Genomic DNA, 113,770 nt, shown 5'->3' with positions numbered 1-113,770 from the left:
AGCTGGCGGCCGCTGCGGGTGGTGAAGATCGAACCGGAAAGCCACAACATTCGCTCGATCTACCTGGAGCCCGCCGACGGTGCCGGTTTGCCTTTGTTCCACGCCGGGCAGCATCTGCCCTTGCGGTTCAACATTGATGGCGAAGTGCATATCCGCACGTATAGCCTGTCGAGCGCACCGTCCGATGATTTCTTCCGCATCAGTGTCAAACGTGACGGACGTGTGTCTTCACACCTGCACGAACAGGTTCACGTCGGTGATCTTTTGGAAGCGCGTGCACCTCAAGGGCATTTCACTGTAGCCCCTCATGAGCGCCGTCCGCTGGTGTTGATGGCCGCCGGAGTTGGCATTACGCCGCTTTTGTCGATGCTGCGTGAGGTGGTTTATCAAGGTTTGCGTACCCGCCGTATTCGGCCGACCTGGTTCTTGCAGAGTTCGCGTACGTTGGGCGATCAAGTGTTTCGTCGTGAACTGGACCGCTTGCTTGATGACGCTGGTGATGCCGTCAGGGTAGTGCGGCTGCTCAGTCAACCAGAGCCTTCGGCGCGTGAGGGTGAAGATTTCGACCTGACCGGACGAATTGACGTCGCGCTACTCAAGGATCTGCTTGAGGTCGAGGACTACGATCTTCTGGATTTCGTCCTGTGCGGTCCGGGAAGTTTTACCCAAGCGAAGTACGACGGATTGCGCGAGCTGGACATCCGCGATGCAAGGATTCACGCCGAAACCTTCGGGCCCTCTACATTGCGTCGACAACCAGACCCGGACGCCGTGGTTATCGAACAACCGCCAGCCTCCACCACCTCGGTACCGGTGGTGTTCCAGCGCTCCGCCAAAGAGGCTCGCTGGCAACCCGATGGAAGCAGTCTTCTGGAGCTGGCGGAAAGTCGCGGATTGCGCCCGGAATTCAGCTGCCGAGGGGGTTCCTGCGGGACCTGCAAGACGCGTTTGATCAGCGGCCAGGTGCATTATCCACAGCCACCCGCCGAAGTACCGGAGGAAGGACAGGTGCTGATTTGTTGTGCAATTCCGGCTCAGGGCGCGCAGCCTCTGGTGCTGGATATCTGAAGAGTCGTCATAAGCCATCATTGCCCGGAGAGCGATGGCTCAGTAGGGTAGAGCGCAGAACGAAAGGGCCGTCACTGGCTCTTTCTGCATTTTCAGGGATAGGCGCCTTAATGGTTTTTCTTGCTCGCTGGATCGTCCTGCTGACATCGCTGGCGCTGTTCAGCGGTTGCGAAGAACAGGATGCTCCGCCACTCGATCAGCAGCTCTACGTCTGGCAACGACAATGGACACCTGATCATGACGTCGCTCTGAGGGACAGCCGCGCAGACTTTTCCACTTTGCGGGTGTTGGCGCTTCAAGCCTTTCCCCAGGCCGGCTGGAGTCGGGCACGGATTGATCCTGCATTGCTCAAGCGAGACGGGCGGCCACTGATTGCCGTGATTCGCCTCGATGGCCAGCTCAAGTCGTTGGATCAGGATGAGGTCACGACACAGATTCAACAGGTGATCAGTGATTGGCAGGCGCTTGGACTGAGCCTCTCCGGTGTGGAAATCGACCACGATGCAGGTAACGCCCGGCTACCGGCGTACCGTGAGTTTCTGCAGCATTTGCGCGCCAATCTGCCAGCCTCTTTGCCGCTGAGCATCACCGCGTTGCCGGCGTGGCTCGACAGTCGCGAATTGCCTGCATTGTTATCCACAGTTGATAGCAGCGTGCTGCAAGTGCATGCCGTCAGCGACCCGCGTCGTGGTCTGTTCGATCCGGCGCAGGCCCGGCACTGGGCGAAAGAATGGAGCCGTATCACTTCGAAGCCCTTCTATTTAGCGTTGCCGGCATACGGCGTGGCGTTGTTGCCCAGTGCGGGCGGTGCGCCGATCGTGGAAAGTGAGATTCGCCTCGAACGTGAGGGCAAGCGTCAGGAATTGCTGGCCGACCCACTGCAACTCAGACAGCTTGGCGCCGAATTGCGTGCCGATCCGCCGGCACATCTGGCGGGCCTGATCTGGTTTCGCCTGCCACTGGCCAACGACCGTCGCGCCTGGAGCCTGATGACCTTGCGCGCTGTAGTACGCGGTGACGCGCTGAACAGTCGGTTGGCGCTGAAACTCTCGGCCCACGAAGGCCTCTATGACATCGACATCAACAACGAGGGCAACCTCGACACAGCCTGGCCCGAGCGTGTGACGTTGGCGGTTCGAGGGTGTGAGGGGGCGGATGCGCTGGCCGGTTATGCGTTGCAACAAGGCCCGGATCTGCTTACCTTCACCCGCCTGCATGACGGTCGAATAGCGGCTGGCGGACAGCGTGCCATGGGTTGGGCTCGCTGTGCACATATTGATCAAGGAGGTTCGAATGTTTACCCGTAACTGGTCCCGCCATCTACTTTGCCTGAGTCTCAGCCTGCCGCTGGGTTCGGCGCTGGCGTGCGGGCCGGATTTCCCCATGCGCCTGCTCGACAATCGTAACCAGTCGCTGGCGGAACTGCCTGAGGGTAACTTCAATTTCGAGGTCAATCGCCTGGGGCATGCCATTGCCGGGTTGAAACACGTCACTCAAGCCGTCAACAGCATGGAAACAACCGACTATGCAGAACAGCGCAGTCAGGCCGAGCAGGCTGGTTTGACGGCCGATCAGCAGGCGCTGGTGCAACAGTTGCGTGCGTTGACCGATGCTCGCCAGGTTGAGGTTGGGGGCGAAAAGCTGCCGGCTGAGCTCAAGTTCTATCTGGCCGGTGCCGTGGCATTTGCTGGCGGCGATTTTGGATTGGCGGCGGAGTATTTTAAGAAGGTATTGGCGCTGCCGGCCGATCAACGATCGTTGCGCAGCACATGGGCCGCATACTCGCTGGGCCGGGCGTTGTTTGCCATCAGCTTGGAAGCGGGCGCCGATCCCGACGTGCTGGCGCAGTCGCGCCAGGCTTTCGAGCAAACCCGGCAACTGAGCATCGATGGTTTCAGCGATCCGCTGGAGTTGGGCGTTGCCAGTCTGGGTGAACAAGCCCGCGTTGCCCGGAAGGAGGGCGACTGGAACAGCGCCATCGAATTGTATGCCACGCAAAACCTCCAGGGTTCGGCGGTTGGCTACACCTCGCTGAAGCTGTTGATGGCTGAACTTGCAGCGATGCCGGACGATCAACTGGCCGAACTGCTCAAGGGCAAAGCGGTACAACAGCTGATCACGGCGTCCTTGATCAGTCGACTGGGTTGGTCATTCGGCGATCAGCCGCCCAACGAACAGAAATTGATCAAACTCCTTCAAAGCAGCACGCGCGGTACGCTCGATAACGCCGATCGCCTGGCGGCGGTCAATTATCAACAGGGTGACTACGCCAGCGCCAAGGCCTTCCTGGAACACGCCGGCGATGGCGGCCTGGCTTGGTGGCTGCGGGCCAAACTGGCGGTGCGCGAGGGTGATAAAAATGCTGCGGCTGCCGCTTATGCGAAGGCGGCCCAGGCTTTCCCGCAGAATGAATCCTGGGGTGAGCGCAGAACGCCGGACTACGATTACGAAACGCTCCAGCCCAAGTGTCGGGTCGAAGGCGAAAGCGCGATTCTGGCCTTGCAGCGCGGGGATTACCTGCAGGCTTTTGATCAGCTTTATCGAAGCAACGACATTTACTGGTTCGATGCGGCTACAGTCGCCGAGCGCGTGCTGACCGTCGATGAGCTCAAACATTACGTCGACACTCAGGTTCCGGCGCCACCGGCACTCAGTCAGCAGGATCGCGACAACTATGTACCGCTGCCGGTGGCCGCCAAGCTGCGCAATTTGCTCGGGCGGCGCTTGTTGCGTGAAGCACGTTACGAAGAGGCACCGGCCTACTTCGACAGCGTGGATTTACAGAATAAGGCAACGTGGTATGGGCAGTTGCGCCAGGACGCTGAATCAAAATGGTGGCCGAGCAAGCGTGCATTTGCCTATTTCCACGCCGCAACGCTGGCCCGATTCGACGGAATGGAACTCTTGGGTTACGAGATGGCCCCGGACTACGCCACATTGGCTGGCAATTACAGTCTCGAAAGCAACGAACTCAAAGTTGGTCCATGGGTGGCCGAACAGGAAGTCATCCGCCAGCGTGTCAGTGCTGCCCAACCCGATCGGCGTTATCACTACCGTTATGTCGCCAATGCATTGGCCAGTCGTGCCGCCGATTACTTGCCTCATACCAGTCAGGCATTCGCGGCTGTGCTGTGTGCGGCGACCGGGTGGAATACCGATTCTGATGAAAAACGCGCTTTCTATCAGCGCTACGTCAAGGAAGGCCCTTATGTTGATTGGGCCGTATTTTTCGGCGAGCGCTGCCCTTATCCGGAAATCGAGAATGCTGATAAGCGTTACGTGACCCAAGCTATGGCCCCCATCCGTGCAACACTTCGGCCCTACAAAAAGTGGCTGGAGATGGGGGGGGTCGTGGTGTTTACAGCGATCGCCCTGTTGCTGATCAACCGTCACAAGCGCAAGAAGCGGGCGTAATTACGCCTGCTGAACAAAGGTCAGCCGCACCGCGAAACCGATCAACAGGCTGCCAAACAGCCACTGCTGCAGGCGTTGGGCGGATGGACTGCGTTGCAGCCATCGGCCCAAGGCCGCACCGACCAGCGCATAGGCACTGTCGAACAGCAAACCGACGGCCACCAACACCACGCCCAACGTCGCGAATTGTGCGAGCACCGGCCCGGCGTGCGGATTGATGAACTGTGGCAACAGAACGGAGCAGAACAACAACGCCTTGGGATTAAGCAGGTTGGTCAGCAGGCCGCGCTGTATCGCCTGCGCCCAGCGCGGTTTCCCGGTGGTTTGATGGGCGCCATTGAGGTTCGGCAGCAGGGTCGTGCGCAGGCACTGAACACCGATCCACAACAGGTACGCGGCACCGGCCAGACGCACCACGTCGAAGGTCCAGGGCGCCGCCTTGAACAGTGCCGCCAATCCCAATGCCGCCAGCGCCACATGGCAGGCCCGGGCGATGGCCAGGCCCACCGCCGTAGCCAGCGCAGCGCCTTTGCCCTGGCGAGCACCGGTCTGCAACAGCAGGATCATGTCGGGGCCGGGCAATAAATACACCACCGCCAATGCCATGAAAAACAGCCACAGTCCCGCCATGTTGCACCCCATTCGTTGTCGATTCGGTAAGGCCAGTCTAGGGCGCAAGAGCGGGGCAGGTGGTTGCGTAGTTCGCTTCTAAAACGACCAGTCTTGGCATAATCTGCCAGTCTTTGACCTTCGTACCATCGGGATCTGCCAAACCATGAAACTGGATGCCTACGACCGCAAGATTCTCGCCGCACTGCAACGGGACGGTCGCTTGAGCAATGTGCAATTGGCTGACGAAATCGGACTGTCTGCGTCGCCCTGTTTACGGCGGGTGCGGATGCTTGAAGAGGCCGGGGTTATTCGTGGCTATCAGGCCAATCTGGATCGCGATGAAGTCGGGCTTGGCTTGACCGTGTTCGTGGGGGTCAAGGTCGAGCGCCATAACGACGAGCAGGCAGAAGCCTTTCGACTGGCGGTGACGGCACTGCCCGAAGTGATTTCGGCGTTTCTGGTGTCAGGGGAATCGGATTTTCTGTTACAGGTGGTGGTGCCGGATTTGCGTGCGTATGACCGGTTTCTCACGGGATGCTTGTTGAAATTGCCGGGCGTGAGCGATATCCGCAGCAACTTTGCCATTCACACGGTGAAGACGCCGGGGGCGTTGCCCTTGGGGCATTTGCCGCTTTAGCCAAGGCGATCTTTTCGCGAGCAGACTCACCCCCACAGATGGATGCATTTCAATGTGGGAGCGCGAGCCTGCTCGCGAAAGCAATGGACCCGCCACAGGAAACTCAGGCGCGTTACATCTGCGTCGCCATCCCCTCCACATTCATCGCGGCCTGGCGCAACGCCTCGGAGCGCGTCGGGTGCGGGTGACAGGTCAGGGCGATGTCTTCGGCGGACGCGCTGAACTCCATGGCCACGCAATATTCGCCAATCATTTCACTGACGCTCGGGCCCACCAGGTGCACGCCGAGGATTTCGTCCGTGCGCTCATCAGCCAGTACTTTGGCAAAGCCTTCGGTTTCGTGATTGATCTTCGCCCGGCTGTTGGCGGTGAAGGGGAATTTGCCGACTTTGAATGCACGACCTTCGGCCTTCAGTTGTTCTTCGGTCTTGCCGACGCTGGCCAGTTCGGGTTTGGTATAGATCACGTTGGGGATCAAGTCGTAATTGACCTCGCCGGCCTTGCCAACGATCTGCTCGACGCAGGCCATGGCTTCGTCTTCGGCCTTGTGCGCGAGCATCGGGCCGGAGGTGACATCGCCAATCACCCAGACGCCAGCGGCTTCGGTGCGGTGGCCCTTGTTGGCGAGCATGCCGCGTTTGTCTGTACTGAGGCCGACGTTCTCCAGCCCCAGACCCTGTGTATAAGGTCGGCGTCCGATGGCCACCAGCACGTAATCGGCTTCAATCGACTCTGCGGTGCCGCCTGCGGCGGGCTCGACGCTGAGTTGAACGCCGGTGGCGGAAGTTGTGGCGCGGGTCACTTTTGAACTCAACTTGAAGCTGATCCCTTGTTTGCTCAATGAGCGCTGCAGGGTTTTGCCTGCCTCGCCGTCCACGCCCGGGCAGATCCGATCCAGGTATTCGACCACGGTCACTCGAGCCCCCAGGCGCCGCCAGACCGAACCCAGCTCCAAACCAATCACTCCGGCGCCGATCACCACCAGGTGTTTCGGGACTTCCGTCAGTGACAGTGCGCCAGTGGAATCGAGAATGCGTTGGTTATCGATATCCACACCGGGCAGGGGAGTGGGTTCCGAACCGGTGGCGATGATGATGTCTTTGGCGCTCAGTTCGGTCTTGCCACCGCTGCTGTCCGTTACCGTGACTTTGCCCGGCCCGTCTATATGGCCCCATCCCTTGATCCAGTCGACCTTGTTTTTGCGAAAGAGAAACTCGATGCCTTTGGTCAGACCGGCCACGCTCTCGTCTTTCTGTTTCATCATCTGAGCCAGATTGAGCGTGGGTTTGACTTCGATACCCAGGTTGGCGAATTCCGCACCCATCGCCGCGTCGTACAGTTCGGAGGCGTGCAGCAACGCCTTCGATGGCATGCAGCCAACGTTCAGGCAGGTGCCCCCCAGGGTGGCGCGTCCTTCTACGCACGCTGCTTTCAAACCCAGTTGGCCCGCGCGGATGGCTGCGTTGTAGCCACCGGGGCCACCACCAAGTATCACGACGTCATAAGTGCTCATGGATTACTCCTGGATTGAAAGCGGATGGTGGAGGGGTAAAAGTAGTCTTTGAAAAAAATTACGATCGTAATATGAGCGTTTTAGTGCATTTCGGTCAAGGCTTCAGCCTAGGGACAGGTTGGGCATTTTTAGATAGAGCAAATATGTACGGAAATTTCACCGATTGCGTTATATCGTAACGAAATGCGACGTGAGCAACGTAAACACTGGGGTGGTATGCAAGTCGATCTCGATGATGAAGGAGCGCAGGCAGCCGGACTGCCGCGCTTTCAGCAGGCCGTTTTTCAGGGGCGCCGATTGCGCTTGTTCGCCATCGGTCTGGGCGCACTCGCGGCAATGGGCCTGGTGTCAGGTTTTTTTGTCGGGCTGTTTGCGCCTCAATCCCTTTGGCCGGCCCTGCTGTTCAATCAGAGCGCTGCGTTGCTGGTACTGGTTGCAGGCTTGCAATCCGCCTGGTGGGTGACGCAATGGCGCGCGCGGGCGATGAGTCCGCTGGCGCCGTTGGTGGTCGCTTCTGAAGAGGCCGAAGCCCCGTTGGGCTGGTACGAACGGCTGCTGGAGCGGATCAGTCAGCGCTGGCTGAATCTGCTAAGACATATCGGTACGCCAACGCTGTGGTTGGGTGGTTGGGCACTGCTTGCATTGCTCAGCGTCGAACAAGCATGGAACCTTGATTTACCGCCCGCCGCCCTGGGGATGTCGGCCACTGTCGGCGCTGCCTTGGCGCTGTTGCTGGCCTTCGGCTTGCTGGTGCTGGAGCGTCAGCTGACACAGGAAGGCAGTGCCCAATGGCCCGAAGCAGGCGCATTGGCGCAACTCACCCGTGTGGCAATCATCAGTCTGATACTCAGTGCGTTATGCCTGTTGTTTGGCAATGAAACCTCGGTCTGGCCAGTGCGCCTGGCCGTACTGATCGGCCTGCTGCCGGGGCTCGTCGCCTTCGAATTGTTGCTGCGTGCCGTGTTGTCATTGTTCAGTCCTCGTCGGGATCGACTCGAACCTGCATTGCTGGCGCGTAGCTTTGTTGCCGACTTGCTGCGCTGGCCACCGCAACCCTTGCTGGCCTTGCAGCACGAATTGCACAACCGCTTCGGCATCGACCTGCGACAGATCTGGGCCTTCACTTACATGCGTCGGGCGTTTTTGCCGGTGCTGGGTGTTGTCGCCATCGTCGGTTGGTCGCTGACCGGTGTTCACGAAATACCGTTGCAAGGGCGGGGGATCTACGAGCGTTTCGGCAAACCCGTGGCGGTGTTCGGCCCTGGATTACATGCAGGTTTACCCTGGCCGTTGGGCAGGGTGATAAGTGTCGAAAACGGCGTGGTTCATGAATTGGCCACCAGCGTGGGCGAAACGTCAGCCCCTGTGCAGGCCGACCCCGCTGAAGGTCCGGCGCCGATAACGGCCAACCGGTTATGGGACGCCAGCCATGTGAATGACAAATCCCAGGTGATTGCCAGCAGCCGTGCCGACAAACAGAGCTTCCAGATCGTCAACATGGACGTCCGTTTTGTCTATCGCATCGGTCTGGATGATCAGGCGGCGTTGGCGGCGACTTACAACAGCGCGGATGTGCCGACGCTGATCCGCAGCACCGCCAGCCGCATTCTGGTCCACGACTTCGCCTCGCGGACTCTTGACGGTTTGCTCGGTGAGGACCGGGTAGGGCTCGCCGAAGAAATTGGCCGGGCGGTGCAGGCCGACCTGAAGAAACTCGACAGCGGCGTGGAAATTCTCGCCACGGTGGTCGAGGCGATTCATCCACCGGCAGGGGCGGCCAATGCTTATCACGGCGTACAAGCGGCGCAGATCGGCGCGCAAGCCCTGATCGCCCGTGAACGCGGCGCCGCCGCCGAAGCCACCAATCAGGCCCAGTTACAGGCCAGCATGGCCCGCGATCAAGCCACGGCGAATGCCCGGGAAATCAATGCGACGGCCAAGGCTGCCGACCTGAAATTCGCCGCCGAGAAAAAGGCTTATGCCAGTGCGGGCCAGGCCTTCGTGCTTGAGCAATACCTCGATCAACTTTCCCAGGGCCTGGCCAATGCCAGGTTGCTGGTCCTCGATCATCGCCTGGGCGGCAGCAGTAATGCGCCGACCATCGATCTCCGTACGTTCACGTTGCCGGCTGACCCTGCGTCGTCGCGTCAATCCTCTCAGCCAGGAGCCGCCCATTGAGCCAGTCACATACCCACGATCACGATGACCACAGTGGCCACGATCACGGTCATGGCGGGCATCACCACCACGGTCATCACCATCACCACCACGGCGATCCGCAAGAGGCCGGTCCATTCCCTTGGCGACGCATGGGGTGGGCTGCATTGCTGGTGGCGTTTGCGGTGGCGGCTGCGAGCCTGGTGCAAGTGCGTTCGGGTGAAGCGACGGTGATTACCCGTTTCGGCAACCCGTCGCGGGTCTTGCTTGAACCCGGTCTGGGGTGGCGTTGGCCGGCCCCGTTCGAAGCGGCGATTCCGGTTGATCTGCGTCTGCGCACCACGTCCAGCGGTTTGCAGGATGTCGGCACGCGCGACGGATTGCGCATCATTATCCAGGCCTACGTGGCCTGGCAGGTGCAGGGTGACCCTGACAATGTGCAGCGCTTTATGCGCGCGGTGCAAAATCAGCCAGACGAAGCGGCGCGACAGATCCGTACTTTTGTCGGCTCGGCACTGGAGACCACGGCCAGCAGTTTTGATCTCGCCAATCTGGTGAACACCGACGCCAGTCAAGTTCACATCGCTGATTTCGAGGCGCAACTGCGTAAGCAAATCGATCAGCAGTTGCTGACCACCTACGGCGTGCGGGTACTGCAAGTGGGTATCGAACGCCTGACCTTACCTTCGGTGACCCTGAGCGCGACGGTCGATCGCATGCGCGCCGAGCGTGAAACCATCGCCACCGAACGCACGGCCATCGGCAAGCGCGAAGCCGCGCAAATCCGCTCCGCAGCGGAACGTGATGCGCGAATCGTCCAGGCCGATGCGACCGTGAAAGCGGCTGACATCGAGGCGCAATCCCGAGTCGAAGCCGCGCAGATTTATGGCCGCGCCTATGCCGGTTCACCACAGCTATACAACCTGCTGCGTTCGCTCGATACCTTGGGCACCGTGGTCACGCCGGGTACGAAGCTGATTCTGCGCACCGATGCCGCGCCTTTCCGGGTATTGGTTGATGGTCCGCCAACGCTCGATAACAAGTCCGGATCTCAGCCATGAGTTGGGTTCCACGTGGAACAAATGAGTTGAGCAGCCCCTGGATACAGGCCGGGCGCTTGGCATTTCTCGCGCTTTACGCGGTAACGGTTCTGGCCGCTCTGGCGTGGGCGTTCTCCAACGTGCGGCAAATAGATCCGCAAAATCGTGCGGTGGTTTTGCACTTTGGCGCGCTGGATCGCATCCAGAATGCCGGTTTGCTGTTGGCCTGGCCTCGACCGTTTGAGCAGGTGATTTTGCTGCCGGCGGCGGACCGGGTGATCGAGCGTCGCGTGGAAAATCTGCTGCGCACGGACGCCGCATTGCAGGCTGATCGCGTGGCCAGTTTCGCAACGCCGATCAGCGATGCGCTGGCAGGTTCCGGTTACCTGCTGACGGGTGATGCCGGTGTGGTGCAACTGGATGTGCGGGTCTTCTACAAGGTCACTGAGCCGTATGCCTTCGTGCTTCAAGGCGAGCATGTACTGCCGGCGCTGGACCGCGTCGTGACCCGCAGTGCGGTGGCGCTTGCCGCTGCACGTGACCTGGACACTATTCTGGTCGCCCGCCCGGAATTGATCGGTGCGGATAATCAGGCCGCCGAGAGGCGTGAACGTCTGCGCGGTGATCTGGTGCAAGGTATCAATCAACGCCTGGCTGAATTATCGGCGACGGGGCAGGGACTGGGGATCGAAGTATCGCGGGTCGATGTGCAATCGAGTCTGCCGGACCCTGCGGTCAATGCCTTCAACGCCGTACTGACGGCCAGTCAACAAGCCGACAAAGCCGTGGCCAACGCGCGCACTGACGCCGAGAAGCTGACCCAGACCGCCAACGAACAAGCCGACCGCACACTGCAGGTCGCCCACGCTCAGGCGAGCGAACGACTGGCAAAAGCCTCGGCGGATACGGCCACGGTGTTGAGCCTGACCACCGCGCAACAACAGGGCACCGACCCGCAAATGTTGATGCGGATCTACCGCGAACGGATACCGAAGATTCTTGGCCAGGCAGGCTCGGTCACCACGGTTGATCCGAAAGACGATTCCCGCCTGATCATTCAGGGAGCTGCACAATGACCGCTCAAACTGCTGCGCCGAGCATGTTGTCCTCGGCAGAACAGCGCAGCGCTGCCCGTCAATTGACCCTCGCCATGCTTGCTCTCGGCTTGCTTGCGCTGGGACTCTTGTGGCGCTGGTTGTCGCCGCAACAGATCGGTGTCAGCCAGTTACTCCTGGGTTTTGCTTCCGTGCTGGTGGCCGTGCCCGTCATGCGTTCGGCCTGGTACAGCCTGAGGTATCCGAGTTTGCACGGGATCACCGATCAATTGATCGCCCTGGCCATGCTGGGTGCCTGGGCGACAGGCGATCTGCTGACGGCGGCGTTGCTTCCGATCATCATGATCTTCGGCCACGTATTGGAAGAACGCAGTGTCATTGGCTCGCAAGAAGCCATTCACGCCCTGGGCAAACTGACTCGCAGCCATGCACGCAAGGTTCAGGCGGATGGCTCCATCGTCGAGGTGGACAACGGTTCGCTGAAGGCGGGCGATCGGGTGGAGGTTCGTGCCGGTGACCGGGTGCCGGCGGATGGTCTCGTGTTGTCCGGTCAGGCGAGTCTGGACACCGCGTCCATCACCGGTGAATCGGTGCCGATCGAGGCCGGCGTCGGCATGCCGGTGTTCGGTGGTGCGATTAATCTCGATGGCTTGCTGCGCATCGAAGTGACCCGAACGGGGCGCGAATCGACTCTGGGTAAAGTCATCGCGCTGATGCAAAACGCCGAACGCTCCAAGCCGCCGATCACCCGGTTGCTGGAGCGTTATGCCGGAAGCTACATGGTGCTGGTATTGCTACTGGCCGCAGTGACCTGGTTCATCACCAACGACGCTCAAGCCATGCTGGCGGTGTTGGTGGCGGCTTGTCCTTGTGCGCTGGTGTTGTCGGCACCAGCGACGGCAATTGCCGGGGTGGCGGTGGCGGCGCGGCACGGCATTCTGATTCGCAGTTCGGCGTTCCTTGAGGAGCTGGCCGACCTGACATCCCTGGTGGTCGACAAGACCGGAACCCTGACTTTCGGCACCTTGCGCCTGCAAGCCATCGACAGTCCGCTGGAGGACCGCAGCCACGTCTTGAAACTCGCCGCCAGCCTCGGCTCCGCCAGCAGCCACCCGGTCAGTCGGGCGCTGGCCGGGCTGGTGACTCAAGATCATTTTTTGCTGCTGTCGAACATTCACGAGCGTCAGGGCTTGGGTGTGGTGGCCATGACGGAGCAAGGCGAAGCCGCACTGGGGCGACCGGAGTTGTTCGCCCAGTTGGGCATCGCCACCTCAAGCGTTCCAGACCACGACGGTCCGATTGCCGGGCTGGCGCTCAACGGTGAATTCCTCGCCTGGCTGTTGTTGGCCGACAGCGTTAAACCGGAAGCGAAATTTGCCTTGAATGAGTTGCGCGAACTTGGATTGGGTCGGCAGCTGTTGCTGACCGGTGACCGTCAAAGTGTCGCTCATACACTCGCTCGGGATGTCGGCATCAGTGATGTCGAAGCGCAGGCCTTGCCCGAGGACAAACTGAATCGCGTGCTCAAGGAGATCGGCAACGGTTTCCGGCCGATGGTGGTGGGGGACGGCATCAACGATTCGCTGGCACTCAAGGCTGGCGTAGTGGGTGTTGCGATGGGCGCAGGCGGGGCGGATATCGCGTTGGCGTCGGCTGATGTTGTGCTGATCGGCAGCGACCTGCGTCGCCTCGGTACCTGCGTGCGCTTGAGTCGGCAATGCCGACAGACTTTGCAGGTCAACGTGATCATCGGCCTGGGTTGGACCCTGGCGATTGTGGCCTTTGCCGCGTTCGGCTGGCTCGGTGCGGCGGGCGCGATGATTGCGGCGTTGTTGCATAACCTCAGTACATTGTTGGTGCTGGGCAATGCAGGGCGGCTGCTGCGCTTTCAAGAACCGCTGCTCAAGTTAAAGGATGAGGAGTGAGTTCCATTCGGCGGCGGCTCTAGCACGCGGGATGCTCGGTGGAAAGATTTCAGAACTGTGTGCGCTGTTCGCAGTCATTTAAAGTGAGGGCTCGGCATTTTGTGTATTCGCGGTAACAAGCGGTCTTTTGCCGCGAATCATAGAAAGCGGCTATTAGTTCGATAGCCAGCTATTTTTTCAAGATGGTCTACCCTCTGATCAGACGTCTGAAACAAGGGGGATTATCCATGCTCGCGCAACTTCCACCGGCCTTACAGAATCTGCAGTTACCGCTACGCCTGCGACTCTGGGACGGCCATGAATTCAATCTGGGGCCGACGCCCAGCGTCACGATTGTGGTCAAGGACCCACAAATGGTTACCCAGTTCACTCATCCAAGCCTGGACGCGCTCGGAGCAGCGTTTGTCGAGGGCAAACTGGAGCTGGAGGGTTCCATCAGCGACGTGATTCGCGTGTGCGATGAATGGAGTCAGGCGCTGATAGCAGAGGACGATGGCAGTCAGCCTGTACGTACCCTCCACGACAAGGAAACCGACGCCAAGGCGATTTCCTATCACTACGATCTGTCCAATGCGTTTTATCAGCTGTGGCTCGACAGCGACATGGCCTATTCCTGCGCTTATTTCGAGACCGGCAGCGAGAGTCTTGAGCAAGCCCAACAAGCAAAATTCCGCCATCTGTGCCGCAAGTTACGCCTGCAACCGGGTGACTATTTGCTGGATGTCGGCTGCGGCTGGGGCGGGCTGGCGCGGTATGCGGCCCGCGAATTCGGCGCGAAAGTGTTCGGCATCACGCTGAGCAAGGAGCAACTGGCCCTGGCCCGTGAACGCGTAAAAGAGGAAGGGCTGGAGGACCTGGTCGAACTGCAATTGCTCGACTACCGCGATTTGCCGCAAGACGGTCGTTTCGACAAGGTTGTCAGCGTCGGTATGTTCGAACACGTGGGTCACGCCAACCTGGCCGAGTACTGCAAAACCTTGTTCGGAGCGGTGAAGGAGGGCGGCCTGGTAATGAACCACGGGATCACGGCCAAGCACACCGATGGTCGTCCGGTGGGACGTGGCGCTGGGGATTTCATTGAGAAATACGTATTCCCCAATGGCGAACTGCCGCACCTGTCGATGATCTCTGCCGAGATCAGCGAGGCAGGACTCGAGATTGTTGATGTCGAGAGCTTGCGTCTGCACTACGCGCGCACCCTTGACCATTGGAGCGAACGCCTGGAAGACAACCTTGAAGCCGCCGCCAAACAGGTGCCGGATCAAGCGTTGCGGATCTGGCGGCTGTACCTGGCCGGCTGCGCCTACGCGTTCGCCAGGGGCTGGATCAATCTGCATCAGATCCTTGCAGTGAAGACCCATCCGGATGGCAGCCATGAACTGCCATGGACCCGTGACGACATCTACACGCCTTAAAGAATCGGCGAAATAAGCCGGGCAACCCGCATGCCGACCTGTTGCAGGCGGTGGGTTTCCCGGCTTTCTTCTTTGGCGATTTCGTGAGCCTGGGCGAAGTCATCGTTGAGCATCCGCTCCACCTCGGCAGCAAAGTCGCTATCGACTGTCAGCAACATCACTTCGAAATTCAGCCGGAACGAACGGTTGTCCAGGTTGGCGCTGCCTATGGCGCTGATTTCGCTGTCGATCAAGACCACCTTCTGATGCAGGAAACCGGGTTGGTAGCGGAACACGCGCACCCCGGCACGCACGGCTTCGAAGGCATAGAGGCTGGAGGCTGCGTAGACGATTCGGTGATCGGGTCGTGACGGCAGCAGTAGCCGCACATCCACCCCACGCAACACCGCCAGGCGCAAGGCGGCGAACACCGCTTCGTCCGGAATGAAATACGGGCTGGTGATCCATACCCGTTCGGTTGCCGCATGAATGGCTTCGACGAAGAACAACGAACAGGTCTCGTAGGAATCCGCCGGCCCGCTGGCCAGCAATTGGCAGAGTACTCCGGCATCCGGGTACACATCGGGCAGGATCAGGGGCGGTAGTTCGCGCGCAGCCCAGAACCAGTCTTCGGCAAAGGATTCCTGCATGCACGCCACCACTGGGCCGCGCACTCGCACATGGGTATCGCGCCAAGGCGCCAGGGGTGGTTTCTCGCCCATGTATTCGTCGCCGACGTTGTGCCCGCCGACGAAGCCCAGCACCCCGTCAACGACGACAATCTTGCGATGATTACGAAAGTTGACCTGAAAGCGGTTAAGCCAGCCGCTGCGGGTAGCGAAGGCTTTGACCTCGACGCCCCCCTCACGCAGCGACTGCACATAACTGTGGGGCAGGGTGTGACTGCCAATCCGGTCGTACAGCAAGTGAATCGCCACGCCTTCGGCGGCCTTCTGCAGCAGCAAATCACGCAGACGTTGCCCGAGGCGGTCGTCGTGAACGATGAAGAACTGGATCAGTACGGCTTCTTTCGCCTGACTGATGGCGTCGAATATCGCATCGAAAGTGGCGCGGCCGTTGATCAACAGTCGCACTTCATTGTTGGCCAGGCACGGCATGCGGCCCAGCCTTGGCATTGCTCTTAAAGAGGCGTAGGCGATTGAGGCGCGAGCGGTGAGTGCTTCTTCTACCCATGGCCGCCAGTTGAGCTCGGAGATGGCCTTGCGCATCTCTTCGTTGGCCTGGCGCCGGGCCTTGATGTAACCATCGAAAGTACTGCGGCCAAATACCAGATAAGGAACAAGCGTCAGGTAGGGTATAAAAACCAGCGACAGGGCCCATGCGATCGATCCCTGGGCGGTGCGAACGGTCAACACCGCGTGTATTGCCGCGATCATGCCTAGAAAATGCAGCAGGGCGATTGTGTAGCCAAAAATATGAGGGCCAAAATAATCCATGGGGGCAGCCTTGCTCCTGAAGATTCAATGCGTAACAGACCATGTTCCGGGCAGAATGTCGCTAATTAATTGACCCATGAACCGAAGACCGTGGCTGACGTCTAACGGCCACTATTGATCAGGAGTTTCACGATGAACGTTCGTCTGCTGGGTTTGGCCATGGCACTGGGTTTGGCGCTTCCTGTGGCCGCTCAGGCGCAAATGCTTCAGCCAGGCTTGTGGGAATTGACCTCAAGCAATATGAAAGTCGATGACCAGAACCTGCCGGATCTGCAATTGATCCTCGGTCAGCTTCAAAGTCAAATGACCCCTGAACAGCGCGCGCAGCTGGAAAAGCAGGGCATCACCATGGGCGGTAAGGGAATCCGCGCGTGCTTGACCCCGGAGCAGGTCAAGACTGACAACATTCCACTCACGGACCCGCAGTCGGGCTGCAAGCAGGAAATCACTGATCGCAATGGCAACCAGTGGAAATTCCGCTTCAGTTGTCCGAAGGCTCAAGGTGCGGGTGTCGCTACTTTCGTCAGTGATCGTGAGTTCACGACCAAGGTCAACGGTACCTTCAATGCCACCGGTATTCAGCAGAAGGGCAGTCTCGATACCCGCGCCGTATGGTTGGGTCAGGATTGCGGAACCGTAAAGCCAAGGGCCTAAAAGTTTCGCGGGCCAGCCTTGTTCCTGCAGATGTCACTGATTGACAGGAATGAGGCTGGCTTGCGAAGGGATTGTGTTCACACGTGCCCATTTCCCGGTTGCCTTAACCATTCACAAGCTACTTCAACCTTCATCCTGCCGAAATCCTCACCGCTGCGACTGCGCACACTGACAAACCCACCGGCCTGCTCTTTCTCGCCAATCACGACCAGGTAGGGCACCGTTTGGCTGTGCTGGCGAATCTTGTAACCGACTTTTTCATGTCGCAGATCCGCCAAGGCGCGCACGCCCGTGCGGCGCAAGGTTTCGGTGACCGATTGTGCATAACTGGCCTGACTTTCATCGATGCTCACCACCATCACATGGGGGGGCAGGCGCCACTGTTGCAACTCTTGGTGACTGGACCAACACGTACCGTAGATCCTTTGCTGCAAGGTCCCGCTGATGTGATCAAGGGCGAATGCCTGCAGGACCTTGGTGGTGGGCACATGCGGGCCGGTCGTCAAATACTCGGAGTCACCCAGTCGGTAGACCGACAAGTGCTCAGGGTGCAGGGATGGAGAGGGTGTGTCACGGCGTCGTATCGAGTGGTTGGTCGCGGCCAGTGACTGCATGCGCGCTTCGATCAGGGGCAGATCGGTCGACGTCAGGGGGCGCTCAACGGCGAACTCGCAAAAGAATCCGTCACCCAGCACCGAGCCCGTCCGCATCTGTGCATGGGAATGGAGTTGCTTGACCGCCATCGCCAGCATCAACGAACAGGATCGTCGGAGGATCTCCAGCCCATCGGGCTCCTGCGGCGTGACAATACTGACCCTGGCGTTCGCCTTGATCATGAATTCGCAGTCCACCAACGCACCGTCGACCCGTCCTGCTACTGCCGCATTGGCCAGCCCTGGACCAATACTCGCAGCAACCTCATGGACGGATAGCGGTTGATCGTATTCACGCAACGAACCATCGGGCAGGGTGATCTTGATCATGGTTTATTGTTCTCAAATGCTTCGATCACACGCGTAAACATTAGAGGCAAACGTTGTCGTTTGTCATGTAGACATTTGTCGGACCAGATCAGAGTGCCCGATGACCATGCTTAGAACTCGTTCTGCACGGTCATGGTTTGCTCAACGCGTTGTAGAGGGTATTGAGGTTGTGCTCGAACAAACCGGTAAACGTACTGGCCGGGCCGCTCGATGCAAGCGCATCGGAGTACAGGGTGCCGCCAATCTGCGCACCACTTTCGTCGGCGATCTGCTTGAGCAGGCGGGCGTCCTTGATGTTTTCCATGAACACCGCCTTGACCCTGGCCTGACGAATCTGGGTGATCAGCGCAGCGACTTCGCTGGCCGAAGGTTCGCGTTCGGTCGACAGGCCCTGAGGCGCGATGAAGTCGATTCCATAAGCCTGACCGAGATAGCCGAAGGCGTCATGGGACGTGACGATCTTGCGATTGCCTGGAGGAAGCGAGCCGAGCTTGGCTTTGGCGTCGGCCAGCAATGCGTAGATCTGCTTCAGGTAGGCTTGGCTGTTGCGTTGGTAGTCGGCCTCGTTCGCGGGATCGGCGGCGATCAGCGCTTGGGTGATGTTACTGATGTACAGCTCGGTGTTCGCCAGGTTGTGCCAGGCATGGGGGTCTGGAATGGTTTTGCCGTCCTCATCCAGTGAGCGCGGAATGACGCCGTGGCTGGCGCTGATCACCGGTGCTTTGGTTTCAGTGCTGGCCACCAGGCGATCCAGCCATGGTTCGAAACCCAAGCCATTCTTGATAATGAGTCTGGCCTTCAACAGCGCTTGCGCGTCATCTGGTGACGGTTCGTACGTGTGGGCATCGGCGTCCGGGCCGACCATGTTGGTGATCTGGATATGCTCGCCACCGACCTGATGGGTCATGTCGGCGAGGATGCTGAAACTGGTGACCACCTGAAGTTTTTCCGCGGCGGACAGCGACATCGACAGCATCAAACTGAACAGCACGAGTAAAGCGCGCATCGGGTAATACCTCATTGGGATGTGAGCAAAGGCGGGCGGCGCAGCAATCCGTGCACCGGTCCGAACACCACGGACACCAGATAGAAACCACCCGCCACCAGCACAATGGCGGGACCGCTGGGGAGTGAGTCATGGAACGACAGCAGCAGACCGAGCCACACCGAAAGGCTGCCGAGCAGCGCGGCAATGGCAATCAATACCGGCAGTCGACGGCTCCAGAAGCGCGAAGCGGCGGCGGGCAGCATCATCAAGCCAACCACCATCAAGGCCCCGATCGCCTGGAAACCAATGACCAGGTTCAGCACCACCAGCGTCAGGAAGACGCCATGGGCCAGGGGGCCGAGACGGCTGACGGTTCGCAGGAAAAGCGGATCGAGGGTGTCCAGCACCAGCGGACGGTAGATCAGCAGCATGGCGATCAGGCTGGAACCGCAGACCCACAACATGCCGGTTAAAGTCGGGGCATCGACCGCTAGCGCCGAACCAAAGAGCAGATGCAGCAGGTCCAGACGTTTACCGGCGATACCCAGGATCAATACGCCGCTGGCCAGGGAGATCGGGTAGATAGCGGCGAGGCTGGCGTCTTCGCGCAGACCGGTGCGGCGGGTGATCCATGCGGCGAGGCCCGCCATGCCAAGCCCTGCGGTGAGACCGCCGATGGTCAACGCGCCGAGGCTCAAACCGGCGAGCCAGAAGCCCAGTGCAGCGCCGGGCAAGATGCCATGGGCCACCGCATCACCAATCAGACTCATGCGTCGCCAGATCAGAAATACGCCCAGCGGGGCCGTGCTGCACGCCAGCGCCAATCCACCGAGCAATGCACGGCGCATGAAGACGAACTCGTGAAACGGTTGCCAAAGATCTGCGGCGGTGAGCATCAGGCCACCTGCATTTGGGGTTGTTGATGAATCAAGTCCAAACTCGGCCCGAGGACGCATCCACTGCTTTTGATCAGCAGGGTTTGTGGCATGTGTTGGCGAACAGCGGCCAAGTCGTGGCACACGACGACCAAGGTTCGGCCCTCGGTATGCCAGGCATGAATGTGTTCCCAGAGAAGCGCCTGACCCGATTCATCGAGGGCAGCGTGAGGCTCATCGAGCAGCAGCAAGGGTGCGTCCGTGAGGCTCAAACGAGCAAGCAGGGCACGCTGCAGTTCGCCGCCGGACAGGGCCATCAACGGGCGCTGTTCCAAACCGACCAGGTGCCAACTTTCAAGTACGGCTTCGAGGCTTTGCCTGCGTGTCTCTGGCGATTGCTTGCTGCCCCAGAAACCCGCGGCCACCAGGGCCTGGAGGCTGATGGGAAATTGCCGGTCCAGGTGTTGTTGCTGTGGCAAAAAAGAAAGTGCGCCTCGACGTTTAACCCCCAGCACCACATTGCCGGCCAGCGGCTTTTGCAAGCCAGCGATGACTTTCAGCAAACTGCTTTTACCTGAGCCGTTAGCCCCGATAACGGCGGTCAGGCTGCCCGAGGCTAACTCGAAATCCATCGGAGGCGTCAGCGGTTGACCGGGCGCCCCCCATTGCAAGGCTTGGCAACGGATCATGCGACCTCCCAATTCCAGCGACTTTCGGCGACGGCATCGTGGGCGTGCAGGCTTTCTGCATGGACGACTCGAATGTGAAAGGCATTGATGCCCGGGGCGCGTTTCAAGGCCTGATTCAATCGTCGCGCAGCGTCTTCACAGAACATCAGGTTCTGACCGTTGGCCAAGGCGAACGCCTGTTCGTCTGCGCGCTTGACCGCGGTTTGCACGGCGGTACCGAGGGCTGCTTCGGCGTCGTTGATGATTGCAATCAGTGGCAGCTCATCCAGGAAGTCATCCAGACGAAGATGCAATTGGGCGATGCTGCGTTGGCTGTGCGGCGTCGCCACGATGCCTTTTGTTGACCCGAGCCAAGCCAAAACATCGGCGTGTTGCAGGGAGGTGTTGGCGAAATCAGTGATGAACTGTTGCTGAATCAATTGCCGGGACAGCGCCGCCGAACAGGGACAGGTTGAGGAATAAGGCACGTCGATTTTTAGTTCCACGTGGAACATTGCGTTCTTCAAATGCGCTTCGATGGTCACGGGGTAGGTTTTCCAGCCAGCCAGCGGGCTAATCAACGCGGGTCTTTTAAGCAGTAAATCCGTGTGAATTTTTACGGATGCGCGGCTGGAAATCCCTGGGTGGCTGTCGAGGAAGCGCTGTAACACTCGTCGTAGAACAGGCGGCGAGAGCGTTTCCTGTTCCAGTTGTTCCAGCGCCAGATAAAGACGCGACATGTGGATGCCGCGTGCTTCTCCATCGTCCAGGCTCACTCCGGCATCAGCCTTTGCCACTAGCCGTTGGCCATCGAACAAAACAGGAAGAGCAATGCCGCACATGCCCACCCACTCTAGTGGCAGGGCTTGGCGTGAGGCCTGCACGGCGATATCCGGCAGAGTCAGCGCATTCATAAGCAGGTCCATCGTGGGAGTTGAAACGACATGTTATATTATAACAATAAATTCGACGATGCCTTTTTCACGAGCGGGCTTTCACCATGCACAGACGTCACCTGCTCAATCTGATTCTGGCCAGCGCGGCCTTTGCTTTGCCCTTCGGTGTGTCGGCCACACAAATTCGCAACGCGCGGCTTTGGCGTTCGGACGGTAACTTGAGATTGGTCTTTGATCTGAGCGGGCCGGTGCACTACAAGACGTTCACCTTGAGCGCGCCGGAACGGCTGATCATCGATGTGACAGGTGCCGACCTCGTCGGCGACTTCAGTCAATTGGCGTTTGCCGGCAGCTTCATTCGTTCGATTCGTTCAGGGCGCTTCGGACAGGGTGATACCCGAATCGTCCTGGACCTCGGCAATCCGGTGCAGCTCAACAGTTTTCTTCTACCACCCCAGGACGGGCAGGGGCATCGCCTGGTGCTCGATCTGAAGACCGCCGTGCCCTTGCAGATCGCGCAGGCCCCCGACGGGATCATCGCCAAGCCTCACCCCAAGCGCGACATCATAGTGGTCGTTGATCCTGGTCACGGAGGCAAGGACCCTGGCGCCGTTGGGTCCAGGGGGGAACGTGAAAAAGACGTGGTGCTGTCCATCGCTCAGTTGTTGGCCAAACGACTGAAGCGGGAAAAAGGCTTCGATGTGAAGCTGGTACGTAACGACGACGTCTTCGTCCCGTTACGCAAGCGCGTGGAGATTGCCCGCAAGCACAACGCCGACATGTTCATCTCGGTGCATGCTGATGCGGCACCGCGCCTCACGGCTTCAGGCGCTTCGGTGTATTGCCTGTCCGAGGGCGGCGCGACCTCGGCCACGGCGCGCTTCATGGCGCAACGGGAAAACGGCGCTGACCTGCTGGGTGCGACCCGTCTGCTCAGCCTCAAGGACAAGGACCCGATGCTCGCCGGAGTGATTCTCGACATGTCGATGAACGCCACCCTCGCTGCCAGTTTGCAGTTGGGCAGCACGGTCCTGGGCAGTTTGGCGGGCATTACAACGTTGCACCAAAAGCGTGTGGAACAAGCCGGGTTCGCAGTGCTGAAGTCACCGGACGTGCCGTCGATCCTGGTGGAAACCGGCTTCATTTCCAATCCCCGCGATAGCCAGCGATTGGTGACGGCACGCCATCAGCAGGCAGTGGCGGACGGCTTGTTTGAAGGTCTGCAGCGCTACTTTCAGAAGAATCCTCCGGCCAATAGCTACATCGCCTGGCAGCAGGCGCAGAAAACGTCCCTCGCCTGACTAGCAGCCAGCCACACGGCTGCAAGTGAACCTGGCACTGCTGCCGCCAGAGCTGGAAAAACGGTTGACCGTGGTCCAGCCGACGCGGCGGTTATAGCCGACCCAGGTTTCGCCGTCAGAAGCGATGCCGGTGAAAAAGGTCAGTTGGCCGTAACGACTGTTGGTCTGCGCCCAATAGCGTTTTCCAACCACTTCGAACCCGCGCAGATAAATCGTGCTGCCGGCCGTGTTGACGCTGTAGGCATTGCCATCGGCGTCCACGCAAGCCAGCAAGTTGGCGCTGCGGGTGCAGGTGGCCAGGGTCGGAATTTGCCCCCAGGCATCGACAGCGACCAACAAGGCAGCGCTTGTCAGCGCCAATTTCAGGGCATTACGCATGGCGTTTCTCTTGGTTGGAAGGGGCTCCAGCATTCTGCCGGTTGTCATCGAAGGCAAAAAGGGAGTGGTTCGATTAATTGGTTATATTATAACATTCAATGAGGCCCGACGATTTGACCGGGCATCCTTTGTGAGGAGCACCAGATGCCTGATCGTCTTCCCGTCACCGTGTTGTCCGGCTTTCTCGGCGCCGGAAAAAGTACACTTCTTAATTACATACTACGTAATCGCGAAAACCTTCGGGTCGCTGTCATCGTCAACGATATGAGCGAAATCAACATTGATGGTAGCGAGGTGCAACGGGATGTGCGCCTTAATCGTGCCGAAGAAAAACTCGTGGAAATGAGCAACGGCTGCATTTGCTGCACCTTGCGCGAAGACTTGCTCGAGGAGGTGAGCAAACTCGCGATGGACGGTCGTTTTGATTACTTGTTGATCGAGTCCACGGGCATTTCCGAACCGCTGCCCGTCGCGGAAACCTTCACCTTCTGCGACGAAAGCGGCCAAAGCCTCAACGACATCGCCCGGCTCGACACCATGGTCACCGTGGTCGATGGCATGAACTTCCTGCTCGACTACCAGGCCGCCGAAAACCTCGACTCCCGTGGTGAAACCCTTGGCGAAGAGGATGAACGCTCGATCACCGACCTGTTGATCGAGCAGATCGAATTCGCCGACGTCATCCTGATCAGCAAGATCGACTTGATCAGCAGCCGCGAACGGCAAGAGTTGATGGCAATCCTCAAGCGGCTTAACGCCCGCGCGGAAATCATTGCGATGGTCATGGGCGAAGTGCCGCTGAAAAAAATCCTCAACACCGGTCGATTCGACTTCAAAAAAGCCGCCGAGGCGCCGGGCTGGCTGCAGGCGTTGCGGGGTGAACACCTGCCGGAAACCGAAGAATACGGCATCGCTTCTACAGTTTATCGTGCGCGCCGACCCTTCCATCCGCAGCGGTTCTTCAACTTTATCGATCGTCCGTGGGTAAACGGAAAACTGCTGCGTTCCAAAGGTTTCTTCTGGCTGGCAAGCAAACACAAGGATGCGGGCAGTTGGTCCCAGGCCGGGGGGCTGATGCGACACGGGTTTGCCGGACGTTGGTGGCGTTTCGTACCGAAGGACCAATGGCCGCAGGAGGAAGAAAGCACGGCCGGCATCATGGAACACTGGACTGCTTCCACGGGAGATTGCCGGCAGGAGCTGGTGTTCATCGGTCAGAACATCGACTTCGCGAAACTCACCGGCGAGCTCGACGGCTGCCTGCTGACCGATGAAGAAATGGCGCTCGGTGTCGAGGGTTGGCAACGGCTGCCAGATCCATTCGGTCCATGGCATGAAGAGGCGGCCTGATGCTGACGCTGACCCCTGTAGTCGCGAACCCGGCCGCGACGCGCGCCATCCATCAACATCAGGCTGCCACTCCAGGTGCTCTGGCCCGCATCTTGAACGATGATGTGAACCTCGCCGTCTGGAACCGCCAGCTCCCGGCTCATATCGAGGATTTCGCAACCCTGCTGCTGTCCCTGAATGAACCGCTGGCCGAGTCGTTGGCTTTCGAAATGCCCGACGACGAAGCCGAGCCCGATCTCCACGGATTGGCCTCACGCTTCAGTGATCTGCAGGGCTATGAAGGTTTCATCGCCGACCTGTCGTGGCTGGTCCGTGCGTTCGCTTGTTTGCTCGGCGCCAGGCGCATCGGCCTGCGTCTGCGGGTTTTGGACAAGGCGATGTGCCCGCGTTTTCACGTCGATCATGTACCGGTGCGGCTGATTACCACCTATGCCGGGATCGGCAGCCAGTGGCTTATGGAAGGCGCGATGGATCGCCGACAATTGGGTAAGCCTGACGCTGAACCCCAGGACAACTCGCTGATCGGGCAGATCGCCAGCGGCGACGTGGCCTTGCTCAAGGGGGAGAAATGGCACGGCAACGAAGGTTTCGGGTTGATTCACCGCTCGCCGCAACTCGCTGCTGGCGAGCGTCGTTTGATCCTCACCCTCGACTGGTTGAGCTAGTGACTCAGGGATTGAGCCAGGTGCCCTGGCTCTGCGCCTCGCAAAACGGATTCAGATACGCCGCATCGGTGGCCACGCCGTAATAGTGAATATCCTGCCGGTAAGGCATATTGGCGACTTGAGCGTTGCTGCAAACGCCGAATGCTCCGGCAGGGCACTGGTCGAGGTACTGCACCTCGACTGTCTGCCCGGCCAGATTCGGCTGACAGAAGCCGTCGGCGAACAGTTTTTCCGGGATGTTGCGGTTCTGCTGGCAGACTTTCACATCGAGCCTTTCAGCCTGACTGTGGACGACGCAGCCTTGAGCCAGCGCCTCGCTGCATACCAGCGTCAGGAGCAACGACCATCCCCTCAACCGCATCCTAACTTCCGCAGAAAATCTCGATCATGTTGCAGAACATTCCCACCCACGTCATCGCCGGGCCATTGGGTGCCGGCAAGACCAGTCTGATCAAGCACCTGCTGGCGCAGCGCCCGGCTGGAGAGCGTTGGGCAGTGTTGATCAATGAGTTCGGCCAGATCGGCCTCGACGCCGCGCTGCTGACGCAGGACGCCGATGGTATCGCACTGGGTGAAGTCGCCGGGGGTTGTTTGTGTTGCGTCAACGGTGCGCCGTTTCAGATCGGACTCGGCCGACTGCTGCGCAAGGCGCGACCGGATCGCTTGTTCATTGAACCGTCCGGGTTGGGGCATCCGGCGCAGTTGCTCAGGCAGTTGAGCGAGGCGCCGTGGGTCGGCGTGTTGGCGGTGCAGCCCTGTGTGATGGTGCTTGATGCCCAAGCCCTGGCCAGCGGCAAAGCGTTGCCCGAGTCGCAACAGGACGCGTTGAGCAGTGCCGGTTTGTTGCTGCTGAACAAGGCCGACGGTCTGGACGCCAATGATCGTCAGCGAATCGCTGCGCAGTTGCCTGCTCGTCCATTGTATTGGACGCAGCAAGCGCGCTTGCCGCTGAGCGAACTGCCGGGACTGTTGGCTCATGGAACGGCGGGTGTGGATAACTTTGTGATGCCCAGGGGGCTGGCGCAAATACCGGCCATCTGGAGCGATCCAGCGCTACCGATTTGTTTGAGTCAGGCACAGGAGGGTGGCTGGAGCATTGGCTGGCGCTGGCATCCCGGCCAGGTATTCGATGTGGCGCGTGTCACCCATTGGCTCGCAAGTCTCGGGTGGCGGCGTGCGAAGCTGGTTATCCACAGTGTCGAGGGTTGGGTGTCGGCGAATTCGCTGGAAAGTGCCGAGTTGCAATGGCAAGCCAGTGAGTGGCGGCAGGATTCGCGGATCGAACTGATTTTCAGTGCGCCGCAGGATGTCGGCTCATTGCAGCAGAGCCTCGCCGAGTGCCGGTTGAGCGCGCATTAGCTTGCTCGCGCTCAAGGCCGCCACTTGTTGTGTTCTTGCCGCCAGTCGCTCAGCTGGATCACTTCGGCGCTGGGCCTTGCGACATCAACGACGGGGGGCGTGTCGTCGAACGGTGCCGGATAGGGTGCCAACTCGATTTGCGCACTGTGGGCGCCGAATTGGGTAATCGTGCCGCTGTGGCGAGTTTCGCCGGTCACGGTGAATTCGAAGTTATACACACGGGCCAGCCGTCGGCGACCACTGGCATCCTTGATGAAGCCGATTTTTTTCAACGCCACGTTGCCATCCAGCAACTCGATCCCGAGCTTGCCGCAATGCTGTTTGACCCGCTCCAGCGCACGTTCGCGCAGGCCATGGTTGTGCCAAAGCCAAGCGCCCGCCGTGGCGAACAACATCAGCACGAAAATATTTCCAAGGGTCAGCATCGACAGGGTGCTCCAACAAGATAGTGTCAGCTTAACTGCGTCGCCGGTCTGTCGTACAGGCTGCGTTTAGTCGCATACTGCGTGGCTCGAATTTCAATCGTTTTACGGATAACTCACCGCATGAAACGTACACCCCATCTGCTCGCTATCCAGTCCCACGTGGTATTCGGCCACGCTGGCAACAGTGCCGCGGTTTTCCCGATGCAGCGGGTCGGGGTGAACGTCTGGCCGCTCAACACCGTGCAATTCTCCAATCACACTCAGTACGGCCAATGGACCGGCGAAGTGCTGGCGCCTCACCACATTCCCGATCTGGTTGAAGGTATCGCGGCGATTGGCGAGCTGGGCAATTGCGATGCGGTGCTGTCGGGCTACCTCGGCAGTGCGGCCCAGGGTCGGGCCATCCTCACGGGGGTGGCGCGGATCAAGTCGATGAATCCCAAGGCGCTGTACCTGTGTGACCCGGTGATGGGGCATCCGGAGAAAGGCTGCAGCGTGCCGGCGGAAGTCAGCGATTTCCTGCTGGAGGAGGCCGCCGTCGTGGCGGACTTCATGTGCCCGAATCAACTGGAGCTCGACAGCTTCTCGGGGCGCAAGCCGCAATCGTTGTTCGATTGCCTGGCGATGGCGCGAGCGTTGCTGGCGCGTGGTCCGAAGGCGGTACTGGTCAAGCATCTGGACTATCCCGGCAAAACGCCGGATGTCTTCGAAATGCTGCTGGTGACCGCCGAAGGCAGCTGGCATTTGCAGCGTCCGCTGCTGGCGTTCCCGCGTCAGCCGGTGGGTGTTGGCGACCTGACCTCCGGGCTGTTCCTGGCCCGCGTCCTGCTGGGCGACAGCCTGGTGGCGGCTTTCGAATTCGCCGCGTCGGCGGTGCATGAGGTGTTGCTGGAAACCCAGGCCTGCGCCAGTTATGAACTGGAACTGGTCCGGGCACAGGACCGGATTGCCCATCCGCGGGTGCGGTTTGAAGCAACTTCGATCAGCTTGTAAGCAGATCGCGGCAAAAAAAGGATCGCAGCCTGCGGCAGCTGCGATCTTTTACTTTAAGCGTCGCCCTTGATTTCCTGATAACGCTTTTCCAGCTCCTGCCGGATCTGCCGGCGCTGCTGAGCCTGCATGTAGCGACGCTTGTCTTCACTGTTCTGCGGTTGCAGGGGCGGCACGGCGGCAGGTTTGCGCTGATCATCCACCGCGACCATGGTGAAGAAGCAGCTATTGGTGTGGCGCACCGAGCGTTCACGAATGTTTTCGGTCACGACCTTGATGCCCACCTCCATCGAGGTGTTGCCGGTGTAGTTGACCGACGCCAGGAAGGTCACCAGTTCGCCGACATGAATCGGCTCACGGAAAATCACCTGGTCCACCGACAGGGTCACCACGTAGCGGCCGGCATAACGGCTGGCGCAAGCGTAGGCCACTTCGTCGAGGTACTTGAGCAAGGTCCCGCCGTGAACATTGCCAGAGAAGTTGGCCATGTCGGGGGTCATCAATACCGTCATCGACAGCTGGGCGTTTCCGGGTTCCATAGCATTCTCACGGGTCAAGGCAAGGTCTGAGGGGACGCACCTCTGCGGGTGCCGGTACGGTTTTTTCAAACCAACGTTATCGGGACGCCGCAGGCGGCGCCGCCGTCACGCCGGATCGATCTGTTTCCATATATTGCACCGCCTTTCTGCCGGAAGTCGCGGTGTTACCCTTCAAAAGCCTGTCTCCAAGGGCAATTCCTGAACGAAAATCGGATTTATTACCCTGCTTGATCAGACTTTTCCTGTGTCCGATAGAGCGATGTCAGTCAAGGAGCCTCACACCATGCATGCCATCAGTTTCATTCAGGATTTGGCAGTGATCATGTTGGTCGCAGGTGTGGTGACTGTGCTCTTTCATCGGTTCAAACAACCGGTGGTTCTGGGTTATATCGTCGCCGGCTTCATCATTGGCCCACACACCCCGCCGTTCGGCTTGATCCACGATGAAGAAACCATCAAGACCCTGGCGGAGCTCGGGGTGATTTTCCTGATGTTCTGCCTGGGCCTGGAATTCAGTCTGCGCAAGTTGTTCAAGGTGGGCGCCACGGCGTTTATCGCGGCGTTCCTGGAAATCGTGCTGATGATCTGGATCGGTTACGAGATAGGCCGCTGGTTCGACTGGAACACCATGGATTCGCTGTTCCTGGGCGCGATACTGGCGATCTCCTCGACCACCATCATCGTCAAGGCGCTCAACGATCTGAAGATGAAGAACGAGCGCTTTGCGCAGTTGATTTTCGGAGTGCTGATCGTCGAGGACATTCTGGGCATTGGCATCATCGCCTTGCTGTCGAGTATTGCGGTCAGCGGCACGGTCAGCTCTGGCGAAGTGTTCTCCACGGTCGGCAAACTCTCGTTGTTCATGATCGTCGCGCTGGTCATCGGCATCTTGCTGGTACCGCGATTGCTGGCCTATGTGGCCAGATTCGAGAGCAATGAAATGCTGCTGATCACGGTGCTGGGCCTGTGTTTCGGCTTCTGCCTGCTGGTGGTCAAGCTCGAATACAGCATGGTGCTGGGTGCGTTCCTGATCGGGGCGATCATGGCCGAGTCCCGACAGTTGCTGAAGATCGAGCGCCTGATCGAACCGGTTCGCGATTTGTTCAGCGCGATTTTCTTCGTCGCCATCGGGCTGATGCTGGACCCGATGATCCTGCTGCAATATGCCTGGCCGATTGCGGTGATCACCGTCGCCGTGGTGCTCGGCAAGATGCTGTCCTGCGGTCTCGGCGCCTTTATCGCCGGCAATGACGGACGCACCTCACTGCGCGTGGGGATGGGGCTGTCGCAGATTGGCGAATTTTCTTTCATTATCGCTGCCCTGGGCATGACCCTGCAGGTCACCAGCAACTTCCTGTATCCAGTGGCGGTGGCGGTATCGGTGATCACCACGCTGCTGACACCCTATTTGATTCGAGCGGCCGATCCTTTGTCGATCAAGCTGGCCGCCGTGATGCCGCAGCGCCTGGGGCGAGTGCTGGGGATGTATGGCGAATGGCTTCGCAGCATCCAGCCTCAGGGCGAGGGTGCGTTGCTGGCATCGATGATCCGACGAATTCTGCTGCAAGTCGGGGTCAATCTGGCATTGGTAATCGCGATCTTCTTCTCCGGCGCTTATTTCGCCGAACGAATGGCTGTCTATGTGCAAGATCTGATCAGCGATCCGAGCTGGCAGAAGGCGCTGATCTGGGGTGGGGCGCTGCTGTTGTCGCTGCCCTTCCTGATTGCCGCTTATCGCAAGCTCAAGGCACTGTCGATGCTGCTGGCGGAAATGGGCGTGAAGCCGGAGATGGCCGGGCGCCACACGCAGCGAGTGCGTCGGGTGATTGCAGAAGTCATCCCGATCCTCTCGCTGTTGGTGATCTTCCTGCTGTTGGCGGCCTTGTCGGCCAGTATTCTGCCGACCAACAAGTTGCTGATGCTGATCATCGTGGTCGCGGCCGCTGTGGCGGCGCTGCTGTGGCGCTGGTTTATCCGCGTTCACACGAGGATGCAAGTCGCACTGCTGGATACCCTGGACAATCACAAGGATTCATCCGGGCATTGAGCCATGAAGCGTCAGCTCACTCAGCTTTCCAGCCAGACGTCCCGCGCCCAATGCCAAACCGATTCCCAGGTCTCTTCAGCAATCAGCTCGTCTTCGGCCAGCCAAAGCACGACGGTGCCGTCCTCTTCGACCAGGTAGTAGTTATCACCATCCTGGCAGATTGGAATCATGCTGCGATCAACGCCAGCGTCCCAAGCATTGGCGGCAACGTCCGGCAGGTAGGTATGGGATTGTGGGTCGGTGACGGTCACAGGCTCCAGACTGCCGTAGACCACATCGCTGACGGTCAGCAGAAACTCTTTGAAGACGAACGGAATGTCGATGAACAGCTGTTCTTCGATTTCCACCAGCAGATCTTCGTCTGGCAGCTCCAAGGGGACCGGTACCGGTTCGTTGGCTTCACGCAGTTGTTCGATGATTTCTTCCACGTCCGGGATCCTCTTGCTTGAATGGCGCGGTTTATATGGGGCGGTTTATACAGTAGCTCGCTATAGATGCAACCGCGAAATAGAAAACCCCGGACAAGTCCGGGGTTTTGACTGCAGCACGTGAACGCGAGGAGTGATCAGCCGTTCTGGCGGATACCAGCCACCAGCCAAGGCTGGTTTTCGCCCTGGGCACGTTCCATGTTCCAGCTTTCGCTGAACGCTTCGCCCTGGTCGAAACGCGAGGTTTTCGACACGCCGCTGAAGGTCAGGGTGGCGATGGTCTTGTCGGCGCGATCATCCACACCGTCCAGTTGCACAACCAGGTTATCGATGTAGGTGGACTGGAAGCCGTCACCCAGATCAGCACGTTCGCGCTTGAGGAATTCCAGCATTTGCGGGGTCACGAACTCTGCGATCTTGTCCATTTCGTTGGCATCCCAGTGTTGCTGCAGGGACTGGAAATGGTTGCGGGCCGCTTCGACGAAGTTCTGTTCATTGAACCAGGCAGGCGCATTGATGACTGGACGTGCGGCGACCGGTGCGGCCGAACCGCCGAAGATCGAGCCGCCAGCAGGCTTCTGCTCGAACACTTCACGCTGCATTGGCGCATAGCCTGCCGGAGCCATGTGCTCCTGCTGCTTGCGACGACGAGCGGCAATGAAGCGGAAGATCAGGAAGGCGATGACCGCCATGATCAGGATGTCGAAGATCTGCATGCCCTGGAAGCCGCCGCCCATGAACATGGACGCCAGCAGACCACCAGCGGCGATACCGGCCAGAGGGCCGAGCCAGCGCGAAGCACCGCCGGCTTTGGCTGCAGCGCCAGCAGCGCCGGCAGCGCCTGCGGTCGCAGCTGCGCCGCCCATGCCTGGAGAAGAAGGCGCCATCTGGCTGGTTTGGTGCGTCGGCGCCGCGCCGGCGCTTTTGCCACCACCGAAGCGCTTGGCGGCATTGACGTCGAGACTCATCGTCAGGCCAATGCACAGCGCCATGGCGATGCTAAGAAAACGTTTCATAAAGGGAATTCCCATTTGTGGAGGGCACGCGCGCCATGTTGCACAGCTGAAGTGACACTGGCTAGCGGCAGAGTGTTTCGGGCTTTTGCTTGACAGGGTTCGTTCAGCTTTAGTCAATGCAATAAGGCCTGTTAACTTTGGTCTGTAGGATGAGTGGATAAGTTCTGTAGGGAAGATCTCTAACGTCGCAACGCCAGCATGACCACCCCGGCCGTGATCAGACCGATTCCGCCCCATTGACGCAGGTCGAGTTTTTCGCCCAGCAGGATCACGCCGAGCACAGCGACCAGCACCACGCTGAGTTTGTCCACCGGAGCGACCAGTGAAGCGGGGCCGACCTTGAGCGCGCGGAAATAGCAAATCCACGATGCGCCAGTGGCCAGCCCCGACAGCAGCAGAAATAGATAGCTCTTGGTGGAAATCGATCCCAGTGACTGATATTGGCCCGTCGCGTACAAAATCAAGGCCAGGCTGACCAGGACCACGATGGTGCGCAACAGGGTGGCAAAGTCGGAATTGACGTTTTCGACGCCGATTTTCGCGAAAATCGCGGTCATCGCCGCAAATACAGCGGACAACAGGGCCCAGAATGTCCAGGAAGAAAAGAAGCCTGAGCCCATCTCATCGCACCTTTAAGTTCAGATATCGGCCTGCATCCTGTGGGAGCGAGCTTGCTCGCGATGACGGGCTGACAGCCAGAGATAATGTCGACTGATCTACCGCTATCGCAAGCAAGCTCGCTCCTGCACAAAAGCTAGATCGCTTCCAGCTTCGCATACCCCAGCATCAGCCACTTGCTGCCTTCGCTGAAGTTCACCTGTACGCGGGCCTGAGCCCCTGCGCCTTCGAAGTTGAGGATTACGCCATCGCCAAACACTGAGTGGCGTACGGTCTGCCCCAGGCTGAAGCCGGTTTGAGGGATCTCGCTTCCGCTGAACAGGTTGCTGCCACTCATCGACTGGTTGCCACCGAACGGACGGCTGACGCTGTTGGAAAGGCGCACTTCCTGAATCAGGCCTTTCGGTACCTCGCGTACGAAACGTGAGACTTTGTTATAGGTCTCACTGCCGTACAGGCGTCGGGTTTCAGCATAGGTCATCACCAGGTTCTGCATGGCCCGGGTAATGCCGACGTAGGCCAGACGACGTTCCTCTTCCAGACGGCCAGGCTCTTCCAGGCTCATCTTGTGCGGGAACAGGCCTTCCTCCATGCCCACCAGGAACACATAAGGGAATTCCAGGCCCTTGGCGCTGTGCAGGGTCATCAACTGAATGCTGTCTTCGTGCTCGTCCGCCTGGGTATCCCCGGCTTCCAGCGATGCATGACCGAGGAATGCCGCCAGTGGTGTCAGGTCCTCGTCTTCTTCGCTGTTCTCGAAGTTGCGCGCGGCGCTCACCAATTCCTCAAGGTTTTCTACCCGAGCCTGGCCTTTCTCGCCTTTTTCCGCTTCGTGATAGGCAATCAGCCCGGACTGCTCGATGACGGTCTGGGTCATCAGGTGCAGCGGCATCTCCATGCATTTGGCAGCGAGGTTTTCGATCAGCTCGACAAACGCGCCCAGAGCGCTGGCCGCGCGCCCGGTCAGGCCTTTGTTGGCCACGAGCTGACGCATGGCTTCCCACATCGACACATCGCTGTGGCGCGCATGGTCGCGAATCGCTTCGACGGTTTTCTCGCCAATGCCACGGGCCGGGACGTTGATCACCCGTTCCAGCGCAGCATCGTTGCCTCGACCTTCAAGCAAGCGCAGGTAGGCCATGGCGTTCTTGATTTCGGCCCGTTCGAAGAAGCGCTGCCCGCCATAGATGCGGTACGGGATGCGCTCGCGCAGCAAGGCTTCTTCCAAAACGCGCGATTGGGCGTTGGAGCGATACAAAATGGCAATATCGCTACGCGCCAGGCCGGTTTTCAGCGCGCTTTCGATCGTTTCGACAACGTAGCGGGCTTCGTCGTGCTCGTTGAAAGCAGCGTATAGATTGATGGCTTCGCCTTCGCCGCCGTCTGTCCACAGTTCTTTGCCCAGGCGCCCGGTGTTGTTGGCGATCAAGGCGTTGGCGGCCTTGAGAATCCCGGCGGTGGAGCGGTAGTTCTGCTCCAGGCGAATGGTTTCGGCGTCCGGGAAGTCTTCGGAGTACTGATAGATGTTCTCGATTTTCGCGCCACGCCAGCCGTAAATCGACTGATCGTCATCGCCAACCACCATCAGGCTGTCGCCACCCTTGGCCAGCAAGCGCAACCAGGCGTATTGAACGGCGTTGGTGTCCTGGAATTCATCCACCAGAATGTGGCGGAAACGCTTTTGATAATGCGCCAGCAGCCCCGGGTGATCGCGCCACAAGTCCAGTGCGCGCAACAGCAGTTCGGAGAAATCGATGACACCCGCACGCAGGCACGCAGCCTCGTAGGCTTCATAGATACTGCGCATGGTGGCCAGGAACAAATCACCGCTGGCTTGAATGTGTTGCGGGCGCAGACCTTCGTCTTTCTGCCCGTTGATGAACCATTGGGCCTGACGGGCCGGCCAGCGTTGCTCGTCCAGGCCGAGCTCGCGGATTACTCGCTTGACCAGCCGCTGCTGGTCGTCGCTGTCGAGAATCTGGAAGGTCTGGCTCAGCCCGGCTTCCTGCCAATGCGCCCGCAACAAGCGGTGCGCCAGGCCGTGGAAGGTGCCGACCCACATGCCGGCCGGGTTGATACCCATCAACTGCTCGATGCGATGACGCATCTCGGCAGCGGCCTTGTTGGTGAACGTCACGGACAGGATGGAGTGGGGCGAAGCGTTTTCGACCTGGATCAACCAGGCGATACGGTGCACCAGCACTCGGGTTTTACCGGAACCAGCACCGGCCAGGACCAACTGACGACCCACGGGGGCTGCTACGGCCTGCCGTTGGGCATCGTTGAGGGAGTTCAGCAGAAGGGAGAGATCATCGCGCATCGGGGCATTCTAGGGGGCTGCGTCACACCGGGCAAACCCCGCTTTGTTTTAGCCGATGAAAGATACGTGCGGGACGACCGGTCAGTCATTGTCCGCAGACGTTGGCCGGCCTTGTCCGGCGGCTTTTGTTCCTGGGACGGGTGGTCGTACTTTTGACTGTTTTTTGATCTGTAGCTGTTTGGTCCGGGCATTTGCTTGTGTATGCTCCGTCCACGTTTCGGGCCTGTGCTCGTCATTTATAAGAACAAGAATATTGCCTATGACCTTCAGCTCCGACCTGTCGGGCCCCTCCGCGGAGCCCCGGGTTATCCGTAAACAATACGCCATGGAAATGGCGGTCGAACGCACGCGTCTGCTATATCAGGGCTCTTTGCTGCCCACACTGTTCATGTTGATCAATGGTCTGGTCTGCGCCGGGTTGCTCTGGAGTCCGCAGCGATATTTCCTGGTCAGCGTCTGGCTGGTGTGGTTGCTGTCCCTGGTGGCGTTGCGGGTGATCCAGGTCGCCGCCTTCGATTCGGCGATTCCCAACCGCCAGGCCAATCCGATCTGGCGGCGCATGTTTTTGCTGGGCTCCGGTCTCACCGGCCTGACCCTTGCCGGCGCTGGCATTGCGCTGGTTCCCGCCGATAATTTCATTCAGCAAGCCTGGGTTTTCGGGCTGATCGGCGCCGCGGCGCTCTCGGCCAGTGTCGCCTACGCGGTCAGCCTGCCGGCGTTCCTGTCGTTCACCTTGCCCTGTTTGTTGCCGGCCATCGCCTATCTGTTCTGGGGCGGCGATGAACAGGCACATGGCTGGGGCTGGTTCGGCCTGATTTTGCTGGGCGCGCTGAGTGTGGTGACCTGGCAGGTCAACGGCCTGATCAATCGGGAGTTATTGCGACGTTTCCAGAATCAAGCGTTGATCGAGCATTTGCAGCAAGCGCAAAACTGCAGCGACCAGCTCAATCAAAAACTGGCCAGGGAAATTGAGCAGCGCCGTCGTGCCGAAGACGAACTGCGCGAAATTCAGGCCGGCCTTGAAAGCCGTGTTGCACAACGCAGCCTGGAGCTGGACGCCGCCAATCAGGCACTGAGCAAGAGTGAGGCGCGACTGGCGCTGGCATTGAAGGCCAGTGAATTGGGGCTGTGGGACTGGAACCTGCAAACCGATGAGGTCCATCACACCCAGATTCAGGAGCTGTTCGGACTGGAGCCGGAATACGTGACGGCCATGCTGCGTCATCTCAAGCCACGCCTGCATCCCGACGATCTTCCTGCACTGAGAAGGGCGTTGGTCGAACATTTGAAGGGGCGCACCGAGGATTACCTGATCGAATATCGCGTGCGTCATGCCGACGGCCACTGGGTGTGGATCGAAGACCGCGGGCGAGCTGTAGAGCGCGCCGAAAACGGCCGAGTGATTCGCATGGTCGGCACCCGTCGTGACATCAGCGCCAGCAAGGCTCTCGAAGAACAACAGCAACTGGCGGCGACCGTATTCGAGGCGGCCAGCGAAGGTATCGTGATTTTTGACCCGAACTACGCCCTGATCGCGATCAATCAGGCCTTCAGCCGCGTGACTGGCTATGAAATCGACGACATGCTCGGGCGCAACGTCGTCGAGTTGCCCTGCAGTCGTGATGCGCGCCGACACTACGGCGCGATTCATCAGGCGCTGGAGCAATACGGCAGCTGGCAGGGCGAACTGGTGGAAACCCGCAAGAACGGGGAGATGTACCCGCAATGGCTGCAATTGAATACTGTGCGCGATATTCGGGGAAAGGTAAGTCATATTGTCGGCTTCTTCTCCGATCTTTCGGCGCGGCGAGAATCCGAAGAGCGCATGCGCTATTTGACCCACTACGACGAACTGACGGGCCTGGCCAACCGGGCGATGTTCCGCGAACGGCTCAGCGAAGCGCATCAGCGGGTGCGCCAGGGCGGCTACCGCAGCCTGGCGCTGCTGCACATCAATCTGGATCGCTTCAAACAGCTCAACGATAGCCTCGGTCATGAAGTCGCCGACCAGTTGCTGCAGAAAATGGCTCGGCGTCTGGTCAACGCACTGCCCGAGGCGGACACCATCGCGCGTTTGTCGGGCGACGAGTTCGCTGTGTTGTTCAATTCCTACGGCAACCTATCGAGCCTGGCGCGGGTGGCGACGCGTTTGTCGACCAAGTTGCGTTTGCCGCTGACCATCGATGGTCATGAACTGGTGGTCAGCTCATCCATGGGCATCAGTCTGTTGCCGGACAACGCCCGGGAAATTTCCGCGTTGGTCAGCCAGTCGAACATGGCCATGCAGCATGCCAAGCATTTGGGCGGCAATAATTTCCAGTTCTATACCGACAGTCTGCAAGCCAGCACGCTGGAGCGCCTGCAACTGGAAAACCAGCTGCGCAAAGCGATCGAAGAGAAGCAACTGATGGTGTTCTACCAGCCGAAGTTGTGTCTCGCCACGGGCAAGCTGAACGCTGCCGAAGCTTTGGTGCGCTGGGACCATCCCACCATGGGCCGCGTGCCGCCGGGGGACTTCATCGGCCTGGCTGAGGAAACCGGGCTGATCGGCCCAATCGGCGAGTTCGTGTTGCGTCAGGCCTGCTGGCAAGCCTGTGAGTGGCAGCGACAGGGGCTCGAGCCGATTCGGGTGTCGGTCAATCTGTCGGTGCATCAACTGCGTCAGGGCAAGCTGGTCAGCCTGGTTCGTCAGGTGCTGGAAGAAACCGGTCTTGCACCGCATTACCTGGAGCTGGAGCTCACCGAAAGCCAGTTGCTGGACAGCGTCGAGCACATCATCGCGACGTTCCAGCAGTTACGTGATTTGGGCGTCAAGCTGGCGATCGATGATTTTGGCACCGGCTATTCGTCACTGAGCTATCTCAAACGCATCCCGGTGGATTACGTGAAAATCGATCAGGCGTTCATTCGCGGCCTGGGGGAGGGCACCGAGGATGCGGCGATCACCCGAGCGATCATCGCCATGGCTCACGGTTTGTCGTTGAAGGTAGTGGCGGAAGGGGTCGAGCGTCAGGAGCAGCTTGAATTCCTCAAGCAAGAACACTGCGACGAGGTGCAAGGGTATCTGATCAGTCGGCCAATCGAGGCACAGGGCCTGGCGGTTATGCTGCGGGACCAATGCATTGACTGAATAGGGATTTTCCCGTCGGATGGGTTTGAATGCCGACGGGAAATCAGGAAGTTGGTGTGTTCTTAGTGGGTTATCAGAACTTTATCGATATGATGAATTAATTTGCCATCGTGGAAAATACTTACGCCAGTGACATAGGAGTCGCCAGGCACTTTATATTCGACATGTTTGTCGGTCTCGACTTGCAAAGAAATTTGATTGGACGTTTCAAGTTTCAAATTCAGGCGAAGGTCGAAGGATTTGTCCTGTATCGGACTTAGTTCAAGCTTCGGTGTGATGCCCGTGTGGGCAACGGTTACAGTGCCGTAGGTGCGGAAAGAGTTGGCGCCAGGCATGCGATCGATTTGTGCGGTCCAGTCTTTGGTTTTAATGCTCATGATAAATAATCCCTTTGGTTAGTTGTTATTGTTTCCTGCGGAATTAATATATCTAGCCGAGTTTGGTTGTGGCTAATAAATATAAGTTGTAATTGTAAGGTTGTGTTTGTTGGTTCTATTGTTCGGGCAAATCAGAGTGAGAAATCAATTAACTGTCTGAAGGTCGCCATAAACGCCTGGAAGGGGGGGGAGGGGCCGCTTCAGGCATCAGGCAGTACTGCTACATGAAGCGCGGGCACCTGAAATCGAGGGATCCGGTTACTCATTGAGCAGGCAAAAAGCCGATTCATGTAGTATAACTACAAGCGTGCTACATCCCCGGCGCCAGCCCATAACAAAGAGTCCAGCCCTTTGAATCTGCTGCAACACATCGCCCAGTCTCGCCACCTGTTACGCAAGTCGGAGCTCAAGGTCGCCGACCACGTGCTGCTTGATCCTGCGGCCGTGATGCACAGTTCCATGGCCGACCTGGCCCACAGCGTCGGCATCAGCGAACCGACCATCGTGCGTTTTTGCCGCGCCATCGGTTGTTCGGGATTTCAGGACCTGAAGCTGAAGCTGGCCCAGAGCCTGGCGGCAGGTGCGAGCTTCGGGCAATTCGCGATCCACGAAGACGATTCGGTCGCTGATTACAGCCTGAAGATCTTCGACACCACCTTGCACACCTTGATGGAGGTTCGCGAGAAGCTCGATCCCCTGGAGCTTCAGCGAGCCGTGACGCTGATGTCACAGGCTCAGCGCGTGGAATTCTACGGTTTCGGTGCTTCGGGTGCCGTCGCGGCAGATGCCCAGCACAAGTTCTTCCGTTTGCTGCTCACTGCAGCGGCCTATTCCGACCCGCACATGCAGGCGATGTCGGCGGTGACCCTGAAACCGACCGACGTGGCGATCTGTATTTCCCAGTCCGGACGTTCCAAGGATCTGCTGATCACCGCCAACTTGGTGCGTGAAAGCGGTGCGTCATTGATCACGCTTTGCCCAAGTCAGACACCGTTGGCCGAACTGTCGACCGTCAACCTGGCCATCGATGTGCACGAGGACACCGAGATCTACACGCCGCTCACCTCGCGTATCGCTCACCTGGTGGTGATCGACGTGCTGGCGATGGGTGTGGCCATGGCCCGTGGTCCGAGCCTGGTCAATCACCTCAAGAGCGTCAAACGCAGTCTTCGCAGCTTGCGCTTGTCACCCAAGTCGGTGAAAGCGCTGGACGATTGAATTCAAGGTTGGCGCGGACTTTGTTGCGAGGGAGCTTGCTCCCGCTGGGGCGCCTAGCGGCCCCAAAGAATGGGCCTGCTGCGCAGTCCGGCGGGAGCAAGCTCCCTCGCCACAGGTGCAGCAGCGACCAACAAGCTTTCATCAGTCTGTAACTTCACAGCCGCCAAACCGTCATCCCTCGCGCCTATCTTGAAACTCCCGTACTCGCCTTGGGAGACTCGAAATGGCCCTGCCTTACGAAGAACGCAACAGCGCTGTCAAAACCCGTCGCCAGCAAGAAGATCAGCGCCGCATGGAATTTCGCCGCGCCATTGAAGATCGCTGCGAACGCCGTCAGCTTCTGGCCGAGATCGGTGATTTTCCTGAAGATCTGGAACTCAACTTTTGGCAGGCCGCATCGCCAGTTTCCCGTCGAAACGCTCAACCAGCGCGCTGATCTGCACGCGTTCGCTGCGAATGAACGCAAGGAATGCGTGAGCTACCGGTGACAGCCGTTTAGCCTTGGCCTGCACCAGGCACCAGCTGCGATAGAGCGGCAGCTCGTCGACCGGCAACTCGATCAATCCGCCGGTCGCCAGTTCAAGGTTCAGGGCGTGACGCGTCAAGAGCGCCACGCCCAGACCCGCCAGCACGCATTCACGCTGGGCTTCGGCTGACGAGACTTCCTGTGTCTGGTTGAAGTGCACGCGCTTCTCTTTGAAATACTCTTCACAAGCCAGTCGCGTCCCCGAGCCGGATTCGCGCATCAGCAGTGTGTAGGGCTCAAGATCCTGCAATCGCAGCGGCCCCATGTGGCACAGCGGATGATCCGGCGGCGCCACGGCGACGATGGGGTTGTTAAGGAACGGCAAGAATTCAAGGCCCATGTCCTGCGGCACCATCGACATGATCACCAGGTCATCGCGGTTGTCCGACAGGCGTCTGATCACCTGTCCGCGGTTGACCACCGTCAGTTGCAGGTTCACTTCCGGGTGCTGGCGCTTGAATGCGGCAAACAGGTGCGGTACGAAATATTTGGCGCTGGATTCCACCGCCAGCTTGAGTTGGCCCTGCAACGAACCCTGCATGTCCGAGAGCTGCATATCGAGGTTTTCCAGGCGCCCGAAAATGTCCCGGCTGGCGCGTTGAAGGGCTTCAGCCGCTTCCGTCATGTAGAGTTTCTTGCCGACGTAGTCGAACAACGGTTGACCAATCAGCTCCTCAAGTTGCCGAATCTGTAGGCTGACGGCCGGTTGTGTGAGCGACATTTCGTCGGCTGCGCGGCTGTAGGACCTCAGATCACAGACTTCATTGAAAATCTGCAATTGACGCAATGTCATACGCATCAATGACTTACGCATTTTTAGGGTCGCTCTCGTCGCAGGCTGATGTTTCAACTATAAGTCTTTACTTATGCATGACCCAATAATTATTCATTTTTGTTAATTCCTTGTGAGCGCTAGTGTGGGGCCGCGACCAAATTGAAACATTTGGTCACGCGTCGACCTGGTCTAGCAGGTCGTGGGTACCACCGGCTCAAGGGAACCTCCAAGTGATAAAAAAGATCCTGATCGCCAACCGTGGTGAGATTGCCGTACGAATCGTGCGTGCTTGCGCCGAAATGGGCATTCGCTCGGTCGCGATCTATTCCGACGCCGACCGCCATGCCTTGCATGTGAAGCGTGCCGACGAAGCCCACAGCATTGGTGCCGAGCCGCTGGCCGGTTACCTCAACCCGCGCAAGCTGGTGAACCTGGCTGTGGAAACCGGTTGCGATGCGCTGCACCCCGGCTACGGATTCCTTTCGGAAAACGCTGAACTGGCAGACATCTGCGCCGAACGCGGGATCAAATTCATTGGTCCATCGGCTGAAGTCATTCGCCGCATGGGCGACAAGACCGAAGCCCGCCGCAGCATGATCAAGGCTGGCGTGCCAGTCACTCCTGGCACCGAAGGCAACGTGTCGGGCATCGAAGAGGCCCTGACCGAAGGCGATCGCATCGGTTACCCGGTGATGCTCAAGGCCACGTCCGGTGGTGGCGGTCGCGGCATTCGTCGTTGCAACAGCCGCGAAGAACTCGAACAAGCTTTCCCGCGCGTCATTTCCGAAGCCACCAAGGCCTTCGGTTCTGCGGAAGTGTTTCTGGAAAAGTGCATCGTCAATCCGAAGCACATCGAAGCGCAGATCCTCGGCGACAGCTTTGGCAACGTGGTTCACCTGTTCGAGCGTGATTGCTCGATCCAGCGTCGTAACCAAAAGCTGATCGAGATCGCCCCGAGCCCGCAACTGACCCCCGAACAACGCGCCTACATCGGCGACTTGTCGGTGCGTGCAGCCAAGGCCGTGGGTTACGAGAACGCCGGTACCGTGGAGTTCCTGCTCGCCGAGGGCGAGGTGTACTTCATGGAAATGAACACCCGGGTGCAGGTGGAACACACCATCACCGAAGAAATCACTGGCATCGACATTGTTCGCGAGCAGATCCGCATCGCCTCCGGACTGCCGCTTTCGGTGAAGCAGGAAGATATCCAGCACCGTGGTTTCGCCCTGCAGTTCCGGATCAACGCCGAAGACCCGAAGAACAATTTCCTGCCGAGCTTCGGCAAGATCACTCGCTACTACGCTCCCGGCGGCCCGGGCGTGCGGACCGACACGGCGATCTACACCGGTTACACCATTCCGCCGTTCTACGATTCCATGTGCCTGAAACTGGTGGTGTGGGCGTTGACCTGGGAAGAAGCGATGGACCGTGGCTTGCGCGCCCTCGACGACATGCGTCTGCAAGGGGTCAAGACCACCGCCGCGTACTACCAGGAAATCCTGCGTAACCCGGAATTCCGTAGCGGCCAGTTCAACACCAGCTTCGTTGAAAGCCATCCTGAACTGACCAACTACTCGATCAAGCGCAAACCCGAAGAGCTGGCCCTGGCCATCGCCGCCGCCATCGCCGCCCACGCAGGCCTGTGAGGAATAGAACAATGAGCAAGAAAATACACGTTACCGACACGATCCTGCGCGACGCTCACCAATCGCTGCTCGCCACCCGCATGCGCACCGAAGACATGCTGCCGATCTGCGACAAGCTCGACAAAGTCGGCTACTGGTCGCTGGAATGCTGGGGTGGCGCGACTTTCGACGCCTGCGTGCGCTTCCTGAAAGAAGACCCGTGGGAGCGTCTGCGTCAACTGCGCGCCGCGTTGCCTAACACCCGTCTGCAAATGCTTCTGCGCGGCCAGAACCTGTTGGGCTACCGTCACTACAGCGACGACGTGGTCAAGGCGTTCGTGGCCAAGGCTGCTGTCAATGGCATCGACGTGTTCCGCATCTTCGACGCCATGAACGACGTGCGTAACCTGCGCGTGGCCATCGAAGCGGTGAAGGCTGCCGGCAAACACGCCCAGGGCACCATCGCCTACACCACCAGCCCGGTGCACACCATCGACGCGTTCGTGGCGCAAGCCAAGCAGATGGAAGCCATGGGTTGCGACTCGGTGGCGATCAAGGACATGGCTGGCCTGCTGACGCCGTACGCTACCGGCGAATTGGTCAAGGCATTGAAATCCGAGCAGTCGCTGCCAGTGTTCATCCACTCGCACGACACCGCGGGCCTGGCCGCGATGTGCCAACTCAAGGCAATCGAAAACGGCGCCGACCACATCGACACCGCGATCTCCAGCTTCGCCTCTGGCACCAGCCACCCGGGTACCGAGTCGATGGTTGCCGCCCTGAAAGGCACCGAGTTCGACACCGGCCTGAATCTGGAACTGCTGCAAGAGATTGGTCTGTACTTCTACGCCGTGCGCAAGAAATACCACCAGTTCGAAAGCGAATTCACCGCCGTCGACACGCGCGTTCAAGTCAACCAGGTTCCGGGCGGGATGATTTCCAACCTGGCCAACCAGTTGAAAGAGCAGGGCGCCCTGAACCGTATGGGCGAAGTGCTGGCCGAAATCCCTCGCGTTCGTGAAGACCTCGGCTTCCCGCCGCTGGTGACCCCGACTTCGCAGATCGTCGGCACCCAGGCGTTCTTCAACGTGCTCGCCGGTGAGCGTTACAAGACCATCACCAACGAAGTGAAGCTCTACCTGCAAGGTGGCTACGGCAAGGCGCCGGGCACCGTGAACGAGCAACTGCGTCGTCAGGCCATCGGCAGCGAAGAGGTGATCGACGTTCGTCCGGCCGACCTGCTCAAACCGGAAATGGCCAAGCTGCGTGCCGACATCGGTGCCCTGGCCAAGTCTGAAGAGGACGTGCTGACCTTCGCCATGTTCCCGGACATTGGCCGCAAGTTCCTCGAAGAACGCGCCGCGGGCACCCTGACGCCGGAAGTGCTGTTGCCGATCCCGGAAGCCGGCCGCGTGGCCTCGGCGGGTGGCGAAGGCGTGCCGACCGAGTTCGTCATCGACGTACACGGCGAAACCTACCGCGTCGACATCACCGGCGTTGGCGTGAAGGCCGAAGGCAAGCGCCACTTCTACCTGTCCATCGACGGCATGCCGGAAGAAGTGGTGTTCGAGCCACTGAACGAATTCGTCAGCGGTGGCAGCAGCAAGCGCAAGCAAGCCACTGCGCCAGGCCATGTCAGCACCACCATGCCGGGCAACATCGTCGACGTATTGGTCAAGGAAGACGACACCGTCAAGGCTGGCCAGGCTGTGCTGATCACCGAAGCGATGAAAATGGAAACCGAAGTGCAGGCCGCCATCGCCGGCAAGGTCACTGCCATCCATGTGGCCAAAGGTGACCGGGTGAATCCGGGCGAGATCCTGATCGAGATCGAAGGCTGATTTAACAGCCTCGATATAACGCTTTAAACCTCGGGGGGGCATGTGCTCCCCTTTTTTTTCGGCGTAAAACGCTTGCCCAATGTGAGAGCGAGCTTGCTCGCGATAGCGTGGTGTCAGTCAACACGTGTGTTGAAGGTTACTCCGCCATCGCGAGCAAGCCCGCTTGTATTGGTTCGAAGTCCCGTTGGGCTCTTATTCCCGACATTGCGCCAATGTCTTTAACTGCCCCGATTCCGTCTGGTTCTCATCGCTCAACCAGCGCTCAAATCCCGCTCCAATCGCCGGCCATTCCGAATCGAGGATCGAGTACCACGCTGTGTCACGGTTCTGTCCCTTGACCACCATGTGCTGGCGAAACACGCCTTCAAAACTGAACCCCAGGCGCTCGGCTGCGTATTTGGAGCGGGCGTTGGCGTTATTGCATTTCCATTCCAGACGCCGGTAACCCAGGGCGAACGACTCCTTGGCCAACAGGTAAACCGCCTCGGTACTCTTTGGCGAGCGTTGCATCGGCGCGCCGAAGGTTACATGGCCGATTTCGATGCGACCCTGGGCCGGCACGATCGACATCAGGCTGAGAATGCCTTGAACCTTGCCTGTGACCTTGTCGATCACGCTGAAGAAGTACGGGTCGCTGTTGGCCGCGTGGTTGTTCAACCAGTCGTTGAACGCGCTGCGCTCGGGGAAGGGGCCGTAAGGCAAGTAGTCCCAGAGCTTGAGATCGGCACCCAGGCCTTGCAGGGCTTCGAACAGGTCGTCGCCGTGGCGCGCAGGGTCGAGTTTTTCCAGGCGGATGAAACGCCCTTCGATGAGTTGGACCGAGGGTGCCGGGACGCCTTTCCAGTCCGCGAGTGAAGTCGACATGCTGTTCTCCTTGAACCTTATATGGCTTTGCGAAACTGGATGAAACCGGGGCGTTCGGCGATGCGCTCATAGAGCTGGATCGCGGTGGCGTTGGTTTCGTGGGTCAGCCAATGCACCTTGCAGCAACCGTCGGCCTTGGCTGTGGTGTAGACGAATTCAATCAACTGGCGGCCCACGCCCGTGCCACGGGTTTCTGGCACTACCAGCAAATCTTGCAGGTAGCAGGAGTTTTCGATGCTCCAGTTCGAACGATGGTAGATGAAGTGAACCATACCCACGGCTTTGCCATCGGCCCAGGCGAGGGCTGCATGGGTCGGTTCGCCTGGATCAAGCAGGCGCTGCCAGGTGCTGTCGCTGACCGCCTCGGGCAATTCGGTGTTGTAGAAATTCAGGTAGGCCTGCCACAACGGCAACCACGCGGCGTGATCACCGGCGGTGACTTGGCGAATCTCGATTTGACTCATGGTGATTTCCTTAGCGCATCAATTGGGCGAGGGCCTGGTCGTTGACTTCCGGGCTGGCGGCCAGGCCTTCACGCACGCCAGCGATGTCGGCGGCGCTGCGGTTCTGGCTGAGCTTGCGCTTGCCCTCCAGGCGGTCAATGGGAATGGCGAAACCGACGATGGCCTTGAGCATGCCGTCGATGTAATCGGCGGGGGCATCGGCCACTGACCACGGTTGAGTGCGACCAGCTTCATGACGGTCGGTGAGGGTGCTGACGATGTCCAGCAGCCGCCCGCCATCGCTGAAGGTTTCGGCTCGGCCATAGGCGTGTACGGCGACGTAGTTCCAGGTTGGCACGACTTTGCCGTGTTCGGCCTTGCTCGGGTAGAAGCCGGGGCTGACGTAGGCGTCGGCACCGGCAAAAATCAGCAGGGCTTCGGCACCGTCGCGCAGGTCTTTCCACTGTGGGTTGGCTTTGGCCAGATGCCCGTACAGCGTGCCGTTCGAGCCTTGTTCGCAATGCAACAGCACCGGCACATGACTGGCTTGCAGGCCGCTCTCGCCCTGGGTAACCAATATGGCGAGACGGGTGGCGAGGATCAGTTCGTGCAGTTGGGACAACTCGTCGATGGCAAAAGCGCGTGGCGTGTACATGGAGATATTTTCCTTGGCGAATGCCTGCATCCTAGGCAGGCTATTGGTCTGTTGTAAGAGCCATTAATGACCAATTTCATAGGTCCATTGCCATGACGGACGCGCCGCTTTCCTTGTCGTTCAACCCCGCCGGTATCGAACTCGACCGTCGCCAGGGGCTGAGCCGCCAGCTCTATCAGGCTTTGCGCCTTCGCGTCCTCGACGGACGATTGGCCAGCGGTACGCGACTGCCGGCCAGTCGTGATCTGGCCGCGGCGTTGGCGATTTCCCGTAACAGCGTGGTGCGTGCCTACGATCAGCTCTATGCCGAAGGATTTATCGAAGGGCGGGTTGGCGACGGGACCTATGTGGCGCAATTGCCGCAAAGTGCATTACCGGTAAAAAAACTATCCACAAAAGTATCCACAGGGTTTTCAACAGGCTTACCCACAGCTTTATCCACAAATCGGGTGGATTTACCTGTGATTTCATCCAGCAAAGTTATCCACAGTGGCGCGTTGGGGCGTGTTGAAAAGAACCATTTAGCGATGCCGCCCAGTGGTCCGCCACGGGCTTTTCGAGTCGGCGTTCCGGCGTTCGATCTGTTTCCTTTCGAGGTCTGGGCCAAGCTGAATGCGGCTTTCTGGCGTAAACCCGATTTGCAGCAGCTGTGTTACGGCGACCCGGCAGGCGATGCCCGATTACGCGGGTTGATCGCAGCCTACTTGCGCAGTTCGCGAGGCATGCAGTGCACCGCTGAGCAAATAGTGATCACCAGTGGTGCGCAGCAGGGGATCAGCCTTTGTGCACAGTTGCTGGTGGAACCGGGCGACGGGGTGGCGATTGAGAATCCTGGATATCGCGCGGCGGGTCATGCATTCGCCGTCGCCGGTGCGCGGTTGCACGGGGTCGCCGTGGATAGCGAGGGCATCGACTGCAGCGAGCTGGCCAGACTCAGTGATTGCCGGCTGACCTACGTCACACCTTCGCATCAGTACCCGACAGGGGTGGTCATGAGTCTGGCGCGTCGTCTGGAGTTGCTGGCCTGGGCCGAGCGCACGCAAGGCTGGATCGTCGAGGATGATTACGATGGTGAGTACCGCTACAGCGGCGCCCCGCTGGCACCCCTGGCGGCATTGGATAGGCAAGGCCGGGTGCTTTACGTCGGCACGTTCGGCAAGGTGGCGTTTCCCGCCTTGCGCCTGGGTTACCTGGTGTTGCCTGCGGGTCTGGTGCAAGCCTTTGCCCAGCGTCGTGCGGTGGATGTGCGTCATTCGGAAGTCAGTACCCAGGCGGTGATGGCCGAGTTCATGGCGGCGGGACACTTCCAGCGACATATCCGCCGCATGCGTCGCGCGGCGCTGAGTCGGCGCAATACCCTGCTGGGTGGTTGGCCGCCGGACATGCCCGGCGTCGGCCCGTTACCCACGGTCGCCGCCGGGCTGCACATGACCGTGCCGGTCGATAGCGTGGCGCGAGAGCAGGAGCTGATCGAATTGGCACGGGGTGTCGATGTCGAGATCAATGGCTTGAGCAGTTATTGGCTGCCGGACTCCAGCACCCCGATCGATCAACGCGCCGGGCTGGTGCTGGGCTTTGCCGCAGTGCCTGAGCAAGCGATCGGGGCGGCGCTGGAGCGATTACGCTCGGTGTGGCGTGTTCGCTGAGCTGGCTGTTCAGTCATCGCCAATCTCCTTCTTGACGTTCAAGGCTTTTGAAAAGAACAGTGAACCGGCCAGTTGCGGGCTGATTTCGCTTCTATAGACCGCAATCACCTGGCTGCTGGAGGCCGAACTCAGGTCGAATGCCCCGGCCATCAGTCGTTGATCACGCCGTTTCAGGTGGGCAGCGGTAAACGCTTCGGTGGGCGTGTTGGGGGCGGCATAGTGGAAGTGGGCGTACCACAGGGGTTGCCCGGTGCCTCGCTCGCGAATCTCGTATTCCTGCAGGTAATCCTTGCGCGGGCCTTTGAGTCGACGCCGTTCACCATTAGGCACGATATCGATTTCATTTTTGTTCGATAACCATTCGACGCGCGCGGCCGTGGGCGGCTGTTGCTTGATCATGTCGACCCGAATCCGGTAGCCCTCGGCGTAGAGTCGATCGCGTGCTGCGCGCAGTTGTGTAGCCAGCGTTGTCGAGGAGGCCGTTGTATTCGAACCGGTCGGGGTCTGTTCCAGTGCCTTGGCGCCTTTATCGAGTTGCTCGGCTTTCTGTTGGAACAACTCCTCGATTTCCACCGGAATACGGCCAGGTTTTTTTGCGCTCGTTTCAGTTTGCCGGATGAAGCTTTCCACGCTGTCGAGCAGCGTCTGACCTTGAGCGATTTGCGTCTCCAGGTCTGGTACCTGCGCCGACGGGCGTTGACGTCTGGGCTTTACTCGCTCGACCCAGACGCCCGGTGTTTTTTCGTGAAAGGTGGCGATCACCTTGCCGGTCATGGGCGCTTTGACGTCGAGCAGTATCGGTTGGCCTGATGTCGAGGGACGTACTTCGCCCACCACCGTGCCCTTGAAGCGAGTCTTGATCACCTGTTTGCGCGATGCAGGTTCGGGCCTTGAGGGGCCGGGCCGCGGCTCCAGTGGCCGCTGCTCTCGCAGCAACTGCGCCAGAAAGGCTTCGGTGTCCCGCTGGAAATCGCTGATCCGTGTGCGCAGGTGCATGAACGGTTGATCAAGCACGGCGTCCTTGTGGCTGAGGGCGAAATCTTCGAATGACTGATCAATGGCGGAAAATTGTTCGAGCATCCCGTTGAGGCCTTCGATGCGTTCCGCTGCAAGCCAGGCGCCTCCTTCCAGCATCAACTCCTGCGATGTCTGGATAACCAGGTTGGCGGTGTCGAGCAGGCGTGCGAATTCGCTGTAGGCTTGCTTCAGCGCAACAGTGTTTCCCTCCTTCAGGCAGGCGTCGCGGGCCAGCGAGACCTGAAGCGCCTTGAGATCGTTAAGGCTGAAAGCCGGTAATTTTGCCCGGTAGGTGTTGGCTACTTCGGCAGCACTTCTGCCGAGTCGGCTCAGCGCCTGGAACTGCGATTGTGCAAACTCGATTTTTCCGATCATGCCCTCAGTCAGGTCGACCATTTTCCGGTAGGTGGCGCGGTCGCCGGCACCACCAGACATTTCTTCAGCGTCCAGCAGCGCCAGGGTTTCCCTCAGGGTTTGAGCGAAAGTTGCATTGCGTTGGTCGAGCCAGGTCTGGTTGAAGAACAATTGGGTGCCGAGCATCTCGATCATGACGGCCCGGTAGTTGGGCACTGTTTCCAGCAGGTTCAGCGATTTCAACTGTTCGATGGGGACTGCGTATTCCTGGGTGCGTCGTTCAAGCTTCTCCAGGAATTGCGTTTGTGCGGTCAGCAGAGCCTCGTCGCCGACCGAATTTTTCATGGCGTTGTGGGCGTCCGTCAGCTCTGTACGTGCCCGCTCGCGTTCGTTGTCAAACTCGACCAATTGCTTTTTGAGCTCGGCGATGCGCTCGCGGTTTTGCTGTTTCATTGCCTTGCGCCGGCTCGACAGACCACCGCCCCGCAGGCGCAGGCGTGTGTCGACAAACCACTCGCCGCGTTTATTGCTGATCAGTGCCGGGCCGCTGCGTGTGGGCTGCTGACGAGAGTCGATGATCGACACTTCGCCGGTGTCCTCGACGGCGACCTCAAACCAGCGCTCGCCTACTGGTGCGTAACAGGCGTTTCCCTTTCGATAGAGATGGCGATACAGATCGTTGCCACCGTCGGGCGCTGTCAGCGGTTCGGGTGGCGTGATGTTGTAGCGATCCAGTGTTTTGGTCAGGTCCAGGACAACATCGGTCGTCACTGACGGGCGATGTAGCACAGGAAGATGCTCGCTGGCGATGTCGGGCAATTGCACGACGCTCACAGTTTGCAGGGCCGGTTTTTCCGGGGGCTCGCCCGCTGTTGCAATCGGCTTTTCCTGGATCCTGCGCACGGGCGGATTACGGGTACTGGCGTGATGGACAAGCACCATGGACAGGGTCAGCAGCAGATCGGTCATGGCTGAGTTGCGCTGCTGTTGATCGCCATTGTCGGCAGCGTCGAGCGTTTGCTGCACGTCATCCAGCACTTGCCAGATCCACGCGGTCGTCCCGATGGTTTGGCCGAGAAAGGGCAGTGCGGCATTGAGCAGCGCCCAGGCGACGCGCTTGAAAGTCGCCCAGCGATATTGCGCATTGGACAGCGATTGCCGTTGCGCCAATTCAACCAGCGCATTGACGTTGGATTTATACAAGGTGGCCAGGTAGTCGCCGCTGAGGACGCGCTGGCCAAGGGCGATGGGGCCGCTCATTTGCAGGGAGGTCAGCGGGTCGGCCAGCAGTTGCGAAATGCTCCAGACCGAAGGCCGGTCGCCGGTGAACGCATAGTTGGCGTAGTTGGCGCGGGCGTCATCCGGCAGCCAGGCGAGTACGGATTGGCGCAATGTCGGCGAGTGTTTGATGGTGTAGACCAGGTTGGCCGGTGTCGGATACTGGCTCAGCGAGTGCTCAAGCATGGGCCGGTAAAGCAGGCATGGCCCCTTGTCCATCTGCCGGGGCCCGATCACGAACATGTTGGTCACTTCATCGCTGGCCCCCCCGATGCGCCAGCCAGGCGTGAAGGCCAGTGGGCGAATCACGATCTCCTGGCCATCCACCCAGCGATTGGCGTCGAGCACTTGGACCACTGCGGCGACATAGCGATAACCCGTCTCATCGATGCCGTTCTGTTTGCGAATCTTCAACTGCAAGGCCAGTAGCGGCAATTCGACGCGCAAATGGCTGGTGAACAGGTTCTGCCGTCGCAGGCTTTCAACGGGATCGCCGAGCAGCTCGCTTTTGATCAGCGCCGGGTAGTTCTGGCCGATGTCGACGCGAGCGATCAGTTCCTCCAGGTAACTCACCGTCATCCATTTCGGCAGCGCGGCGGCGCGGGTGCTGCGCACGGATTTGTTGCCCTGCGGCAGGGCAATCAGGTTTTGCAGTGCCAGGTCGACCAGGCTCAGGGTCGTGCGCTCGGGCTCTACCATTGGCACAAAGCTGCCCCAGACCACCACGCTGTCGACCGTGATCTCGATGTCCGCCAGGTTCAGTCCTGTCGCATCGGCATGATCTTTGAGCATGCCCTCGCGCAGTTGATCCAGCGCAAACTCGCGGATCGGTTTGATCCCGTCCTGAAAGGACTTCCCGGCGTTCTGATTGCGCACCGTCACCAGATCCATGAGATGACGACTGTAAGCGGTGAGGTCGCTGGAAGACGCATCGGCCGTCCAGTCTGGCAGCGATTGCTCGACCCGATTGAAACGCGAGGAAGACTGCTTGTCCGTCGGGTCGAGCTCGCTGGTAGCGCGGGTGATGTGGGGCGCAACGTCCGGGTGGCTCGCTGCAGGTTCGTTGGCCAACGCACCGATTGCGTCGGCTTGCAGGGCTATCAGATTGCACGCCAGGCGGTCGAAGTAATTGCCCTGGGGTTCGATCAGGCGCCAATGCAGAACGTTGCCCTGAACTTGCCCATTGGCGTCCGTCAACAACGACGCGCCCAGTTCCTGCAGGGAGTCGAACGCCTGGAAACCGCGGGTGATGGTGTGAGTAATGACCAGGGTTCGAGTGCCCAGTGTTCCGACCAGTACCGCCATGTCGAGGATGTTGACGTGGGTCGAGTCAGCACCGCTCATGGCGTCCAGGTCGATCAGACAGGCGCGTGACTGATAGGGGTCATGGGAATGGCGAACGCTTTTGTCCGGGTAGGTGAACAGTTTGCCGGCCATGGCGTGTTGATCGGTGTCCCAGTCCGGGTTTGCCTCGATGCTCCACAGATCGCGCAAGGACTTGGACAGTTCCTGCCAGCGGGAAGTCGATGCGCGAGTGAACTGATTCCAGTAATCGACCTGCTGTTCCTGAAACGCGACAAACAGCAGCGGTGCCAGCTCATTGAGCAGACGTCCGATGGCGTCGATGCTGACCGGCAGTTGTGCCGGTGTCTGTTTCAGGGGGTGCAGCGTCAGGTAGTGCTCGCCGTCGAGGTAGACCACAGGCGTTCCCGCTACGCCATGGCGCACCAGTGCGTCTGTCAGCGATTCGAAGTGCCGTGGTCCGGGTTCGACGCGCTGTTCCTGGAGAGTCCAGGTGGGCGTGACCACCATGGCTAGCCGAGGGTCGATTTGCAGGTTCGGGTACAGCGTTTTCAAGGCAGGTTGTAGCGCACGGGTGGCGACTTCCCTGATCGAGGGGCCGGTGACCAATTGAGTGAGCAGGGCAACCTGGTCGGTGGAAAGGCCAGGTAAAACGGAAGGGCTGGTAGTGTCGGGCATGGTCACATCCTTTGTGGAGGGGCGCGCAGGTATGGCAAAACGTTCGGCGCGCGATCCGTTGCAAGGTAGTGACGGGCAGGCAGGTGAAGGCGGTAAATAAATATCACGGGCAAAAAAAGACCTGCGCGTGCGCAGGTCTCGGTCAGAGGCTAAAGCGATACGTGTCAGGTGCCTGACTTGATTTTGGTCCAGGCCCGGGTCCGCGCACGTTCGGCATCCCGTGGCAACGGTTGCAGGGTATAGAGCGTGCCCATCGCCGTTTCAGTCGGGTACAGGTTCGGGTTGTTGCGGATCGCCGGGTCGACCATCTCCGTGGCGTCCTTGTTCGGGTTCGGGTAACCGACGAAGTCGCTGACCGGTGCAATGACCTGGGGTTGCAGCAGGTAGTTGATGAAGGTGTAGGCGTCTTCCGGGTTCTTCGCGCCCTTTGGAATGGCGAGCATGTCGAACCAGATCGGCGCGCCTTCTTTTGGCAGGCGCATGTCGACGACGACACCGTTCTTGGCTTCCTTGGCGCGGTTGGCGGCCTGGGAGAAACTGCCGGAATAACCGACGGCGACGCAGATGTCACCGTTGGCGATATCGGCCATGTACTTGGACGAGTGGAAATAGGTGATGTACGGGCGGATTTTCATCAGCAGCGCTTCAGCCTTGTCGTAGTCCGCAGGCTTCTTGCTGTTGGGGTCCAGGCCAAGGTGTTGCAGGGCCAGCGGCAGGATCTCCGACGGCGAGTCGAGCAGGGCGACGCCGCACTGCTTGAGCTTGCTGATGTTCTCTTCCTTGAAGATCAGGTCCCAGCTGTCGACCGGCGCGTCATCGCCCAGTACTGCCTTGACCTTGGCCGGGTTGAAGCCGATCAGGATGGTGCCGTACATGTAGGGCACCGCGAACTTGTTGCCCGGGTCATTGGCTTCGATCAGCTTCATCAGCTTGGGATCGAGATGGTTCCAGTTCGGCAGTTTGCTGCGGTCAAGCGGCTGGAAAACTCCGGCCTCGATCTGCTTGGCGAGAAACACGTTGGACGGGACCACCACGTCGTAACCGGAGTTGCCGGTCAGCAGCTTGGCTTCGAGGGCTTCGTTGGTATCGAAGATGTCATAGACCAGTTTGGTCTGGGTGTTCTGCGCCTTGAAATCTTCCAAGGCTTTGGGGGTGATGTAATCGAACCAGTTGTAGACGCGCAACGTTCGTTCTTCGGCGTGCACGGCACCGCTGAGCACCATGGCACTCAGGGCTGGCACGATAAAACGCTTGAGCCTTTTCATTGTTTTAATTCCTCATTGAGCGCTTTCAAAACCTTCAAGGACGTTCACCGCGTTGATGCCGATTTCCTCGACCGCGTAACCACCCTCCATCACGAACAGCGTCGGTTTGCCGAGGCCGGCGATGCGCTTGCCCATGGCCAGGTAATCCGGGCTGTCGAGCTTGAATTGCGAGATCGGATCGTCCTTGAAGGTGTCGACCCCCAGTGACACAACGATGATGTCCGCGCCGTAGCTTTCGATCTCTTTGCAGGCCTGTTCCAGGGCGGCGCTCCAGGTGTCCCAGCCGCTGCCGGCGGGCAACGGGTAGTTGAAGTTGAAACCCTCACCCGCGCCTTCGCCGTGTTCATCTTCATAGCCGAGGAAGAACGGGAATTCGGCTTCCGGATGGCCATGGATCGAGGTGAACAGCACGTCGCTGCGTTCGTAGAAAATCGACTGGGTACCGTTGCCGTGGTGGTAGTCCACGTCGAGGATGGCGACTTTTTTGTGGCCCTGATCGATGAAGGCCTGGGCGGCGATGGCAGCGTTGTTGAGGTAGCAGTAACCGCCCATCAAGTCGCCTGCGGCGTGGTGTCCTGGTGGACGGCACAAGGCAAAGGCACTGCGTGCACCAGCCTGGATTTCCGCCTGGGCGGTCAATGCCACTTGCGCTGCGCTGTACGCGGCTTGCCAGGTACCGGCAGTGATCGGTGCACCGCCGTCGAAGCTGTAATAACCGAGCTGGCCGTGCAGGCTGGCCGGTTTGATTTGGCGCAGGGTACGGGCCGGCCAGGTGTAGGGCAGCAGGTCACCGTCGGTGTTGAACTCGGTCCAGCGCGCCCAGGCGCCCTTGAAGAAATCGAGGTAGTCGCGGCTGTGCACGCGCTCGATGGGGCCGAGGCCGAAATCCTTGGGCGCCTCCACCGGGCCCAGGTTCTGGTTTTGCACGCGGGCCAGGACGTGGTCGGCTCGCGAAGGCATTTCGAAGCAAGGCTTGAGTTGCCCGTCTATTAATTCACAACGGCCGTGGTGCAGATGGTGATCGTTCGAGTAGATCGTCAGCATTTCTTGTTCTCCGCAGGCTGATTCGGGTTGAACACAGTCTTGCGGGGCGCACGATTTTGGAGAATGGCAGGAAAGGCCAAAAGGGGATCTATATGGCCAAAAAATCTGACCGAAATTCGCCCCTTTTTAATGCGCCAAGCCCTGGCATGGCGCGTGGAATGCAGACTCTGTGGGAGCGGGCTCGCCCGCGAAGGCGGCATTACAGCCGCTGTGGATGTGCCGGATGCACTGGCCTCTTCGCTGGCAATCGCCTACGAGGGCCGGTGCTGCGGGCGGAACTGGCTCGGCGCTACACCACTCCAGCGCACGAAGGCATGGCGAAAGCTGGCGGTCTCGCTGAAACCCAGGGCCTCGGCGATCTGATAGATCGGCAACTGATCCTCGCACAGCATTTGCTTGGCTTGCTCGAAGCGCAATTCATCGAGCAATTCCTGATAGCTGCAGCCCAGGTCCTTGAGGTGCCGACGCAAGGTTCGCGCCGAACAATTCATTTGCTCGGCCAGTCCCTCCAGCCCAGGCGCGGCATTCAGTTGCGCGCTGAGCAGTTGCCGAATTCGTCCCAGCCACGCCTGGCGCCCGGTGAACTCGACGTTCTGTTTGCGGCAGCGTTCGGCCATGGCTTGATGGGTTATCACGTCGGCCAATGGCAGGGGCTGGTCGAGCCAGCGCCTGTCGAAGGCGAAGGCGTTGTCCCGTGCCCCGAAATGCAGCGGGCAGTTGAAGTGTTCGGCGTAGGTCGCTTCGTAGTCGGGTGCGGCGTGTTCGAAGCGAGCAGCGAGCAGTGGCAGCGGATGACCGAGCAGGTCGTCGCAGATGACCTTGAGCGAAACCAGGCAGAACTCGGCGTTGAACACCGCCATCGCCGGGCTCTCGCGATAATCGGCCGCGACGAACCAGACACGCTCGCCATCCTCCTCCAGGCTCAATTCGAAAAGTGTTCCCAGCAGCGCCGGATATCGCATCGCCAGACGCAAAGCGTCACCGAAGGTGGCACTGGTGAGCAGTGCATAGCCGAGTATGCCGTAGCAGGACACGTGCATCCGCCGACCTAGTTCCAGGCCGATGTCACGCTTGAGTGCGACTGCGTTGGCGCAGACTTGCATCTCTTGATTGGTGGTGATGCGCGTGTCGGCACGGTTCAGATCCGCGGCACTGATGCCGCTGCCGGCCAATAGCGCCTCACTGGACAAGCCTTCGGCCTTGAAGGTGTTGAGGATCAGCGAGACGGCGTTGAGGGTCGTGAGGTGGGAGTGGAGCATGGCGACTTCCAGTCTTGGGTTGCTGGAATGGGAGCAAGTTGTGTGCCGGGACCGGACTAATGGGGTTTCGGCACGCCCAGTGAAGCCGGCGGTTACAGACGCCATACCCGGATACCGCCCCCCGTGTCTGCGAGGTTTTTATCTTCGTCACGGTCGCCGCGCACCTATGCGTTGGCTGTCATTACGACATTTCATGTACCCAGGGATGGACCTCAATCATGACATCTTCAAACGTTACCCCAGCCATCACCCGCCCGCCGCATCGGCTTCGGCCGGACGCTGACGTCGTTTCACAGGCCTTGAGCGTTTTGCACCTGTTTGCCGATCGCCCGACCTTGCGAGAAACGGCACGAAGAACCTTGCAACAAGTCCTTGATGACCGGTTTCCCAATCTCGATATCCAGGTGGAAAGCGCTGTCATTCTCGAGCCTCGGTGGAGTGAAACGCCAGGAAGCTCAAGCTTTGCAGGTTATCAAAGCTATGGACTGACAGATCTTTTGCTCGAAAGTTACTGGCAGGGCAGTTGCAAAGTATTCAGTGACAAGAGCGTTCTCTCACGGCATTCCAACGTAGCAACTCCGCCGGCCATTGACGTCGATTTGAGCGAAATCCAGGAGGTCCTCGATGAGTGGGGGCCGCAGTTGCTGGAGTGCTATCAACATGATCTGGCAGCCTTCTGGAGCCAATCGAACGAGGACGACGCCAGTCCCTGGCAACAACTTCGCGACCTGTTCCGGGGGCAACTGTTCATAGCCTCTCAGGCACTTGCCGGTGATCCATTTTTGACGGTCCAGAGCGTACTTGATTACCCCGACAGTACCCAGCGCGAAACAGTCCAGGGCGAAGCTGCGACCGAGACTGCCGTGACATATGTGTACGAGGACGTCAGCACCTCGACGCCGGATGATGTGATTGTCCTGTCGATGATTCGCAAGGTGGAAGGGCGAACCATTGCATTGCTGGACACATTGTCCGGCGGAATCGAAGTGTTCAGTTCCGAGGAAGCCATGGTGCAATCATGGTTTGGCGCCCGCCAGCAGCTGTCGCTAAGAAACTACTGGGCGGAACATGACATTTTCGAGGCGTTGACCCTGAGCCTTCTCGAGCGTCAGCTGCAGGTTATTGCGACGATCAAGCCCGCAGCCTTCGTCGACTTGCCTGGCCTTGAGCGACGATTGGACCAGCTCAGTAGCCCGACGATGTTGCTCGGTGCCTTTCGTTCAGGCCATGAAGCCAGGTTGTCGACCCTGGAAGATTTATTGCCGTCATGGCTCAAGCAGGCTTATCCGGCGGAGCGCGCTACTTACAGCCGGTTGCTGGCCTTGCTGGCGGCCCGGAATCGAACCGGTGCCTCATACCTGTCGGACATCGCCCCGATTCATGAATATGCCGAGCAGGCATTGAAGGCACTGATGGTCGAGGACGATGAGGCCCGCAAGTCTATCAATGTGGGCGATATCGAGGTGACGCTGCAGCGATTGGAGAACACGACATTCGAAATCATCGACCCGCCATTCCCCGAGCCTCGCTACCAGACCGCCCGCTCGACCTTTGCGCAACTGGCGGTGAAAAACATCGGCGCCTTGCCCCTGGTTCCAGCGCAGATTCATTATCGCAACGGTGAACCACCACCGTGGCTGACGTATGACTACCTGCGGGAACTGACCACTCGCGCCGACATCGGCCAGCGTTATCCCGACATGTTGCAGCGTAAATTGCTGGACGACCCTTCTGAGTGTAACCAGCGACGACAACAGTTTCGCGTGAGCATGCACATTCAGCTGCCGCTGTTGGCCCTGGAGCTGAAAATCCGTCAGCGCTTGTCGAATACGGCCTATTGCCAGGTAGTCGCCGCCCTGCAATCGGAGACGGTCGATCGCCAGGTCGAGGGACATGCCATGGTGGTCAGACCGCTGGGGTTCCAGGTTGGAACCGCCTCCAGTGCTGACTACGTCTTGAACATGTTTGTGATCGGCCCGCAGGAGCTTGGACGTGGGCCACATGTTCTTTACCGGCCTGCTTCGGATGAGCCAATGCTCGAGTTTGCCTCATGGGAAGCTCTATTGATTGCCATTCAGGAGAATGAATCATTGCAGCGCAGCGTGCTTGCCGGGCTGGCACCCTCGATTCGCCACGTCTATGCCAACGGCGGCTTCGTGGAGCCCCACGAGGGACGGGTAGTGTTCGGTGACTTCGACGCGCTCCAGTCGCAACGTGTTTCGCTCGCCAGCGGGCCGCTGGCAATTGATGTGTTCAGCACACTGTACCGGTCTTGTGCCCAAGCGCTCATCGAGCAGGCCAAAGGTGATTCCGTATCGAACTCAGAGGCCCGTTGGGATCAAGTAAAGGACTTCGGGTGGGCATTGTTCAATTTGCTACAGCCACTGTTGGATGGTCCATTGGCAGCTATCGGCCTTTTGGTCCAGCTCACCAAGAGCATTGAAGTGTTTGTTCAACGTGAAAATGCCGAGAATCGATTGGAAGCAGCGGCAGATGTGTTGATGAACCTGGCCTTGATACTGGTGCATACGGGTTCGCCCGTACTTGCTATTGCGCACACCGAAGCGTCTGGCGTCGTCGGCGAAACCGCGCTCGATCAGCGCATCCCGCTCGACAATAAAATCGACAGGCGGCCTGTCGGCCCTCTCGGGGGGGAGCCGAAGCTTTCTTATGGCTGGAACACTGCGCGAGGCCAGTTATCAGCTCGGCAGCTGGCCGATCTCAACTCATTCAAGCTCTCGCAGCCGTTGCGCGCAGATGCGGTGGTCGAATCCGGCGAGTTTCGCGGGCTATATCAGCAAGGCGAGTACTGGTATGCCCGCGTCGAAGATGACTGGTTTCGGGTGTCGCCCACATTGGACGGGGTCGTGATCACGGATCCGCAGGGGGCGTCGCGCAGGGGGCCTTGGCTGAAAAGTGACGGGCAGGGTCGCTGGAACTTCGATTTCCGCCTGCGTCTGCTGGGAGGCGCAGGGCTTAGTGTTCGGGCTAAAAGGAAGCTCAAGCAGCTGGAGAAAAAAGCGCAGGATCTATTGGCCGGATACCAAGGGCAGTTGGCTGAGGCCGGACGGATGTCCAAATCTGATCGCCCGCCGGCCGACGTAGAGACGCTCATCATGAATCAGGCTGACCCGTTGGAAGCCGTAGCCGACGATATCGAGCAATTGACCCGGCCAGTGGGTGAAGTGTCATTAAAGCCAATCGTAGATGACTTGAGGGATACAGCCATGCATCTTCGGAAACTGGCACAGCAAACACGGATTGAAATGTACAAATCGCGGAAGCCGACTGCGGGAGCAGTGGATTATCTATGGGAGAAAGAAGAGATAAGCATCCACAAGATCGGCGAGCGAACCGACAGCTCTGCAGGCAAAGGCACTGATTTTTTGCAGGAATACCAGATTCGCGACACCGCCAACAACAATGTGCTGTGGTATGCACATTTTCATTACTCGACAAAGGGGGCTGCGCCAGCATCCTTCACCAAGGCCCACCTGAAAACGGTCGCGCAGCGTCGCCAGGGTCTGAATTTTCAGAAGGATCAACAAGCGGCTGGCCAAGCAGTGACCAGCATATGGCGTGAAAATATCAGTCCTGCGCTGGCCAGGAAGGTGTTTTTACATCCATAGACTGAAGTGACAGGGCAAGCCTTCCTGGCGGCGACGGTCAGGAAGGCTTACAAGACTGCAAGCCAGTCCTGTTTACCTCAGACCAGTTCGCCACAGAGGTCGAGTTCTACAAGTTGACGGACTTCGCCCGTTTCCAGCCCCGCCCCCAACAACCCGTGCAATTTGCCGAATGCCGCTTCGCGAGTCATGCCGCCCCCGGACAACACGCCGACACCGCGCAAGCGACTGCCAGCCTCATAGACATCCAGCTCGACGCCACCTTCATGACACTGCGTGACCGCCACCACCACCACGCCTTTGTCCCGCGCTCGCCCCAGGCTGGCGAGAAACCCGGGGTTGTCGCTCGGCCCGGTTCCACTGCCATAGCACTCCAGCACCAGCCCCTGAATACCGCTGGCGAGCAAGCCATCCAATACCTCGGCGCCGATGCCGGGAAACAGCGGCAGTACCGCAACATTTGCCAATTGTTTGGGCTGGTTGTAATGCAGCTGCGGCGCAATCGAAAGTGCCTTCACACCACCGCCCTGACGCTCCAGGCGTTTGAAGGGATGACGGCCAAAGCTGCGCACTTTCGCGCAGCGGGTCGGCGCCAACAGCTCGCCGTGGAAGTACAGGTGCACACCCGGTGCCAGACCTTGACCCAAGGCAACCAGTGCGCCGCTGAGGTTTTCCCAGGCATCGCTGTCGATGACACCGGCCGGCAGCATGGACCCGGTGAAACACACACGGGCCTGCAGGCCAAGCAACTGGAAGCTCATCGCCGCAGCGCTGTAGGCCAGGGTGTCGGTGCCATGCAGGATCAGCACGCTGTCGCAGCCTTGCACATCCACGGCGTCGACCACGGCTTCACGCAGTTGCTGCCAGTAGGCCGGGGTCATGTTGGCGCTATCGATCAGGGGCGACATCTCGCGAAAGCGCCACTGCGGCACCACCAGTTCCGGTTGACTGTGCAGGTACTCGCGCATCCGCGCTTCGAAACCGGATGCGGGTGCCAGGCCATGTGCACTGGCTTGCATGCCGATGGTGCCGCCGGTGTAGAGCACCATGACGTGCTGGGCGGCAGGGTAGGAATTGGGGATCATCTGGAGGTCTCCACAAGAGATGACATGTGGGAGCGAGCCTGCTCGCGATGGCTGTTATTCCGCCAACATCAATGTTGAATGATTAACCGCTATCGCGAGCAGGCGCGCTCCCACAGGTAATGCACTTTAACTGACGGGCGCATGGGATGCGCCCGTCATTTACCGGTCAGCGTTGCGCTGCGGGTACGCCTTGCGGCTCAGCCTGTGCCTGAGGGGCGGCGGCCGGCGGATTGGCTGGCCAGGCCTTGCGGTCCAGATCCAGGTCCTGGAACTTGGCGGAGTCGAACACTGGCGTCTTGATCCCGGCGGTGCGTTGGTCGTCGTAATCTCGCAGGATGCGCATGCCGACCTTGAACAGCAGGAACAGCGCGATCAGGTTGACGAACGCCAGCATGGTCATGGTGATGTCGGCGAAGGCGAACACGGTGCCGAGGTTCTCGATGGCGCCCCAGAAGATCAATACCAGTACCAGCGCGCGGTAGCCCATCAGTGCCTTGCGGTTTTCACCGATCAGGAAGCGCAGGTTGCTCTCGCCCAGGTAGTAGTTGTAGAGGATCGAAGTGAACACGAACAACGCCAGCGCCACGGAAATGAACATCCGGCCCCAGTCACCGACCACGGCGGCCAGGGAGTTCTGGGTCAGGGCGATGCCGTCACCTTCGAAGCCGGGGGTGTAGAAGCCCGAGAGCAGGATCAGCAACGCGGTGCAGGTGCAGATCACGAACGTATCGAGGAACACGCTGAATGCCTGCACCACACCTTGCGCCACCGGGTGCTCGACCGACGCGACAGCGGCCACGTTGGGCGCGCTGCCCAGGCCCGCTTCGTTGGCGAACACGCCACGCTTCACGCCCATGACGATGGCGCTGCCGATCAGGCCGCCAAAGGCCTGATCCAGGCCGAAGGCGCTTTTGACGATGGTCATCAGCATGCCTGGCACCTGGTCGAACTGCAGCACGATCACATAGACGGTCACGCCGATGTACACCAGGGTTTTGACCGGCACCAGCAGGTCAGCGACCTTGGCGATGCGCTTGATCCCGCCGATGAACACCAGGCCCAGCAGCGCGGCCAGGCCGATGCCGGTGTAAGTTGTGTTCAGGCCGAAGGCATTGTTCAGCGAGTGGGTCACGGCGTGGGCTTGCAGGCCGTTGAAGGCGAAGCCGAACGTCACCAGCAGCAGGAATGCCATGAGCATGCCGAGCCAGCGTTTTTGCAGGCCGTGCTGGATGTAGTAGGACGGGCCGCCACGGTAGGTGCCGTCGGCATCGGCGCGTTTGTAGAGCTGGCCAAGGGAGCATTCGAAGAAGCTGCTGGACATGCCGACCAGCGCGGTCACCCACATCCAGAACACCGCGCCTGGCCCACCAAGGGTCACGGCGATGCCGACACCGGCAATGTTGCCCGCACCGACACGGCCGGCAAGGCTGAGCATCAGGGCCTGGAACGAGCTGAGTTGCCCGGCGCTGCTTTTGAGGCTGTCGCGGAACACCGCGAACATGTGGAAGAAGTGACGCAGTTGAACGAAACGCGAGCGGATCGTGAAGTAGCTACCGAGCCCGACAATGAGCACGATCAGTACTTTCCCTGAGAGGAAGTCGTTAATGACTTCGAGCATGGATTATTCCTCGCTGTTTTTTGTGTAGGCAAATGCTGGCCGGATCGAAACATCGCGTTACACCCGTTGGCGCACGGCACAACAGGCGGGTCGATGTTCGTCCCGGTTTCATATCGCGGGTTTGTTATTAGTTCGGGTTTCGCATGGGTTGTGGTCTCGCTACCGACGGCCGCCCCTGCGAAGAGGGGCGGCACTATACCGATGACGGTGCCGTCCGTCTGCACGGTTTTGATGCATTCGTCTCCTGCAGGAGCGAGACCGCTCTCACCAAAAAGCAAAAAAAAGGGCCTGGAGACTGATCTCCAAGCCCTCAAAAGGTGAGAGGTGTCTAGTCCCTCGACCTGGTGAGCGGTGCTACAGGTAACGCGTCGGATCAGGCTTTAAGCGGAACCAGACGCGGAGCAATCATGTTTTCCGGGCGCAGGATGTCGGCGAGCATGGCGTCGTCGAGCAAGCCTTCTTCGCGCACCAGTTCCAGCACGCCGCGGCCGCTTTCGAGCGCGATACGGGCGATACGGGTGGCGTTTTCATAGCCGATGTACGGGTTCAGTGCGGTGACCAGGCCGATCGAGTGCTCGACCAGTTCACGGCAGCGCTCTTCGTTGGCAGTGATGCCGACGATGCAGTGCTCGCGCAGCATGTCCATGGCGCGTTGCAGCAGGCGGATCGAGTCGAAGATCTTGAAGGCGATCAGCGGCTCCATCACGTTCAGTTGCAGCTGGCCGCCTTCGGCCGCGATGGTCAGCGCCAGGTCGTTACCGATGATCTGGAACGCTACCTGGTTAACAGCTTCCGGAATAACCGGGTTGACCTTGCCTGGCATGATCGAGCTGCCCGGCTGACGCGCTGGCAGGTTGATTTCGTTGATGCCGGTGCGTGGGCCGCTGGACAGCAGACGCAGGTCGTTGCAGATCTTCGACAGCTTGACCGCGGTGCGCTTGAGCATGCCGGAGAACAGCACGAAGGCGCCCATGTCGGAAGTGGCTTCGATCAGGTCGGCTGCCGGAACCAGCGGTTGACCGCTGATCAGGGCCAGGCGTTGAACGGCCAGGTGCTGGTAACGCGGGTCGGCGTTGATGCCGGTACCGATCGCGGTGCCGCCCAGGTTCACTTCGGTCAGGACTTCCGGAGCCAGGGTCTTCAGACGCGCCAGGTCTTCGCCCAGGGTGGTGGCGAAGGCGCGGAATTCCTGGCCCAGGGTCATCGGCACGGCGTCTTGCAGCTGGGTACGACCCATCTTCAGGACGTGGCTGAATTCTTCACCCTTGGCGGCGAAGGCCTGGATCAGGCTGTCGAGGCTGGCGAGCAGGGCGTCGTGACCCAACAGCAGACCCAGGCGGATGGCCGTCGGATAAGCGTCGTTGGTCGACTGCGCCATGTTCACGTCGTTGTTCGGGTGCAGGTACTGGTATTCGCCTTTCTGGTGACCCATGGCCTCCAGTGCGATGTTGGCGATCACTTCGTTGGCATTCATGTTGGTCGAAGTGCCAGCGCCGCCTTGAATCATGTCCACCACGAACTCTTCGTGGAAGTCGCCGCGGATCAGACGTGCACAGGCTTCGCTGATGGCCGCGTGTTTGGCTTCACTGAGGTGACCCAGTTCACGGTTGGCGTCAGCGGCGGCTTGTTTGACCATGGCCAGGCCGACAACCAGCTTCGGGTAATGCGAAATCGGAACGCCGGAGAGACGGAAGTTGTTCACCGCTCGCAGGGTCTGGATGCCGTAATACGCTTGAGCCGGTACTTCGAGTACGCCAAGCAGGTCTTTTTCTGTGCGGAATGATGCAGCGGAGGACATGATAGAAATCATCTCAATATGGACCCGGTCTGTGCCGGAACACCGCAAATGCTAGGCTTGTGGAGAAATTTGGGCCAATGCTGTTAAACACTGGCCTATGCACATTCGGCATAATGCCTGTGTGACGCCGTGTGTCCGGCGAGCGTGTGACCTAAATTGGTGCGTGTCCGGGAGGACGTGATGAATCTGGAAAGCAAATGGCTGGAGGACTTTAGTGCCCTGGCCGCCACCCGCAGTTTCTCCCAGGCGGCGGAGCGACGTTTCGTGACCCAGCCGGCGTTCAGTCGGAGAATCCGCAGCCTGGAGGCCGCGCTGGGCCTGACGCTGGTCAACCGTTCGCGTACGCCTGTGGAATTGACGGCGGCGGGGCAATTGTTCCTCGTCACTGCACGGACCGTGGTCGAGCAACTCGGTGAAGTGCTGCGCCATTTGCATCATCTGGAAGGCGGGCAGGGTGAAGTGATGCAGGTCGCTGCCGCTCACTCGCTGGCGTTGGGGTTCTTTCCGCGCTGGATTGCCCAACTGCGCAATGAAGGCCTCAACATCGCCACGCGATTGGTGGCGACCAACGTTGGCGATGCGGTGCATGCCTTGCGTGAAGGGGGCTGCGACTTGATGCTGGCGTTCTATGACCCGGATGCCGCGATGCAGATGGACCCGGAAATCTTCCCCTCGCTGCACCTGGGCCAAACGAAGATGTTGCCGGTCTGCGCGGCGGATGCAGAGGGCAAGCCGCTGTTCGATCTGGAAGGCGAAGGCAGCGTGCCGTTGCTGGCCTACAGCGCCGGTGCGTTTCTTGGTCGCTCGGTGAACATGTTGCTGCGCCAGCGAGCATTGCGCTTCACCACCATCTACGAAACCGCCATGGCCGACAGTCTCAAGAGCATGGCACTGGAGGGCCTGGGCATCGCCTGGGTGCCGCAACTCAGTGTGCGCGCCGAACTGGCGCGCGGTGAACTGGTGGTCTGCGGCGGACCGCAATGGCACGTGCCGCTGGAGATTCGTTTGTACCGCTGCGCACTGGTGCGCAAGGCCAATGTGCGGTTGCTGTGGCGCAAGCTGGAGGGTGGGGCGGCGGCCGGAGCGTGACGATGGTCGCGGGCGCCAGGAGCTTGTAGCGCTTACGGTGACATTCAATACAGGCTATCTACATAGTCCTTGATACGCTTTCGATTCCCGTCGCCGAATACCATGCAATTGGACCTGAGGGGGAGTGGTGGGAACATGAATGTTTCGCACCACCAACCGTTATACAAAACTTCGCCGTCATCATGATCTGCGTTGAATGTGTGACCCAGTTCATGCCCTATCGCTTGCTTGAAATCAAGAGACGCAATGGCGACCCTACCGGGCTGTGCGTCCGCGATACCTGCCACGCCACCAAAGAGTGGATGGCCATTAATCATGTCGTTGGTGATCAGAAGTACCCGGTCGTTGCGGGATGCTCGAAACTCTTTATCATCGTATCTTTTCTTTTTGTATTGCCAGGCAAGTTTTCCCCATTCAGCCACTATTTTTTCCCGGTCATCACCTTTGTATTGGAAATTACTGTATGGCGCCTTGTTTTCATCAAGGACTACATGGGCCTTTCGGCCAGTAATGCTTTCGAACTCGACGATGAAAGGGTGGAGGTATTCGTTGTATATGCTGTCTCTTTTTGATTTGGGAATGTCGTCATGGAAGATGGCAAAAATCCGTATAGGATCGATAGGGTCATCTTTCAAGGGAGGAGGGCTATCGGTAGCGTGAATATTGAAACTTGTGGCTGATATAGCAATAAGAAAGGCGAGTTTAATTAATGTTTTATGCATGATGATGTCTCGTGACTTATAGTTATCCTCAACGTGTGTGAGGGTGTTTGGTTGATCTTTGATTTGGTTTATTGAAGGGTTGTTATTGCGCTGATGTATAACATCCGCAATAAGGGCGTGCGCTAGTAGAGTTTTAAATTGTATTGCGCGGAAGTGTTCGAAGTTTGTAAGTGTAAAGTTGCTGGTTGGTTTTAAGGTTCTAATTGGAGAGCCAGAAAATCCTGACCTTAAAATCAATAAAGCCACTGTTTTGCCTCAGATGACAGATGGTCGCAACAGGGGCTGTTTATCTGTCGTATTGCGGTATACTGCGCGGCCTTCGGCCGGTTCGCCCGGCCATAATTCGTACAATCAAGCCACGCATTCTGCGTGGCTTGTTGTTTTTTGACGCGCCTGCGGGCGCCCAGAGAGAAGAGGCACGACGATGAGTGCACTGGTTGGCGTGATCATGGGCTCCAAGTCCGATTGGTCCACCCTTAGCCACACCGCCGATATGCTGGAAAAGCTCGGCATCCCTTACGAGGTGAAAGTGGTCTCTGCCCACCGCACCCCGGACCTGCTGTTCCAGTACGCTGAAGAAGCCGAGGCGCGTGGTATCGAGGTGATCATCGCCGGTGCCGGTGGCGCGGCCCACTTGCCTGGCATGTGTGCGGCCAAGACCCACCTGCCGGTACTGGGCGTTCCGGTGCAGTCGTCGATGCTCTCGGGCGTCGATTCCCTGCTCTCCATTGTGCAGATGCCAGCGGGCATTCCGGTCGCCACCCTGGCCATCGGCAAGGCCGGCGCGATCAACGCCGCGCTGCTGTCGGCGAGTATCCTTGGCGCCAAGCACCCGCAGTTCCATGAAGTGCTGAAAACCTTCCGTGCTGAGCAGACAGACAGCGTCCTGGATAATCCAGACCCACGCATTGCCTGAGGTTGTTGACGATGAAGATCGGTGTAATCGGTGGCGGCCAGTTGGGTCGCATGTTGGCGCTGGCGGGTACTCCGCTGGGCATGAACTTCGCTTTCCTGGACCCGGCGCCGGACGCCTGCGCGGCGGCATTGGGTGAACACCTGCGCGCCGACTACGGCGACCAGAATCACCTGCGTCAGTTGGCCGATGAAGTCGATCTGGTGACCTTCGAGTTCGAGAGCGTCCCGGCCGAAACCGTGGCGTTCCTGTCGCAATTCGTTCCGGTGTATCCGAGTGCCGAAGCCCTGCGCATTGCCCGCGATCGCTGGTTCGAGAAGAGCATGTTCAAGGACCTGGGGATTCCAACCCCGGCGTTTGCCGACATCCAGTCGCAAGCCGATCTTGACGCCGCCGTGGCCTCCATCGGCCTGCCGGCTGTACTCAAGACCCGCACCCTGGGTTACGACGGCAAAGGCCAGAAAGTGCTGCGCACCCCTGAAGACGTGGTTGGCACGTTCGCCGAACTGGGCAGCGTCGCCTGCCTGCTGGAAGGCTTCGTGCCGTTCACCGGTGAAGTTTCATTGATCGCTGTGCGTGCGCGCGACGGTGAAACCCGGTTCTACCCGCTGGTGCACAACACTCACGACAGCGGCATCCTCAAGCTGTCCGTGGCCAGCACCAATCACCCGCTGCAAGCGCTGGCCGAAGACTATTCCAGTCGCGTGCTCAAGCAGCTGGATTATGTGGGCGTCATGGCATTCGAGTTCTTTGAAGTCGACGGTGGCCTCAAGGCCAACGAAATTGCCCCGCGCGTACACAACTCCGGGCACTGGACCACCGAAGGCGCCGAATGCAGCCAGTTCGAAAACCACCTGCGCGCCGTGGCCGGCCTGCCGTTGGGTTCGACGGCCAAGGTTGGTGAGAGCGCCATGCTCAACTTCATCGGCAAAGTGCCGGAGACCGAGAAAGTCCTGGCCATCGCCGATTGCCACCTGCATCACTATGGCAAAGCCTTCAAGGTGGGGCGCAAGGTCGGTCACGCCAACCTGCGATGTGCGGACCGCGAGACGCTGGCCGCGCAGATCCTCAAGGTCGAAGCGCTCATCGCCGAATAGTTTCATGTGGCAGCGGCGGAACCATTAAGGGGTCGCCGTTCTCTCATGGCAGGATGCGAAAGTCTGGCTAGGCTTTCGCATGACTATCCATTCAGAGGGAAATGCCATGGGAATTATCGGAACCATCTTTATCGGCCTGATCGTCGGCCTGCTGGCGCGGTTCCTGAAACCGGGCGATGACAGCATGGGCTGGATCATGACCATCCTGCTCGGTATTGGCGGTTCGCTGGCAGCCACATATGGCGGTCAGGCGTTAGGCATTTACCAGGCCGGGCAAGGTGCAGGCTTCCTTGGTGCCCTGGTTGGCGCCATTGTGTTGCTGGTGATCTACGGCCTGATCAAAAAGAGCTGATTCGTACGACAAAGTCCTCTCGGCCGCGCAACCCGAGAGGGCTAAAATGCCCGGCGAATCACCGTCCTTCCTTTTACCGAGCACCTTCATGCGCCGTCTTTTGTTGACACTTCTTTTCCTGGGTACGGGCTTTGCCCACGCCGGCGAACTGCCGGAAACCGACTGGCTCGAACTGATGCCCAAGTCGGACCAGAAAGCCCTTGAGGCCATGCCTGAAATCGACCACAACTCCCCCGAGGCCAATGGCACCTTTACCCAAAAGGGTGGCATGAAGCAGAGCAAAGGCCTGCCTGCGGTGATGTATTCGACCAAAACCGTTGCGTCGATGAACGACAAGGACATCCGTATCGGTGGCTATCCAGTGCCGTTGGAAACCGACGAGAAAGGGCGCAGCACCCTGTTTTTCCTGGTGCCATACCCAGGTGCCTGCATCCACGTGCCGCCACCGCCACCGAATCAACTGGTGCTGGTGCGGTATCCAAAAGGTTTGAAACTGAACGATATCTACACGCCGTTGTGGGTGACCGGCACGCTGAAGATCGAGAAGGTCAGCAATGACCTGGCCGATGCGGCGTATGCGCTGGATGCGGCGAAGGTGCGGGTGGTGAAAGAGTCCGATCTGTAGAGATTCAAATGTGGGAGCGAGCCTGCTCGCGATAGCAACCTGACAGCCAACGATGATGTTGGATGGGGTGACCTCATCGCGAGCAGGCTCGCTCCCACACTGTTTTTTAGTGCAGCTTAGAGCGGCTTGCTGTCGATGCTGACGCCCAACGTATGGCTCGCACCCGGCGCCAGCGAAACCACGTCACCCATCACATTCGCCGTTTCGATGCACAGCATGCGCTGCCAGCCATCGTTGGCCATGTCGCTGAACGCAGCGGCGCGATCGATCCAGGGGTTCCAGATTACCGCAGAGCGTGAGCCAGTGCTGGTCAGCTCGATGCGTCGCTCCCAGGCTGGATCAACAATGCTCAGCTTCGCTGGTGTATCGAGATAGATGCGATCGGTCTCGCCGGCAAAGCGCAGGTCGCCGGACTGAGTCACGGTTTTCCAGTCGTCCAGAGTCTCGATATAGTCCAAGCCATCCAGTCCTTCGACATGCACGCTGCGCACATCGCTGACGGCAAAATAGCTGTGCAACGCCTGGCTGATCGTGACGTTTTCAGCGCCCCGGTTGTGGCTGGTCAAACGGATGTGCAGTTGCTCATCCAGGCGAATGTTCAGCTTCAAGTCCACCTGGTGTGGCCAGCCCGGCAAGCCGCCCTCGGGATAAGGCAGGAGGAATTCGACGTTAAGGCTTTCGCCCTCGGCTTCGATGCCACCCAGTTCCCAGTCCATCGCACGCACCAGACCGTGTGCGGTCGCCGGTTCGTGGCTGACGCGCATGGCCTGAACGCTCAGCGGATTGCGCGCCAGGTTACCGAACCACGGCCAGCAAACCGGCACACCGGCGCGAATGCTCTTGCCCGTCTTGAACACCGCCTCGTCGTTGAGCCAGATCAGTGGTGGCTGGCCGGCCAGTTGATAACTGAGGATCTGCGCGCCTTGCTGGGCGACCAGCAATTCGGCCTGGCCGTGGCGGATGCGCCAGCAGTTCAGCTCATCCAGTTTCACGGCTTCAACGTTGGGCGTGTTCATGGGGCAACTCTCGATCAGGAACAATGACGACTACAGACTGCAAAAAGATCGCCGGGTTTAACGAACCTTTTTTTAACGAGCTCTGGGCGGAACCGAACGGGTGCGGCCGCTGCCATCGATGGCGACGAACACGAATACCGCTTCGGTGACTTTGCGCCATTCGCTGGACAGCGGATCATCGCTCCAGACCTCGACCATCATCTTGATCGAGCTACGGCCGATTTCCAGTGCCTGCGTATAGAAGGAGAGCTGAGCGCCCACCGCCACCGGAACCAGAAACGCCATACGGTCGATCGCCACCGTGGCCACGCGTCCACCGGCAACCTTGCTGGCCATAGCGGTGCCAGCCAAGTCCATTTGCGAAACCAGCCAGCCGCCGAAAATATCGCCAAAGCCGTTGGTTTCGCGAGGAAGCGCGGTGATTTGCAGGGCCAGGTCGCCTTGCGGAATCGGATCTTCTTGTTCGAGCTCTATCATGCCGGGGGTGCCTCTGACCCGTGACTCTTCGTTGGTATTGCTGGTGGTAGCCGTCTTCGGGAAAAACGATCCAAGCACCGAACATACTACGTTCGTCACGTTTTTCTTCAGGCGCCTAAAGGGAAACTCTGCGAAATCGCCTATGAACCTGACAGGCGTTTTCGCACAGCAACCCTTTCAATCTGCAGCAAGATTGCGAGTATATCGGTCGGTAGACTCCTAGACGACCGTCCGGTTCTCATTTTGACCGTCAAAAACGCACCTCTATGTGCTTTTTCGAACAATTTGTTATGGTGCCGGTCCTGCCCGAGCCCTTGCCAGCGTTGTTGGGGCGGCAGATTTGACTATAAGAGAAGCCCTTGCCATGACCACCGCGCCCTCGAGTATCGCGCAGCCAAGCCAGCCTGCACGTCCGCTGACCCGCAACGACTACAAGACCCTATCGCTGTCGGCCCTGGGCGGCGCGCTGGAATTCTACGACTTCATCATTTTCGTGTTCTTTGCCACGGTGGTGGGCAAGCTGTTCTTCCCGGCGGACATGCCAGAGTGGCTGCGCTTGATGCAGACCTTTGGCATCTTTGCTGCCGGCTACCTGGCGCGCCCGTTGGGCGGCATCGTGATGGCGCACTTCGGCGACCTGCTGGGGCGCAAGAAGATGTTCACCCTGAGCATTTTCATGATGGCGGTACCGACCCTGATCATGGGCTTGTTGCCGACTTATGCGCAGATCGGCCTGTGGGCGCCGATCCTGTTGCTGCTGATGCGGGTGATTCAGGGCGCGGCGATTGGCGGCGAAGTGCCGGGCGCCTGGGTCTTCGTTTCCGAACACGTTCCGCAGCGGCACATTGGCTACGCCTGCGGCACCCTGACCAGCGGTTTGACGGCAGGCATCCTCCTGGGATCGCTGGTCGCAACGGCGATCAACAGCCTTTACACCCCGGCGGAAGTGTCGGATTACGCCTGGCGGATTCCGTTCCTGTTGGGCGGTGTGTTTGGCCTGTTCTCGGTGTACCTGCGCCGCTGGCTGCACGAAACCCCGGTGTTCGCCGAACTGCAATTGCGCAAGGCCCTGGCCGAGGAAGTGCCGCTGCGTGCAGTGCTGCGTGACCATCGTGGCGCCATCGCGATTTCCATGTTGCTGACCTGGCTGCTGTCCGCGGCCATCGTGGTATTGATCCTGATGACCCCGACCGTGTTGCAAACGGTCTACCACTTCTCGCCGACCACATCCCTGCAGGCGAACAGTGTGGCGATCGTTTTCCTTAGCGTTGGTTGCGTCATTGCCGGCGCATTGGCCGATCGCTTTGGCGCGGGTCGAGTGTTCGTGTTCGGCTGCGCCGCCTTGCTGGCCAGCTCCTGGACCTTCTATCACGGCCTGGCCGACCATCCTGACTGGCTGTTCCCGATGTACGCCCTGACCGGCCTGTTGGTCGGCACCATCGGTGCGGTGCCGTACGTCATGGTCAAGGCGTTCCCACCGGTAGTGCGCTTCAGTGGCTTGTCCTTTTCCTACAACGTGGCCTATGCCATTTTCGGTGGCCTGACGCCGATGATCGTCAGTCTGCTGCTCAAGGAAAGCCCGATGGGGCCGGCTTACTACGTCGCGATCCTGTGCGGGGTGGGGATTCTGGTGGGTGGGTATCTCTGGAAGAAGGGTCGATAAACCAAGCCCCTTCATCGATTGAACGGGCCTCATCGCGAGCAGGCTCGCTCTCACAGAAGTCTGTGGTGAACACAGAATCGATGTGTGGAGCCTGCTCGCGTTGGGGCTGCGCGGATTATCGCGTAACCCCAAATACTGGCCTTTCATCCAATTGTCATATTTCAGCCATAGAGTGTTCACACGGCCTGCTGATACTTGGCCCCGACTTAACACACCCTATCTGCTAGGAGTAAGGCATGAAACTGAAGCGTTTGATGGCGGCAATGACTTTTGTCGCTGCTGGCGTTGCGACTGCCCACGCGGTAGCCGCTGGCGTTGACCCGGCAATTCCGGCTTACACCAAGGTCACCGGTGTATCGGGCAACTTGTCCAGCGTTGGTTCCGACACCCTGGCCAACCTCATGACCCTGTGGGCTGAGAACTACAAAAAAGAATACCCGAACGTAAACATCCAGATTCAGGCCGCTGGCTCCGCCACCGCGCCACCTGCGCTGACTGAAGGCACCTCCAACCTGGGCCCGATGAGCCGCAAGATGAAGGACACCGAACTGGCTGCCTTCGAACAGAAGTACGGCTACAAGCCAACTGCTATCCCGGTTGCCGTGGACGCCCTGGCGGTGTTCGTGCACAAAGACAACCCGATCCAGCACCTGACCATGGAACAAGTCGACGCGATCTTCTCGTCCACTCGTCTGTGCGGCGCCAAGACCGAAGTCAAAACCTGGGGTGACCTGGGCGTGACCGGCGACCTGGCCAACAAGCCGGTTCAACTGTTCGGTCGTAACTCGGTATCCGGCACCTACGGCTACTTCAAAGAAGAAGCCCTGTGCAAAGGCGATTACAAACCGAACGTCAACGAACAACCAGGTTCGGCTTCGGTCGTGCAGTCGATCAGCTCCTCGCTGAACGGCATCGGTTACTCGGGCATCGGTTACAAGACCGCTAGCGTGAAAACTGTAGCCCTGGCCAAGAAAGGCAGCACCGACTTCATCGAAGACTCGGAAGAAAACGCCCTGAACGGCAAGTACCCGCTGTCCCGCTTCCTGTACGTGTACGTCAACAAGGCCCCGAACAAGCCTCTGGCCCCGCTGGAAGCCGAGTTCGTGAAACTGGTTCTGTCGAAGCAGGGTCAGGAAGTTGTAGTGAAAGACGGTTACATCCCACTGCCAGCCAAAGTTGCAGCCAAAGCCCTGGCTGACTTGGGTCTGTCGGAAGGCGGCGCTGAAGTCGCAAAAAAGTAACAAATTGAGTCCGAAGTGAACCCCCTTCGGACTTTAATGGGGGCGGCAGGAGCCGCCCCCATACACTTCTAATCCTCTATCCACTGCTGGCTAACGCTAGCGGCGGATTTGTCGCGTCACTGTGCTGTCATCTTTCTGTCATACAGGATCGCTAGGGTGTGCGAATGAATGATCTGGCCAATTCCAACATGACTACAAATCCCCCCAAGCGAATTGATTTCAATACGCCTGAGCTGCAACGCAAGCGCCGCATCCGCGCGCTCAAGGATCGCCTGACCCGCTGGTACGTCCTCGTGGGCGGCCTGGCTGTCCTGGGCGCGATCACGTTGATCTTTTTCTTCCTTGCCTACGTCGTCGCGCCCCTGTTCCAGGGTGCCAGCCTGACCGCCAAGGACGCCATCACGCCAGCCTGGATGCAAGACGCCGGCAAGCCGCTGATGATCTCCCTGGAAGAACAGAACCAGGTGGCCATGCGGGTTTCCGACAAGGGCCAGGCGCTGTTCTTCGATATCGACAGTGGCGCCGAACTCAAGCGCGTCGATTTGCCTGTCCCGGCCGGTGTCACCGTGACCTCCATTGCTGAAGACCAGCCAGGTCACCCGCTGGCGGCCGTGGGCCTGTCCAACGGCCAGGCGCTGGTATTCCGTCACACCTACAAAGTCAGCTACCCGGACGGCAAGAAAACCATTTCGCCAGCGGTCGAATACCCGTACGGCGAAACGCCGATCATGGTGAACGAGACGGGCGGTGCGCTGGAGCACGTGAGCCTCAACGCCAACGATACGACCCTGATGCTGGTCGGTGCCACCGGTTCGCAACTCAATGTTTTGTCGCTGACCAGCGAAGAAAACATGATGACCGGCGAAATCACCAACGAGCAGAAGCGTATTGATCTGCCGCAAATGACAGAACCGGTGAAAAACATCTTCGTCGATCCGCGTCAGCAGTGGTTGTACGTGGTCAACGGGCGTGCCCAGGCCGACGTATTCAGCCTGCGCGACAAGAGCCTCAACGGTCGCTACAAACTGCTTGAAGACGGTGATGCCCAAGTCACTGCCAGCACTCAACTGGTTGGCGGTATCTCGCTGATCATCGGCGACTCCAAAGGTGGCCTGGCCCAATGGTTCATGGCGCGCGATCATGACGGCGAACAGCGCCTGAAGCAGATCCGCACCTTCCAGATGGGCACCACGCCTATCGTTGAAATCACTGCCGAAGAGCGCCGCAAGGGCTTCGTCGCCCTCGACGCCTCCGGCAAGCTCGGCGTGTTCCACAGTACAGCCCACCGCACCTTGCTGGTGAATCAGGTGGTCGAAGGCCAGGGCCTTTTCGGCCTGTCGCCACGGGCCAACTGCGTGATCGTGGAAGCCGGCGGCAAGCTGCAACCGTTGCTGCTCGACAACCCGCACCCGGAAGTCTCGTGGAGCGCGTTGTGGAGCAAGGTCTGGTACGAGAACTACGACGAGCCTAAGTACGTCTGGCAATCGACCGCCGCCAACACCGATTTCGAACCCAAGCTGAGCCTGTCGCCGCTGACCTTCGGTACCCTCAAGGCCGCGTTCTACGCCATGCTGCTGGCGGCTCCACTGGCCGTCGCTGCTGCGATCTACACCGCGTACTTCATGGCGCCGGGCATGCGCCGCAAGGTCAAGCCGGTGATCGAACTGATGGAAGCGATGCCGACGGTGATCCTCGGTTTCTTCGCCGGTCTATTCCTGGCGCCGTATGTAGAAGGGCACCTGCCGGGTATCTTCAGCCTGCTGATGCTATTGCCGATCGGCATTCTGGTCGCCGGTTTCATCTTCAGCCGCCTGCCTGAATCCATCCGCCTGAAAGTGCCGGACGGCTGGGAAAGCGCGATCCTGATCCCGGTGATCCTCTTCGTTGGCTGGCTCTCGCTGTACATGAGCCCGTTCATGGAGAACTGGTTCTTCGGCGGCGACATGCGCATGTGGATCTCCCACGACCTGGGCATCACCTACGACCAGCGCAACGCACTGGTGGTCGGCCTGGCCATGGGCTTTGCGGTCATCCCGAACATCTATTCCATCGCCGAAGACGCCGTGTTCAGCGTGCCTCGCGGCCTGACCCTCGGCTCCCTGGCCCTCGGTGCCACGCCGTGGCAGACCATGACTCGCGTGGTGATCCTCACCGCCAGCCCGGGCATCTTCTCGGCGCTGATGATCGGCATGGGCCGTGCGGTCGGTGAAACCATGATCGTGTTGATGGCCACCGGTAACACCCCGGTCATGGAAATGAACCTGTTCGAAGGCCTGCGCACCCTGGCCGCCAACGTCGCGGTGGAAATGCCCGAATCGGAAGTCGGCGGCAGCCACTACCGCGTGCTGTTCCTCTCGGCGCTGGTGCTGCTGTTGTTCACCTTCATCATGAACACCCTCGCGGAGCTGATTCGTCAGCGTCTGCGCAAGAAATACTCGTCGCTTTAAGAAAGGTAGAAGTCTGTGAAACAGAACTCCCTGAATGGATGGTTCAAGAGCGGCGCCCCCGGCGTCTGGATCAGCGGTGGCGCGGTGTCCATCGCGGTCATCATGACCATTGGCCTGCTGGCGGTGATCGCCGTGCGCGGTCTGGGTCACTTCTGGCCGGCGGATCTGATCCACGCCAATTACGACGTGCCAGGCCAGGCCAATCACCTGGTCATCGGCGAAGTGGTGCAGAAGGAAGAAGTGCCTCGCGCACGTCTGAAGTCCGCTGGTTTGCCGGTGCCGGATCAAGGCCCGGAATTCATGACCCGCGAGCTGATCAAGGTCGGCAACCGCGACCTCAACGGCAACGACTTCACCTGGGTGGTCGGCGAGTGGCTGAGCAACCAGACCACGCCGCTGGAGCTGATGACCATCGAGCGTCGTGAGTGGGGCAACTTCTACGGCTACCTGGTCAACGTCAAACAGGACGGCAAGGTCATCGCTGAAGGCGAAGCCGCATGGCCTGAGTTGCAGGCCCGCGTGGATCGCGTCAACAAGCTGGCTGCCCAGCTCAAGAGCCTGGAAAAAACCGACATTGGCGCGATCAACTCCGGTCTCGAGCGTATCCGCTTGCACGGTCGCAAGCTGGAGCTGGAAGGCAAACTCGACCCTGCCGCGCAAGCGGACATGGAATCCGAGCGCGCCGAGCTGAACGCTCGCTATCAAGAGGTCGAAGCACGTCTGGCCGATCTGCACGCGCAGTTCAACCGCGACAGCCTGACGGCCCGCGATGCCAACGGCAAGGAAGTGGAAATCGGTATCGGCAAAGTGGTTCATGCCTATCAGCCGAACGCCATGAGCACCATGACCAAGATGGGTTTCTACTTCAGCAAGGTCTGGGAGTTCCTGAGCGACGACCCGCGTGAAGCGAACACCGAAGGCGGGATTTTCCCGGCGATCTTCGGCACCGTGATGATGACCTTGATCATGGCGATGATCGTCACCCCGTTCGGCGTACTGGCGGCGGTGTACCTGCGTGAATACGCCAAGCAAAACACCCTGACCCGCGTGATCCGTATCGCGGTGAACAACCTGGCGGGCGTTCCGGCCATCGTGTACGGCGTGTTTGGTCTGGGCTTCTTCGTCTATGTGCTGGGTGGTTCGGTCGACCGGTTGTTCTTCCCGGAAGCCTTGCCGGCACCGACCTTCGGTACACCGGGCCTGCTCTGGGCTTCGCTGACCCTGGCGCTGCTGGCGGTGCCGGTGGTGATCGTGGCCACCGAAGAAGGTCTGGCGCGGATTCCTCGCACCGTTCGCGAAGGTTCGTTGGCCCTCGGCGCGACCAAGGCTGAAACCTTGTGGAAGATCGTGCTGCCAATGGCCAGCCCGGCGATGATGACCGGCATGATCCTCGCCGTGGCGCGCGCTGCGGGTGAAGTGGCACCGCTGATGCTGGTGGGTGTGGTGAAACTGGCGCCGTCGCTGCCGGTGGACGGCAACTACCCGTACCTGCACCTGGACCAGAAGATCATGCACCTGGGCTTCCACATCTATGACGTCGGCTTCCAGAGCCCGAACGTCGAGGCCGCGCGGCCGCTGGTGTACGCCACGGCGCTGCTGCTGGTGCTGGTGATCGCGACATTGAACCTGTCGGCCGTGTGGATCCGTAACCACCTGCGCGAGAAGTACAAGGCTTTGGACAGTTAAGACAAACCCTGTGGGAGCTGGCTTGCCAGCGATGGCATCACCGCGGTGCTGCTGGCAGACCGAGTCGCCTGCATCGCTGGCAAGCCAGCTCCCACAGGAAGCAGCGTCAGACACAGATTTTGAGTAAACCATTGGCCAGGCCAGTGGTTCAAAAAACCGAATTTGTTAGCACAGGGAGCCTCCCATGCAGCACGAAGCACATACCCACGGCATCAACATGTCGGCCCTGGGTCGCGACAAACAGAGCCTGAGCCTCGAGCAGGAAACCGTGGCCATCGAAGTGCCGGGCCTGAGCCTGTTCTACGGCGAGAAACAAGCCCTGTACGACGTCAGCATGAACATTCCGAAACAGCGCGTGACCGCCTTCATCGGCCCGTCCGGCTGCGGCAAGTCCACGTTGCTGCGTACCTTCAATCGCATGAACGATCTGGTGGACGGTTGCCGCGTCGAAGGCGCGATCAACCTGTACGGCAACAACATCTATCGCAAGGGCGAAGACGTGGCCGAGCTGCGTCGTCGTGTCGGTATGGTGTTCCAGAAGCCCAACCCGTTCCCGAAAACCATCTACGAGAACGTGGTCTACGGCCTGCGGATCCAGGGCATCAACAAGAAGCGCATCCTCGACGAAGCGGTCGAGTGGGCGTTGAAAGGCGCGGCCTTGTGGGACGAAGTCAAAGACCGTCTGCATGAATCGGCACTGGGCCTGTCCGGTGGTCAGCAGCAACGTCTGGTCATCGCTCGCACCATCGCCGTGGAGCCGGAAGTGCTGCTGCTCGACGAACCGTGCTCGGCACTTGACCCGATCTCGACATTGAAAGTCGAAGAGCTGATCTATGAGCTGAAGTCCAAGTTCACCATCGTCATCGTGACCCACAACATGCAACAGGCCGCTCGGGTGTCCGACTACACGGCGTTCATGTACATGGGCAAGCTGGTGGAATTCGGCGATACCGATACCCTGTTTACCAATCCGGCGAAGAAGCAGACCGAAGACTACATCACCGGTCGTTACGGCTAGGAAGTTGTAGTTGCTCACTGAACTGACGCTGCGGTCCACCGCACCTTACCGGACGCTCCAAGGACGCCAACATGATTAGCAAAGAAGGCCTTACCCACCACATCTCCCAGCAGTTCAACGCCGAGCTGGAGGAAGTACGCAGCCACCTCCTGGCCATGGGCGGGCTGGTGGAGAAGCAGGTCAACGACGCGGTGACCGCGCTGATCGAGGCCGACTCCGGCCTGGCCCAGCAAGTCCGCGAGATCGATGACCAGATCAACCAGATGGAACGTAATATCGACGAAGAATGCCTGCGTATTCTGGCCCGTCGTCAGCCGGCAGCGTCGGACTTGCGCCTGATCATCAGCATCTCCAAGTCGGTGATCGACCTGGAGCGCATCGGTGACGAAGCGACCAAGATCGCCCGCCGCGCCATCCAGTTGTGCGAAGAAGGCGAAGCGCCGCGCGGTTACGTTGAAGTGCGCCACATCGGCGACCAGGTGCGCAACATGGTGCGCGATGCCCTGGACGCTTTTGCCCGTTTCGACGCCGACCTGGCGTTGTCGGTGGCGCAATACGACAAAGTCATCGACCGTGAATACAAGACCGCCCTGCGTGAGCTGGCGACCTACATGATGGAAGACCCACGCTCTATCTCGCGGGTCTTGAGCATTATCTGGGTGTTGCGTTCGCTGGAGCGCATCGGCGACCACGCGCGCAATATCTCGGAGTTGGTGATTTATCTGGTGCGCGGTACCGATGTGCGTCACCTGGGCCTCAAGCGCATGAAGGAAGAAGTTCAGGGCACAAGTGCTGAAACCGCTAATGTTCCGGGTGAAGCTGACGATAAGTAAGATTGCCCAAGTAAAGCGCCCGGCCCTTTGGCCGGGCGTTTTTGTTTGTGGTTCACGAATTCGAAAGGCAGCACCCGTGAACGAAAAGTCCCGGCGTGACTGAAGGTTTTGGCAAAGTGCCATCAGCAAAGCGGTATGCTTGCCGGGGTTTTTTAAGGGGTTATGGATGAGTAAGGTCAGTGTGTTGGTCGTGGACGATGCCTCGTTCATTCGTGACCTGGTGAAAAAGTGCCTGCGTAACTACTTCCCGGGCATGCGCATCGAAGATGCAATCAACGGTAGAAAGGCTCAGGCGCTGCTGGCACGGGAAACGTTCGACCTGGTGCTGTGCGACTGGGAAATGCCGGAAATGTCCGGCCTGGAGCTGCTGACCTGGTGCCGCGAGCAGGACAATCTCAAAACCATGCCCTTTGTGATGGTGACCAGCCGTGGCGACAAGGAAAACGTCGTGCAGGCGATTCAGGCCGGGGTTTCCGGCTATGTCAGCAAGCCGTTTACCAATGAGCAACTGATCAACAAGGTCAAGCAGGCGCTGCACAAGGTCGGCAAACTCGACACGTTGATGAGCGTCGCGGCGACCAAAACCAGCTCGGCGTTCGGCAACGATTCGCTCAATGCATTGACCGGCGGCAAGGCCGCCGTCGTCGCGCCATCGCCTTCTGCCCCGGCACCTGCTGCCGCACCGTCCCGCGGTTTGCTCAATAGCCCGCCGGTCAAGGCACCTGCCTCTGCGGCGACCGGCGGGCGTGGTCAGGGTCAATTGCGTCTGCCGAATGGTATTCAGCAGTGCGTGATCAAGGCACTGAGCCTCAAGGAAGCGCTGTTGGTGGTGAAACGCTCTGAAACACTGCCACAAGTGCTGGATAGCGCAGTGCTCGACCTGGAGCAGGGCGACAACGCCGAAACCGCCCGTCTGAATGGCTATTTGCACGCCGTCGTCGCCCATGAGCCCAAGCCTGATAGCGACTGGTTGCAACTGACCTTCCGCTTTGTCGATCAGGACGCGCAGAAACTCGACTACCTCTCCCGCCTGATCGCCCGCGGCACCGCGCAGAAGCACTTCATTCCGGGGGCGTAAGTCAGGCGTCGCCTGTCTGGCAGCCATCGCGGGCAAGTCCGCTTCCACAGGTACAGCGCAGAACCTGTGGGAGCGGGCTTGCCCTAAATGACGCTGGAACAATCTCCACACATCAGCCTGACCATCCACTTTGAAACATCTGCCGACAACGCGGGTCAATTCCGACTGCTAGGCTCATTCCAGGCCTCACACGACAGAATCCTGCCCATGCTCGCGCGCCTGCTGTTTTTATGTGGTCTGTTCATGGCTGCCTCCCCGGCCATGGCCGTGACCATCTACAAGTCCACCGACGCCAATGGCGTGGTCTCCTACAGCGACCGCCCCACGAAAGGCTCCAAGGTGTTCACCTTCCGCGATCGCATGGAAGAGCACCTTGAGCGTCAGGTGTACCTGGTGATCATGAAGAAGGACGGCGTGGACAGCGTGTACGTGCGTAACGACCTGTATGCGCCGGTAGAGATCGAATTGAGTTTCGATGGCTTGAAGAACGTCAGTGGCGCGCCGAGCCGGCCAATTCGTCGGGTGATGCCGTCACGCAGCAGCATTCGTCTGGCGATGCTCACGGCCACTGAGGCCGCAAGACCGATCGCCTATATCCCAAGGTTCGAATACTCCCTGGGCGACCCTGCAGGCGCCTCCGTGGCCTATCGATACCCGTTGCCCTGGCGTGGCGGGCCGTTTCGGGTGACTCAGGGCGCCGAAGGTCAATACAGCCACTTTGGGCCGAAGAACCGTTACGCCATCGACATCGCCATGCCCGAAGGCACACCGATCATTGCCGCACGTGGCGGGGTCGTGGTGAAGATTGAAAACGGGCAGACCGGACGCGGCACCAATCCATCGGGCAATTTCGTGCGGGTGTTGCACGATGACGGGACCATGGGTGTGTACCTGCACCTGAAAAAAGGCTCGGTCAGCGTTCGGGAGGGGCAAAGGGTGATGGTGGGCACCGCACTGGCGCTGTCGGGCAATACCGGCAACAGCAGCGGGCCGCACCTGCATTTCGTGGTGCAGCGCAACACCGGGATGGGCCTGGTGTCGATTCCGTATCAGTTCAACCAGCCGGTGGGGATGTTGCCCAACTTTGCGTTGGGCAAGCAATAACGAGGGCTTGTGAAAACTTATTGTGGCGAGGGAGCAAGCTCCCTCGCCACAAGAGCCGGTCGCTGCACTCAGTCGAGCAACAACACCTTGGCCAGAATGATCTTCGGTCCTTTCATCTTCTTGATGATGATGCGCAGGCCTTCGACTTCCAGCACTTCTTCCTCTTCCGGCACGCGTTTGAGGGTTTCGTAGACGAGCCCTGCGAGGGTTTCGGCTTCAACGTGGTCCAGGTCGATACCCAGCAGTCGTTCCACCTTGAACAGCGGCGTATCGCCTCGAACCAGCAGCTTGCCCGGCTGGTAGGCGAGGATCCCGCGTTCGGCCTTGCGGTGTTCGTCCTGAATGTCGCCGACCAGCACTTCCAGCACGTCTTCCATGGTCAGGTAGCCGATGATGTTGCCGTCGGCCTCTTCAACCACGGCGAAGTGCGAGCCGCCCTTGCGGAACTGTTCCAGTAACTGCGACAGCGGCATGTGCCTGGACACACGCTCCAGCGGACGGGTCAGTTCGGCCAGGTTGAACGACTCGGGAATGTGATCCAGGGCCGCCAGTTCGAGCAGCAGGTCCTTGATGTGCAGCAGGCCGACGAACTCCTGGCGCTCGCTGTCGTACACCGGATAACGGCTGAACTTGTGGCGACGGAACATCGCCAGGATTTCCTTGAGCGGCGCGTTGAACTCCAGTGTCACCAGGTCTTCGCGGGAATTGGCCCAGTCGACCACTTCCAGTTCGCCCATTTCCACCGCCGAGGCCAGTACGCGCATGCCCTGGTCGCTCGGGTCCTGGCCACGGCTGGAGTGCAGGATCAGTTTCAGTTCCTCGCGGCTGTAGTGGTGCTCGTGATGCGGGCCGGGCTCACCCTGGCCGGCAATGCGCAGGATCGTGTTGGCACTGGCGTTGAGCAAGTAGATCGCCGGGTACATGGCCCAGTAGAACAGGTACAGCGGCACGGCGGTCCACAGCGACAGCAGCTCGGGTTTGCGAATGGCCCAGGATTTCGGAGCCAGTTCGCCGACCACGATGTGCAGGTACGAGATGACGAAAAACGCGGCGAAGAACGAAACGCCCTTGATCACTTCGGCCGACTGCACGCCGACGGCGTCGAGCAGCGGTTCAAGGATGTGGGCGAACGCCGGTTCACCGACCCAGCCGAGGCCCAGGGAGGCGAGGGTGATACCCAGTTGGCACGCCGACAGGTAGGCATCGAGCTGACTGTGCACGGTACGCAGGATGTGCCCGCGCCAGCCGTGTTTTTCAGCGATGGCTTCGACCCGGGTCGAGCGCAGTTTGACCATGGCAAATTCCGCCGCAACGAAAAATCCGTTGAGCAACACCAGGATCAGAGCAAAAAGAATCATGCCGAAGTCGGCGAATAGTGTGGCGAGGGTCAAACCAGGGGAAGGGTCCATGATGGAGTTTTGCGGGTTCCGTGTATTCGAAAGGAAAGAAAAAAGTGGGCCTGAAAGGCAGGCACAAGTCAGCCAATGTAGCGGCTGACTCAGCGATTGCCTAGTGCCGCTATCAGTCCGCTGGGCTGATGACCCGGGATTTGCTGACCTGGGCAGGGGCGAAATGGCAGGTAAAGGTGCTGCCGTGCCCCGGTACGCTGCTGATTTCCATCCGTGCGCGGTGCCGCAGCAGCACATGTTTGACGATTGCCAGCCCCAACCCGGTGCCACCGGTATTGGAGTTGCGACTGGAGTCGACGCGATAGAAGCGTTCGGTCAGTCGCGGCAGGTGTTTGCTGTCGATGCCGATCCCGGAGTCCTGCACGCTCAGGTGCGCGCCTTGTTCATCGCCCCACCAGCGAATGCGGATGTTGCCTTCGGCCGGGGTGTACTTGACCGCGTTGAACACCAGGTTGGAAAACGCGCTGCGCAGTTCGGCTTCACTGCCTTTGAGCAAAATCGTCGGGTCGGCTTCCAGGGTGATGCGCTGATTCTTCTGACCGGAAAGCTGTTGAGCGTCACTCTTGATCGACTGCAACAGGCCATCGATGGCCACTGGCTGGTTATCCGATGGGTAGTCGGTGGCTTCGAGCTTGGCCAGCAGCAGCAAGTCATTGAGCAGCGTCTGCATGCGCTCGCCTTGTTGCTGCATCTGCTGCAGGGCGCGATTCCAGCGTGGGTTCACGTCCTCGACGTTGTCGAGCAGGGTTTCCAGGTAGCCGCAAATTACCGTCAGTGGCGTGCGTAATTCATGGGACACGTTGGCGATGAAGTCTTTGCGCATCTGTTCGAGCTGATGGATGCGTGTCACGTCGCGCACCAGCATCAGATGCTCGTTGTTGCCGTAACGGGTGATGTACAGCTGAATACGCATCCGGTCGTTGGTCGGCGAAGGGATTTCCAGCGGCTCGGCGTAGCTGTCCTGCTCGAAGTATTCCTTGAAGCGCGGGTGACGCACCAGGTTGGTCACCGGCTGGCCGCTGTCCTGCGGCGTCTTGAGGCCCAGCAGGGTTTCGGCGGCACGGTTCCACCATTCCAGGTTGCCATCGCTGTCGAGCATGACCACCGCGTCTTTCAAGGCGGCGGTGGATTCCTGTACCCGGTCGATCACGGCTTGCAACCGCCCGCGCACTCGCTGATCGCGACGTTGCAGGTGGTAGATGCTGTCGAACACTTCGCCCCACAGGCCATAGCCATCGGGCGGGGCTTCATCGGGTTGATGCAGGCGCAGCCACTCGTGCAGGCGCAGCAGTTGCTTGAGGGTCCAGGTCAGGTAAAGGCCCAGTCCCGCGGCTAGGCTCCAGCCGTAGTAGCCGGTGATCAAACCGATCACCAGGCAGGCGGTGACCAGCAGCAGCATGTGGCGAATCAGGGTGCCATGCCAGTTTTGGTTCACGAAAAATATGCGTCCTTGTCAGCGAGTCTGGCGGCTGGCTCAGGCCTTGGTGGAGAACCGGTAGCCGGTGCCGCGCACGGTTTGTACCAGGTTTTCGTAGGCGTCGCCGAGGGCTTTGCGCAGGCGACGGATGTGCACATCGACGGTGCGCTCTTCAACATAGACGTTGCCGCCCCAGACCTGATCCAGCAATTGGCCGCGCGTGTAGGCGCGTTCCTGGTGGGTCATGAAGAACTGCAGCAGACGGTATTCGGTCGGCCCCATTTCGGCCGGTTTGCCATCGATGGTCACGCGGTGGCCGATCGGGTCCAGCAGCAGGCCACCGACTTCAATCGGCGCTTCGCCATCGGTAGGACCGGCACGGCGCAGCACGGCTTTGAGGCGTGCGACCAGTTCACGGGGAGAAAAGGGTTTGGTGATGTAATCGTCGGCGCCGACTTCCAGGCCCTGGATCTTGTTGTCTTCTTCGCCCTTGGCGGTGAGCATGATGATCGGGATATCACCGGTCAGTTCATCGCGCTTTAGGCGGCGGGCCAGCTCGATGCCAGAGGTGCCGGGCAGCATCCAGTCGAGCAGGATCAGGTCAGGTTTGCGGTCGACGATAATGGCGTGGGCCTGCTGGGAGTTCTCGGCCTCCAGGCAGTCGTAGCCGGCCATTTCCAACGCAACGGCGATCATTTCGCGAATAGGCGCTTCGTCGTCGACGATCAGAATGCTCCTGCCAACCATGCCTTAATCCTCTTGTCATTTAACTGTCTTGCGCCGCATTAGATAACGGAATTATTGCAGTCGTGTGACAGTATTTTAGCCGTCCGGCGATTGTCGCGAACCTGGACTAAGCTCTAAGTCCGAATCCTGACAACCGCAAAAGGAAGGTTTCCATGAATTACATCGCTCAATCCTGGAAGGCTTTGCTGGTAACGGCCGTGCTAACGCTGCCGACCCTGGCGCTCGCCGCCGACCCGGCAATGATGAAAGACGGCATGATGGTCGACCATAAAGGCATGACCGTATACACGTTCGACAAAGACTCGGGCGGCAAGTCGATGTGTAATGGTGACTGCGCGAAGAATTGGCCACCCATGATGGCTCCGGCCGGCGCCAAGCCCGAAGGCAAATTCACGCCTATCAAGCGTGATGACGGCACGATGCAGTGGGCGTATGACGGTAAACCGCTGTACACCTTCATGAAGGACGAAAAGCCTGGAGAAATGAAGGGCGACGGCATGAAAGACGTCTGGCATGTCGTTCACGAGCATAAGTGACCGACTCGATCCGCCCCCGCATGAATGCTCTGCGGGGGCGATATCAATCCTGTCTCAGCGCAACCCGTAGTCCAGCACGATCCCGACGAAAATCGCCAGTCCGGCCCAGTGGTTGTGCAAAAACGCCTTGAAACAGCGCATCCGCTCCTTGTCGCGGGTGTACCAGAATTCCCAGGCAAAGCAGCCCGCCGCCACCGCCAGCCCGAGGTGGAACCAGGCGCCGAGCTCGAATTTCGAACCCGCCAGCAGCAAGCATCCCAGCGCCAACCCTTGCAGGGTCAGGATGATCACCCGGTCCGCCTCGCCGAACAGAATCGCCGTGGATTTCACGCCGATCTTCAGATCGTCGTCGCGGTCGGTCATCGCGTAATAGGTGTCGTAGCCCACCGTCCACAGCAGATTGCCGATGTACAGCAACCAGGCCGCCGCCGGCAGTTCACCGGTTTCGGCGGTGAACGCCATCGGCATCCCCCAGGAAAACGCCGCGCCCAACACCACCTGCGGGTAATAGGTGTAGCGCTTCATGAACGGGTAAGTGAATGCCAGCGCCAGACCGCCCAGTGACAACCAGATCGTGGTCGCGTTGGTGCACAGCACCAGCAGGAAACTCACGCCCATCAATAGCGCAAAGAACACCAACGCTTCTTTGGAGCTGATCTTGCCACTCGCCAGTGGCCGTTGTGCGGTGCGTTTCACATGGCCATCGACCTTGCGGTCGGCCCAGTCGTTGATCACACAGCCGCCGGCGCGGGTCAGTACCACACCGAGGACAAAAATCACGATGTTGGCCAGCGACGGCGAGCCCTTGCCGGCAATCCACAGCGCCCACAGTGTTGGCCACAGCAACAGATAGATGCCAATCGGCTTGTCCATGCGCGTCAGCTGAATGAAGTCCCAGGCCCGAGGGTTCAAGCGGTTCAGGGACTTGAGCAGGCTCTGGTACATCAGCAGTTCTCCGGATGCGCGCGGGCGGCGTTCCACAGGGTCGGCAGGAAAATTTCGGCCACCAGTACGCTCAAGGCGCCGCGGTCGAAACGCGAACGGCGGCCCCATAATTCAGGCGACTGGACCTCATTCGGCAGCCACGCTTGAGGATAGTGACAAACCTCGATGGCCCGGCGCTGGAAGGCGTGATCGCAAAACAGCAATTCGCCCAGGGAGCGGCTGCCCAATTCATCCATGTGCAAACCGTCGCCCTGCAAGGCGCTACGCGAGGCAACGCTGCGGGCAAACACCCACGCTTCGCCATGACCGCGCAGATACACCTCGCGAACCCAGCCCTCACTGCCTTCGGCCAGATCCAGCGCGGCGCATTCGTCGGCGCGCAGGGTCTGCCAGCCTTCGAACAGCGGCGTGACGCTGAAGCCGTCATTCGACAAACGGGTCAGGCGGCGGGTTAGCGAACCTTCGTCGAATAGCCAATCGAGGGTAGACGTATCGGGGAGGGGCGTCAGTTGGCTTTGAGGAAGCCAGAGCGGGGCCGGGCAAGGGGATTTTGAGTGCGGCACAGTGAGTCATTATTGGCAGCAAAGGAGGCGGCGAGCTTAACATGTCAGCTCATCAATTTGAGTGATCTGGCCGCCCGTTGCGCCGAACAGGCTTGCATCTGCACGGCCCGATCAGTAAAAAACGCTTTTGAGCTCGATGGCAGCGCAGCAGCCGTTGACCGTCCGTGCCGGCAAAAGCCTGAACCCTGAGGATGTACCTGAATGAAAAAGTGGCAATGTATCGTCTGCGGCCTGATCTACAACGAAGCCGATGGTTGGCCGGATGACGGCATCGCGCCCGGCACTCGCTGGGAAGACGTGCCGGCAGACTGGCTGTGCCCTGACTGCGGTGTGGGCAAAATGGACTTCGAAATGATCGAAATCGCTGCTTGAACAATTGAGGAGTCATGCATGAATGCACCTGTCGTAATCGTCGGCACCGGGTTGGCGGGTTACAACGTGGCCCGCGAATTTCGCAAGCTCGATAGCGAAACATCATTGCTGCTGATTACCGCAGATGACGGTCGCTCCTACTCCAAGCCAATGCTCTCCACCGGTTTTGGCAAAAACAAAGACGCCGACGGCCTGAGCATGGCCGAGCCCGGCACCATGGCCGAGCAGTTGAAAGCCGAAGTGCGCACCCACACGCGCATCAGTGGTATCGACCCGGGCCACAAGCGCCTGTGGATCGGCGAAGAAGCGGTGTACTACCGTGACCTGATCCTGGCCTGGGGCGCAGAAACCGTGCGCGTGCCCATCGAAGGTGATGCGGCGGACTGCGTATTCCCGATCAACGACCTGGAAGACTACGCACGCTTTCGCGCGGCAGCGGCCGGCAAGCGCCGTGTGCTATTGCTCGGCGCGGGCCTGATCGGCTGCGAGTTCGCCAACGACCTCAGCCTCGGCGGCTACGAGGTGCAACTGGTGGCGCCGTGTGAACAAGTCATGCCGACCCTCCTGCACCCGGCGGCGGCTGCGGCGGTGCAGGCCGGGCTGGAAAGTCTCGGCGCACGCTTCCACCTCGGGCCGGTGCTCAATCGCCTGCAGCGCGTCGCTGATGGCCTGGAGGCGCATCTGTCCGATGGTCAGGTGATCCCGTGCGACGTGGTGGTGTCGGCCATTGGCCTGCGTCCACGCATCGACCTGGCTGCCGCTGCCGGCGTGCAAGTCAATCGCGGCGTGGTGGTCAACCGTCAGCTGCAAACCTCCCACGCCAACATCTACGCCCTGGGTGACTGTGCCGAGGTCGATGGGCTGAACCTGCTGTATGTGATGCCCCTGATGAGCTGTGCCAGAGCTCTGGCCCAGACCCTCGCCGGTAACCCGACGGCGGTCACCTATGGGCCGATGCCCATCACCGTCAAAACCCCGGTGTGCCCATTGGTGGTGTCCCCGCCGCCACGCGGTGCGGAGGGCGTCTGGACCGTCGAAGGGCAGGGTGCCGACATCAAGGTGTTATGCCGCGATGCCAGCGGCAGACTGCTCGGATACGCCCTGACAGGCGCGGCGGTGATGGAAAAACTGGCCCTGAACAAAGAGCTTCCGGCGCTGCTGGCGTAAATACCGGTCGTTCTGTCGGAATCACCCCCCTTTTGCCCATACATTGGCCGCGCCGACACTGGCGCGGCTCCTCGCTGCGTGCCATCCTCACTCCCGTCTGCCGCAGAGTAGAGCACCTGCGGCGCTTTGGGCGCTGCTCCGCAGAGAGCAGCACGGACATAACAACAAAAAACCGTCAAAGGGGCTTCACTAATATGCGTAAACCAGAACTCGCCGCAGCAATTGCTGAAAAAGCAGACCTCACCAAAGAGCAGGCCAACCGCGTTCTCAACGCCGTTCTCGAAGAAATCACCGGCGCCCTGCACCGCAAAGACAGCGTCACGCTGGTAGGTTTCGGCACCTTCCTGCAACGCCACCGCGGTGCCCGCACCGGCAAAAACCCGCAAACCGGTGAGCCCGTCAAAATCAAGGCCAGCAACACCGTCGCCTTCAAGCCAGGCAAATCGTTGAAAGACAGCGTCAATCCGTAATCCGTCGCCATACCCTGCATAGCGGGGAAGCGGAAAAAAGAATGGGCACGCCAACCAGGTTGGGTGCCCATTTTTTTTGGTTTTCGCGCCATCCCGGAAGCTGATTACGCAACACCCGTAGGAGCCAGCCTTGCTGGCGATGGTCGTTGACGATACCGCGTGTGGGCTGGATAAACGCGGCGCACTTGAGGTCATCGCTAGCAAGCTGGCTACAGGATGTGTTTCGGTTGGTGTAGGAGTGCAGGGAGGGTGGTCTGTCAGAAGGCTTTAAAAATTGTGACTTGGCGGTCATCGTGCGGCTAATGGTTATGATCTCCTCCTAATGTAACTGGATACTGGCGTTATGGCTTGAAGCCGTTAAACTGCCCCGGCCGTTCATTTTCTTTTTGAGGCTAGCGCATGAAATTTCGTTTTCTGCTGTGGATGCTGGGTTTGTTGATGGGTAAGGCCAGTCGGACCAATCCTGCGTTTCAGCAGCAGTTGGGCGACAAGGACCTGGTGTTTCAGCTGCAGACCCTGGACGGGAAGGTGGCGCGGCACTTTCGTGTGAAGGATCAGCGCATCACCAGCAAGGCGGGCGTGTATGCCGAACCTGCGTTTGCCATCGCCTTCAAAGACGCCGCGTATGGCTTTGCCACGATGCAGGCGAAGAACAAGCAGTTGGCGTTCATGACGGGGATTCAGGACAAGTCGATTCAGATCAAGGGCAACCCCGCGTTGGTAATCTGGTTCCAGGGGTTGACCAAGTATTTGAAGCCGAAGAAAAAGTCTGCCGTAGCTCGTTGATAGGCGTTCTATCAGAAGGGGGCTCGGCTTTAATTACTTCCAATTCTGAAAAATAAAAATTAAAGAGACTGTCATTTATGACAGGTCACAATTGCCTTTTCGCGTGCTCCACTGTGCTGGGTTCAACAAGGTTTTCATTCCTTACTCACCACAATGGAGCAAGAACATGAGCAAGGTAAAAGAAGCGGCAGCGGGCACCCTCGATCCATCCTTTGGCGATAATGGAGTGGTGGATCTGGAGTCCGACGGGAACCTGAGTGTTCCTCAGTCAATTTTTGCGCTATCCGATGGAAAATTGCTTTATGCCAATGGCGATCATGGGGATGGCCAAAATACACTCAGGCTCAGGCGCTTGCACGCCAATGGATTCTTCGACTCGTCGTTCGGTGAAAACGGATCAGTGATTCTGCCTCTTGGTTGGAACACGGCGCCTAGATTCGGATTATTTTCATATCAGGCTGACAGGCTCTTGGTGAAGGGTACACACCTGACTGAAAATGGTCAGAGCGATATGGTACTCGCGCGACTAGACCTGGATGGTCGCATGGATGCCACATTTGGTACTGATGGCATTGTGAAGATCGACCCCTATGATCTGGTTTACCCGCGTAATACCAAGCCGAATCACGAAAGCACCGTCCAAAATCTAACCCCTGCGTTCAATTACATCGGTAGGTCTGTGTGCGTGCAGCCAGATGGCAAGATTCTGGTGGCACACAGCGGAATTCGCGATGACGAGTATCAAAGTAGCGGGCTGGTTTTTCGTCTGTTGCCGAACGGGTCGATTGACAAGACGTTTAACGGAACGGGTGTATTGCTTATCGAGCTGAATATCGATGGCGCTGAGGATAACGAAGCCATAAGTATCGCCCTGCAGAAAGATGGAAAAATTCTGGTGTGCGGTAGTTACTTGGCTGAGTCAACCGTAAGTGGCTATATCATTCGTTACGAAGAAAACGGTGAATTAGATACCACCTTCAACAATGGCAGGCAGGTGGTAATCACCAACCCGAATTTCAAAATAATTGCAGCTGGCACCATTTCGGTGAGAGAAAGCGACAATACAATTCTTGTGGTGGGCACCGCCTATGAGGCGTTTAGCCCGATACCATCTGCCAGTACGCCATGGATTGCAGTTCTTGACGCCGATGGCTCGTTCAATATTTTGTTCAATAACAGCAAGCCATTGTTCGCGAGGGTAGTGCCTGGCGATGGATCATGGCGTAATTCTGCTTGGCAGGAAGATGGCAGCGCGATTCTTGTCTCCGGATCGGTCGTAGCGCGCTATCTTTCAAGCGGTTTGCTGGATCCGTCATTCAATGATACGGGCTGGAACTCCCACAAAGGTAGCTATAAGGACATGTTGGTAACAAGCGACAGGAAACTCGTCGTTATCGGACAGAGGAGTTTGTTGCGCTACCTCACATGAGCAGTTGAGTAGAAGCGCTGAGGGCTAGCCTGGCTAGTCAGGTTTCAAGCGGATTCATCGCGGGCAAGCCACGCACCCACAGGGATCATTTAAATCCTGTGGGAGCGGGCTTGCCCGCGATGCCTTTCAGCCCTGAGTGAATTGCGAAGCGAGTTCACGCAGCAATACTTCGGCTTCAAGCACTTTGCTGACCACGTCTTCAGCCTTGGCGCGGGTCAGGCCGAGGCGTTCGAGCAGGGCGTCGGGGATGTCTTCATCGGGGCCGGAACCAATGCCACGGCTGCGCAGCAAACGCACGCTCAGGCATACGAGGTTCGGGTACTCGGCGTAGTCGCCGTCGTAATGTGGGTCGTGCTGGAAACGCAACGCGGTGGCCAGTTCATCGGGCATGTCCCAGTAGCGCATCAGCCAGGCGCCGATCTGTTCGCGGCTGATGCCCAGCAGGTGTTGCTCGATGTAGCTGTGGCACAGGTGCGGGTTGACCTCCAGGTGGCGGCAGATCAGCGAGAAGTGCGGCGGGAAAACGTGGGCCAACAGCAGGTAGCCGAAGTTGTGCAGCAGGCCGGCCAGGTAAGTCAGGCCGGCTTCCGGGCGCTGGGTGCGCGGCATGGCGCGGGTCAGGCCTTCAATGACGGCGGCGGTGTAGATCGATTGCTGCCAGTACGGCGTGCTGTGTTGCGGGTGGTCCTTGGGCAGGCTCAGGGTTTTGCCCAGGGCCAGGCCCAGCGCCAGGTTGATCACCAGGTCGAAACCCAGCACCCGAACGATGGCATCTTCCACCGAGCGGATCTTGCCCGGCGACGCGTAGTAAGGCGACGCCGCCCAGCTCACCACTTGCGCCGCCAGCGCCGGGTCGGTCTCGACCACGCCGGTGATGTCGTCGATGGTGGCGTTGGGGTCGACGCGCAGCTTGATGATCTTCTGCGCGGTCTCGGCCAGCGGCGGAATCTCGATGGTCGCTTCCAGGCGCTGCTGGATGCGTCGTGCGGTGAACGCTTGAACGGCCTGGGTGATTTCCTCGCGGTCATCGTCGGGGCGGTCGAGGTTCGGGCGGATGCTGGCCAGCACTTCGCCGAAATTGGCGGCGCTGGCTTTATTCAGCATGGATTTGAAGGCTTCGCTGCTGATTTCCAGCAACACACCAGGCTCGCCCGAGTTGACCAGCAACATCGGTTCGCGCAGCAGGCTTTCCTCGTACAGGCACGGCGAGCTGGTGAGTGACGGCAGACCTGGCAACAGGCTCAGGTTGTGCTTGCCGAGCATCTTCACCAGGCGCTCGGTCGGCACCGCGGTGAGGCGGCGACCGGTGAGTTCGGTGAGGCGATTGAGGTCCAGCAACTGGCTCTGCGGGAACAGCACCATCAGTGCGCCAACGGCATCGTCTAGCAGCACGGCCTGGACCTTGCGCGCCGGATTCAGGCCGTGATGGTCGAGAACTTCTTCGTAGGCAATGCCCAGTTTGCCCAGCATCAGCCGAATGACCGACGGCGCGTGCGGGGTAGCGGGTGCGAGGGCAACTTCGGTCATGGTCTGTATCCGTTCGAAAACAATTGCAGGAGTATAACCAGCTTGCTCAAACCCATCTCTCAGAAACTGCGACGGTGCTCACACTTGGCCGTATTGCTGCCCATGGCGCAACCATCGGTCGAGCAGTGGGCTGACGTGGTCGGGCCAGCGTTCGAGCAAAGCTTGAGCCGCGTCTCGCACGGCGGGTAGCAGGTCGGCGTCGCGCATCAGGTCGGCGACCTTGAATTGAAGCAGACCCGTCTGGCGTGTGCCGAGCATTTCGCCGGGGCCGCGCAGTTCGAGGTCTTTTTCGGCGATGACAAAGCCGTCGTTGGTTTCGCGCATGATGCCCAGACGCTGTCGACCGATCTGCGACAGCGGCGGATGGTAGAGCAACACGCAATGGCTGACGGCACTGCCTCGCCCGACGCGACCGCGCAGCTGGTGCAGTTGCGCGAGGCCAAGGCGTTCCGGGTTTTCGATGATCATCAGGCTGGCGTTGGGCACGTCGACACCCACTTCGATCACGGTGGTGGCGACCAGCAGCTGCAAGTTGCCGGCCTTGAATTCGGCCATCACGGCGGCTTTCTCGGCCGGCTTCATGCGCCCGTGGATCAGCCCGACCTTCAACTCGCCGAGGGCGGCGGTGAGGTCTTCATAGGTGGTTTCGGCGGCCTGGCAGGTCAGCTCTTCCGACTCTTCAATCAGCGTGCACACCCAATAGGCCTGACGACCCTCGGCACAGGCGCCGCGCACCCGTTCGATGACTTCGACCCGCCGGGTGTCGGTGATCAGCACAGTGTTCACAGGCGTTCGGCCGGGCGGCAGTTCGTCGAGGATCGAGGTGTCGAGGTCGGCGTAGGCACTCATGGCCAGGGTTCGCGGGATAGGCGTCGCAGTCATGATCAGTTGATGTGGGCACATGCGCCCGCCGACGCCTTTCTGCCGTAACGCCAGGCGCTGTTGCACACCGAAGCGGTGCTGTTCGTCAATGATCACCAGCGCCAGGTTCTTGAACTGCACCTCGTCCTGGAACAGCGCGTGGGTGCCGACCACCATCGGTGTGCCATTGGCAATCTGCTCCAGTGCGGCCACGCGGTTTTTGCCCTTGAGCTTGCCGGCCAGCCACGCGACTTCGATACCCAGTGGTTCGAGCCAGCGTTTGAAGGTGATGAAGTGCTGTTCGGCGAGAATTTCGGTGGGCGCCATCAGGGCGACCTGATAGCCGGCCTCCAGCGCTTGCAACGCAGCCAGCGCAGCGACCACGGTCTTGCCCGCGCCGACGTCGCCCTGAATCAAGCGCAACATCGGCTCGTGTTGACTGAGGTCGTAGGCGATTTCGTTGCCGACCCGCTGCTGTGCACCCGTAGGGCTGAAGCCGAGGTTGGCCAGGTATCTGGCCGGTAGCTTCGTGGCTTTGGGCATGGCCGGTGCGCGCAGCGAGCGCATGCTTTCGCGCAGGCGTTGCTGGGACAGTTGATGGGTCAGCAGTTCTTCGAAGGCCAGGCGGTGCTGGGCCCAGTGGTGGCCGAGGGCGAGCTCGTCGACATCGGCGTCGGCCGGAGGATGGTGCAGGTAGCGGATCGCATCGGCCAGCGGTGCCAATTGATAATCACGGGCCAGTTCGGTCGGCAGCCAGTCGGGCAGGCTGGTGGGGCCGAGCAAGGTCAGGGTCTGCATGCACAGTTGGCGCAAGCGTTGCTGCGTCAGGCCTTCGGTGAGCGGATACACCGGGGTCAGGGTTTCGTCCACCGGCGGCGGCTCGTCGCCGGTAATGGCGCGGTATTCCGGGTGGTAGATTTCCAGCCCCGACGCACCGGGTCGCGCTTCGCCGTAGCAGCGAATTCGCGTGCCGCGCTTGAGGCCTTCTTTCTGTGCGTTGCTGAAATGGTAGAAGCGCAGGCTGAGCCCGCCGGTGCCGTCCTGCAGGCGCACCACCAGGCTGCGGCGTCGGCCCATGACCACGTCGGCACCGCTGACGGTGCCTTCGATCACGGCATCCTGACCTGGGCGCAACGCCCCGATCGGGACCACGCGAGTGCGGTCCTGGTAGCGCAGCGGCAGGTGAAACAGGACGTCCTGGAGATTTTCCAGACCCACCTTGGCCAGTTTCTCGGCCATGGCTTCGCCGACACCCTTGAGTGCCGTCACCGACACTTGCGACAACTCGGTCATGACACGTGCTTAGCCGGCCACCACCGGTGCCGATGGCTTGGCCACCGAGCACAGGCGAATGGAGTCAGCGAGAATTTCAATGGCTTTCGGACGCGGGAAGCTCGCACGCCAGGCGATGGCCACGGTGCGAAACGGCACCGGCGCCGACAACGGTCGAACTTCGATCACGCCAGGGGCGTAGTGGTGGCTGTCGACGGCCGACAGCGGCAGGATCGAAACCCCGAGGCCGGAGGCAACCATGTGGCGGATGGTTTCCAGCGAACTGGATTCCACCGTGGTGTGTTTGGCGCCGTCGTTGCCTTTGGTCAGGGTCGGGCAGGCTTCCAGTACCTGATCGCGGAAGCAGTGGCCTTCGCCGAGCAACAGCAGGCTCTTGTCATTGAGCAGGCTGGCGTCGATGGATTCTTTTTGTGTCCACGGGTGCTGCGCCGGCATCAGGACGTAGAACGGCTCATCGTAGAGCTGCAGGGTCAGGACGTCGGCTTCATTGAACGGCAGGGCGATGATGATCGCGTCGAGCTCGCCGTTGCGCAGCTTGTCACGCAGGATGTGGGTGAAGTTTTCTTCGATGTACAACGGCATCTGCGGGGCAACCCGGTGCAGTTGCGGGATCAGGTGCGGGAACAGGTACGGGCCGACGGTGTAGATCGCGCCGACTTTCAGCGGGGCGGTCAGTTGGTTCTTGCCGGCTTGGGCCAATTCGCGAATGCCTTGGGCCTGCTCCAGGACTTTCTGTGCCTGGGCCACGATGCCTTCGCCAACCGGGGTCAGGCGCACGGCGCTTTTGCTGCGCTCGAAAATCAGCACACCGAGTTCGTCTTCAAGCTTTTTCACGCCCACCGAAAGGGTCGGTTGGCTGACGTGGCAACGCTCGGCTGCATGGCCGAAGTGCTGCTCTTGGGCGAGGGTAACGATGTAGCGTAATTCTGTGAGGGTCATAGCAAGCGTCCATGAAGTTGCGAGCCAAGCATACCGGCTGCAATCGATAGACGCACGTTATCAGACTGTGTGTGTCGGGTGACACCGGACAATGCCGGTTTGCCGCTGGCGGATACGTAAAAGGCACCTTTCGATGCCTTTGGTAGATCGCTGCAGAACCTGTAGGAGCGAGCTTGCTCGCGATAGCGCTCCAACAGTCAACGATGATGTTGGACGTCAGGCAGCAATCGCGAGCAAGCTCGCTCCCCTATTGATCAGCGCCGGGCTTTATCCAGCGAGTAAACAAAGGGCGCAACAATCTCGATGGAGCCGTTGCTCAACATGTCAGCCGGGGGCTTGGGCAGCGGTTGGGCGCGACGGATCATCTCCAGCGTGGCCCGGTCAAGATCGGCCGTACCAGAGGCGCCGACCAGTTCGAACGACAACACCTTGCCTTCAGCGTCCACCACGAAGCGCAGACGGTTCATGCCTTGTTTGCCCCGTGCCTGTGCACTGGCCGGGTACTTTTTGTACTTGGCCAAATGTGCGAGCAAGGCGCCTTGCCAGCTGGCCTTGGCCGCCACTTGAGCCGGCGATGGGCCAGGGGCTGGCTGAGCGGATTGCTCCGTCGGTGCCGGCGTCGGTGGCGCTTCGCTCGGTTTTGCCTCGGATGGCTTTTCCTTGGGCGGCTCGGGCTTTTTCTCCACAGGCTTGGGCGGTTGAGGCTTGGGCTTGGGTTTGACCGGTTTCGGCACCGCAATCTCGGCCTTGGGGGCTTCGGCGAGCTTCGGGATCGGCAGTTCTTCAACCGGAGCTGGCGGCTGCGGCGGTGTGACGACCTTCGGCGGCGCAGGCGGTGGCGGGGCGGGAAGCGGTGCCAGCTCGACCATCATTGCCTGGGGTGGCAATTCGATGGGCGGGCGAGCCGTCCAGTTCACGGCCAGCGCAACGGCCAGCGCGTGAACACCCAGCACCACGGCCAGGCTCGCGCCGTATCGCGTCAGCTTATGGCGCGTCGTGATCATTTCTTGGCTGCCGACTCGAGACCGACCAGACCCACCTTCAGGTAGCCGGCGGAGCGCAGGGTGTCCATCACGCTCATGAGGTCACCGTAGTCCACGCCCTTGTCGGCCTGGAAGAAGATCGTCGTGTCTTTCTTGCCATGGGTCTTGGCGTCGAGTGTGGCGCCGAGTGTTTCGGCCTTCACTTCGTCTTCGCCGAGGAACAGGCGCTGGTCAGCCTTGACGCTGAGGAATACCGGTTTTTCGGGGCGTGGCGCCGGTTTGGCGGTGGACGCCGGCAGGTCGACCTTGATGTCCACGGTGGCCAGCGGCGCCGCGACCATGAAGATGATCAGCAGCACGAGCATGACGTCGATGAACGGCGTGACGTTGATTTCGTGATTTTCGGCCAGATCGTCGTCCGCGCCTTCTTTCAAATGCAGGCCCATGGCCGATTACCCCACTTTCACCATGTGCGGTGGCGAGCTGCGCTCAGGCTGGTGGTCGAGGTCGCGGCTGACCAGCAGCAGGACCTGCGCCGAAGCGTCGGACACCTGCGCCTTGTAACCGGCGATGGAGCGGGCGAATACGTTGTAGATGACGACCGCAGGAATCGCGGCAACCAGTCCCAGTGCCGTTGCCAGCAGGGCTTCGGCGATGCCGGGAGCCACCACGGCGAGGTTGGTGGTCTGGGTCTTGGCGATGCCTATGAAGCTGTTCATGATGCCCCATACGGTACCGAACAGGCCTACGAACGGCGCTGTGGAACCGATGGTGGCGAGCACGCCGGTACCGCTGCTCATATTGCGACCGCAGGCAGCGACCAGGCGTTCGAGGCGGAAGCTGACGCGTTCCTTGATACCTTCCTTCTCGCGGCTATTGACCGACAGGCGCATTTCTTCGAGGGCGTCGTGCACCAGCAAGTTAGCGAGGGTGCCCGCCTTTGCCGCGGAGACGCTGGCTTCCTTGAGCGAGGCAGATTTTTTCAGCTGGGCGATTTCGTCACGCAGACGGCGCTTGGCGCCCATCAGTTCCAGGCCTTTGGCGATCCAGATGGTCCAGGTGATGATCGAGGCGATGGCCAGACCGATCATCACGATTTTCACGATGATGTCGGCGTTCTGGTACATGCCCCACGGCGACAGGTCGTGGGCCATGCCCAGGGAATTATCGGCTTCGAGGACTTCGGGCGCGTCTTCGCTGGCGATGGCTTGGGTCTGTGCCGGGTCGGCGGCAACTGGAATGACAGCCGGGGCAGTGTGATCGGCTGGAGCCGGTGCGGTGGCGGCGGTCGGAGTGGCTGGTGCTTGGGCGTCGGCGAACGCGGCAGCAGGTGCCAGCAGCACGCTGAACAACAGGGCGGTCAGCGTGCTCCAGATGCGAGGTCGTTTGGTAGGCGAAGCGGAGAGTTGATTGCGTGTCATGCTGGCCGGACCTGAGAGGAAAATTCGATTAATGTTCTTCCAGGCCTCGTGGGGGCCGAGAACAAAGTGGCGTGCATTATTGCAATTAATTCTTGTTAACAAAAGTAATAGAGTCTCTTTTTTTCTTGCATTGCTAACCGCTTGTCCACTGTCGGCGCTAGCTTATCCGTTCCCGAGAGGAGTTTTTTGATGTCCGCACCTTCTGTTCTGATCGCCGGTTGTGGTGATGTCGGTGGTCGTCTGGCCACGCAATTGTTGGCGTTGGGGTGGGAAGTTCATGGCCTGCGGCGTGACATTTCGCGACTGCCCGAGGGTGTAATCGGCGTGGCGGGCGACTTGTTCAATGAAGACTGTCCGGCCACCTGGCCAATCGGTGCCGTGGACTACCTGGTGTATTGCGCGGCGGCTACCGATCACGATGAGGCCGGTTACCGCGCTGCTTACGTGCAGGGCTTGCAACACGTGCTGGGCTGGTTGAACGACTACGGGCAGGTGCCCGAACGTTTGTTGTTCGTTTCCAGCAGCAGTGTTTACGGGCAGCAGCAGGGCGAGTGGGTCGATGAGACTTCGCCGGCCGTGGCGGCTGGCTACTCCGGGCGCGTGATGCTCGAAGCCGAGCAGATTGCGCTCAATAGCGGCATTCCGGCCAGCATTGTGCGGTTGACCGGTATTTATGGTCCAGGCCGCGAGTGGTTACTGACTCAGGTGCGCCGGGGGTATCGCGTGGCGGTCGATCCTCCGCTGTATGCCAATCGGATTCATGCCGATGACGCCGCAGGGTTGATGGCATTTCTCCTTGAGGCCGCTCGACGTGGCGTGGCGTTGGAGGATGTTTATATCGGCGTCGATGATGCACCCGCTGCGTTGGCGGATGTGGTGGGTTGGTTGCGCGAGTACCTGGGGGTGACCGAGTGGGCAGATGACGCCAGCGTACGCCGCACCGGAAGCAAGCGTTGCAGCAATGCGCGGGCGAAGGCCTTGGGCTGGACGCCTAAGTATCCGAGTTTTCGTGAGGGGTATGCGGCGATTCTTGAAGGGCGCTGCTGACGTTCAGGCGCCATAAACACCTGTAGGAGTGAGCAAGCTCGCTCCCACAGGTGTTTTTGTATTGCTTACTGCTTCTCGAGCAGCCACTTGCGATCGCCTGGCGTGAACGAAGGCATCTCGTCAGCCTGTGCGGTGTTCACGGTCTGGAAAATTTCCAGTTCTTTGCCTTTGCGGGTAAAGATCCACGCATTCCCTTGGCCGTTGAGTTGCAGCCACATGTTGTCGTTGCCGCCGCTCATCGACGCACAATCGCCAGCCAGGCACAGCGCGTAGCGATCAGTGTTCGGCAGGCCGCTGACCTGGCCGTCGGCCTGGAACTGCACAGTGTTGCCTTCGCCCGGGCCGCTGACGATTTTCCAGTTACCGCCCATGTAGGCTGAGTAGAGTGCCCGTTCGAAGCTGGCGCCGATCGGCGCGCCATCCGGTACAGGGATCAATGCGCGGTCGAAGACTTGTGCCGGTTCGTTCTCGGTCGAGGCTTGGCTCAATTGCTTGCCATCGCGCTTCAACTCACTGCTGGTACTGCCATAAAAGTCGACTTTCCAGGCGTTGGACTCTTCGCCCAGCAGCTTGCCTTCGACATTTTCAAAACCATTGGTGTAGCGGGCCTGGGCAGCCTTGGTGTTGACGTTCCATTCCAGGTTCGGACCATAGGCCTGGAGCGCTTCACGCAGGGGAACGCCTTTGGATGCCGCGTCAATCGCCACCTGGTTGATCCAGGTGCCGCTGATATCACGGTCGGCAGGGTTGCTGGCACATCCGCCCAAAAAAAGGGCGAGCAGCGAGAGAGCAAGCGCTTTGCGCATGGTGGAATCCTTTCAAACTTTCTTTACAGCTGAGCAGTCGGCGCAGCCTCAGGCTGCGCCAGACGCATTACTCGATGACCAGGATGGCATCCATTTCAACTTGCGAACCCTTTGGCAAGGCCGCTACGCCGATGGCGGCGCGGGCAGGGTAAGGCTGGTCGAAGTACTTGCCCATGATCTCGTTGACCTTGGCGAAGTGGCTCAGGTCGGTGAGGAAGATGTTCAGTTTGACGATGTCCTTGAACGAGCCACCGGCAGCTTCAGCCACAGCCTTGAGGTTCTCGAAGACCTGGACGGTCTGGGCTTCGAAGCCTTCAACCAGTTCCATGGTTTTTGGGTCCAGAGGAATTTGACCCGACATGTAAACAGTGTTGCCAGCCTTGATCGCCTGGGAATAAGTACCGATGGCGGCCGGGGCCTTGTCGCTGGTGATAACGGTCTTGGTCATGAATGACTCCTTGTAAGGGTTGGATGGCTACGCACGCATGCGGGTGATGCGGATCACCCCGGTCAGGGCGCGCAGTTTCTTGATCACGCGGGCCAGGTGCACGCGGTCGTGCACGCTGACCACCAGTTGGACCACGCTGATGCGACCATCGCGTTCGTCCATGCTGATTTTTTCGATGTTGCCGTCGGCCGCATTGACGCTGCTGGCCAGCAGGGCGATCAGGCCACGCTGGTGTTCCAGCTCGACACGCAGTTCGACATTGAATTCGCCGGTGACATCCTTGGCCCACGAGAGCTGGATACATTTTTCCGGGTTGTGGCGGATTTCGCTGATGTTACGGCAGTTGTCCAGGTGCACGACCATGCCTTTGCCCGCAGACAGGTGGCCGACAATCGGGTCGCCCGGGATCGGTGTGCAGCACTTGGCGTAGCTGAGCACCAGGCCTTCGGTGCCGCGAATCGCCAGCGGACCTTCCGGGCTCGGTAGCTGTTCACCTTCGCCGAGCAGGCGCCGGGCTACAACGTAGGCCATGCGATTGCCCAGGCCAATGTCTTCCAGCAGGTCTTCGATCAGCTCGAGGCGGTACTCGGTGAGCATGGCCTTGACGCGCTCGGCCGGGATTTTTTCCAGCGAGCTGTCGAAGCCGTTGAGGACTTTGTTCAGCAGGCGCTCGCCCAGGCTGATGGACTCAGAGCGGCGTTGCAGTTTCAGCGCATGGCGGATGTGCGTACGCGCCTTGCCGGTGACCACGAAGTTGAGCCACGCCGGGTTCGGCCGCGCACCCGGAGCGCTGACGATCTCGACCGTAGAGCCGCTTTGCAGAGGTTCGGACAGTGGCGCGAGTCGACGGTTGATCCGGCAGGCGATGCAGCTGTTGCCCACGTCGGTATGTACCGCATAAGCGAAGTCGACCGCCGTGGAGCCCTTGGGCAGCTCCATGATCCGGCCTTTGGGCGTGAACACGTAGACCTCGTCCGGGAACAGGTCGATCTTCACGCTTTCGATGAATTCCAGCGAGTTGCCGGCGCGCTGCTGCATTTCCAGCACGCCTTTGACCCATTGGCGCGCGCGGGCGTGAGTGCCTTTTGGCTGCTCATCGCCGCTGGATTTATACAGCCAATGGGCGGCGATGCCGTTGTTGGCCATCTCTTCCATTTCGCGGGTGCGGATCTGGATTTCGATCGGAACGCCATGCATGCCGAACAGCGTTGTGTGCAGCGACTGATAGCCGTTGGCCTTGGGGATCGCGATGTAATCCTTGAAACGACCCGGCAACGGCTTGTACAAATTATGCACGGCACCCAGAACGCGGTAACAGGTATCGACCTTGTCGACGATGATCCGGAACGCGTAGACGTCCATGATCTCGTTGAAGGCCCGACGCTTGCCGCGCATTTTCTTGTAGATGCCGTAGAGGTGTTTCTGTCGACCGCTGACTTCGCCCTGAATGCCGTCGATGGCCAGACAGTGGCTGAGGGATTCCTCGATCTTGTTGACGATTTCCTTGCGGTTGCCCCGGGCGCGCTTGACCGCCTGGTAGATTCGCGCGGAACGCATCGGGTGCATGGCCTTGAAGCCGAGGTCTTCGAATTCTATGCGGATGGCGTGCATGCCCAGCCGGTTGGCGATGGGCGCATAGATTTCCAGGGTTTCCTTGGCGATGCGCCGACGTTTCTCGCCGGACAGCACTTCCAGCGTGCGCATGTTGTGCAGTCGGTCGGCCAGCTTGACCAGGATCACGCGAATGTCACGTGCCATGGCCATGGCCATTTTCTGGAAGTTTTCAGCCTGGGCTTCGGCCTTGGTCTCGAAGTTCATCTGGGTCAGTTTGCTGACCCCGTCGACCAGTTCGGCCACGGTTTCGCCGAACTGCGCCTGCAGCGCTTCCTTGGCAATACCGGTGTCTTCGATCACGTCATGCAGCATGGCCGCCATCAGGCTCTGATGGTCCATGTGCATGTCGGCAAGAATATTCGCTACAGCGAGCGGGTGCGTTACGTACGCCTCGCCACTGCGGCGGCGTTGGCCGTCGTGGGCTTGTTCGGCGTAGAAATACGCTCGGCGGACCAGATTGACCTGGTCCTTGCCGAGGTAGGTCGATATGCGATCGGCGAGGGCGTCTATGCTCGGCATGATGACTCCTGCCGTAAGCTGTGATCCCGCGCCGTGCTACGTCGACCAGGCATAGGCTTAGACGGCCTCGTTGGACTCGTCCTCGAATGCAGCAAAAAGCGGTTCATCTTCAACGATTTCGGCTTCGGCGATAGCTGCGTAGTCGATCAGGCCTTCAGCGATTTCACGCAGGGCGACGACGGTAGGCTTGTCGTTTTCCCATGCTACTTTCGGCTCTTTGCCGCCGGTGGCCAGTTGACGGGCACGCTTGGTAGAGAGCATGACCAGCTCAAAGCGGTTATCCACGTGTTCTAGGCAGTCTTCAACGGTTACGCGGGCCATGGTCTTCCTCGTAGCAAATGCAATATGCGCGCTGCCCGGATGGGCGAGCGGACTCAACAGTTTAAAAAATCACCAGCGATTAGGGAAGCGCTGATTTTTTGATCAAGCCCTTCAACGCGCTGCAAGTGCCAATGTAAAGCCCTCGCAGCGGTTTTGGGAAGAGCTGTTTAACCGAGCAATTCAGCCAGCAATTTGCCAAAACGCTGTTGTTGGCGTTTCTGTTGCAGCTGATTGGCGCGGAAAATTGCCTTCAGGTCGTGCAGCGCGTGGGCGAAATCGTCGTTGATGATCAGGTAGTCGTAGTCGACATAATGGCTCATTTCGCTGACGGCTTCGCGCATGCGGCCGTCAATGATCTCGTCGCTGTCCTGGCCACGATTGGTCAGGCGTTGGTGCAGGGCCTGAAGCGATGGCGGCAGAATGAAGATCGAGCGGGCCTTGGGCATCAGTTGACGCACTTGCTCGGCACCCTGCCAGTCGATTTCCAGGATCAGGTCGTGGCCTTCGTCGAGGGTCTGCTGCAGGTGGCTTTGCGAGGTGCCGTAGAGATTGCCGAAAACCTCGGCGCGCTCGAGGAAATCCCCGTGCTCGATCATCTTCACGAACTCGCTGCGTTCGACGAAGTGGTAGTTCACGCCGTTCACTTCACCGGGGCGCATGGCCCGGGTGGTATGGGAAATCGAGACGCGGATCTCCGGATCGGCGTCGGTCAGGGCTTTGACCAGGCTGCTTTTGCCCGCGCCCGATGGGGCGGAAATAATGTACAGGGTGCCGGTGCTGTGGGTCATGTCGGGAATGCCTTACTCAATATTCTGCACTTGTTCGCGCATCTGCTCGATCAACACCTTGAGGTTGACCGCAGCCTGGGTGCTGCGCGGGTCGAAGGCTTTGGAGCCCAGTGTGTTGGCTTCGCGGTTGAGCTCCTGCATCAGGAAATCCAGGCGCCGTCCGGCAGCGCCGCCGGACTTGAGTACCCGGCGAACTTCAATGATGTGAGTGCTCAGGCGATCCAGTTCTTCGGCGACGTCGCTCTTTTGCGCGAGCATGACCATTTCCTGCTCCAGGCGCTGCGGGTCCATCTCGGCCTTCATGTCGGCGAAACGGTCGAGGACCTTCTGACGCTGGGTGGCGAGCATCTGCGGGACCAATTCGCGCAAGGTCACCACGTCTTCTTCAATGGAGGTCAGGCGCTCGTTGATCAACCGCGCCAGCTCCGCGCCTTCGCGCTCGCGGCCGGACTTGAGTTCCTTCAGTCCCTGGTTGAACAGCGCCAGTGCTTCGGCGTTCAGCGCTTGCGGGTCGGTGGCATCGCCTACCAGCACGCCGGGCCAGGCGAGGACTTCGAGGGGGTTCAGCGCTGCCGGATTTTTGATCAGGCTGGCGATCGTCTCGGCGGCGGCGACCAATTGCGCGGCGCGCGCCTGGTCGACTTGCAGCGGTTTGCCCGTGTTTTCTTCGGTGAAGCGCAGGGTGCATTCCAGCTTGCCCCGGGACACGCCCTGGCGCAGGGCTTCGCGCACGGCACCTTCAAGGTCGCGAAAAGACTCGGGCAGACGCAAGTGGGGTTCCAGGTACCGGCTGTTGACCGAGCGCAGTTCCCAGCTCAGGGTGCCCTGAACGCCGGCTTTCTCGACGCGGGCGAAGGCGGTCATGCTGTGCACCATGGCGGTACCTCGCAATGCAGATCGGCCGGAACAGCGATTCCGGTCATCCGATATCAATGAATTTAAGCCGACTGGCAGCAAAGGCGCAGGATTGTAGCGCAGTGGTACGTATGCGCCCAAACACAGGCTGTCACAAACGGCTGCAAAGCTTCGGCGACGGGCTGTTCAGAGCCTTCGGTCGTCGGAGGATTTTTTTAGAAGTGCCCAGCGGTGGCCGTCGGCTCTATAATGCTCCGCAGTTTTCCGTCCCCGTACAGGTATCCCTTATGAAACGTCCAAGTGGTCGCGCTGCCGATCAGCTCCGCTCGATCCGCATTACCCGCAACTACACCAAACACGCCGAGGGATCTGTACTGGTCGAGTTCGGTGATACCAAAGTCATCTGCACCGTCAGCGTCGAGAATGGCGTGCCGCGTTTTCTCAAAGGTCAGGGCCAGGGCTGGCTGACGGCCGAATACGGCATGCTGCCGCGCGCCACCGGTGAGCGTAACCAGCGTGAAGCAAGCCGCGGCAAGCAAGGCGGTCGCACTCTGGAGATCCAGCGCCTGATCGGCCGTTCCCTGCGCGCTTCGCTGGACATGTCCAAGCTGGGCGACGTTACCCTGTACGTCGACTGCGACGTGATCCAGGCTGACGGCGGCACCCGCACCGCATCCATCACTGGCGCCATGGTTGCGCTGGTCGATGCCTTGAAAGTGATCAAGAAGCGCGGCGGCCTGAAGGGCGGCGACCCGCTCAAGCAAATGATCGGAGCCGTTTCGGTGGGCATGTATCAGGGCGAGCCAGTGCTGGACCTCGATTACCTGGAAGACTCCGCAGCCGAGACCGACCTGAACGTAGTGATGACCAGTACCGGTGGTTTCATCGAAGTCCAGGGTACTGCCGAAGGCGCACCGTTCCAGCCTGAAGAGCTGAACGCCATGCTGGAACTGGCGAAGAAAGGCATGAACGAGATCTTCGACCTGCAAAAGGCTGCACTGGCTGACTAACCGGAATGGTCCAGGCAAGGAGGGCGCCATGAGTGACGAACAGCAGCTGCTTCCCACCCCGAGCAAAGAGGTTCGGCAGTGGGCGATGTTTTGTCACCTGTCCGCCTTGCTGGGGATCTGGATTCCATTCGGTACCTTGATCGGCCCATTGATTCTCTGGCAGATGAAGCGTGAGATGGACCCGTTTGTCGATGCGCAGGGCAAGGAAGCACTGAACTTTCAGCTCACTGTCGCCATAGCTTCTGCCATTTGTTTTTTGCTGATGGTGGTGATCGTCGGATTCTTCCTGTTTGGTCTGATCGCGATTGGTGCGTTGGTACTGACCATTATTGCTGGAGTGAAAGCCAATGAAGGGGTGCCTTATCGGTATCCGTTCACCTGGCGGCTGATCAAATAAGCAATCCGTGCCCTGTCGGCATGAGTTTGTTGACCAGAAAAGACGACATTACTCGCTTATCTTTTTCGATTTAAAACAAATGCCCCGATTTCGGGGCATTTGCTCTTCTAAAAACAGTTGAATGTTTCAAGTTGTGTGTAACGGTTGTCACTGCAAAATTCAGGCGCTGCAGAAATTTTCTCATACACATATATACAATCGTCTTACACGTTTAGTCACAACTGCAACGCTTTAACACGGCCTATCTGCTTGGCAATGCGACTTGGTGGTTGATAAGGTTGCGCCAAGTAATATTTATCTAGAAATATTTCGATATATTCAAACCATTGACGGTCCTTGAATCTCAATTAATCAGTGTTGAGTGATCAACCTGTTCAAGAGGCGAGTCCAGGTAAAAAGTTCGCCCCTGAATATATATCAATGAATTATTCCAATGTTTCAGCTCGATTTTTACGGAACACTTGTGGCTGCCTCCCTGGTGCTGTTACTGGGACGAGGGCTTGTCACGCGTGTCGGCTTTTTACGTACTTACAATATCCCTGAACCTGTAGCAGGAGGACTGCTGGTTGCTCTGGCTCTCCTGGCCCTGCGAGGCCTGGACATTGAAGTTCGATTTGATACTTCACTGCAGACACCCTTGATGTTGGCGTTTTTTGCCACCATTGGCTTGAGTGCAGACTTCGCCAGCTTGAAGAAAGGCGGGCGCATAGTGGGGATTTTTCTACTGGCGGTCATCGGGCTTCTGGTGGTCCAGAATGCCATGGGCATCGGTCTCGCAACGGCGTTGGGGCTCGATCCCTTGATGGGCCTGCTGACAGGCTCCGTTACGCTGGCGGGTGGGCACGGTACAGGCGCGGCGTGGAGCGCGACGTTCAGCGAGAAGTATGGCCTGGCCTCTGCTTCCGAGCTGGCGATGGCTTCTGCAACCTTTGGCCTGGTCCTGGGCGGATTGATTGGTGGGCCGGTCGCTCGCCTGCTCATCAACCGTGTTCAGGTACCCGGCCTTGAGCAAGCGAAGCCAGGGATGCCCAGGGGCTTTGAGCAACCGAACAAAGAGCGCTCGATCACGCCATTTTCGTTCATCGAGACGCTCGCGCTGATTGCGGTCAGTTTGCTGGCAGGTTCTCTCCTGAATGGTCTGTTGAAGGACACCGCCTTTGAGCTGCCGACGTTCGTTTGCGTCTTGTTCGTGGGTGTGGTTTTGCGCAACGGTCTTTCCGCACTTGGCTTGTATCAGGTGTTTGAGCGTGAAGTTTCAGTGCTGGGTAATGTCAGCTTGTCGCTGTTTCTGGCGATTGCGCTAATGTCACTCAAACTTTGGGACCTGGCTGCACTGGCGTTGCCTATCTTCATTATCCTGGCTGCGCAGACCCTGGTCATGGCGCTATTCGCGATGTTCGTGACTTTCAGGGTCATGGGCAGCAACTACGATGCGGCAGTGCTGGCGGCAGGACACTGCGGTTTCGGGCTGGGTGCCACGCCAACGGCGATCGCTAACATGCAAGCGGTGACTCAGCGTTATGGGCCTTCGCAGATAGCATTTCTGGTGGTGCCGATGGTAGGGGCGTTCTTCATCGACATCATTAATGTGATCGTGATCAAGTTGTACCTTGCGTTGCCGATCTTCGCCGCTGCCTGAAGATCCGAACACTGCTGATGATCCAAAAAAAATGCCCGTATCTTGCGATACGGGCATTTTTCATTCGATGCAACGCTTAGATGGTCAGCGTCCAGTCGTAGTCCACGATCAGCGGCGCGTGTTGCGAGAACCGCGGCTGGCGTGGCAAGCGTGCGCTGCGTACGAAGCGACGCAGACCCGGGGTCAGCAGTTGATAGTCGAAACGCCAACCGAGGTTGAGCATTTCGGCTTGTTCATTATCCGGCCACCAGCTGTACTGATCGCCTTCACGGCTGACTTCGCGCAGGGCATCGACATAGCCCATGTTGCCGACAATCTCGTCCATCCAGGCACGTTCAGGTGCCAGGAAGCCCGGGGATTGCTGGCTGTCGCGCCAGTTCTTGATATCCAGCTTCTGTTGCGCCACGTACAGCGAGCCACAGTAAATGTACTCGCGACGTTTGCGTCGCTGTTTATCCAGGTAACGGGCGAAGTCGTCCATTAGCTTGAACTTCTGGTTCAAGTCTTCATCGCCGTTCTGCCCCGAAGGGAGCAGCAAGGTCGCGATGCTGACCTTGTCGAAATCGGCTTGCAGGTAGCGCCCGTAGCGGTCGGCCGTCTCGAAACCGAGACCGCTGATGACAGCCTTCGGTTGCAGCCGCGAATACAAAGCCACGCCACCTTGGGCGGGGACTTCGGCATCGCAGGCATAAAGGAAGTATCCATCCAGTTGGAAGGCTGGATCGTCCAGTTCAAAGGCGGAGGCGCGGGTGTCCTGCAGGCAGATGACGTCGGCATTCTGTGCTTGCAGCCAACTGAGCAAACCACGCTCGACTGCAGCCTGAATACCATTGACGTTCACACTGATGATCCGCATAAATGGCCCCAAAAATCGCGTGCGTGTATGATACACGGCGTCAAGCTAATTAGCTAAATCCGTGGTATTTGGGGTTTTTCCATGCAAGCGTATCAGCGCGATTTCATTCGTTTTGCCATCGATCGCGGCGTTTTGCGCTTCGGTGAGTTCACCCTGAAGTCCGGACGTACCAGTCCTTACTTCTTCAATGCCGGCCTGTTCAATACAGGTTCGGCCCTGGCGCAGCTGGGGCGTTTCTATGCCGCAGCCATTGCCGAAAGCGGTATTTCCTTCGATGTGCTGTTCGGGCCAGCCTACAAAGGCATCCCGTTGGCGGCGACCACCGCCGTGGCATTGGCCGAGCATCACAACCGTGACCTGCCCTGGTGTTTCAACCGCAAGGAAGCCAAGGCTCACGGCGAAGGCGGCAGCCTGGTCGGCGCACCATTGACCGGCAACGTGCTGATCATTGACGACGTGATCACCGCTGGCACCGCCATTCGCGAGGTGATGCAAATCATCGCGTCCCAGGACGGCGCCAAGGCCGCTGGCGTGCTGATCGCCCTGAACCGTCAGGAGCGTGGCAACGGCGAGCTGTCGGCGATCCAGGAAGTGGAGCGCGATTTCGGTATCCCGGTGATCAGCATCGTTTCGCTGAACCAGGTGCTGGAATTCCTGGCTGATGATCCGCAGCTCAAGCAGCACTTGCCGGCTGTAGAAGCGTACCGCGCTCAGTTCGGCGTTTGATGTAATTCCCTTTGGGACGAGCTTTTGTGACGGGGGAGCAAGCTCCCTCGCCACAGGAAAGGCAGTTTTTTACAGGGATCGCAGGCAAAAAAAGACCCCGCTCAGCCTGGCTGAGCGGGGTCTTTTTTTGCACTATCGCTTAGTGACGCTTGCGATTGCTGATCAAGGTACCCACACCGGTATCGGTGAAGATTTCCAGCAGGATCGCATTCGGCACGCGACCGTCGATGATCAGCGAGCTGCCCACACCGCCTTGAACCGCTTCCAGCGCGCAACGGATCTTCGGCAACATGCCGCCGTAGATGGTGCCATCGGCGATCAGATCGTCGACCTGCTGAGTGCTCAGACCGGTCAGGACCTTGCCCGACTTGTCCATCAGGCCGGCAATGTTGGTCAGCAGCATCAGCTTCTCGGCTTTCAGCGCTTCGGCAACTTTACCGGCCACCAGGTCAGCGTTGATGTTGTATGACTCGCCGTTCTCACCGACGCCGATGGGCGCGATCACCGGGATGAAGTTGCCTTTGACCAGCAGGTTCAGCAGTTCGGTGTTGATCCCGACCACTTCGCCCACCTGACCGATGTCGATGATTTCCGGTTGGGTCATCTCCGGCGTCTGGCGAGTGACGGTGAGCTTTTTCGCGCGAATCAGCCCGGCGTCTTTGCCGGTCAGGCCGATGGCGCTGCCGCCATGACGGTTGATCAGGTTGACGATGTCCTTGTTGACCTGGCCACCGAGGACCATTTCAACGACGTCCATGGTCGCAGCGTCGGTGACGCGCATGCCATCGACGAAATGGCTTTCGATCGACAGGCGCTTGAGCAAATCACCGATTTGCGGGCCGCCACCGTGAACGACTACCGGGTTGATGCCCACGGCTTTCATCAGCACGATGTCGCGGGCGAAGCCGGTTTTCAGCTCCTCGCTTTCCATCGCGTTGCCGCCGTATTTGATCACCAGCGTCTTGCCGACATAACGGCGAATGTAGGGCAGTGCTTCGGACAGGACCTTGGCGGTGTTGGCGGCGGCTTCGCGTTCGAGGGTCATTCAGGGCTCCGGTGCTTCAATAAATCAAAACGGTAGTTGGAGATCAGGTGCAACACGCTTCAGTTGAACGTGGAATACGTCCTTGATGCGCTGCAATTCAGCCTCGTCATCGGCCTCGAAACGCAGCACCAGCACCGGTGTGGTGTTGGACGCGCGAACCAGGCCCCAGCCTTTGGCATAGTCGACTCGCACGCCGTCAATGGTGGTCAGGTCAGCGCCTGCGCCCCACTGCGCGTCGTGCAGTGCATCAATGATGCTGAATTTGCTCTCTTCGGTCACATGGATATTGATTTCCGGCGTAGAAATATCATTCGGGAAGGTCGCGAACAGCTCTTCGGCCGATGATTTTTCCTTACTGAGGATCTCCAGCAGCCGCGCGGCGCTGTAAATGCCATCGTCGAAACCGAACCAGCGCTCCTTGAAGAAGATGTGCCCGCTCATTTCGCCGGCCAGCAGGGCGCCGGATTGTTTCATTTTCTTCTTGATCAGCGAGTGACCGGTCTTCCACATCAGCGGACGGCCACCGTATTCCTTGATCAGCGGGATCAGGCGACGGGTGCATTTGACGTCGAAGATGATTTCGGCGTCCGGGTTGCGCGCCACCACGTCGCGGGCGAACAGCATCAGCAGGCGGTCCGGATAGACGATGCTGCCGGTGTTGGTCACCACGCCGACACGGTCACCGTCACCGTCGAAGGCCAGGCCGATGTCAGCGTTGGTTTCCTTGACCTTGGCGATCAGGTCGACGAGGTTTTCAGGCTTGCCCGGATCCGGATGGTGGTTCGGGAAGTTGCCGTCGACTTCGCAGAACAACGGAATGACTTCGCAATTCAGCGCTTCGATCAGCTGCGGAGCGATCACACCGGCGGCGCCATTGCCGCAGTCCACGACTACTTTCAGGCGGCGGGCCAGTTTGATGTCCTGGACGATTTCGGTGGTGTAGTGATCGAGGATCTCGACCCGGGTGATGCTGCCTTGGCCGCTGCTCAGGTTGTTGGTCTTGAGACGTTCATGCAGTGCCTGGATCTGTTCGTTGGCCAAGGTATCGCCAGCAATGACGATTTTGAAGCCGTTGTAGTTCGATGGGTTGTGGCTGCCGGTCAGCATGACCCCGGATTTGCCGGCCAAAATGTTGGCGGCGTAGTACAGCGCTGGCGTTGGCACCAGGCCGACGTCGCTGACGTGGCAGCCGCTTTCAGCCAGGCCTTGGATCAGTTTTTCCACCAGCTCCGGGCCGGACAGGCGACCATCACGGCCAACGGATACATTGGGTTCGCCCTGCGCGAGGCTTTGTGCACCGATGGCGCGACCGAGCCAGTAGGCCGTTTCTGCGTTCAGAAATTCCGGGACGGTGCCGCGAATGTCATAGGCGCGGAAAATGCTGTCTGGGAACTTGGGGGCAATTTTGGCCGGGGTGCTCATCTGGGGAAACTCCATCTCGAATGTGGCTGGACCTGCCTGCGAGTGACTCGGCAGACTCAAACTGAAGGGTATGACGGCGTTTTCCACAGAGAGTTCGTGGTGCGAAAAGGCCATCCTGGCGGAATCAGCGGCCAATAGGTTGGCTAATACCTTGATTTTGGGCGGCTACCCTTCCCGTTGAGGCCGCTCAAAATGTATGGCGAGGATGCGTGTTTCCTCGCCTCGGGGACAGCCTATGAGATCAGTGGCTGCCTGAGTGACCGAAGCCACCCGTGCCACGTTGGGTTTCGACGAACTCTTCGACCATCTCGAAATGTGCCTGCACCACCGGTACCAGCACCAGTTGCGCCAGGCGTTCGCCCACGGCCATGGTGAAGTCCGTCTGGCCACGGTTCCAGCACGAAACCATTAGCGGACCCTGGTAATCAGAGTCGATCAGCCCCACCAGGTTGCCCAGCACGATACCGTGCTTATGGCCCAGGCCGGAGCGCGGCAGGATCAGTGCGGCGAGGTTCGGGTCGCCGATGTAGACCGACAGGCCGGTAGGGATCAGCACGGTTTCACCCGGCTTGATCACGATGTCCTGCTCCAGCATGGCGCGCAGGTCGAGGCCGGCGGAGCCCGGTGTGGCGTATTGCGGCAACGGGAATTCGGTACCGATGCGGGGATCGAGGATCTTGGCTTGCAAAGCGTGCATGTAAATTAAACCTGGTTCAGACGTTCGGCGATAAAAGTGATCAGCTGGCGAGCAATCTTGCTCTTGCTGGTCTGGGCGAAAAGTGTGGCGTGAAGCTCGCGGTCGATCACGCTGCAGGCGTTTTCTTCGCTGTTGAAGCCAATGCTCGGGTTGGCGACGTCGTTGGCGACGATCAAGTCGAGGTTCTTGTCCTTCAACTTGCGGGCAGCGTAGTCGAGCAGGTGTTCGGTTTCAGCGGCGAAACCGACACTGAACGGACGGTCGGGGCGTGTCGCGATGCTGGCCAGGATGTCCGGGTTGCGCACCATTTGCAGCAACAAGCCGTCGCCGTTCGTAGGATCTTTCTTGAGTTTTTGTGGGGCGACTACTTCGGGGCGGTAATCCGCGACCGCCGCAGAGGCGATGAACAGGTCGCAGGGGATCGCGGCTTCGCAGGCGGCCAGCATGTCGCGGGCACTGACGACATCGATGCGTGTGACGCGGTCCGGCGTCGGCAGATGCACGGGGCCGGTGATCAGCGTCACCCGAGCGCCGGCTTCAACAGCCGCTTCAGCCAGGGCGAAGCCCATTTTTCCGGAGCTGTGATTGGTGATGTAGCGCACCGGGTCGATGTTTTCCTGGGTCGGGCCGGCGGTGATCAGCACGTGCTTGCCGGTCAGCGCCTGGCGCTGGAAGCAGTCGGCGGCGCACTGGGCCAGATCGGTGGCTTCGAGCATGCGACCCAGGCCGACGTCGCCGCAGGCCTGGCTGCCAGAGGCCGGGCCAAAGACTTTCAAGTCGCGACTTTCGAGGGTTTGCAGGTTGGCCTGGGTCGCTGGATCGCGCCACATGGCCTGGTTCATCGCGGGGGCGACAGCGACGACTGCGTCGGTAGCCAGCACCAGGGTGGTCAGCAAATCATCGGCAATGCCTTGGGCCAGGCGGGCGATCAAGTCTGCGGTAGCGGGCGCGATCAGTACCAGATCGGCCCATTTCGCCAGCTCGATGTGGCCCATGGCGGCTTCGGCTGCCGGGTCCAGCAGATCCAGATGGACCGGATGCCCGGACAGGGCCTGCATGGTCAGCGGGGTGATGAACTCGGCGCCGCCACGGGTCATGACCACGCGCACTTCAGCACCCTGATCCATCAGGCGGCGAACCAGGTCGGCGCTCTTATAG

At 59.5% G+C, this 113,770-nt stretch carries 99 protein-coding genes and 1 pseudogene (2 of these 100 running past the window's edge); 47 read left to right on the top strand and 53 right to left on the bottom strand.

Translation table 11 applies throughout. The annotated features are described in order from the left end of the window. From F7R06_RS05035 to F7R06_RS05025, 3 genes are all read left to right on the top strand, one after another. On the top strand, positions 1-1,068 hold the 3' portion of the coding sequence (locus F7R06_RS05035; protein WP_090326866.1) for a pyridoxamine 5'-phosphate oxidase family protein. Its footprint begins 963 nt before the window's first position; only the last 1,068 of its 2,031 coding nucleotides appear in the window; its start codon lies beyond the left edge, outside the window; the stop codon is at positions 1,066-1,068. A 110-nt stretch (positions 1,069-1,178) separates the two neighbouring features. Next, positions 1,179-2,375, top strand: coding sequence for a DUF3142 domain-containing protein (locus tag F7R06_RS05030; protein ID WP_090326864.1), 1,197 nt, complete (start codon positions 1,179-1,181; stop codon positions 2,373-2,375). Continuing rightward, positions 2,362-4,482, top strand: a complete 2,121-nt coding sequence (locus F7R06_RS05025; RefSeq protein ID WP_090326861.1) for a hypothetical protein — start codon at positions 2,362-2,364, stop codon at positions 4,480-4,482. The genes F7R06_RS05030 and F7R06_RS05025 overlap by 14 nt, the downstream gene beginning before the upstream one ends. On the opposite strand, the gene F7R06_RS05020 is transcribed toward F7R06_RS05025, so the two are convergent. After that, entirely contained in the window at positions 4,483-5,112 is a 630-nt protein-coding gene (locus tag F7R06_RS05020; protein ID WP_090326858.1) for a LysE family translocator, read from the bottom strand. A 145-nt stretch (positions 5,113-5,257) separates the two neighbouring features. On the opposite strand from F7R06_RS05020, the gene F7R06_RS05015 reads away from it, so the two are divergent. After that, entirely contained in the window at positions 5,258-5,731 is a 474-nt protein-coding gene (locus F7R06_RS05015; protein ID WP_090326856.1) for an Lrp/AsnC family transcriptional regulator, read from the top strand. 112 nt (positions 5,732-5,843) lie between these two features. Here F7R06_RS05015 and lpdA read toward each other — a convergent pair whose 3' ends face one another. Then, a complete protein-coding gene (gene lpdA / locus F7R06_RS05010; protein ID WP_090326852.1) occupies positions 5,844-7,244 on the bottom strand; it encodes a dihydrolipoyl dehydrogenase in 1,401 nt (466 codons plus the stop codon). Between the two features lie 216 nt (positions 7,245-7,460). Here lpdA and hflK (F7R06_RS05005) point away from each other — a divergent pair, with 216 nt between their 5' ends. From hflK (F7R06_RS05005) to cfaB, 5 genes are all read left to right on the top strand, one after another. Next, complete coding sequence (gene hflK / locus F7R06_RS05005; protein ID WP_090326850.1) at positions 7,461-9,422, top strand: protease modulator HflK; 1,962 nt, start codon at positions 7,461-7,463, stop codon at positions 9,420-9,422. After that, entirely contained in the window at positions 9,419-10,462 is a 1,044-nt protein-coding gene (gene hflC / locus F7R06_RS05000) for a protease modulator HflC (protein ID WP_090326848.1), read from the top strand. Before hflK (F7R06_RS05005) ends, hflC begins: the two co-directional genes overlap by 4 nt. Further along, positions 10,459-11,517 (top strand): protease modulator HflK, encoded by a 1,059-nt coding sequence (gene hflK, locus F7R06_RS04995; RefSeq protein WP_090326846.1) that lies wholly within the window; start codon positions 10,459-10,461, stop codon positions 11,515-11,517. The genes hflC and hflK (F7R06_RS04995) overlap by 4 nt, the downstream gene beginning before the upstream one ends. After that, on the top strand, positions 11,514-13,421 hold the full coding sequence (locus F7R06_RS04990) for a cation-translocating P-type ATPase (protein WP_090326844.1): 1,908 nt from the start codon (positions 11,514-11,516) through the stop codon (positions 13,419-13,421). Before hflK (F7R06_RS04995) ends, F7R06_RS04990 begins: the two co-directional genes overlap by 4 nt. A gap of 227 nt (positions 13,422-13,648) precedes the next feature. Next, positions 13,649-14,836 (top strand): C17 cyclopropane fatty acid synthase CfaB, encoded by a 1,188-nt coding sequence (cfaB, locus tag F7R06_RS04985; protein ID WP_090326841.1) that lies wholly within the window; start codon positions 13,649-13,651, stop codon positions 14,834-14,836. On the opposite strand, the gene cls is transcribed toward cfaB, so the two are convergent. After that, positions 14,833-16,272, bottom strand: coding sequence for a cardiolipin synthase (cls, locus tag F7R06_RS04980; protein ID WP_090326838.1), 1,440 nt, complete (start codon positions 16,270-16,272; stop codon positions 14,833-14,835). The two genes, cfaB and cls, sit on opposite strands and share 4 nt — an antisense overlap. A 132-nt stretch (positions 16,273-16,404) precedes the next feature. Between cls and F7R06_RS04970 the strand changes: the two genes are divergently transcribed. Then, positions 16,405-16,926, top strand: a complete 522-nt coding sequence (locus F7R06_RS04970) for a DUF3617 domain-containing protein (RefSeq protein ID WP_090326836.1) — start codon at positions 16,405-16,407, stop codon at positions 16,924-16,926. A 77-nt stretch (positions 16,927-17,003) separates the two neighbouring features. On the opposite strand, the gene F7R06_RS04965 is transcribed toward F7R06_RS04970, so the two are convergent. The 5 genes from F7R06_RS04965 to folE2 form a co-directional block, all read right to left on the bottom strand. Beyond that, positions 17,004-17,909 carry a His/Gly/Thr/Pro-type tRNA ligase C-terminal domain-containing protein gene (locus tag F7R06_RS04965; RefSeq protein WP_090326833.1) on the bottom strand — a complete coding sequence of 302 codons (906 nt, stop codon included), beginning with the start codon at positions 17,907-17,909 and terminating at the stop codon, positions 17,004-17,006. A gap of 130 nt (positions 17,910-18,039) precedes the next feature. Further along, positions 18,040-18,915, bottom strand: coding sequence for a metal ABC transporter substrate-binding protein (locus F7R06_RS04960; RefSeq protein WP_090326830.1), 876 nt, complete (start codon positions 18,913-18,915; stop codon positions 18,040-18,042). An 11-nt stretch (positions 18,916-18,926) separates the two neighbouring features. Beyond that, positions 18,927-19,793 (bottom strand): metal ABC transporter permease, encoded by an 867-nt coding sequence (locus F7R06_RS04955; RefSeq protein WP_090326828.1) that lies wholly within the window; start codon positions 19,791-19,793, stop codon positions 18,927-18,929. After that, the gene (locus tag F7R06_RS04950) at positions 19,793-20,461 is read right to left on the bottom strand and encodes a metal ABC transporter ATP-binding protein (RefSeq protein WP_090326825.1); all 669 of its coding nucleotides are present in this window, start codon (positions 20,459-20,461) and stop codon (positions 19,793-19,795) included. Before F7R06_RS04950 ends, F7R06_RS04955 begins: the two co-directional genes overlap by 1 nt. Continuing rightward, the gene (gene folE2 / locus F7R06_RS04945; protein ID WP_090326821.1) at positions 20,458-21,354 is read right to left on the bottom strand and encodes a GTP cyclohydrolase FolE2; all 897 of its coding nucleotides are present in this window, start codon (positions 21,352-21,354) and stop codon (positions 20,458-20,460) included. The genes F7R06_RS04950 and folE2 overlap by 4 nt, the downstream gene beginning before the upstream one ends. Positions 21,355-21,440: 86 nt before the next feature. Between folE2 and F7R06_RS04940 the strand changes: the two genes are divergently transcribed. Continuing rightward, a complete protein-coding gene (locus F7R06_RS04940; protein ID WP_090326818.1) occupies positions 21,441-22,637 on the top strand; it encodes an N-acetylmuramoyl-L-alanine amidase in 1,197 nt (398 codons plus the stop codon). Here F7R06_RS04940 and F7R06_RS04935 read toward each other — a convergent pair whose 3' ends face one another. Next, positions 22,638-23,015 carry a glutamine synthetase gene (locus F7R06_RS04935; RefSeq protein WP_090326814.1) on the bottom strand — a complete coding sequence of 126 codons (378 nt, stop codon included), beginning with the start codon at positions 23,013-23,015 and terminating at the stop codon, positions 22,638-22,640. Between the two features lie 144 nt (positions 23,016-23,159). Between F7R06_RS04935 and zigA the strand changes: the two genes are divergently transcribed. Together zigA and F7R06_RS04925 are read left to right on the top strand one after the other, a co-directional pair. Then, positions 23,160-24,365 (top strand): zinc metallochaperone GTPase ZigA, encoded by a 1,206-nt coding sequence (gene zigA, locus F7R06_RS04930; RefSeq protein ID WP_090326811.1) that lies wholly within the window; start codon positions 23,160-23,162, stop codon positions 24,363-24,365. Beyond that, positions 24,365-25,030, top strand: a complete 666-nt coding sequence (locus F7R06_RS04925) for a DUF1826 domain-containing protein (RefSeq protein WP_090326809.1) — start codon at positions 24,365-24,367, stop codon at positions 25,028-25,030. Before zigA ends, F7R06_RS04925 begins: the two co-directional genes overlap by 1 nt. A gap of 4 nt (positions 25,031-25,034) precedes the next feature. On the opposite strand, the gene F7R06_RS04920 is transcribed toward F7R06_RS04925, so the two are convergent. Further along, positions 25,035-25,391: an NADH:ubiquinone oxidoreductase gene (locus F7R06_RS04920; RefSeq protein WP_090326805.1), complete on the bottom strand. Its 357-nt coding sequence runs from the start codon at positions 25,389-25,391 to the stop codon at positions 25,035-25,037. Positions 25,392-25,417: 26 nt separating this feature from the next. On the opposite strand from F7R06_RS04920, the gene F7R06_RS04915 reads away from it, so the two are divergent. Next, a complete protein-coding gene (locus tag F7R06_RS04915) occupies positions 25,418-26,389 on the top strand; it encodes a CobW family GTP-binding protein (RefSeq protein ID WP_090326803.1) in 972 nt (323 codons plus the stop codon). A gap of 11 nt (positions 26,390-26,400) precedes the next feature. Here F7R06_RS04915 and F7R06_RS04910 read toward each other — a convergent pair whose 3' ends face one another. Next, positions 26,401-26,814, bottom strand: coding sequence for a DUF3301 domain-containing protein (locus F7R06_RS04910; protein WP_090326799.1), 414 nt, complete (start codon positions 26,812-26,814; stop codon positions 26,401-26,403). 120 nt (positions 26,815-26,934) lie between these two features. On the opposite strand from F7R06_RS04910, the gene pdxY reads away from it, so the two are divergent. After that, positions 26,935-27,807 (top strand): pyridoxal kinase PdxY, encoded by an 873-nt coding sequence (pdxY, locus tag F7R06_RS04905; RefSeq protein ID WP_090326796.1) that lies wholly within the window; start codon positions 26,935-26,937, stop codon positions 27,805-27,807. A gap of 53 nt (positions 27,808-27,860) precedes the next feature. Here pdxY and F7R06_RS04900 read toward each other — a convergent pair whose 3' ends face one another. After that, complete coding sequence (locus tag F7R06_RS04900) at positions 27,861-28,343, bottom strand: acyl-CoA thioesterase (protein ID WP_003229693.1); 483 nt, start codon at positions 28,341-28,343, stop codon at positions 27,861-27,863. Positions 28,344-28,626: 283 nt separating this feature from the next. Between F7R06_RS04900 and F7R06_RS04895 the strand changes: the two genes are divergently transcribed. Then, positions 28,627-30,390 (top strand): cation:proton antiporter, encoded by a 1,764-nt coding sequence (locus F7R06_RS04895; protein WP_090326794.1) that lies wholly within the window; start codon positions 28,627-28,629, stop codon positions 30,388-30,390. Positions 30,391-30,410: 20 nt separating this feature from the next. Here F7R06_RS04895 and F7R06_RS04890 read toward each other — a convergent pair whose 3' ends face one another. From F7R06_RS04890 to uvrD, 4 genes are all read right to left on the bottom strand, one after another. Next, positions 30,411-30,818 carry an SMI1/KNR4 family protein gene (locus F7R06_RS04890; protein ID WP_090326791.1) on the bottom strand — a complete coding sequence of 136 codons (408 nt, stop codon included), beginning with the start codon at positions 30,816-30,818 and terminating at the stop codon, positions 30,411-30,413. A gap of 137 nt (positions 30,819-30,955) precedes the next feature. After that, positions 30,956-31,834, bottom strand: coding sequence for a Tim44 domain-containing protein (locus F7R06_RS04885; RefSeq protein ID WP_090326789.1), 879 nt, complete (start codon positions 31,832-31,834; stop codon positions 30,956-30,958). Between the two features lie 179 nt (positions 31,835-32,013). After that, entirely contained in the window at positions 32,014-32,454 is a 441-nt protein-coding gene (locus F7R06_RS04880) for an EamA family transporter (protein ID WP_090326783.1), read from the bottom strand. 134 nt (positions 32,455-32,588) lie between these two features. Continuing rightward, positions 32,589-34,772: a DNA helicase II gene (uvrD, locus tag F7R06_RS04875; RefSeq protein ID WP_047535277.1), complete on the bottom strand. Its 2,184-nt coding sequence runs from the start codon at positions 34,770-34,772 to the stop codon at positions 32,589-32,591. A 259-nt stretch (positions 34,773-35,031) separates the two neighbouring features. Here uvrD and F7R06_RS04870 point away from each other — a divergent pair, with 259 nt between their 5' ends. Further along, entirely contained in the window at positions 35,032-37,902 is a 2,871-nt protein-coding gene (locus F7R06_RS04870; protein ID WP_090326781.1) for a GGDEF domain-containing phosphodiesterase, read from the top strand. 62 nt (positions 37,903-37,964) lie between these two features. Here F7R06_RS04870 and F7R06_RS04865 read toward each other — a convergent pair whose 3' ends face one another. After that, the gene (locus F7R06_RS04865) at positions 37,965-38,279 is read right to left on the bottom strand and encodes a hypothetical protein (RefSeq protein ID WP_090326778.1); all 315 of its coding nucleotides are present in this window, start codon (positions 38,277-38,279) and stop codon (positions 37,965-37,967) included. 351 nt (positions 38,280-38,630) lie between these two features. Here F7R06_RS04865 and hexR point away from each other — a divergent pair, with 351 nt between their 5' ends. Both hexR and F7R06_RS04855 read left to right on the top strand, forming a co-directional pair. Further along, complete coding sequence (gene hexR, locus F7R06_RS04860) at positions 38,631-39,497, top strand: transcriptional regulator HexR (protein ID WP_007954250.1); 867 nt, start codon at positions 38,631-38,633, stop codon at positions 39,495-39,497. A 223-nt stretch (positions 39,498-39,720) separates the two neighbouring features. After that, positions 39,721-39,933 (top strand): PA3496 family putative envelope integrity protein, encoded by a 213-nt coding sequence (locus F7R06_RS04855; RefSeq protein ID WP_090326776.1) that lies wholly within the window; start codon positions 39,721-39,723, stop codon positions 39,931-39,933. Here F7R06_RS04855 and F7R06_RS04850 read toward each other — a convergent pair. Next, positions 39,875-40,837, bottom strand: a complete 963-nt coding sequence (locus F7R06_RS04850) for a LysR family transcriptional regulator (protein WP_090326773.1) — start codon at positions 40,835-40,837, stop codon at positions 39,875-39,877. The two genes, F7R06_RS04855 and F7R06_RS04850, sit on opposite strands and share 59 nt — an antisense overlap. 191 nt (positions 40,838-41,028) lie before the next feature. Between F7R06_RS04850 and F7R06_RS04845 the strand changes: the two genes are divergently transcribed. Both F7R06_RS04845 and oadA read left to right on the top strand, forming a co-directional pair. Next, positions 41,029-42,444, top strand: coding sequence for an acetyl-CoA carboxylase biotin carboxylase subunit (locus F7R06_RS04845; protein WP_007896523.1), 1,416 nt, complete (start codon positions 41,029-41,031; stop codon positions 42,442-42,444). An 11-nt stretch (positions 42,445-42,455) separates the two neighbouring features. Continuing rightward, the gene (gene oadA / locus F7R06_RS04840) at positions 42,456-44,264 is read left to right on the top strand and encodes a sodium-extruding oxaloacetate decarboxylase subunit alpha (RefSeq protein WP_090326771.1); all 1,809 of its coding nucleotides are present in this window, start codon (positions 42,456-42,458) and stop codon (positions 44,262-44,264) included. 192 nt (positions 44,265-44,456) lie between these two features. Here the strand turns inward: oadA and F7R06_RS04835 are convergent, their stop codons facing one another. Genes F7R06_RS04835 through F7R06_RS04825 form a run of 3 tightly spaced genes read right to left on the bottom strand, consistent with a single transcriptional unit; the run spans position 44,457 to position 46,226 of the window. After that, positions 44,457-45,128 (bottom strand): GNAT family N-acetyltransferase, encoded by a 672-nt coding sequence (locus F7R06_RS04835; protein WP_090326768.1) that lies wholly within the window; start codon positions 45,126-45,128, stop codon positions 44,457-44,459. Positions 45,129-45,145: 17 nt separating this feature from the next. Beyond that, positions 45,146-45,592 (bottom strand): GNAT family N-acetyltransferase, encoded by a 447-nt coding sequence (locus F7R06_RS04830; RefSeq protein WP_090326765.1) that lies wholly within the window; start codon positions 45,590-45,592, stop codon positions 45,146-45,148. Positions 45,593-45,602: 10 nt separating this feature from the next. Beyond that, positions 45,603-46,226 carry an FMN-binding negative transcriptional regulator gene (locus F7R06_RS04825; RefSeq protein WP_090326763.1) on the bottom strand — a complete coding sequence of 208 codons (624 nt, stop codon included), beginning with the start codon at positions 46,224-46,226 and terminating at the stop codon, positions 45,603-45,605. A 92-nt stretch (positions 46,227-46,318) separates the two neighbouring features. On the opposite strand from F7R06_RS04825, the gene pdxR reads away from it, so the two are divergent. Continuing rightward, positions 46,319-47,872 carry a MocR-like pyridoxine biosynthesis transcription factor PdxR gene (gene pdxR / locus F7R06_RS04820; RefSeq protein ID WP_090326761.1) on the top strand — a complete coding sequence of 518 codons (1,554 nt, stop codon included), beginning with the start codon at positions 46,319-46,321 and terminating at the stop codon, positions 47,870-47,872. Between the two features lie 9 nt (positions 47,873-47,881). Here pdxR and F7R06_RS04815 read toward each other — a convergent pair whose 3' ends face one another. The 4 genes from F7R06_RS04815 to F7R06_RS04800 form a co-directional block, all read right to left on the bottom strand. Beyond that, positions 47,882-52,501 (bottom strand): dermonecrotic toxin domain-containing protein, encoded by a 4,620-nt coding sequence (locus tag F7R06_RS04815; protein ID WP_090326759.1) that lies wholly within the window; start codon positions 52,499-52,501, stop codon positions 47,882-47,884. 164 nt (positions 52,502-52,665) lie between these two features. After that, positions 52,666-53,766 (bottom strand): polyamine ABC transporter substrate-binding protein, encoded by a 1,101-nt coding sequence (locus F7R06_RS04810; RefSeq protein ID WP_090326756.1) that lies wholly within the window; start codon positions 53,764-53,766, stop codon positions 52,666-52,668. A 12-nt stretch (positions 53,767-53,778) separates the two neighbouring features. Further along, positions 53,779-54,810: a histone deacetylase family protein gene (locus F7R06_RS04805; protein WP_090326754.1), complete on the bottom strand. Its 1,032-nt coding sequence runs from the start codon at positions 54,808-54,810 to the stop codon at positions 53,779-53,781. 251 nt (positions 54,811-55,061) lie between these two features. Further along, positions 55,062-56,069, bottom strand: a complete 1,008-nt coding sequence (locus F7R06_RS04800; RefSeq protein ID WP_090326752.1) for an AraC family transcriptional regulator — start codon at positions 56,067-56,069, stop codon at positions 55,062-55,064. Between the two features lie 218 nt (positions 56,070-56,287). Here F7R06_RS04800 and F7R06_RS04795 point away from each other — a divergent pair, with 218 nt between their 5' ends. Continuing rightward, entirely contained in the window at positions 56,288-59,698 is a 3,411-nt protein-coding gene (locus F7R06_RS04795; protein WP_139204831.1) for a dermonecrotic toxin domain-containing protein, read from the top strand. A 77-nt stretch (positions 59,699-59,775) separates the two neighbouring features. On the opposite strand, the gene F7R06_RS04790 is transcribed toward F7R06_RS04795, so the two are convergent. The 3 genes from F7R06_RS04790 to aspA form a co-directional block, all read right to left on the bottom strand. Beyond that, on the bottom strand, positions 59,776-60,780 hold the full coding sequence (locus F7R06_RS04790) for an asparaginase (protein ID WP_090326746.1): 1,005 nt from the start codon (positions 60,778-60,780) through the stop codon (positions 59,776-59,778). Positions 60,781-60,946: 166 nt separating this feature from the next. Further along, positions 60,947-62,398, bottom strand: coding sequence for an alanine/glycine:cation symporter family protein (locus F7R06_RS04785; RefSeq protein ID WP_090326743.1), 1,452 nt, complete (start codon positions 62,396-62,398; stop codon positions 60,947-60,949). Positions 62,399-62,771: 373 nt separating this feature from the next. Beyond that, positions 62,772-64,196, bottom strand: coding sequence for an aspartate ammonia-lyase (aspA, locus tag F7R06_RS04780; protein ID WP_090326741.1), 1,425 nt, complete (start codon positions 64,194-64,196; stop codon positions 62,772-62,774). A 180-nt stretch (positions 64,197-64,376) separates the two neighbouring features. On the opposite strand from aspA, the gene F7R06_RS04775 reads away from it, so the two are divergent. Then, positions 64,377-65,285, top strand: coding sequence for a LysR substrate-binding domain-containing protein (locus tag F7R06_RS04775; RefSeq protein WP_090326736.1), 909 nt, complete (start codon positions 64,377-64,379; stop codon positions 65,283-65,285). A gap of 44 nt (positions 65,286-65,329) precedes the next feature. On the opposite strand, the gene F7R06_RS04770 is transcribed toward F7R06_RS04775, so the two are convergent. Then, positions 65,330-66,007, bottom strand: coding sequence for a zinc metalloprotease (locus F7R06_RS04770; protein ID WP_090326733.1), 678 nt, complete (start codon positions 66,005-66,007; stop codon positions 65,330-65,332). A gap of 424 nt (positions 66,008-66,431) precedes the next feature. On the opposite strand from F7R06_RS04770, the gene purE reads away from it, so the two are divergent. From purE to F7R06_RS04750, 4 genes are all read left to right on the top strand, one after another. Further along, positions 66,432-66,923 (top strand): 5-(carboxyamino)imidazole ribonucleotide mutase, encoded by a 492-nt coding sequence (gene purE / locus F7R06_RS04765; protein WP_090326730.1) that lies wholly within the window; start codon positions 66,432-66,434, stop codon positions 66,921-66,923. A gap of 11 nt (positions 66,924-66,934) precedes the next feature. After that, a complete protein-coding gene (locus F7R06_RS04760) occupies positions 66,935-68,017 on the top strand; it encodes a 5-(carboxyamino)imidazole ribonucleotide synthase (protein ID WP_090326726.1) in 1,083 nt (360 codons plus the stop codon). A gap of 106 nt (positions 68,018-68,123) precedes the next feature. Next, positions 68,124-68,369, top strand: a complete 246-nt coding sequence (locus tag F7R06_RS04755; protein WP_090326723.1) for a GlsB/YeaQ/YmgE family stress response membrane protein — start codon at positions 68,124-68,126, stop codon at positions 68,367-68,369. 88 nt (positions 68,370-68,457) lie between these two features. Beyond that, entirely contained in the window at positions 68,458-68,994 is a 537-nt protein-coding gene (locus F7R06_RS04750) for a DUF3299 domain-containing protein (RefSeq protein WP_090326720.1), read from the top strand. 116 nt (positions 68,995-69,110) lie between these two features. On the opposite strand, the gene F7R06_RS04745 is transcribed toward F7R06_RS04750, so the two are convergent. Both F7R06_RS04745 and F7R06_RS04740 read right to left on the bottom strand, forming a co-directional pair. Beyond that, positions 69,111-70,010 (bottom strand): D-hexose-6-phosphate mutarotase, encoded by a 900-nt coding sequence (locus tag F7R06_RS04745; protein ID WP_090326717.1) that lies wholly within the window; start codon positions 70,008-70,010, stop codon positions 69,111-69,113. A gap of 72 nt (positions 70,011-70,082) precedes the next feature. Further along, a complete protein-coding gene (locus tag F7R06_RS04740; RefSeq protein ID WP_047535207.1) occupies positions 70,083-70,487 on the bottom strand; it encodes an acyl-CoA thioesterase in 405 nt (134 codons plus the stop codon). A gap of 364 nt (positions 70,488-70,851) precedes the next feature. On the opposite strand from F7R06_RS04740, the gene F7R06_RS04735 reads away from it, so the two are divergent. The 8 genes from F7R06_RS04735 (at position 70,852) to F7R06_RS04700 (ending at position 81,557) form a co-directional block, all read left to right on the top strand. Continuing rightward, the gene (locus F7R06_RS04735) at positions 70,852-72,150 is read left to right on the top strand and encodes an MFS transporter (RefSeq protein WP_090326714.1); all 1,299 of its coding nucleotides are present in this window, start codon (positions 70,852-70,854) and stop codon (positions 72,148-72,150) included. Positions 72,151-72,386: 236 nt separating this feature from the next. Beyond that, entirely contained in the window at positions 72,387-73,391 is a 1,005-nt protein-coding gene (locus F7R06_RS04730) for a phosphate ABC transporter substrate-binding protein PstS (RefSeq protein WP_090326711.1), read from the top strand. Positions 73,392-73,555: 164 nt separating this feature from the next. Then, positions 73,556-75,838, top strand: coding sequence for an ABC transporter permease subunit (locus F7R06_RS04725; RefSeq protein WP_090326706.1), 2,283 nt, complete (start codon positions 73,556-73,558; stop codon positions 75,836-75,838). Between the two features lie 15 nt (positions 75,839-75,853). After that, positions 75,854-77,524 (top strand): phosphate ABC transporter permease PstA, encoded by a 1,671-nt coding sequence (gene pstA / locus F7R06_RS04720; RefSeq protein ID WP_090326702.1) that lies wholly within the window; start codon positions 75,854-75,856, stop codon positions 77,522-77,524. A gap of 184 nt (positions 77,525-77,708) precedes the next feature. Beyond that, complete coding sequence (gene pstB, locus F7R06_RS04715; protein WP_007934504.1) at positions 77,709-78,542, top strand: phosphate ABC transporter ATP-binding protein PstB; 834 nt, start codon at positions 77,709-77,711, stop codon at positions 78,540-78,542. Between the two features lie 71 nt (positions 78,543-78,613). After that, a complete protein-coding gene (gene phoU / locus F7R06_RS04710) occupies positions 78,614-79,375 on the top strand; it encodes a phosphate signaling complex protein PhoU (RefSeq protein ID WP_090326700.1) in 762 nt (253 codons plus the stop codon). A 166-nt stretch (positions 79,376-79,541) separates the two neighbouring features. Further along, positions 79,542-80,453: a response regulator gene (locus tag F7R06_RS04705; RefSeq protein ID WP_090326697.1), complete on the top strand. Its 912-nt coding sequence runs from the start codon at positions 79,542-79,544 to the stop codon at positions 80,451-80,453. Between the two features lie 207 nt (positions 80,454-80,660). Beyond that, positions 80,661-81,557: a peptidoglycan DD-metalloendopeptidase family protein gene (locus tag F7R06_RS04700; RefSeq protein ID WP_090326694.1), complete on the top strand. Its 897-nt coding sequence runs from the start codon at positions 80,661-80,663 to the stop codon at positions 81,555-81,557. 68 nt (positions 81,558-81,625) lie between these two features. Here the strand turns inward: F7R06_RS04700 and F7R06_RS04695 are convergent, their stop codons facing one another. The 3 genes from F7R06_RS04695 to phoB form a co-directional block, all read right to left on the bottom strand. Next, a complete protein-coding gene (locus F7R06_RS04695; protein ID WP_090326691.1) occupies positions 81,626-82,966 on the bottom strand; it encodes a hemolysin family protein in 1,341 nt (446 codons plus the stop codon). A gap of 112 nt (positions 82,967-83,078) precedes the next feature. Then, on the bottom strand, positions 83,079-84,365 hold the full coding sequence (gene phoR / locus F7R06_RS04690; protein WP_245706757.1) for a phosphate regulon sensor histidine kinase PhoR: 1,287 nt from the start codon (positions 84,363-84,365) through the stop codon (positions 83,079-83,081). A 75-nt stretch (positions 84,366-84,440) separates the two neighbouring features. Further along, positions 84,441-85,130, bottom strand: coding sequence for a phosphate regulon transcriptional regulator PhoB (phoB, locus tag F7R06_RS04685; protein WP_034149326.1), 690 nt, complete (start codon positions 85,128-85,130; stop codon positions 84,441-84,443). Between the two features lie 152 nt (positions 85,131-85,282). Between phoB and F7R06_RS04680 the strand changes: the two genes are divergently transcribed. Then, positions 85,283-85,666 carry a COG4315 family predicted lipoprotein gene (locus F7R06_RS04680; RefSeq protein WP_090326683.1) on the top strand — a complete coding sequence of 128 codons (384 nt, stop codon included), beginning with the start codon at positions 85,283-85,285 and terminating at the stop codon, positions 85,664-85,666. Between the two features lie 54 nt (positions 85,667-85,720). Here the strand turns inward: F7R06_RS04680 and ubiA are convergent, their stop codons facing one another. Continuing rightward, positions 85,721-86,611, bottom strand: a complete 891-nt coding sequence (ubiA, locus tag F7R06_RS04675) for a 4-hydroxybenzoate octaprenyltransferase (protein ID WP_090326680.1) — start codon at positions 86,609-86,611, stop codon at positions 85,721-85,723. Then, a complete protein-coding gene (locus F7R06_RS04670) occupies positions 86,611-87,174 on the bottom strand; it encodes a chorismate--pyruvate lyase family protein (RefSeq protein WP_090326677.1) in 564 nt (187 codons plus the stop codon). Before F7R06_RS04670 ends, ubiA begins: the two co-directional genes overlap by 1 nt. A 201-nt stretch (positions 87,175-87,375) precedes the next feature. Here F7R06_RS04670 and F7R06_RS04665 point away from each other — a divergent pair, with 201 nt between their 5' ends. The 5 genes from F7R06_RS04665 to F7R06_RS04645 all read left to right on the top strand — a co-directional run bounded on the left by F7R06_RS04665 (position 87,376) and on the right by F7R06_RS04645 (position 91,398). Beyond that, positions 87,376-87,546 (top strand): rubredoxin, encoded by a 171-nt coding sequence (locus F7R06_RS04665; RefSeq protein WP_007995385.1) that lies wholly within the window; start codon positions 87,376-87,378, stop codon positions 87,544-87,546. An 18-nt stretch (positions 87,547-87,564) separates the two neighbouring features. After that, on the top strand, positions 87,565-88,713 hold the full coding sequence (locus tag F7R06_RS04660; protein ID WP_090326675.1) for an NAD(P)/FAD-dependent oxidoreductase: 1,149 nt from the start codon (positions 87,565-87,567) through the stop codon (positions 88,711-88,713). A 194-nt stretch (positions 88,714-88,907) separates the two neighbouring features. Continuing rightward, positions 88,908-89,183 carry an HU family DNA-binding protein gene (locus F7R06_RS04655; RefSeq protein WP_003213368.1) on the top strand — a complete coding sequence of 92 codons (276 nt, stop codon included), beginning with the start codon at positions 88,908-88,910 and terminating at the stop codon, positions 89,181-89,183. 399 nt (positions 89,184-89,582) lie between these two features. Then, the gene (locus F7R06_RS04650) at positions 89,583-89,969 is read left to right on the top strand and encodes a helicase (RefSeq protein WP_090326673.1); all 387 of its coding nucleotides are present in this window, start codon (positions 89,583-89,585) and stop codon (positions 89,967-89,969) included. 166 nt (positions 89,970-90,135) lie between these two features. Then, entirely contained in the window at positions 90,136-91,398 is a 1,263-nt protein-coding gene (locus F7R06_RS04645) for an NHL repeat-containing protein (RefSeq protein ID WP_090326670.1), read from the top strand. A 126-nt stretch (positions 91,399-91,524) separates the two neighbouring features. Here the strand turns inward: F7R06_RS04645 and F7R06_RS04640 are convergent, their stop codons facing one another. The 6 genes from F7R06_RS04640 to exbB all read right to left on the bottom strand — a co-directional run bounded on the left by F7R06_RS04640 (position 91,525) and on the right by exbB (position 98,422). After that, positions 91,525-92,925, bottom strand: coding sequence for an aminoacyl-tRNA deacylase and HDOD domain-containing protein (locus tag F7R06_RS04640; protein ID WP_090326667.1), 1,401 nt, complete (start codon positions 92,923-92,925; stop codon positions 91,525-91,527). A 78-nt stretch (positions 92,926-93,003) separates the two neighbouring features. Then, on the bottom strand, positions 93,004-95,079 hold the full coding sequence (gene recG, locus F7R06_RS04635; RefSeq protein ID WP_090326664.1) for an ATP-dependent DNA helicase RecG: 2,076 nt from the start codon (positions 95,077-95,079) through the stop codon (positions 93,004-93,006). Positions 95,080-95,088: 9 nt separating this feature from the next. Beyond that, positions 95,089-96,018: a hydrogen peroxide-inducible genes activator gene (locus tag F7R06_RS04630; protein ID WP_090326662.1), complete on the bottom strand. Its 930-nt coding sequence runs from the start codon at positions 96,016-96,018 to the stop codon at positions 95,089-95,091. Between the two features lie 254 nt (positions 96,019-96,272). Beyond that, a complete protein-coding gene (locus F7R06_RS04625; protein ID WP_090326659.1) occupies positions 96,273-97,022 on the bottom strand; it encodes a TonB family protein in 750 nt (249 codons plus the stop codon). Beyond that, positions 97,019-97,447, bottom strand: coding sequence for a TonB system transport protein ExbD (exbD, locus tag F7R06_RS04620; protein WP_090326656.1), 429 nt, complete (start codon positions 97,445-97,447; stop codon positions 97,019-97,021). Before exbD ends, F7R06_RS04625 begins: the two co-directional genes overlap by 4 nt. Before the next feature lie 6 nt (positions 97,448-97,453). Continuing rightward, a complete protein-coding gene (exbB, locus tag F7R06_RS04615; protein WP_090326652.1) occupies positions 97,454-98,422 on the bottom strand; it encodes a tonB-system energizer ExbB in 969 nt (322 codons plus the stop codon). A gap of 189 nt (positions 98,423-98,611) precedes the next feature. On the opposite strand from exbB, the gene F7R06_RS04610 reads away from it, so the two are divergent. Then, on the top strand, positions 98,612-99,469 hold the full coding sequence (locus F7R06_RS04610) for an SDR family oxidoreductase (protein ID WP_090326650.1): 858 nt from the start codon (positions 98,612-98,614) through the stop codon (positions 99,467-99,469). Positions 99,470-99,534: 65 nt separating this feature from the next. Here F7R06_RS04610 and F7R06_RS04605 read toward each other — a convergent pair whose 3' ends face one another. The 6 genes from F7R06_RS04605 to F7R06_RS04580 form a co-directional block, all read right to left on the bottom strand. Further along, the gene (locus F7R06_RS04605) at positions 99,535-100,275 is read right to left on the bottom strand and encodes a hypothetical protein (protein ID WP_090326647.1); all 741 of its coding nucleotides are present in this window, start codon (positions 100,273-100,275) and stop codon (positions 99,535-99,537) included. 67 nt (positions 100,276-100,342) lie between these two features. Beyond that, on the bottom strand, positions 100,343-100,723 hold the full coding sequence (locus tag F7R06_RS04600) for a RidA family protein (protein WP_003229509.1): 381 nt from the start codon (positions 100,721-100,723) through the stop codon (positions 100,343-100,345). Positions 100,724-100,750: 27 nt separating this feature from the next. Next, a complete protein-coding gene (gene spoT, locus F7R06_RS04595) occupies positions 100,751-102,856 on the bottom strand; it encodes a bifunctional GTP diphosphokinase/guanosine-3',5'-bis pyrophosphate 3'-pyrophosphohydrolase (protein ID WP_090326644.1) in 2,106 nt (701 codons plus the stop codon). A gap of 57 nt (positions 102,857-102,913) precedes the next feature. Beyond that, positions 102,914-103,177, bottom strand: a complete 264-nt coding sequence (rpoZ, locus tag F7R06_RS04590; protein ID WP_007921129.1) for a DNA-directed RNA polymerase subunit omega — start codon at positions 103,175-103,177, stop codon at positions 102,914-102,916. A gap of 167 nt (positions 103,178-103,344) precedes the next feature. Next, positions 103,345-103,965, bottom strand: a complete 621-nt coding sequence (gene gmk / locus F7R06_RS04585; protein ID WP_090326641.1) for a guanylate kinase — start codon at positions 103,963-103,965, stop codon at positions 103,345-103,347. A 12-nt stretch (positions 103,966-103,977) separates the two neighbouring features. Beyond that, on the bottom strand, positions 103,978-104,841 hold the full coding sequence (locus tag F7R06_RS04580; protein ID WP_090326638.1) for a YicC/YloC family endoribonuclease: 864 nt from the start codon (positions 104,839-104,841) through the stop codon (positions 103,978-103,980). 266 nt (positions 104,842-105,107) lie between these two features. Here F7R06_RS04580 and rph point away from each other — a divergent pair, with 266 nt between their 5' ends. From rph to gltS, 3 genes are all read left to right on the top strand, one after another. After that, complete coding sequence (rph, locus tag F7R06_RS04575) at positions 105,108-105,830, top strand: ribonuclease PH (protein ID WP_090326635.1); 723 nt, start codon at positions 105,108-105,110, stop codon at positions 105,828-105,830. 28 nt (positions 105,831-105,858) lie between these two features. Further along, entirely contained in the window at positions 105,859-106,227 is a 369-nt protein-coding gene (locus F7R06_RS04570) for a DUF4870 domain-containing protein (RefSeq protein WP_090326632.1), read from the top strand. 433 nt (positions 106,228-106,660) lie between these two features. Further along, positions 106,661-107,866 carry a sodium/glutamate symporter gene (gltS, locus tag F7R06_RS04565; protein WP_090326629.1) on the top strand — a complete coding sequence of 402 codons (1,206 nt, stop codon included), beginning with the start codon at positions 106,661-106,663 and terminating at the stop codon, positions 107,864-107,866. A 76-nt stretch (positions 107,867-107,942) separates the two neighbouring features. Here the strand turns inward: gltS and F7R06_RS04560 are convergent, their stop codons facing one another. Continuing rightward, complete coding sequence (locus tag F7R06_RS04560) at positions 107,943-108,722, bottom strand: exodeoxyribonuclease III (protein WP_003176915.1); 780 nt, start codon at positions 108,720-108,722, stop codon at positions 107,943-107,945. A gap of 81 nt (positions 108,723-108,803) precedes the next feature. Between F7R06_RS04560 and pyrE the strand changes: the two genes are divergently transcribed. Continuing rightward, entirely contained in the window at positions 108,804-109,448 is a 645-nt protein-coding gene (pyrE, locus tag F7R06_RS04555; protein WP_090326626.1) for an orotate phosphoribosyltransferase, read from the top strand. A 139-nt stretch (positions 109,449-109,587) separates the two neighbouring features. On the opposite strand, the gene argB is transcribed toward pyrE, so the two are convergent. From argB to coaBC, 4 genes and pseudogenes are all read right to left on the bottom strand, one after another. Then, on the bottom strand, positions 109,588-110,493 hold the full coding sequence (argB, locus tag F7R06_RS04550) for an acetylglutamate kinase (protein WP_047535093.1): 906 nt from the start codon (positions 110,491-110,493) through the stop codon (positions 109,588-109,590). Between the two features lie 24 nt (positions 110,494-110,517). After that, a pseudogene (locus tag F7R06_RS04545) lies at positions 110,518-111,921 on the bottom strand (phosphomannomutase/phosphoglucomutase); the annotation flags it as partial. Between the two features lie 235 nt (positions 111,922-112,156). Continuing rightward, positions 112,157-112,612, bottom strand: coding sequence for a dUTP diphosphatase (gene dut / locus F7R06_RS04540; RefSeq protein ID WP_047535088.1), 456 nt, complete (start codon positions 112,610-112,612; stop codon positions 112,157-112,159). Between the two features lie 5 nt (positions 112,613-112,617). After that, on the bottom strand, positions 112,618-113,770 hold the 3' portion of the coding sequence (gene coaBC, locus F7R06_RS04535; RefSeq protein WP_090326620.1) for a bifunctional phosphopantothenoylcysteine decarboxylase/phosphopantothenate--cysteine ligase CoaBC. The gene runs 56 nt beyond the window's last position; only the last 1,153 of its 1,209 coding nucleotides appear in the window; its start codon lies beyond the right edge, outside the window — the gene reads right to left on this strand; its stop codon occupies positions 112,618-112,620.

Source organism: Pseudomonas moorei (assembly GCF_008801475.1).
Classification (GTDB): domain Bacteria; phylum Pseudomonadota; class Gammaproteobacteria; order Pseudomonadales; family Pseudomonadaceae; genus Aquipseudomonas; species Aquipseudomonas moorei.
This window is presented reverse-complemented; position numbering and strand designations above follow the sequence as displayed.

Excerpts from the sequence above, each read along its gene's own strand:
- F7R06_RS05030 (WP_090326864.1), top strand. The coding sequence starts at position 1,179 with ATGGTTTTTCTTGCTCGCTGGATCGTCCTGCTGACATCGCTGGCGCTG.
- F7R06_RS05025 (WP_090326861.1), top strand. The coding sequence starts at position 2,362 with ATGTTTACCCGTAACTGGTCCCGCCATCTACTTTGCCTGAGTCTCAGC.
- F7R06_RS05020 (WP_090326858.1), bottom strand. The coding sequence starts at position 5,112 with ATGGCGGGACTGTGGCTGTTTTTCATGGCATTGGCGGTGGTGTATTTA.
- F7R06_RS05015 (WP_090326856.1), top strand. The coding sequence starts at position 5,258 with ATGAAACTGGATGCCTACGACCGCAAGATTCTCGCCGCACTGCAACGG.
- lpdA (WP_090326852.1), bottom strand. The coding sequence starts at position 7,244 with ATGAGCACTTATGACGTCGTGATACTTGGTGGTGGCCCCGGTGGCTAC.
- hflK (WP_090326850.1), top strand. The coding sequence starts at position 7,461 with ATGCAAGTCGATCTCGATGATGAAGGAGCGCAGGCAGCCGGACTGCCG.
- hflK (WP_090326846.1), top strand. The coding sequence starts at position 10,459 with ATGAGTTGGGTTCCACGTGGAACAAATGAGTTGAGCAGCCCCTGGATA.
- F7R06_RS04990 (WP_090326844.1), top strand. The coding sequence starts at position 11,514 with ATGACCGCTCAAACTGCTGCGCCGAGCATGTTGTCCTCGGCAGAACAG.
- cfaB (WP_090326841.1), top strand. The coding sequence starts at position 13,649 with ATGCTCGCGCAACTTCCACCGGCCTTACAGAATCTGCAGTTACCGCTA.
- cls (WP_090326838.1), bottom strand. The coding sequence starts at position 16,272 with ATGGATTATTTTGGCCCTCATATTTTTGGCTACACAATCGCCCTGCTG.
- F7R06_RS04970 (WP_090326836.1), top strand. The coding sequence starts at position 16,405 with ATGAACGTTCGTCTGCTGGGTTTGGCCATGGCACTGGGTTTGGCGCTT.
- F7R06_RS04965 (WP_090326833.1), bottom strand. The coding sequence starts at position 17,909 with ATGATCAAGATCACCCTGCCCGATGGTTCGTTGCGTGAATACGATCAA.
- F7R06_RS04960 (WP_090326830.1), bottom strand. The coding sequence starts at position 18,915 with ATGCGCGCTTTACTCGTGCTGTTCAGTTTGATGCTGTCGATGTCGCTG.
- F7R06_RS04955 (WP_090326828.1), bottom strand. The coding sequence starts at position 19,793 with ATGCTCACCGCCGCAGATCTTTGGCAACCGTTTCACGAGTTCGTCTTC.
- F7R06_RS04950 (WP_090326825.1), bottom strand. The coding sequence starts at position 20,461 with ATGATCCGTTGCCAAGCCTTGCAATGGGGGGCGCCCGGTCAACCGCTG.
- folE2 (WP_090326821.1), bottom strand. The coding sequence starts at position 21,354 with ATGAATGCGCTGACTCTGCCGGATATCGCCGTGCAGGCCTCACGCCAA.
- F7R06_RS04940 (WP_090326818.1), top strand. The coding sequence starts at position 21,441 with ATGCACAGACGTCACCTGCTCAATCTGATTCTGGCCAGCGCGGCCTTT.
- F7R06_RS04935 (WP_090326814.1), bottom strand. The coding sequence starts at position 23,015 with ATGCGTAATGCCCTGAAATTGGCGCTGACAAGCGCTGCCTTGTTGGTC.
- zigA (WP_090326811.1), top strand. The coding sequence starts at position 23,160 with ATGCCTGATCGTCTTCCCGTCACCGTGTTGTCCGGCTTTCTCGGCGCC.
- F7R06_RS04925 (WP_090326809.1), top strand. The coding sequence starts at position 24,365 with ATGCTGACGCTGACCCCTGTAGTCGCGAACCCGGCCGCGACGCGCGCC.
- F7R06_RS04920 (WP_090326805.1), bottom strand. The coding sequence starts at position 25,391 with ATGCGGTTGAGGGGATGGTCGTTGCTCCTGACGCTGGTATGCAGCGAG.
- F7R06_RS04915 (WP_090326803.1), top strand. The coding sequence starts at position 25,418 with ATGTTGCAGAACATTCCCACCCACGTCATCGCCGGGCCATTGGGTGCC.
- F7R06_RS04910 (WP_090326799.1), bottom strand. The coding sequence starts at position 26,814 with ATGCTGACCCTTGGAAATATTTTCGTGCTGATGTTGTTCGCCACGGCG.
- pdxY (WP_090326796.1), top strand. The coding sequence starts at position 26,935 with ATGAAACGTACACCCCATCTGCTCGCTATCCAGTCCCACGTGGTATTC.
- F7R06_RS04900 (WP_003229693.1), bottom strand. The coding sequence starts at position 28,343 with ATGGAACCCGGAAACGCCCAGCTGTCGATGACGGTATTGATGACCCCC.
- F7R06_RS04895 (WP_090326794.1), top strand. The coding sequence starts at position 28,627 with ATGCATGCCATCAGTTTCATTCAGGATTTGGCAGTGATCATGTTGGTC.
- F7R06_RS04885 (WP_090326789.1), bottom strand. The coding sequence starts at position 31,834 with ATGAAACGTTTTCTTAGCATCGCCATGGCGCTGTGCATTGGCCTGACG.
- F7R06_RS04880 (WP_090326783.1), bottom strand. The coding sequence starts at position 32,454 with ATGGGCTCAGGCTTCTTTTCTTCCTGGACATTCTGGGCCCTGTTGTCC.
- uvrD (WP_047535277.1), bottom strand. The coding sequence starts at position 34,772 with ATGCGCGATGATCTCTCCCTTCTGCTGAACTCCCTCAACGATGCCCAA.
- F7R06_RS04870 (WP_090326781.1), top strand. The coding sequence starts at position 35,032 with ATGACCTTCAGCTCCGACCTGTCGGGCCCCTCCGCGGAGCCCCGGGTT.
- F7R06_RS04865 (WP_090326778.1), bottom strand. The coding sequence starts at position 38,279 with ATGAGCATTAAAACCAAAGACTGGACCGCACAAATCGATCGCATGCCT.
- F7R06_RS04855 (WP_090326776.1), top strand. The coding sequence starts at position 39,721 with ATGGCCCTGCCTTACGAAGAACGCAACAGCGCTGTCAAAACCCGTCGC.
- F7R06_RS04850 (WP_090326773.1), bottom strand. The coding sequence starts at position 40,837 with ATGCGTAAGTCATTGATGCGTATGACATTGCGTCAATTGCAGATTTTC.
- oadA (WP_090326771.1), top strand. The coding sequence starts at position 42,456 with ATGAGCAAGAAAATACACGTTACCGACACGATCCTGCGCGACGCTCAC.
- F7R06_RS04835 (WP_090326768.1), bottom strand. The coding sequence starts at position 45,128 with ATGTCGACTTCACTCGCGGACTGGAAAGGCGTCCCGGCACCCTCGGTC.
- F7R06_RS04830 (WP_090326765.1), bottom strand. The coding sequence starts at position 45,592 with ATGAGTCAAATCGAGATTCGCCAAGTCACCGCCGGTGATCACGCCGCG.
- F7R06_RS04825 (WP_090326763.1), bottom strand. The coding sequence starts at position 46,226 with ATGTACACGCCACGCGCTTTTGCCATCGACGAGTTGTCCCAACTGCAC.
- pdxR (WP_090326761.1), top strand. The coding sequence starts at position 46,319 with ATGACGGACGCGCCGCTTTCCTTGTCGTTCAACCCCGCCGGTATCGAA.
- F7R06_RS04815 (WP_090326759.1), bottom strand. The coding sequence starts at position 52,501 with ATGCCCGACACTACCAGCCCTTCCGTTTTACCTGGCCTTTCCACCGAC.
- F7R06_RS04810 (WP_090326756.1), bottom strand. The coding sequence starts at position 53,766 with ATGAAAAGGCTCAAGCGTTTTATCGTGCCAGCCCTGAGTGCCATGGTG.
- F7R06_RS04805 (WP_090326754.1), bottom strand. The coding sequence starts at position 54,810 with ATGCTGACGATCTACTCGAACGATCACCATCTGCACCACGGCCGTTGT.
- F7R06_RS04800 (WP_090326752.1), bottom strand. The coding sequence starts at position 56,069 with ATGCTCCACTCCCACCTCACGACCCTCAACGCCGTCTCGCTGATCCTC.
- F7R06_RS04795 (WP_139204831.1), top strand. The coding sequence starts at position 56,288 with ATGACATCTTCAAACGTTACCCCAGCCATCACCCGCCCGCCGCATCGG.
- F7R06_RS04790 (WP_090326746.1), bottom strand. The coding sequence starts at position 60,780 with ATGATCCCCAATTCCTACCCTGCCGCCCAGCACGTCATGGTGCTCTAC.
- F7R06_RS04785 (WP_090326743.1), bottom strand. The coding sequence starts at position 62,398 with ATGCTCGAAGTCATTAACGACTTCCTCTCAGGGAAAGTACTGATCGTG.
- aspA (WP_090326741.1), bottom strand. The coding sequence starts at position 64,196 with ATGTCCTCCGCTGCATCATTCCGCACAGAAAAAGACCTGCTTGGCGTA.
- F7R06_RS04775 (WP_090326736.1), top strand. The coding sequence starts at position 64,377 with ATGAATCTGGAAAGCAAATGGCTGGAGGACTTTAGTGCCCTGGCCGCC.
- F7R06_RS04770 (WP_090326733.1), bottom strand. The coding sequence starts at position 66,007 with ATGCATAAAACATTAATTAAACTCGCCTTTCTTATTGCTATATCAGCC.
- purE (WP_090326730.1), top strand. The coding sequence starts at position 66,432 with ATGAGTGCACTGGTTGGCGTGATCATGGGCTCCAAGTCCGATTGGTCC.
- F7R06_RS04760 (WP_090326726.1), top strand. The coding sequence starts at position 66,935 with ATGAAGATCGGTGTAATCGGTGGCGGCCAGTTGGGTCGCATGTTGGCG.
- F7R06_RS04755 (WP_090326723.1), top strand. The coding sequence starts at position 68,124 with ATGGGAATTATCGGAACCATCTTTATCGGCCTGATCGTCGGCCTGCTG.
- F7R06_RS04750 (WP_090326720.1), top strand. The coding sequence starts at position 68,458 with ATGCGCCGTCTTTTGTTGACACTTCTTTTCCTGGGTACGGGCTTTGCC.
- F7R06_RS04745 (WP_090326717.1), bottom strand. The coding sequence starts at position 70,010 with ATGAACACGCCCAACGTTGAAGCCGTGAAACTGGATGAGCTGAACTGC.
- F7R06_RS04740 (WP_047535207.1), bottom strand. The coding sequence starts at position 70,487 with ATGATAGAGCTCGAACAAGAAGATCCGATTCCGCAAGGCGACCTGGCC.
- F7R06_RS04735 (WP_090326714.1), top strand. The coding sequence starts at position 70,852 with ATGACCACCGCGCCCTCGAGTATCGCGCAGCCAAGCCAGCCTGCACGT.
- F7R06_RS04730 (WP_090326711.1), top strand. The coding sequence starts at position 72,387 with ATGAAACTGAAGCGTTTGATGGCGGCAATGACTTTTGTCGCTGCTGGC.
- F7R06_RS04725 (WP_090326706.1), top strand. The coding sequence starts at position 73,556 with ATGAATGATCTGGCCAATTCCAACATGACTACAAATCCCCCCAAGCGA.
- pstB (WP_007934504.1), top strand. The coding sequence starts at position 77,709 with ATGCAGCACGAAGCACATACCCACGGCATCAACATGTCGGCCCTGGGT.
- phoU (WP_090326700.1), top strand. The coding sequence starts at position 78,614 with ATGATTAGCAAAGAAGGCCTTACCCACCACATCTCCCAGCAGTTCAAC.
- F7R06_RS04705 (WP_090326697.1), top strand. The coding sequence starts at position 79,542 with ATGAGTAAGGTCAGTGTGTTGGTCGTGGACGATGCCTCGTTCATTCGT.
- F7R06_RS04700 (WP_090326694.1), top strand. The coding sequence starts at position 80,661 with ATGCTCGCGCGCCTGCTGTTTTTATGTGGTCTGTTCATGGCTGCCTCC.
- F7R06_RS04695 (WP_090326691.1), bottom strand. The coding sequence starts at position 82,966 with ATGGACCCTTCCCCTGGTTTGACCCTCGCCACACTATTCGCCGACTTC.
- phoR (WP_245706757.1), bottom strand. The coding sequence starts at position 84,365 with ATGCTGCTGCTGGTCACCGCCTGCCTGGTGATCGGTTTGATCACCGGC.
- phoB (WP_034149326.1), bottom strand. The coding sequence starts at position 85,130 with ATGGTTGGCAGGAGCATTCTGATCGTCGACGACGAAGCGCCTATTCGC.
- F7R06_RS04680 (WP_090326683.1), top strand. The coding sequence starts at position 85,283 with ATGAATTACATCGCTCAATCCTGGAAGGCTTTGCTGGTAACGGCCGTG.
- ubiA (WP_090326680.1), bottom strand. The coding sequence starts at position 86,611 with ATGTACCAGAGCCTGCTCAAGTCCCTGAACCGCTTGAACCCTCGGGCC.
- F7R06_RS04665 (WP_007995385.1), top strand. The coding sequence starts at position 87,376 with ATGAAAAAGTGGCAATGTATCGTCTGCGGCCTGATCTACAACGAAGCC.
- F7R06_RS04660 (WP_090326675.1), top strand. The coding sequence starts at position 87,565 with ATGAATGCACCTGTCGTAATCGTCGGCACCGGGTTGGCGGGTTACAAC.
- F7R06_RS04655 (WP_003213368.1), top strand. The coding sequence starts at position 88,908 with ATGCGTAAACCAGAACTCGCCGCAGCAATTGCTGAAAAAGCAGACCTC.
- F7R06_RS04650 (WP_090326673.1), top strand. The coding sequence starts at position 89,583 with ATGAAATTTCGTTTTCTGCTGTGGATGCTGGGTTTGTTGATGGGTAAG.
- F7R06_RS04645 (WP_090326670.1), top strand. The coding sequence starts at position 90,136 with ATGAGCAAGGTAAAAGAAGCGGCAGCGGGCACCCTCGATCCATCCTTT.
- F7R06_RS04640 (WP_090326667.1), bottom strand. The coding sequence starts at position 92,925 with ATGACCGAAGTTGCCCTCGCACCCGCTACCCCGCACGCGCCGTCGGTC.
- recG (WP_090326664.1), bottom strand. The coding sequence starts at position 95,079 with ATGACCGAGTTGTCGCAAGTGTCGGTGACGGCACTCAAGGGTGTCGGC.
- F7R06_RS04630 (WP_090326662.1), bottom strand. The coding sequence starts at position 96,018 with ATGACCCTCACAGAATTACGCTACATCGTTACCCTCGCCCAAGAGCAG.
- F7R06_RS04625 (WP_090326659.1), bottom strand. The coding sequence starts at position 97,022 with ATGATCACGACGCGCCATAAGCTGACGCGATACGGCGCGAGCCTGGCC.
- exbD (WP_090326656.1), bottom strand. The coding sequence starts at position 97,447 with ATGGGCCTGCATTTGAAAGAAGGCGCGGACGACGATCTGGCCGAAAAT.
- exbB (WP_090326652.1), bottom strand. The coding sequence starts at position 98,422 with ATGACACGCAATCAACTCTCCGCTTCGCCTACCAAACGACCTCGCATC.
- F7R06_RS04610 (WP_090326650.1), top strand. The coding sequence starts at position 98,612 with ATGTCCGCACCTTCTGTTCTGATCGCCGGTTGTGGTGATGTCGGTGGT.
- F7R06_RS04605 (WP_090326647.1), bottom strand. The coding sequence starts at position 100,275 with ATGCGCAAAGCGCTTGCTCTCTCGCTGCTCGCCCTTTTTTTGGGCGGA.
- F7R06_RS04600 (WP_003229509.1), bottom strand. The coding sequence starts at position 100,723 with ATGACCAAGACCGTTATCACCAGCGACAAGGCCCCGGCCGCCATCGGT.
- spoT (WP_090326644.1), bottom strand. The coding sequence starts at position 102,856 with ATGCCGAGCATAGACGCCCTCGCCGATCGCATATCGACCTACCTCGGC.
- rpoZ (WP_007921129.1), bottom strand. The coding sequence starts at position 103,177 with ATGGCCCGCGTAACCGTTGAAGACTGCCTAGAACACGTGGATAACCGC.
- gmk (WP_090326641.1), bottom strand. The coding sequence starts at position 103,965 with ATGACCCACAGCACCGGCACCCTGTACATTATTTCCGCCCCATCGGGC.
- F7R06_RS04580 (WP_090326638.1), bottom strand. The coding sequence starts at position 104,841 with ATGGTGCACAGCATGACCGCCTTCGCCCGCGTCGAGAAAGCCGGCGTT.
- rph (WP_090326635.1), top strand. The coding sequence starts at position 105,108 with ATGAAACGTCCAAGTGGTCGCGCTGCCGATCAGCTCCGCTCGATCCGC.
- F7R06_RS04570 (WP_090326632.1), top strand. The coding sequence starts at position 105,859 with ATGAGTGACGAACAGCAGCTGCTTCCCACCCCGAGCAAAGAGGTTCGG.
- gltS (WP_090326629.1), top strand. The coding sequence starts at position 106,661 with ATGTTTCAGCTCGATTTTTACGGAACACTTGTGGCTGCCTCCCTGGTG.
- F7R06_RS04560 (WP_003176915.1), bottom strand. The coding sequence starts at position 108,722 with ATGCGGATCATCAGTGTGAACGTCAATGGTATTCAGGCTGCAGTCGAG.
- pyrE (WP_090326626.1), top strand. The coding sequence starts at position 108,804 with ATGCAAGCGTATCAGCGCGATTTCATTCGTTTTGCCATCGATCGCGGC.
- argB (WP_047535093.1), bottom strand. The coding sequence starts at position 110,493 with ATGACCCTCGAACGCGAAGCCGCCGCCAACACCGCCAAGGTCCTGTCC.
- dut (WP_047535088.1), bottom strand. The coding sequence starts at position 112,612 with ATGCACGCTTTGCAAGCCAAGATCCTCGATCCCCGCATCGGTACCGAA.